This window comes from Spiroplasma endosymbiont of Sarcophaga variegata, from assembly GCF_965178695.1.
Lineage (GTDB): Bacteria > Bacillota_I > Bacilli_A > Mycoplasmatales > Mycoplasmataceae > Spiroplasma > Spiroplasma poulsonii.
Genome location: NZ_CBCXVU010000002.1, coordinates 1,268,771 through 1,384,113 on the forward strand (window position 1 = coordinate 1,268,771; position 115,343 = coordinate 1,384,113).

The following is a 115,343-nucleotide window of genomic DNA, read 5'->3' on the forward strand; positions in this document are numbered from 1 at the left end:
TCCATTTGGATTTGACCATTTAATTTTTTAAATTTTAACTGTGTATTTTCTAATTGTTTTGATTGCATTAATTTTTGTCGATTATATCAAGCGGTTTTTGGGGTTGTTTTAATAAAACGAGAAATTATTTTACTAGATTGTCCTAACAATGAAATTTGAATTAATAAATTTCACTGTTCATAATTTAAATGACTTCAATAAGTAAAATGATGACGAAATGCATCAAAACTAGCACGACATTTTTTACATAAATATTTTTGTTTTCCTTCGGAATTATGACCATTTTTAACACAATGAAAAGATTTGCAATTAGGACATATAATGCCTTTATCTCTAAATTTTTGATCAATTTCATTTAAACGTTTTTGTTTTTTAATTAAGTCTGCTTGTTGTTTTATTTTTTCATAAAATTCTAAAAATTGATCATCTGTTAAGCTATTTATTAATTCTGTAATTATTTTTTTCATCATTTATTTACCTCCATATATTAAAAATATACCTAATTTTAGGTATATTTTATAAATATCAAGAGTTTTCGACAAAATTAAAGAAAAAACAAACTAAATTTCAACAAGATCATGCTGTTGAATTTCCAATGCTTTGTGATGTTGATGAAAGATTATGTAAAATGTTTGATGTGTTAAAACAAAAGAAAATGTTTAATAATGTTTATATGGGAATTGAACGCAGTACTTTTTTATTAAATAATGATTTTGAAATTATTGAAGTATGACGAAAAGTAGCCCCAGTTGAACACATTAAAACTGTTTTATCAGCCGTATTGTAACTAATTAGTTATTATAATTAACAAGTATAATAAATAATAGTTTTAACAACAAATGAATTGTCCGCTTACTAGAATCTAATTTATTATTGCTAATTAAATTAGATTTTGTTTATAAACATAGAAAGAATAATGAGGAAACATAATGGAAGAAAAATTAATAATGACAAAACGCGAACATAAGTTGCGTTATGCTAAACAGTGATCTGCAATTTGGTATTTTTGTGGTCCAATGGTGTTAATCATGGTTATTCAATGGTTATATAATATTATTGATAAAAATATGGCCCAGAGTTTTACAAGTGTAGATATTATGAAACGATTTAATATTGATGAAAATACCGCAAATAATTTAGTAAATATTACAACCGGTTATACAATGACGGCATTTTATACGTTATTTGCCTTTGCATCATTATTTGGTGTTGGAGCATCAATTGTTTTTTCAATGGAATATGGACGGCGTAATATTGCACAAATGCGACGAATTGTTGGGAACATGGTTGGCTTACAAATTGTTTTATCAATTCTGGTTGCCATAGTCTTATTCTTTTTAATGAATGAACATTTTGGAGCATTATTGGTCAAAGCTCAAATGAATGGTGGAATGTCAGGACTGGCGCAAAGTCGTTATATTACTTTATCGTGAGAATATTCCCGCGTGTTTATTTTTTGTTCACAACTATTGTTTTTATCGTTTGCGTTACCAACTTTTCTACGAACAGAAGGGAAAGTATTTATTGTTTTAATAATGCAAATTATTTCAATCCCAGTTAATGTTTTATTTTCGTTTATTTTTTCAAAATTAGCACATTTGCAAATGTCGGGAGTAATTATGGGAAGTATGATGGCTTGAATTTTTAACATTGTGTTTTCTGCTTGTGTTATTATTTTTTCAAAAAATTCATATTGTAAATTTAATTGAAGGGAAATGATATGATCACGATAAATTATCAAACGATCATTTCCAATTGGAATTGGAGCCTTTTTTCTTAATTTTGCAATGGCAATTCAAGTTTTAATTTCAACAATTTTAGTTGTCCATTTGCCAGGTCAAGATGATGTCTTAATTACTGTTAATGGTCAAAAAGTATTAGCAACTTCGGTTGGAATTTATATTTGTCAGTTAGTTTATTCTACCGTTTCCCCGTTTATTGTCATTTTTACTTCTGCTGGTGTAGGTTTAGCACAAGGAGCAACTGCGATTTGTGCTTATGCTTTTGGAGCGAAAAAATATAAACGAATTGAACGAATTATTTTCCGAGTTGCAATTTTAGAGGTAGCATGATTTACATTTGTTTTTCTGCTAATTTTAGCATTTGCGGATAAGATGATGTTAATTTATAACTTTCCGCAAGAACTCGTTGGTCACTATCGTTGATACACTGTTTTAGCATTTTCAACTTATATTTTTGCACCAGTAACTTATACTTCAATGGCGCTATATTCAGCAATTGGAAAATCAACCCAAACGCTAATATGTTCAATGCTTCGTTCTTTAATTGTAATGGTCCCATTATCATTCATTGGTTATGGAGTTAGTTTGTTAACTGGCAATAATATTGATTACTTTATTTTGATTGGCTTAAATGATTTAATTTGTGCCTTCATTATTGGTCCAATGTTAATTTCAACTTGACGAAAAAATAAAGCGAAATTAATTGACCATCCAGATGATTTTGAGCAACAAAACCGTAATAATTTACAAGCTAATGTTGTTGATGCAATTTCATTGGAAAGTGATATTAAATAAAAAATAATGCAATATTACTTTTTATTCTAGTAATGTTTTTGAAAATACGATAAAATTAATAAGAAAGGGATTTACAGAAGGGACGGACTGTTAGTGCACAAAAGTGTTTTTTCAAAAACTGAGATTAAGTTGCGTTATGATAATTTATGAAAAATAATTTTTGTTTTTTCATTACCAACTGTTTTTGTGATGGCAATTTCAGCTTCCTATCCGATTTTGGACAAACTAATTGCTTTAACATTTGTAACTCCCAATGTTTATCATTATCAACCATACTTAGATTGATATCGAGAAAATATTAATAACAATAATGGTGTTTTAAGTTATCAAGGAGCAAAAATCTTTGTTAATTTAGCAACTCATTTTTCAGGTCAAATTTACAACCTTCTTTTAGCATTTGCTGTTTTAATTGCAATTGGGACTTCAATTACTTTTGCGATTAAATATGGACAAAATAATAAACAACAAACACAATCCTTAGCTGGGAATGCCCTAACAATTACAATTTTATTTTCAATTGTTGCGGCTTTTTTTGTTTTTTGTTTAGTTTTTCCTAAATGAGATAATATTATGATTTTTATTCAGTTAAGTAAAAAAGGGTCATGAATTACACAAGATTTAACTTGGCGTTATGTTTTTCCAATGTTGTTGGCGAGTCCGTTAATGTTTGTTAGTTACTTATTATTAACGTTATTACGTACTGATGGAAAAGGGCGGATTGTAGTTTATATTACGGTTGGATCAATTTTAGTTAATGTTTGTTTTTCAATCATATTAGTTAAGTATGCTAATTTGTTATTAGAAGGAACAATGTTTGGTACTATTATCTCATGAGTTTTTATTATTGTTGTTTCATTAATTTGCATTTATCGTAACAAAGATTCATACTTACGATTTCATTGAAAAGATTTATTTTATTTTCGTAAATCAACTGTAAAAGAATTTTTTCGATTAGGATTTTCATCATTTCTTAATAATTTAGGAATTGTTTTAGTTTCCATTTTATCATCAACAATTATGTCATATTTGCCAGGTCAATTTGATGAAAAACAAAGAAGTGGTTTATCAGCGTTTCAATTATTTAATAGTGCAATGACACCTTGAGTTGCCTTTTTTACCGCAATTGCGTTAGGGTTTGCACAAGGAATTAAATCGATTATTGGATATAATTATGGGGCAAAAAAATATTTACGGATGTATCAAACTTGCTGATATGGCTTAATTATTATTGGAAGTTGATTATTTTTTGTCCTCTTATTATTTATTGGTCTTGGTCCACAATTATTAATGACTTTTGCTTTTCCATCATCATTAGTTGATCAATATCGGTGAACACCAGTCTTAATGCTAATGAGTTACCCGTGTGCGGCGATTTCTTTTATGGGTGTTACACTATTTCAGGGGATGAATAATGCCCGAAAGGCAGCGTTGTGTTCTTCATTTCGAACACTTATTGTATTACCAGTCTTGATGTTAGCGGGAGCCTTTATTGTTCGTGGTTTATCAGATGGAACACCAAAAAATAACATTTATTATTTCATTATGATAGGTTTTAATGACTTAATTTCGGGAATTATTGTGGGTATTATTCTATATTCATTCTGATATAAACACCGTCATAGTATTTTTAATGAAGTAAGTAAAATGGATCAAGAGTATTTACGTATTAAAACCAGCCATAATAAAAATAAAATACAACAATTATATACTTTTCTTTTATTTTTGACAATAATTTTATTTATTTTTTTGCAATTTTATAGTATAATATACTTATCAAACAAAATGGCATATTAAAGTGGGGGGTATCACATGAATAATAGTGGAGTAAAAACTACCGAGGGAATAGACAATAGTTCGATTTCTTTTAATACTAACAATACTACAGGTAGTGGTAGTTTATTTAATCAAAATCCTCCGTTAACACCATTGTCAAAGCCAATTAAGGTTCCGTTAGACAATGATGGTTTTAAAGCAGGACCCAATCCGGCTTTTAATCCATCATATATTTCACAAGCATTAGGAATTAATGGAACAACATTACAAGCACAATACAACAAACCAATTTATCAACCAATTATATATCAACCATATCTAATACCAGTTGTAAATAACGCGCCTAATATGGGAATGAATCAGTATGGGATGATGCCACAATTTCCAGGAATGATGATGGGATATCCACAATTTCCAGGAATGATGATGGGATATCCACAATTTCCAGGAATGATGATGGGATATCCGCCGTTGGCGGGACCAGATTTAACACAACAATATCAACCGATGCCACAACAAACACCTCAAGAAGCTAACCATTCAGGACAAGAAAAACAAGCACATGATGATGGTAGTCATTTTGCAATTATGAATCCAGATTTAATGAAACATCAACATAAAGATGATGGTTATTTTGGTGGCTTTAATGATGATTTTGATGATGATATTGCTCCATTTTCAAATCCTAATTCAGGTGGTAATGATTTTGGTTCAGATTTTAATACGGGAAGTAATTTTGGACAACTAAATCCAAATTTTGGTCCAGCAAATAACTTTAATGATCAAGGGCCAAGTTTTGGACCAACACCAGACTTTAATGCTGCCCCTAGTTTTAACACTCCAAGTGATTTTAATTCAACTTCAGAATTTAATCCAAATGGTGCAGGCTTGGGACAAATGGAACCAGTTAAAATGCCATTTGCACAAGGTAATAATCTTAATCAAAGAATGAATAATGCAAACCTTTGGGGCTATGCCGAAGATTCAGAAAAACGAAGATTACCAATATGAGCAATCGTATTAATTGTTGTCTTGGCGGTCTTAATTGTTGCAGTAGTAGCGATTGTTATGTTGTACTTTAACTTACAAGCAGTTCATGATTTAATTAATGGTTGATTTGGTATTGATGTTCCGTTTGACCCCTGATTTAAAAAAATATAAAAACAAGGAATCATTCCTTGTTTTTATATTTTTTTATTATTAATAAAAAAAGTCTAGATAAGGGTTAAATCTAGACTTCTTATACATTATTTATATTTGAAAGGTTATATTTGAAAAAATTATTTTGTTATATATTTTAGGTCGTTAATTTATTTTGCTTGTATTATTTTATCATACTTGTGGTGGTAAAGTGCTCTTTTTAACTTTAAAAAATCAAACGACAAAACCTAAGCATACTAATAGAACATTTTGATTTGGTTTTGAAAACCGATTAATTTTGCGAATAATTTGTTTATTATATTGGCAATTATTTTCTTCGTTGATTAAAGTAACTTCTGTTTCATTAATAACATTTTCTTGATGAATTGAATTAGTTAAAATATAAGCATAATCAAATTCTGTTTTATTTTCATATTTACTACGAAGAGGATTAAAAGTTCCAGGAATAAATAAACTTAATGAAAACTTAATTTTTTAATGATATGTTTTAAAAATTTATTCATTGCTATTCACCTCTTATGATTATTCATATGATAACATAAAAAAATAATATTGTTAATATTTTTTTTATTTTTTCTGATGATTTTATTTTGAAATAAGGTAAGATTTAAGTATGGAAAAATAGAAAACAAGGTGAAAATTAATGGAACAATATCTTAAGATGGCACGGTTTATTTTAGATCACGGTCAAGACAAAGATGATCGAACAAATACTGGTACAATTTCTTATTTTGGTTATCAAATGCGTTTTAATTTACAAAAAGGTTTTCCGTTATTAACAACAAAAAAGGTTCATTTTAAATCAGTTGTCTATGAATTATTATGGTTTATTAAAGGTGATACGAATATTAAGTATTTAGTTGATAACAATGTTCGAATTTGAAATGAGTGACCATATGAAAAATATAAAGCATCATCACAATATCAGAATGAGTCATTACCTGAATTTGTGGAAAAGATTAAAACCGATGCTGCTTTTGCAACTGCTTTTGGTGATTTAGGACCGGTATATGGAAAACAATGACGAAACTTTAATGGTGTTGATCAGTTAGTGACTTTGCTAGATAATTTAAAAACAAATCCATATTCACGTCGCCATATTATTAGTGCTTGAAATCCAGCCGAGGTTGAGGAAATGGCGTTACCGCCATGTCATACTTTAATGCAATTTTATGTTTCAAAAGATAATAAATTAAGTTGTCAATTATATCAACGTAGTGCTGATGTGTTTTTAGGTGTTCCTTTTAATATTGCAAGTTATTCATTGTTAACGCATTTAATTGCACAAGTTTCAGGATTAGAAGTTGGTGATTTTGTTTATACGTTGGGAGATTGCCATATTTACAAAAATCATCTTGCGCAAATTAATGTGCAGTTAACAAGAACACCACACAAATTACCGACATTGAAATTAAACCCAACAATTAATTCTTTATTTGATTTTTGTTATGAAGATATTACCCTTGAAAATTATAATCCAGATTCATTAATTAAAGGAGATGTTGCTGTTTAATGATTAAGTTATTATGAGCAATGGATGAAAATAATTTAATTGGAAAAAATAATCATTTACCATGACATTTAAAAGAAGAGTTACAACATTTTAAAAGAACAACAGTTGGGCAAACAATATTGCTTGGTCGTTTAACTTACGAAGGAATTGGTGGACCATTACCAAATCGAAAAACATTAGTTTTAACAACTAATCAAAATTATGTTATTAATCATCCTGATGTTAAAGTAGTAACAAATTTGAATGATATTATCAATATTTATCAGTACAATCCAACAGATGATATTTACATTTGTGGTGGGAAAAAAATTTATGAAGCAACCTTACCGTATGCTGATGAATTAATTATTAGTTATATTAAAGGCAAATATGAAGGAGACACTTATTTTCCAACATTTGATTTAGCACAATTTATTTTAATTAAAACCGTTGAATCAGAGCAATTTGTAATAAAATATTATAAGAGAAAGGAACAAAGTTAGTATGTTAAATATTTGAAAAATTATCCTTACATGGCCACGGTTTTTACGAACAATTACGAAGGCAAAAAGTATTAGTAAAAAAATTAAGCGTGATCCCAATATTATTTCTGAAGAATATCGTTACCATTGATTGCAAAAACGGACACGTTATATGTTGTGGGTGTATGATGTTAAAATAATTGTTCATGATCGTGACAATTGAGTTGATAAAGGTTGCTTAATGGTGGCTAATCATCAATCAAATGTTGATTCAGCTTTATTATTTGTTTTAAATGATTTTAACAAAACAGCACCGTGTGCTTTTATTGCTAAAAAAGAATTAGCAAATGATAAAACATTTAAAAATTTTTTAACATTAATTGATGTTTTATTTTTAGACCGTGATAATCCTCGTCAAGCTTTAGAGTTAATGAAAGAAGCTAATGATTTAATTCGAGTGCCAAGAACAATGGTTGTTTTTCCGGAAGGAACTCGTAGTCGTAATCAAGAAATGGGGGAATTTCATGCCGGTAGTTTTAAAATTGCTCAGAAAGCACATGCGCCAATTATTCCAGTTTCAATAATTAATTCTTATCCAATCTTTAATAAGGAATATAAAAAAAAGGGAAAAAAATATGTTCATATTGTTTTCCATAAACCAATTAAACCAGATACCTTTATGACAAAACCAACAGAGTTAATTGCGAATAATGTTAAACAAATTATTCAAAAGGGAATCGAACAATACCATGATGTCGATCACAAAAAAGCTTATTTAGAATATAAAGCTTCATTAAAGAAAAAAAACACATAACGTAAAAGGAACTAGTAACTATGAATATTTTAGCTTTAATTGATAAAAAGAAATATGGTCAAGAATTAACTCGTGAAGAAATTAATTTTATTGTGGAAGGTTACACAACGGGGTTAATTCCCGATTATCAAATGTCAGCCTTTTTAATGGCAATTTATTTTCAAGCAATGTCTATTTCTGAAATTTCATTTTTAACCGAAGCGATGATTAATTCAGGTGAAATTTATGATTTATCATCAATTCCCGGATTTAAAGTTGATAAACATTCTTCTGGCGGAATTGGGGATAAGGTTAGTTTAATTTATGCACCATTAGTTGCTGCTTTTGGTTTGAAAGTTGCAAAAATGTCTGGCCGTGGTTTAGGGCAAACTGGTGGTACAATTGATAAATTAGAGAGCATTCCTGGATTTAAAGTTGAAATTCCCTTTTCTGAATTTGTTAAAATTATTAATCAAACAAATTTATCAATTATGTCACAATCGAATAATATTGTTCCAGCTGATAAGAAAATCTATGCGTTACGAGATGTAACAGCAACTGTTGATTCTTTACCATTAGTTGCTGCCAGTATTATGTGTAAAAAAATTGCAACAGGAAGTGATGGCATTGTTTTAGATGTTAAGTGCGGAAGTGGTGCTTTTATGAAAACAATTTCAGAAGCACGAAAATTAGCTCAAATTATGGTTGAATTAGGAATTAAATTTAATAAGAAAATTGCGGCGGAAATTACTAATATGTCCCAACCATTAGGACGTGCAATTGGTAATGTAATTGAAATTTATGAAGTTTTGCAAACATTAAAAGGAACAGGACCAGATGATTTAAACTATATTGTGGCTGAATCAGCAGCGTTAAGTTTATTCCAAGCTGGTTTATTTACCGATTTAGCATCAGCTGTTGTTGCTTGTCAAGAAAAATTACAAACGGAAGAACCTTTAAGCTATTTCCGTGCTTTTATCAAGGCTCAAGGTGGCGATTTAAGTTTTATTGATAATAATTTACCGCTAAAAGATATTTTAAAGGTAAAAAATATTATTGAAATTAAAGCAGAGCAAGCTGGATATATGGAAATTACTGATACAAATGAATTAGGCTTATTAGCTGTTCGCTTGGGAGCAGGCCGAACAACAAAAGATGAAGTGATTGATTATCATACTGGAATTTATCTTAATAAAAAAACAGGTGAAAAAGTTGCTGTTGGTGATGTGGTAATGACTTTATATACTAATCGTTATGTTACTGAACCAGTTTATGAATGAGTAAAACAAACTTTTAAAATTACTAGTACAAAACCACGTGAACAAGAATTAATTTATGAAATAATTCAGTAAAAAAGTGATTCATTTAAAATCACTTTTTTACTTATAACATCTTTAATTTTTTTAAAATATCGTTATTATTAATTAAGAGTATAAAAAACAGGAGAAAGAGAATGCTAAATTTGTCGCGTTATGAAGTAAAACTTGATAATTTTTCAGGACCATTAGATTTACTTTTACACTTAGTAAAGGAAAAGGAAATTGATCTTTTTGATATTAAACTAACAGAAATTACTGATCAGTTTTTAGCTTATATTCGGGAAATGGAACAATTAAACATTGAAATTGCATCAGAATATTTAACTATGGCAAGTTATTTAGTTGAAACAAAAACAAAGTTAGTCTTGCCAAAAGAAGAAGTTGAGATTGACGATAACTATGAAAAAGATTCACGTGATGAATTAATTAATCGTTTGTTAGAATACAAAAAAATTAAGGAAGTTAGCCAATATTTTAAAGACCAACATCAAGAAGGAATTCAATATTTATCAAAACCACGAACAATTATTAAGGGTGATGTCGTTAGAGAAGAAGAATTACCATTGTCATCAAAAATTAATATTGATAAATTAACAAATAGTTTTTTAAAGATGTTAGAACGAATTAATGCAACAAAACCATTAGAATCAAATGTTGTTATTACTGAAATTTCACCAGAGGAAATGGCAGATCGAATTATGTTTTTCTTATTAAATGAAGACAAAGAGTGATTATTAGAAGATTTATTAAGTAATTTTGATCTATCATTACAAGTTTTTGTTGCTTGTTTTATTGCTTTATTAGATTTAGCTCGTCATCAAAAAATTGAGATTGAACAATATCAACATTTAGAAGCAATTTATATTCGAAAATATATGAAAAAAGAAGGGAATTAAACTAAATGAAGTTAGATGAAAAAATAGCCTTATTGGAGGGTTTACTATTTATTAGTGGTGATGAAGGAATTAGTTTAAAAGAAATTGCCCATATTCTTGAAATTTCAGAAGTAGAGAGTAATGAATTGTTACTAAAATTAAAAACAGAATATCAAACAAATAAGATGCGGGGATTAACAATTACAACATTTGCTGATAAATATCGGTTAACAACCAAAAAAGAATACCATAGTTTCTATTTAAAATTAGCAAACAATAAAATTGAAGCACGGTTATCACAAGCAGCATTAGAAACATTAGCAATTATTGCTTATCGGGGTCCAATTAGTAAGCCAGAAATTGAAGAATTACGGGGAGTTAATTCTGACAATGTAATTCAAAAATTACGAGCACGGGAGTTAATTGAAGAAGCTGGGAAAAGTGAACTGCCTGGAAAACCAATGACTTATCAAATTACAAATGAGTTTTTAAAAGTTTTTAATTTAACTTCATTAGCAGATCTTCCACAAATTAAAGAAGCAACTGTTGATAATGATCAGGAATTATTTAAATAATGGAGCGATTACAAAAAGTTATTGCTGCACGGGGTTATTGTTCTCGGCGTAAAGCAGAAGAGTTAATTGTTCAGGGACGAGTAAAGGTTAACAATATTGTTGTGACAACGTTAGGAACAAAAGTTGGTAAGGATGATCAAATTTATATTGATAGTAAACTTCTTATTGATAAAAATAATGAAAAAGTTTATTTAATGTTAAATAAACCACGAAATTGTGTTTCAACAATGTATGATCCCCAACACCGTAAAACGGTTTTAAATTATGTTAAAGGTGTTCCACAACGAATTTATCCAGTTGGTCGCTTAGACTATGATACGAGTGGTTTATTACTATTGACTAATGATGGTGAATTTACTAATATTATTACACACCCAAGTCATATTATTAATAAGACCTATCGTGTTTTAGTTTCTGGTTGTCTTGTAAAACACCAGTTGCACCAATTAGCAACATGGGTAGAAATTGAACCAGGTATTGTTACAAGTTCTGCACAGGCAAAATTAGTAAAATACCAAGAAGATAAAGATGTTTCTATTTTGTTATTAACAATTCATGAAGGAAGAAAACATCAAGTTAAAAAAATGATTCAAGCAGTTGGCCATGAAGTTCTTAAATTAAAACGAATTGCAATTGGTTTTTTAGAATTAGATGAAGCTTTAAAACCGGGCGAGTGGCGCTTTTTAAAACCGAAGGAAATTAAACGTTTTTTTGGGATAGCATCACAATTAAAAACAAAATAAAGGAGAGAAAACACAATGCGAATTACATTAGCTGGAGTTGTTGGAGTTGGGAAATCAACTGTTAGTAAAATGCTAGGAGAAAAACATCAATATATGGTGATGGATGAACCAGTTGAAGAAAATCCATATTTAGATCAATATTATGCCGACCCTAAGGATATGGCTTTTAAAATGCAAGTGTATATGATAATGGCGCGAAGCAAGCAATTAAAACAAGCAAAAATAACATCAAATATTATTTTTGATCGAAGCATCCTTGAAGATCCAATTTTTGTTGATGTTTTATATGAATTGGGATACATGAATAATACGGATTATAAAGTTTATAAAGAATTTTATGATGTTGTTGTTTTACAAAGTCTATACTTAGATGAAAATATTAAACCAGAATTAGTGGTTTATCTACGAGTTGATCCTGAAATAGCAATGGAACGAATTATTAAAAGGGGACGAGCTAGTGAACAAAACGTTGGCAATGCTTATTGAATTTTGTTGAACCGTAAATATGAAGAATGATATGAACGGGTAAAAGATAAGTTTAATTTTTTAGTAATTGATGCAAACGATAAAACACCAGAAGAAATTGTAGCAATAATTTCAGAGAAGTTAACTGACTAATCCAATAATAAAAAAATACTATTGTTAACAATAGTATTTTTTATTAGGCTTGTCCTAATCATTTTTCTTTTCAAATTTGCATTACAGCATCTTTTCCTTTTGTTTCTAAAAGGTCTTTATATTCAATATAACGTTCTTGACATTCTTTAATTTCTTTTAAAGCTTGGTCTAAACCACTTCATCCGTTAATTTTAACTTCTTTTTTTTGCAATGCTTTATATTGTAAGAAGAAGTTTTCAATTTCATCACGAAGATGTTGTGGAACATCTTCTAATTTTTGAATATGATTAAAACGAGGATCATCAGCAGCAACTGCCATTAATTTAGTATCAATTTCACCATTATCAATCATATTAATTGTTCCTAAAACGCGAACATTAATTTGACACCCGGGCATTGTTGGATATGAAATTAGTGAAATAACATCTAGGGGATCACCATCTCAATCTAAAGTATTTTCAATAAAACCATATTCACCAGGATAAAAATTAGCACCATATAAAACACGATCTAAGATAATACGACCAGTTTTAAGGTCGTATTCATATTTATTACTACTTCCTTTTGGAATTTCAACTATAATTGGTAAAACATTATTTTTACTCATTGTTTTCTTCCTTTCATTAATTTCCTAATTATTAATATAACATAGAAAAAATAATAATGTTATTATTTTCTTTTTTACTTGCTTTTTTTATAATAAATATGAAAAATATATTATTTTTCGGAGGAAAAAATAAATGAAAAAATTATTAACTATTTTAGGAAGTTTAACATTAACTACTATTGGAACGGTTAATATTGTTAGTTGTACGGTAAAACCAAATGACAATAGTAATGATGCAAACGGTATTATGCAAAACGATATGGCAATTTTAACTAAAATTGCCAGCACAGTACCATTGAAGAAGTTACAAAAGTTTTAGTTAATTATTTTAAAAATTATGTGAATGTTGTTGTTGATAAAACTAATGAATTTAAATCAATTTATGATAATTTTCAAGTAAATTATGTTGGGGATGTTAAATCGTTAGATGATATTTTTGTGACTAAATTACGTCAGAACATTAGAGATGATAAAACAATTTCCCTACAATTAAAAGAAGGAATTGCTTTTGATGATACTTGTTATAAACGATTAATGAAAGTAGTATCCTCAACAATTACAGCTGAAAATTCTGGACAAATTCCAAAAAATCTTGATTTAGGAAATTATCAGTCAGCATTATGAGCGGGAGAAGGGTTAATCCCGGTGGATTAACAACTGAAAATTTTGTTAAAGCTTACAAAGAAAGTTTACCAGTTTTCAATGTCGATAAAGAAAATATGATGTTAGCAAAATTAAATGTCAATTTAAATTATATTAGTGTTTATGGTTTACCATTATCAGGAGCATTAATGATTAATAATCAAATTTATGAAAGTAATATTTTAATTAGTAGTCAAGGATTAACAACAAAATTAACTAATTTTGGAAAAATTATTGTTGCTTTTCATAATTATTATAATATTGATATTCGGAAACGAAAATGTGAAAACACTTGGAACAATGTAATTAGCAATTCTAGTGTTTTTCATGTCAAAGATGTCTTATCGGATTTAAAAGATAACATTAGTAGTAAAAATAAAATCTTGAAAAAATTATTAGCTAATTTTAAGAAAAGTGAAATAGCACAGGGAAGGGATTAGTTGACCTTAACTTATTTAATATTTATAATTTAATTGACAATACTTCAACAAGGGTTGGAACTAGTGGTTATACGAAAGGCAAAATTATTTTTGATGTTTCTAATGGTTCATTATGTTTAGCATTTTCTTTTGGAATAACAAGAATGGATTCAATTTTCTATGGGGCATATGGCGCTAATAATGGGCAAGCATCTAATCATCTTTGAAATGCATGGCTTTTAATTGACCAATAATTATGAAAAATTGTTTTAATAATTACTTGAATTATTAAATAAATAACTATTTTTATTAAAATATTATAAATAATTTTAAAAAGAAAATCATTTTCTTTTTTTCATTATATAATATCATCATCTTAGTTTAAGCTAAGAAAAGAAAGGTGAAATGAAAATGAAAAAACTACTAAGTTTATTAACTATACTAACGATTAGTACTAGTTCAATGACAACATTAGTTGGAATGACACCAAATGAAACTACGAATGATTCTATTAATTATAATCATTTACAACAAAATAATATTTTACAAAATAATACTAATACTACTACTAATAATCCAAATACTAAAGGAATATATCTTAAACAAATTAAATTATGAGGATTAGGTCAAAAGGGCTTAGCTGGGGATACATAATATAAAGGAGAAATTGGAATTGATATTTTAAACAAAAAAATCATCTTTTTGGGAAATGATGTTCCTTTTCATGTCTATTATAATGGAAAACGATTAAGTCGAAACCACATAACTTATAAAGTAATTAATATTAAAGATGAAAAAAATAAAATGGTTAAACAGATTTATATTAATGGTATGGACAGTATGAAAACTATTATTAAACGAAATAAGTTAGAAGATGGAATACCTTATAAAGAAAACTATTCAATTAGTATGTGATCTGCTGAACCAAACCGCACCGGGATATGACAAAATCAATTAATAAGACAAAAATCAACTAGTCACAGTGTTAAATTAGTGAAAACTGAATTAGATAATTTTATTCTGGCACTTAAAGCAAATGACATAAAATCATCTGCAGCAAATCAAGAATTAGAAGCGTTAAATAAAAAATTAGCGGCTTTGGAACAAGAAAAAAATAAACTATAACAAGAAAAAACAGAGCTTAAAAATAAGTTGGATTCAACTACGCAAGAAAAAACAGACTTAGCAAATAAATTTGCTGAAAAAACTGCAGAGAATGATAAGCTTAAAACAGACTTAGAAAAAGCAAAAGAGGTATTTTCAGATAATTTTAAATAGGTTTATTTGAAGTAATTTAATAAATTATTTTTTAGTGTGCTTAATTTTCCTTAAAATAAAATAAAAACTATAAATATTTTGATTTTTAAAAATTTATAATTGATTTTTTATGATTTTTATTGTATTATTTGACTAATAAGATTTGTTGCACTTCATTTTACATAATTCCTTTCATAAAAGTAAACAAAAAACCTAAATCATCAGTATACCAATAACTATTTGCATTATTACCATCCCAATATTGTTTAAAATGTGTTAATTCTAAACTACCAGCAATAATATTTTTATTTTCATCAATTGTTAAAATCATCCGATAAATTGATTTTCTAGTTAAAATAACATCAGGTTTTCAATCTAATTTTTCCATATTATTAATAATTTCAAAATCAAAAATTATTCTTTCACTACCCAAATTTGGGTCATCATAGTTTGGATTACCACCTTGCTGAATTCGGATATTTTCTTGTACAATAACATCAATATATTTAAGCAAAAAAGAACGAAAATTTTGATAATATTCAGTATATCATTTTAATTTGCCATCATTATCAACAACGGGTAATTCTGGTTCACCGTTTCCATCTCAACGATATACTAAATTATAGTTTCAAATAAAATCTGAATCATTTTTTAAGTGTTGTCATCAAGTGTTTTGATTTTTAATAAAATTATTATCAAAATAAAATTTTGTAAGCAAATATTGACCATTTCTTTTTTCTCCATAAAAATATCATTTATTAGTAGCAGTTAAAAATTCTTTATTAGGTGCCTGTGTTCTAGGAATTTGTATTCAAAACTCATTAATCATTTTAACTAATTGTAAATTATCAATACCCCTTTCTAATTTATTAATAATTTCAACTGTATTAAAATACTTAGCAAAAGAATAAGAAAAATTAGTTAATTCTTTTAAAAATTGTTTTTTATCAACATCATAGAATTTATCAATATTATATTGTTTAGCATAAGTATCTCAATTTTTATATAAATCCATAAATTTATCACTTGGTTTATCAAATGAAATTCCCGTTGAATAACTATCCTTTAAAAAATCTAAGTATCATTTATCATTATAAGTTAATGTTTGTGATGTTTTTAGAGTTTGATTAATAAAGTAATTTGTTTCAGACCAGTTTTCAAAAAAAGTGCTGCGTAAAAACATCGTATTAATAAAATCAGTTTCATTTATACCAGTTTCTGCACTCCGTTTTGTTCTTACTTTTTCTGTTGTTTGTTGTGATTTATGGTTTTGTTGTAATGTCATTGCCCCTAACGAGAAAAAAGAAATCAATAAAATTGGTACAAAAGAAAATAATACTAAAAACTTACGCATTATTCTCTACCAACTTATTTTTACGATGTTCTTTTATTAATTTAATAATTTTATTAAATAAATAACCATAAAAATAATGAATTATTAAAATATCTCATAGTATAATAAATCACAAACCATAAAATATAAAACCATTTATACCACTATATTTTTCTTTTAATTCGCTAATCGTTAAAACTGTATCTAAAATACACACAAACGCTAATAAAAAACTAATAATAAAATATAAAATTAAATAAATCCAAGAAATAAACAAACCATTTTGTTTCTTTTCTTTTTTATTTTCTACATTACTTTTCATAAATTTAACTCCTAACTATATAATGTTTTTGAAATAATAAAACCAATAATATATAAACTTGATATTGTTAACATTAACGGATGACTAAATAAAATCGCCATTTTGCCAAAAATAGATAATAATCAAGTATCAGAATTATATAAATCCATAATAATATTTTTTGCTGATGTTAATTGATTTATAATCACCGTAATAAAACCAGTACCAAAAATAGCAATTGCAGCAACTAATAAAACTAATCTAATCATTAATCTGTTTCCTTTCACTGACCATTTTTATTAGCCCTATGTGCTTTTTTAACACCACGTACTGTTGAAGCATACAATTTTGATGTACTGTTTTTAACAGTTGAACCTAATTCGTTATATTGCGTTCTTGTTCCGTGAATCGCATAAATTGATAATTTAATAACCATAAAAAAGATTAAAAAATAAGCAATCGTTATATTTGTCATTGGTAATTTAGTATTTCAAATAACATCAAAAACAAATAAAAAAGTATCAAAAATAAAACTAAAAATCTTATTTCAATTATCGTTATTAACGCTTTCACTTAATAAATTACTCATTTTTTATCTTTCCTTTCCCTTTTTTTGCTTTTAAATTTTCTTTCAAAATATCAATATCAAACAATTCTAAGCGTTGTTTATTGTTTAATTTTGATATATCTTTTCAAAAGTATTCTTTTTTATTAATAACTTCATCATTTTTTAAATCACGAACAAAACTTAATCAATGACTATCATATTTCTGTGCAAATTCTAATGGAATAATTATTTTAAAAAACCGAATTCCTAACCCAACATCCGACTTATGTTTTGCTCGTTTACATTCGGCTGTTCGTTCTACTGATTTTGTTTTTCAAATTTCATAATCTATAATATCTTGAAAAATACCAATTCGCATAATAAAGAAACGATTAAAAAAATTAAATCCTTTTTAGCAATAGGTTTTTTCAATGAAATTGGAATAATAATACCGCTTGCTAATTGTCGAATATTATTTCAAATCATACCCTCACGCTGAGCTGTAAATAAAGCACGATTACCAAAATGTCTTGCTAATACAATTCACGGAATTTTACCACTATGAACTTTTTTAACTTCGTGGGGACTAGTTCCATCAATATATAAAAAACTCTCATCAAATAAAATTAAAATATCATCTGGTGGTACTAATTTGGTTCTATCAGTAAAATCTAAATTATTAAAAGTTAAAAGTTTTATTGCATCATCTTCAATTGGAAAATTACTATAAATTTTCTTCGTTAAAAGTTTCATAACTTGTGATAAAAAAGTTAAAAGTAATGTTTTTCCCGTCCCTAACTTACCAATAATTACTGATAACGGATTATCTCAAATAAAGTAAACTAAACGAAAAACATTTAACTGATAAAATATATTTTTTCAAACTCATCATACAAAATAAACACATTGCAAAGCAAATAATAATCAAAATACTAAACCAGTAAAATTTAAAGAAACTATCCAAAGTAATAAATCAATTAGACTAAACAAAACCATTGAACCACTAATATAACAAAATTTTATTAAAAAAAATGCAAACTTTTTCATTACTTAAAATACCCAATTATTTTAAAAATCATTCACAATAAGAACCAAGTTAAAAACAAAATTACAATTCAAATGCCAATAATAAGAGTTAAATATTCATTTTGAGTTAAATTTCAAGTTGTAATAGTTTCAACATTCGTTTTATCTATAAACAAAAAGACATGAATAAAAAACTCTTTTAATTTTTCTCAATCATTTTGCATATTTAAAAACTCCACATTTTCTGAATAAGTTTAAAAAACATTCCAAAAAATAAAATGATAAATAACACAAACGATATAACATATAAAAATTCAGGTGCATTTGAGCCAATAATATAACTAACAAATTGAACTCAATAATTATATAAACTCATTATCTAATTCTTCTAAATCGCGAATTAATTGTTCTACTTTTTCATCATTTCAATTTATTAAATTATTATTGTTATTTGTTTTTACTTTTTTAGGTTCATTTTGAAATAATGTTTTATGCATACGCGTAAAATAGTTTTGTTTATATTGATTATACAAATCAATTATTTCTGTTCCAGTTAAAAATTTTCAATCATGTTGTTTTAAATTTTCATCATATTTTACAATACGATAAGAATTATCATAAATCAAACCGATTGCTACTTGTTCTGAGTGTTTTTGACTAGGATAAATAAACTTATTACTCAACCAAAAACCAATATGACGATTGTGATTAGGTAAATTTATAAAACTTGCTTTATCTGTTTCAAAAGGGATAAGTTCCTTAGAAATAAAATAATTTGCTATATTTTGATTTTTCTTAACAAAATTACTCAATTTTATCAACCCCTAACTAATATAAATATTTGTTTAATTAAACAATGTTATATTTAATGTTTATATACTGCTTATTTACTGATAAAAACAAACAATGTTATACATAATGTTTATATATTGCTTATTTAATGTTTAATAAACAATGTTATTAACAATGTTAAATATATAAAATAATAAAAATTGGCACACTGAAAAATACTATTAAGTTTTAAAGTAATAGTTATATAAAATAAATTAATAAAAAATAAATAAATAAACTAGTGTGCCTTAGTTTTTGTTAAAATACTTTGAATATAGAGTAATATACTTTTAAAATCCTTTAACCATATGACGGAAAAAGTTTAATATCTTAATAATAATAAATAATCCAAATGGAATTAAAATAATTCATGCATCACCTAAAAAGGTCATTAATTGTGGTAATACAGCATAAATTGCTTCTTTAACTTTCATCATTGCTTGCCCTAAACCACTTCAAATAGAACCCATTCCATCTGAAATAGTAGGTTTATCACCAACTGCTAAAAAATTAATTGCTGTTGTTAAATACATACCCAACATTATTTTTTATCCTCCTTATTTTCAATTTCTTTTTTATCTTTTTTCTTTCCTCGAATTTGGCGAATTTTTTGATAAATTGATAAACCAATTCAAGCAAAAATACCTAATATAATAACAACACTAAAAATTGTCGTTAATCAAACTGGCATAACTTATTCCTCCTAAAAATCTAATTTTCTCGGCACGCTTCGCGTGTTCGCTACGCTCAAAATAAACTATATTGAATAAATTACCGCTAATAAATTACGCGGATAATTTATTCATCTTCTTTTTCATTACTAATTACAATATTATTTACCGTGTAAATTGTAAATGCCAAATCATAAAAAGTTAACTATTAATTTAGTTAACTTTTTTAAGTTAATTATAGGAGGTTGAAATTATGCAAACAAAGCAATATTTAATTTTGCGGTCATTAGTGAAAAAGTATGGTAAAGATATTGTTATTAATACTGTCAATAAGATTGTAAAAGATATTGAAATTAAAAAGTAAAAGAATAAATTATTCCGCGTAATTTATTAGCGGATAATTTATTCAATAATGTTTTTTAAGTGGAGCAAAGCGACAACGAGCGGAGCGAGTTTGCAAATTTCAATTTTTTAATTTATTGAAAGGAGATATATTATGCCAGTTTGATTAACGACAATATTTAGTGTTGTTATTATATTAGGTATTTTTGCGTGAATTGGTTTATCAATTTATCAGAAAATTCGCCAAATTCGAGGTAAGAAAAAAGATAAAAAAGAAATTGAAAACAAGGAGGATAAAAAATAATGTTAGGGATGTATTTAACAACAGCAATTAATTTTTTAGCAGCAGATACGCCACCTACTATTTCAGATGGAATGGGTTCTATTTGAAGTGGATTAGGGCAAGCGATGATGAAAGTTAAAGAAGCAATTTATGCTGTATTACCACAATTAATGACTTTTTTAGGTGATGCGTGAATTATTTTAATTCCATTTGGTATTTTTGTTATTGTTAAAATATTAAACTTTTTCCGTGTTATGGTCAAAGGATTTTAGTAATAAGAAACTAAGGCACACTAGTTTATTTATTTTTTATTAATTTATTTTGTATAACTATTATTTTAAAACTTAATAGTATTTTTCAGTGTGCCAATTTTCTTTAATTTTGTCGAAAACTCTTGATATTTATAAAATATACCTAAAATTAGGTATATTTTTAATATATAGAGGTAAATAAATGATGAAAAAAATAATTACAGAATTAATAAATAGCTTAACAGATGATCAATTTTTAGAATTTTATGAAAAAATAAAACAACAAGCAGACTTAATTAAAAAACAAAAACGTTTAAATGAAATTGATCAAAAATTTAGAGATAAAGGCATTATATGTCCTAATTGCAAATCTTTTCATTGTGTTAAAAATGGTCATAATTCCGAAGGAAAACAAAAATATTTATGTAAAAAATGTCGTGCTAGTTTTGATGCATTTCGTCATCATTTTACTTATTGAAGTCATTTAAATTATGAACAGTGAAATTTATTAATTCAAATTTCATTGTTAGGACAATCTAGTAAAATAATTTCTCGTTTTATTAAAACAACCCCAAAAACCGCTTGATATAATCGACAAAAATTAATGCAATCAAAACAATTAGAAAATACACAGTTAAAATTTAAAAAATTAAATGGTCAAATCCAAATGGATGAAACATTTATTAAAGAAATTCATAAAGGCAATTTTAAAGATAAATTTGATAAACGAAAAACTCATCTCGATCCATTTTCAACTGATACCAAATGCTGTATTCAAATGGCAGTTGATAGCAATAATAATATTTTTGTTCAATCCACCAATACCAAAAGATTACAAAAACAATGGATTATTGAAAATATGAATAAGCAACTAATTAAAGAAAAATCAATAATTATTTCTGATATGCAACCACTATATTTATTAGTAGCAAAACAAACAAATTCTACTCTATATTCCACCAAAACTAGTACAAACCCTGATACTAGTTATCAAAAGTTAAATAAGATTAGTAAATTACAATCCAGTCTTAAAGAAGCCTTAATTCATTATCATGGTTTGGGTTTCACTAATATTCAAAATTATTTAAAGCTCTGAAAATGAAAATACCAACACAAAGGTTTAACACCAAACCAACAATCAACGGTATTATATTTTAACGTTTAAAAAATTTAAAGCAAAATCATAATCTTACACAAAATTAGTTTTCAAATTGTCATATTGATGATTTTTTTTATTTCATCAAGAGTTTTCGACAAAATTAAAGCTTTTTTATTGTATTTCATGATTAATATGTTAATATAATTATAACTTTTTATGATTTAGTTTTACAGTATACACCGTATTAATAACATTATCTTTTCCATACTTAGTTACTAAGGACCGTAAAATAAAATAATTTTTTCTTTCCATTAAAAAATCAACTCCTTTCTGAGTTGATTTGTTGCACTTCACTTACACGATGCCATGATAAAATTGCAAAATTAGACGCAGAAAATAAACGTTTAATTAAGAAAAGTCGTGAAGAATTTAATCATTTAGTTACTGCCATAAACGATTTAAAAGATGGTGTAGTTAAGCTTGAAGAAGAAAATGATGGTCTTAAAACAGCAAATGATAAGTTGCTAAAAGATAAAAAAGAATTAGAGCAGAAAGTAAAAGAATTACAAGGTTAATTAAATTAGTTTGTCAAGAAATTAAAATTATTAGTTTAATTGATAGGTTTAAAATAACATAGAATAATTTATTAGTAAAATTAATGAAAGGAAAGAAGGAAATGAAAAAACGGGTAGTAATTTTAGGCATTATTAATTTTGCTAGTTGCACTATTTTAGGAGGAACTATTATAGCGTCAAATGACGCTTTAAATAAGGATTGAAATTTCTTAATAAACAAAACTAACGAAACTCCAAATGACATTATTCAAGAGGAGTTTGAATTAAAGACACCAATAACTAAAGTTGCTGGTTTTTACTATTCTTATTCGGATGAAAATACATTAATATGAACAAAAAAATACCTAAAGCAAAAAAATATACAACCTTTATATTAACTGGATTAGGTGAGCGTTCGGAAGGATGAGCGGAAGGAAGTAGTTTTAAAACACAAACAAGTAAGGCATGAGTAAATTTAATTGTCAATGATACTAATGGTGCACCATTACGTGGGATTCCATTAACAAATGGAACAGAATTAAATAATAAAAATATAGGTGGCACTTGATATACTAATGATAAAAAAACATATGCTACTGCATATGGTGAATTATTTTTAGATTTTAAATTTATTAATAATACAATTAATGCTAAACTTAGAGCGAAGGCTACTGCTTTTAATCCAACTTTTTTAGGATGAACTAAAACACAAACAAAATTTAAATTTAAAATTATGGTTATTTAATTTTATAAATACAAGCATAATAAAATTATTAAATTAAATGGTGTAAAATTAGTTTTACACCATTTTTATTTTAAAATTTGGTATATTTTTAAAAATAATTTATAATTATAAAGGGTGATAAAATGCAAACCAAAGCAAAAAGATTATTCTGTTTAGATACAAAAAAAGTGGCAGCAACGGCAATTATTATTGCCCTATATGTTCTGTTATCATGACTAAGTAAAATATTAAACTTAGCAGTTTTTCCTGTTGCGCCGTTTTTAAAAATAGAATTAACTGATTTTTTGATGTTATGGGCTGTACGGTTAGTTGGAATTATTTATGCCAGTCTTTTAACAATTAGTGTTAGTTGATTACGAATAGCTTATTTAGGTGACGGGCCAATTGATGTTTTTGCTTTAATGTTAGCTGATTTAATTTTTTTAATTGTGTTTTGATTAGGCGATGTTTTTCTTCGAAAAGGAATTAATCGTTTAATTAAAAACAAAACTTCAAAAAAGACAGAATATTTAATCACAACAAGCAACGTTATTTTAGCAATTATAGCTGTTTCATTTTTAATGACTTTGTTTAATTGATTGTTTATTTATGATATGTATGCGCGCTTTTTAAATTATACGCCAGAAGCAATTCAATGATTTAAAAGTATTTTAGTTCCGGTGATAATTTCATTTAATTTATTGAAATTTACAATTAATGGGGCAATTTTTATTGCAATTTATCGTGTTATTATTCATTTAGAAAAACAATTTGGTATTGTAAACATAAGTTCAAAGCAAAAAGAACCACTCTATGATTTTGATATTTTTGATGAAATTTATTTTTAAAAAGCAAACTTATTTTATTGAAAATAATCTTTAATGTATGTTATGATTTCTATGGTATGCCCACGTAGCTCAGTAGGATAGAGCATGCGCCTTCTAAGCGTAGGGTCGTGAGTTCGAATCTCTCCGTGGGCGCCATTTAATTTGCAATAAAAAATACCTTATTTAATAATTTAAATAAGGTTTTATTTTTTCTAAAATTGTTATAATGATATTACAAAATAATTAACAATATGAGGAGGAGTTATTAAATGTCAACATCATTAAATTATTACGATGAATTAATTAATGAAATTGAAGAATTAATTGATAATAGTAATTATAATGACGCACTAACAAAGCTTAAAACCGAGTTAACAATGCCCTATATTCCTCAAAATATCGAAAAGAAGTTAGAAACATTATTAAAAGAAGTTAATGCTAAAATGCTTGAACAACAACCAAATCCTAATTCCGTTTGAACCCTTGCAAAAATTAGTGAAATTTTAACAAATCCAACGGATGAAGAAACTCAATTATTAGCCTTTCATTATTTGAAGGATCAAAATTTGCGTAAAATTTTACCAGTAATTCGTAAATACCTTGTTAATAAAAAGGTTTCTAATTTTGCTAAAATTTATTTATTATATTTATTAAAAGAACAAGAAATCAACAAAGTTTTTCAGGTTCAAAAAACAAATGGGTTTTTTAAATTAAATCCGCAGGAAATGACCCCATATCAAGAAGAAGAGCAAGTTAAGTTAGTGCTACAATTATTAGACCAATGAGTTTATAACGATAATCCTAGTTTATATCATACTTGTTTATATTTATTAGAAACATATTATTATGATTTATATCCGCACTTTATTGTTAACAATGAAATTGAAGCGTTAGCGGTTGCGATTATTTATCAGGGCCAAGTAATGTATAATGAAAAAATTACCATTAAAGTATTAGCAGAACAATTTGATGTTGCATTACCAATTGTCCAAAAATATTTATTATCCTTAAATAATAAGACTTTATAGGCTAAATATCGCAACAAAACAACTAAAAATAAAAGAAAAATAATAAAAAAACTATTTTAAATCATTCTTTTTGTTATAATGATTTATGTGAAAAATAGTTAGGTAAGGAGTAAAATATGAAATTTAAAGCAGAAAAAATTCAAGATAAAGGAATCGGAAAATGATATGTAACGATTGATGGAACAGAATGAACAGATTATGTTAAAAAAGCAGAAACGAAAGCAGCAAATGAGTTAGAAATTCCTGGTTTTCGAAAAGGAAAAGTTCCAGCTGATTTATTAAAAAAACATTTAACAGAAGCAAAGATTTTAGATGCCGCGCATCATATGGTTGTTAATAAAGCTTATCAGTTTGCTTTTGACGAAAAATCAGAGATTGAACCATTTTCTTCACCAACACCAAGTGTTAAAAAAATTACTTGAACAGAATACATTTTAGAATTAGAATTTGATTTGAAACCAGAAGTTAAAATTAATAAATATACTGGGTTTAAACATGACCACTTAAAAAAAGAAGAGATTGAAGTTAAAAAAGAAGAGATTGAAAATAACATTGATCAATTACGTAACCGTTTTGCAATTTTTAAACCAAAAACAACTTCAATTACAACAGGAGATACTGTTATTTTTGATTTTGAAGGATTTGTTGATGATAAACCATTTAAAGGAGGAAAAGCGACTGATTTTACCTTGGAAATTGGTAGTAATCAATTTATTCCAGGTTTTGAAGAAGCAATGATTGGGTTAAAAACAGGAGATCAAAAAGATATTAATGTTACTTTTCCTGCCGATTATCAAGTTGAAGAATTGAGATCAGCTCCTGCAGTTTTTAAGTTAAATATTAAAGAAATAAAAGCAAAAGAGTTACCAGAATTAAATGATGAATTAGCAAAAGATATTAATTTAAAGGGAATTGATACTTTAGCTAAATTAGAAGAATATGTTAAAAATAATATTAAAGAACAATTAGTAAAACAAGAATATGATCATTTTATTGGGCACTTATTCCGTTTAATTGCTGAAGATTCAGAAATTGCATTACCAGAATCAATCATCCGGAAAGAAGCTAATCAATTGAAACATGAGTTTGAACAAAAGCTACAAGCACAACAAATGGATATGAAAACTTACAAAAAACGAACAGGAATGTCTGAAGAAGATATTTTTGAAGAATTATTTAAAGATGCTAAAAATCGTTTAGAAAATGGGGTTATTGTTGACGCCGTTGTCCAAGCGGAAAAAATTGTTGCAACCACCGAAGAATGTGAAACACAATATGAAAAATTAGGTAAACAATTTGGGATTGATGCAAAAACATTAAAAGAAACAAAATTAGTATCAGAACAACAAGTAAAAGACCAAGTAATTCATGATAAAGTATTTGCTTTTTTATATGATAATAACGGTGAATAAAATAAAACTAACATTTGTTAGTTTTATTTTATTAAAGGGATATATGCTTCATAACCAGCATTTGTCATCTCTGATAAGGGAATAAAACGTAATGCAGCAGAGTTAATACAATAACGGAACTCACCATCAGCTTGCGGACCGTCATTAAAACGATGCCCTAAATGAATCTTTGTTTTGTTAGTACGAACTTCTGTTTGTGTCATTCCGAAGGAATGATCTACTTTTTCTTGGAGTAAAGTTTTATCAATTGGTTTGGTAAAACTGGGTCAACCACAGCCAGCACCATATTGATTAGAAGAAACAAATAAGGGTTCTCCTGACAGAATATCAACATAAATCCCTTTTTCGTGATTATTTCAGTATTTATTTTGAAAAGGTGGTTCGGTCGCATTTTCTTGCGTTACTTCATATTCTAATGGTGTTAAATCAGTAATGTTTAAGGTTGTTCAAGGTTTTTTCATGGTAATCCTTCTTTCTTTGATTAGAATAATCTTATCATTATAAAAAATAAAAGCTTAAAACTTTAATCTTTTTAAGGATAGGCATCGTGTAAGTGAAGTGCAACAAATCAACTCAGAAAGGAGTTGATTTTTTAATAGAAAGAAAACATTATTTTATTTTACGGTCCTTAGTAACTAAGTGTTGAAAAGATAATGTTATTAATACGGTAAATAATATTGTAATTAATAATGAAAAAGAAGATGAATAAATTATCCGCATAATTTATTAGCGGTAATTTATTCAATATAGTTTATTTTGAGCGTAGCGAACACGCGAAGCGTGCCGCGAAAATTAGATTTTTAGGAGGAATAAGTTATGCCAGTTTGATTAACGACAATTTTTAGTGTTGTTATTATATTAGGTATTTTTGCGTGAATTGGTTTATCAATTTATCAAAAAATTCGCCAAATTCGAGGAAAGAAAAAAGATAAAAAAGAAATTGAAAATAAGGAGGATAAAAAATAATGTTAGGTATGTATTTAACAACAGCAATTAATTTTTTAGCAGTTGGTGATAAACCTACTATTTCAGATGTAATGGGTTCTATTTGAAGTGGTTTAGGGCAAGCAATGATGAAAGTTAAAGAAGCAATTTATGCTGTATTACCACAATTAATGACCTTTTTAGGTGATGCGTGAATTATTTTAATTCCATTTGGTATTTTTGTTATCATTAAGATTTTAAACTTTTTCCGTGTTATGGTTAAAGGATTTTAATATTTATTATTATTGATCATATATCTTAGCTATGGCACACTAGCTTTTATGTGAGTTGATTAAATAATTTTGTTGTTTATTTTTGTATTACACACTGTCTATAAGTTATTATTGAAATTATTAGTAATGAAATAATTGTTTTAAAGTAGGATTTAATAAAAATAAGAATATTTTTATTAAGGGTCATATTAATAGTAGTTTTGGAATATAAATTTTTATAATATTCTTTATAAATATATCTACTTTCTTTTTAAAATTTGTAGGCAGTGTGTAGTGCAAAAATATCAATTTAATTATAAATGATTAATTTTATATTTTAATAACTATTATCTTTAATTTTGTCGAAAACTCTTGATGAAATAAAAAAAATCATCAATATGACAATTTGAAAACTAATTTTGTGTAAGATTATGATTTTGCTTTAAATTTTTTAAACGTTAAAATATAATACCGTTGATTGTTGGTTTGGTGTTAAACCTTTGTGTTGGTATTTTCATTTTCAGAGCTTTAAATAATTTTGAATATTAGTGAAACCCAAACCATGATAATGAATTAAGGCTTCTTTAAGACTGGATTGTAATTTACTAATCTTATTTAACTTTTGATAACTAGTATCAGGGTTTGTACTAGTTTTGGTGGAATATAGAGTAGAATTTGTTTGTTTTGCTACTAATAAATATAGTGGTTGCATATCAGAAATAATTATTGATTTTTCTTTAATTAGTTGCTTATTCATATTTTCAATAATCCATTGTTTTTGTAATCTTTTGGTATTGGTGGATTGAACAAAAATATTATTATTGCTATCAACTGCCATTTGAATACAGCATTTGGTATCAGTTGAAAATGGATCGAGATGAGTTTTTCGTTTATCAAATTTATCTTTAAAATTGCCTTTATGAATTTCTTTAATAAATGTTTCATCCATTTGGATTTGACCATTTAATTTTTTAAATTTTAACTGTGTATTTTCTAATTGTTTTGATTGCATTAATTTTTGTCGATTATATCAAGCGGTTTTTGGGGTTGTTTTAATAAAACGAGAAATTATTTTACTAGATTGTCCTAACAATGAAATTTGAATTAATAAATTTCACTGTTCATAATTTAAATGACTTCAATAAGTAAAATGATGACGAAATGCATCAAAACTAGCACGACATTTTTTACATAAATATTTTTGTTTTCCTTCGGAATTATGACCATTTTTAACACAATGAAAAGATTTGCAATTAGGACATATAATGCCTTTATCTCTAAATTTTTGATCAATTTCATTTAAACGTTTTTGTTTTTTAATTAAGTCTGCTTGTTGTTTTATTTTTTCATAAAATTCTAAAAATTGATCATCTGTTAAGCTATTTATTAATTCTGTAATTATTTTTTTCATCATTTATTTACCTCTATATATTAAAAATATACCTAATTTTAGGTATATTTTATAAATATCAAGAGTTTTCGACAAAATTAAAGACTATTATTAAAAATTAAATAGTATTTTTCAGTGTGTCAATTTTTATTATTTTATATATTTAACATTGTTAATAACATTGTTTATTAAACATTAAATAAAAAATATATAGCATTATGTATAACATTGTTAATAATCAGTGTTTTTATCAATAAGTAAACAATATATAAACATTAAATATAACATTGTTTATTAAATAAATATTTAGTTAGGAGCTTTAATTTTGTCGAAAACTCTTGATATTTATAAAATATACCTAAAATTAGGTATATTTTTAATATATAGAGGTAAATAAATGATGAAAAAAATAATTACAGAATTAATAAATAGCTTAACAGATGATCAATTTTTAGAATTTTATGAAAAAATAAAACAACAAGCAGACTTAATTAAAAAACAAAAACGTTTAAATGAAATTGATCAAAAATTTAGAGATAAAGGCATTATATGTCCTAATTGCAAATCTTTTCATTGTGTTAAAAATGGTCATAATTCCGAAGGAAAACAAAAATATTTATGTAAAAAATGTCGTGCTAGTTTTGATGCATTTCGTCATCATTTTACTTATTGAAGTCATTTAAATTATGAACAGTGAAATTTATTAATTCAAATTTCATTGTTAGGACAATCTAGTAAAATAATTTCTCGTTTTATTAAAACAACCCCAAAAACCGCTTGATATAATCGACAAAAATTAATGCAATCAAAACAATTAGAAAATACACAGTTAAAATTTAAAAAATTAAATGGTCAAATCCAAATGGATGAAACATTTATTAAAGAAATTCATAAAGGCAATTTTAAAGATAAATTTGATAAACGAAAAACTCATCTCGATCCATTTTCAACTGATACCAAATGCTGTATTCAAATGGCAGTTGATAGCAATAATAATATTTTTGTTCAATCCACCAATACCAAAAGATTACAAAAACAATGGATTATTGAAAATATGAATAAGCAACTAATTAAAGAAAAATCAATAATTATTTCTGATATGCAACCACTATATTTATTAGTAGCAAAACAAACAAATTCTACTCTATATTCCACCAAAACTAGTACAAACCCTGATACTAGTTATCAAAAGTTAAATAAGATTAGTAAATTACAATCCAGTCTTAAAGAAGCCTTAATTCATTATCATGGTTTGGGTTTCACTAATATTCAAAATTATTTAAAGCTCTGAAAATGAAAATACCAACACAAAGGTTTAACACCAAACCAACAATCAACGGTATTATATTTTAACGTTTAAAAAATTTAAAGCAAAATCATAATCTTACACAAAATTAGTTTTCAAATTGTCATATTGATGATTTTTTTTATTTCATCAAGAGTTTTCGACAAAATTAAAGGTTAGGAGTTGATAAAATTGAGTAATTTTGTTAAGAAAAATCAAAATATAGAAAATTATTTTATTCGTAAAGAGTTGATAGTTTTTGAAACAGAAAAAGCAAGTTTTATAAATTTACCTAATCATAATCGTCATATTGGTTTTTGGTTGAGTAATAAATTTATTTATCCGAGTGAAAAACACTCAGAACAAGTAGCAATCGGTTTGATTTATGATAATTCTTATCCTATTGTAAAATATGATGAAAATTTAAAACGTCATATGTGAAAATATTTAACTGGAGCAGAACTAATCAATTTGTATAATCAATACAAATAAAATTATTTTACACAAATGAAAAAAGCAATATTTCCTGGTGAACCTCAAAAAGTAAAAACAACTAACAATAATTTAACAAATTGAAGTGATGAAAAAGTAGATAAATTAATTAATGACTTGAAGGACTTAAATTAATGGGTTTATATGATTATTGAGTTCAATTTGTTAGTTATATTATTGGTTCAAATGCTCCTGAATTTTTATATGTCATATCATTTGTATTATTTATCGTTTTATTTTTGGGGATGTTTTTTAAACTTATTCAGAAAATGTGGAGTTTTTAAATATGCAAAATGATTGAGAAAAATTAAAATAGTTTTTTATTTATGTATTTTTGTTTATAGATAAAACGAATGTTGAAATTATTACAACTTGAAATTTAACTCAAAATGAATATTTAACTCTTATGATTGGTATTTGAATTGTGATTTTATTTTTAACGTGGTTTTTATTGTGAATGGTTTTTAAAATAGTTGGGTATTTTAAGTAATGAAAAAATTTATATTTTTCTTAAAAAATTATTGTTATATTAGTGGTTCAATGATTTTGTTTAGTTTAATTGATTTATTACTTTTAATAATTTCATTAAATTATACTGGTTTAGTATTTTGATTATTGTTTGCTTTGCAATGTGTTTATTTTGTCTGATGAGTTTGAAAAAACATATTTTATCAGTTGAGTGCTTTTCGTTTAGTTAATTTTGTTTGAGATAATCCGTTATCAGTAATTATTGGTAAGTTAGGGACGGGAAAAACTTTACTTTTAACTTATTTATCACAAACTATGAAACTATTAACAGATAAGATTCTTTAATTTTGTCGAAAACTCTTGATATTTATAAAATATACCTAAAATTAGGTATATTTTTAATATATGGAGGTAAATAAATGATGAAAAAAATAATTACAGAATTAATAAATAGCTTAACAGATGATCAATTTTTAGAATTTTATGAAAAAATAAAACAACAAGCAGACTTAATTAAAAAACAAAAACGTTTAAATGAAATTGATCAAAAATTTAGAGATAAAGGCATTATATGTCCTAATTGCAAATCTTTTCATTGTGTTAAAAATGGTCATAATTCCGAAGGAAAACAAAAATATTTATGTAAAAAATGTCGTGCTAGTTTTGATGCATTTCGTCATCATTTTACTTATTGAAGTCATTTAAATTATGAACAGTGAAATTTATTAATTCAAATTTCATTGTTAGGACAATCTAGTAAAATAATTTCTCGTTTTATTAAAACAACCCCAAAAACCGCTTGATATAATCGACAAAAATTAATGCAATCAAAACAATTAGAAAATACACAGTTAAAATTTAAAAAATTAAATGGTCAAATCCAAATGGATGAAACATTTATTAAAGAAATTCATAAAGGCAATTTTAAAGATAAATTTGATAAACGAAAAACTCATCTCGATCCATTTTCAACTGATACCAAATGCTGTATTCAAATGGCAGTTGATAGCAATAATAATATTTTTGTTCAATCCACCAATACCAAAAGATTACAAAAACAATGGATTATTGAAAATATGAATAAGCAACTAATTAAAGAAAAATCAATAATTATTTCTGATATGCAACCACTATATTTATTAGTAGCAAAACAAACAAATTCTACTCTATATTCCACCAAAACTAGTACAAACCCTGATACTAGTTATCAAAAGTTAAATAAGATTAGTAAATTACAATCCAGTCTTAAAGAAGCCTTAATTCATTATCATGGTTTGGGTTTCACTAATATTCAAAATTATTTAAAGCTCTGAAAATGAAAATACCAACACAAAGGTTTAACACCAAACCAACAATCAACGGTATTATATTTTAACGTTTAAAAAATTTAAAGCAAAATCATAATCTTACACAAAATTAGTTTTCAAATTGTCATATTGATGATTTTTTTTATTTCATCAAGAGTTTTCGACAAAATTAAAGATAAAATCTGAATCATTTTTTAAGTGTTGTCATCAAGTGTTTTGATTTTTAATAAAATTATTATCAAAATAAAATTTTGTCGTTATATAATTATTTTCATATTTATTTATATAAAAATATCATTTATTAGTAGCAGTTAAAAACTCTTTATTAGGCGCCTGTGTTCTAGGAATATTAGTTCATTTGCTATTTTCTGGTAGTTGTTGTGGTTCTGGTGTAGGTTTATTACCCCCCCGTTTTCATTATTATTTGGTTTTTCACAACTAATTAATGTTGTTGTACTTGTTGTAGTTAATCCGATTGCTATTAAAATACTTAGTAACTTTTTCATATTTTACTTCTCCTTTATTAAAATTACTTGAATTCTATAATTGATTTTATCATATATCAATAATGCATTAAATAATTTTAATATTAAATTTATAAATTAATGAAAGGTATATAAATGTTATGTATAGTCATTTAAGTTTTATTGATAGGGTTAAATTGGAAAAATTATTATTATCAAAATTATTTTTAAAAAAGAATGGTGAAATAAATATTGCACAAATTGCTAAATGTTTGAACAGAAATCGTAGTACTATTTTGCGAGAAATTAAGCGTTTTAAAACTATTGATGAATATAGTGCTTATAAGTCAGATAAAATGTATTATGAGAAAAGAAAAAAGAATAATAAAAGATATAAGTTTACAGAAGAACAATTAAATTTTATTAATATAAGATTTAATGTTTATCGTGATTCTCCATCACAACTTATTCATCGTTATTTTCTAAAGTTTGGTATTAAATTTCCTGTTTGTGTTAAAACATTGTATAAATGAATTCGTTTGGGTTTTTATGGTTTTTTAAAACAGAATTTACGTCATCGTGGTAAAAAATATAAAACAAAAGGAAAATTTGATAATCGTGGTAAATTAATTAATTTTAAATCAATATGAGATATTGAGAATAAAGAGACTGATGTTGGTTGATTTGAAATGGATACCATAGTTGGAAAAGAGCATCAATCTAGTAATTTGGTTTTAGTTGAACAAAATAGTAAAAGTTATTTTGTTATGAAATTAAAAAATCATACTGCTAATGAAGTTGTGGAAAAGTTTAAAGATATTGTTATAAGTAATAATTTATTTGGGAAAATTAAAGGAATAATAACTGATAGAGGAAAAGAATTTAGTAAATGAAGAGAATTAGAAATATTTGCTGAAACACAAGTTTATTTTTGTGACCCTGGTAAACCACAACAAAAACCATTAATTGAATATATGAATTCTGAACTTAGACAATGATTTCCTAAGGGAACTGATTTTAATAATGTTAGTCAACAAAAAATAAATTGAGTAGTTAATGTTATAAATGATAAATTAAGGCCTGTTCTTAATTGAAAAACAGCAAAAGAGGTATTTTCAGATAATTTTAAATAGGTTTATTTGAAGTAATTTAATAAATTATTTTTTAGTGTGCTTAATTTTCCTTAAAATAAAATAAAAACTATAAATATTTTGATTTTTAAAAATTTATAATTGATTTTTTATGATTTTTATTGTATTATTTGACTAATAAGATTTGTTGCACTTCATTTTACATAATTCCATATAATAAAAAAGCATAATAATTCTTTAATTTTGTCGAAAACTCTTGATGAAATAAAAAAAATCATCAATATGACAATTTGAAAACTAATTTTGTGTAAGATTATGATTTTGCTTTAAATTTTTTAAACGTTAAAATATAATACCGTTGATTGTTGGTTTGGTGTTAAACCTTTGTGTTGGTATTTTCATTTTCAGAGCTTTAAATAATTTTGAATATTAGTGAAACCCAAACCATGATAATGAATTAAGGCTTCTTTAAGACTGGATTGTAATTTACTAATCTTATTTAACTTTTGATAACTAGTATCAGGGTTTGTACTAGTTTTGGTGGAATATAGAGTAGAATTTGTTTGTTTTGCTACTAATAAATATAGTGGTTGCATATCAGAAATAATTATTGATTTTTCTTTAATTAGTTGCTTATTCATATTTTCAATAATCCATTGTTTTTGTAATCTTTTGGTATTGGTGGATTGAACAAAAATATTATTATTGCTATCAACTGCCATTTGAATACAGCATTTGGTATCAGTTGAAAATGGATCGAGATGAGTTTTTCGTTTATCAAATTTATCTTTAAAATTGCCTTTATGAATTTCTTTAATAAATGTTTCATCCATTTGGATTTGACCATTTAATTTTTTAAATTTTAACTGTGTATTTTCTAATTGTTTTGATTGCATTAATTTTTGTCGATTATATCAAGCGGTTTTTGGGGTTGTTTTAATAAAACGAGAAATTATTTTACTAGATTGTCCTAACAATGAAATTTGAATTAATAAATTTCACTGTTCATAATTTAAATGACTTCAATAAGTAAAATGATGACGAAATGCATCAAAACTAGCACGACATTTTTTACATAAATATTTTTGTTTTCCTTCGGAATTATGACCATTTTTAACACAATGAAAAGATTTGCAATTAGGACATATAATGCCTTTATCTCTAAATTTTTGATCAATTTCATTTAAACGTTTTTGTTTTTTAATTAAGTCTGCTTGTTGTTTTATTTTTTCATAAAATTCTAAAAATTGATCATCTGTTAAGCTATTTATTAATTCTGTAATTATTTTTTTCATCATTTATTTACCTCTATATATTAAAAATATACCTAATTTTAGGTATATTTTATAAATATCAAGAGTTTTCGACAAAATTAAAGTAATAATTTACAAAAATTAGCACTTATCTATTGCAAGTGCTAATTTTTTTGTTATAATTCTTTTGTAGTTCAAATTATATTACGATATTCGTTGAAATGTGATAAGATATTGTCAATATAAAGTGAAGGAAAGAAACAGGAGGTGTTTTGAAGATGGATTCAAAAACAACGCAATTAAAAAATGTACCAGTTTTAGTAACACGGGGTAGTTATATTTTTCCAGGCTTTGAACAAGTATTAGAAGTAGGACGAGATAAATCAATTTTAGCAGTGAATACAGCAAACAAGGATTTTGATAATCATATTGTTTTAGTTAGTCAAAAAAAACCACTAGAAGATGACCCAAAATTATCTGAAATTTATCGCATTGGAATTTTGGCGGAATTAAAAATTCGTAAAGTATGAGAAGATGGTAGTTTAACTGTTAACTTTAAAGCAGTTGATCGGGTAAAAATTTTAGATTTACGAGAAGGTGAATTTTATGCTGCTGACATTGATATTGTAAAATCAGAGGATAAAATTGCTGAAAAAATTACCGCTAATATTAAAGAACTAATGGAATTACAAGACATTTTACCAGAAGATTTATTAGATCAAATTGGTGATTCAGTTGATGGTAATGAAGTTGTTGATACAATTGCACAATTTTTACCATTTATTCCAGTGGCAAAAAAACAAGATATCTTAGAACAATTAGATGTTGAAAAAAGATTACAAATTATTTTTGATCATTTAGTTAATAAACAACAAGCAAATGATATTGATAATAAAATTAGTAAGAAAATTAAAGAACGAGTTGATGAACAACAACGAGAATATTATTTACGTGAAAAATTAAAAGCTATTAAAGACGAATTAGGTGAATTTGACGATGCGGCTGATGAAATGAAAACATACAAAGAACGTTTAGCAAAAGAATCATTCCCTAAAAATATTAAAGAACGAATCGAACAAGAGATTACTCGTTATGAAGCGCTACCACAAGCATCAAGTGAATCAAACATTATTCGAACTTATATTGATTGAATGATGCAAGTGCCATGATGAGAAAAAACCGAAGAGAAAAATGATTTAAAATTTGCTCAAGAAGTGTTAGATAAATATCATTTTGGATTAGATAAAGTTAAAGAACGGATTATTGAATACTTAGCAGTAAAAACAAGGACTAATTCTTTAAAAGGACAAATTATTTGTTTAGTTGGGCCGCCGGGGGTTGGGAAAACTAGTTTAGCAAAATCAATTGCCGAAGCAACTGGCCGTAATTTTGTGAAAATGGCCTTAGGTGGTGTTAAAGATGAATCAGAAATTCGTGGTCATCGTAAAACATATATTGGAGCAATGCCAGGGCGAATTATTCAATCAATGAAACGAGCAAAAACAACAAATCCATTATTTTTATTAGACGAAATTGATAAAATGGCGTCTGACTATCGTGGTGATCCTGCTAGTGCAATGTTAGAAGTGTTAGACCCAGAACAAAACGCAACATTTTCTGATCATTATTTAGAAGAAAGTTATGATTTAAGCAATGTTATGTTTATTGCAACAGCAAACTATTATGATAATATTCCAGAAGCATTAATTGACCGTATGGAAATTATTCAATTATCATCATATACAGAGTTAGAAAAATTCCATATTGCAAGAGATTATTTAGTTCCAAAAGTATTAAGTAATAATGGTTTAGCAGATGGGCAATTAACAATTACTTATGATGCTGTTAATGAAGTAATTAAGCATTATACGCGTGAAGCTGGTGTTCGTCAATTAGAACGAGACTTAAATGCAATTTCTCGGAAATTTATTGTTAAATTCTTAAACAAAGAAATGACGAATTTAACTGTAACAGATAAAATTGTGAATGAGTTATTAGGAAAACGTCGTTTTGAACATACTGAAAAAGAAAAAGAATCACAAGTTGGGGTTGTCACTGGTTTAGCATATACCCAATTTGGGGGTGATATTCTGCCAATTGAAGTTAATAGTTTTTTAGGAAAAGGCTCATTAGTCTTAACGGGAAAACTAGGTGATGTAATGAAAGAATCAGCGTCAATTGCGTTAGATTATGTTAAAGCAAATTCAGATAAATTTGGTATTAGTGCAAAATTCTTTGAAACTCACGATATTCATATTCATGTTCCGGAAGGAGCGGTGCCAAAAGATGGTCCATCAGCAGGGATTACTTTAACAACAGCAATTATTAGTGCGTTAAGTAATCGTCCGGTTTCAAAAGATATTGGAATGACGGGAGAAATTACATTACGGGGACAAGTCTTACCAATTGGAGGACTCCGTGAAAAATCAATCTCAGCTAATCGAAGTGGTTTAAAAACAATTTTAATTCCAAATAAAAATATTAAAGATATTGAAGATATTCCAAAAGAAGTTCAAGAAACATTAAAAATTATTCCGGTAGCAACTTATGATGAAGTCTTCAATAATGTTTTTGGCACAAACTAAAATGTAAAATGTATCAGTTTTGATACATTTTTTTTATTTGTTATTTTATTTTTTATTAATTTTATTCTTTAATTTTGTCGAAAACTCTTGATGAAATAAAAAAAATCATCAATATGACAATTTGAAAACTAATTTTGTGTAAGATTATGATTTTGCTTTAAATTTTTTAAACGTTAAAATATAATACCGTTGATTGTTGGTTTGGTGTTAAACCTTTGTGTTGGTATTTTCATTTTCAGAGCTTTAAATAATTTTGAATATTAGTGAAACCCAAACCATGATAATGAATTAAGGCTTCTTTAAGACTGGATTGTAATTTACTAATCTTATTTAACTTTTGATAACTAGTATCAGGGTTTGTACTAGTTTTGGTGGAATATAGAGTAGAATTTGTTTGTTTTGCTACTAATAAATATAGTGGTTGCATATCAGAAATAATTATTGATTTTTCTTTAATTAGTTGCTTATTCATATTTTCAATAATCCATTGTTTTTGTAATCTTTTGGTATTGGTGGATTGAACAAAAATATTATTATTGCTATCAACTGCCATTTGAATACAGCATTTGGTATCAGTTGAAAATGGATCGAGATGAGTTTTTCGTTTATCAAATTTATCTTTAAAATTGCCTTTATGAATTTCTTTAATAAATGTTTCATCCATTTGGATTTGACCATTTAATTTTTTAAATTTTAACTGTGTATTTTCTAATTGTTTTGATTGCATTAATTTTTGTCGATTATATCAAGCGGTTTTTGGGGTTGTTTTAATAAAACGAGAAATTATTTTACTAGATTGTCCTAACAATGAAATTTGAATTAATAAATTTCACTGTTCATAATTTAAATGACTTCAATAAGTAAAATGATGACGAAATGCATCAAAACTAGCACGACATTTTTTACATAAATATTTTTGTTTTCCTTCGGAATTATGACCATTTTTAACACAATGAAAAGATTTGCAATTAGGACATATAATGCCTTTATCTCTAAATTTTTGATCAATTTCATTTAAACGTTTTTGTTTTTTAATTAAGTCTGCTTGTTGTTTTATTTTTTCATAAAATTCTAAAAATTTATCATCTGTTAAGCTATTTATTAATTCTGTAATTATTTTTTTCATCATTTATTTACCTCTATATATTAAAAATATACCTAATTTTAGGTATATTTTATAAATATCAAGAGTTTTCGACAAAATTAAAGATAATAGTTATTAAAATATAAAATTAATCATTTATAATTAAATTGATATTTTTGCACTACATACTGCCTACAAATTTTAAAAAAAAGTAGATATATTTATAAAGAATATTATAAAAATTTATATTCCAAAACTACTATTAATATGACCCGTAATAAAAATATTCTTATTTTTATTAAATCCTACTTTAAAACAATTATTTCATTACTAATAATTTCAATAATAACTTATAGACAGTGTGTAATACAAAAATAAACAACAAAATTATTTAATCAACTCACATAAAAGCTAGTGTACCATAGCTAAGATATATGATCAGTAATAATAAATATTAAAATCCTTTAACCATAACACGGAAAAAGTTTAATATCTTAACAATAACAAAAATACCAAATGGAATTAAAATAATTCACGCATCACCTAAAAAGGTCATTAATTGTGGTAATACAGCATAAATTGCTTCTTTAACTTTCATCATTGCTTGTCCTAAACCACTTCAAATAGAACCCATTCCATCTGAAATGGCAGGTTTATCACCAACTGCTAAAAAATTAATTGCTGTTGTTAAATACATACCTAACATTATTTTTTATCCTCCTTATTTTCAATTTCTTTTTTATCTTTTTTCTTTCCTCGAATTTGGCGAATTTTCTGATAAATTGATAAACCAATTCACACAAAAATACCTAATATAATAACAACACTAAAAATTGTCGTTAATCAAACTGGCATAACTTATTACTCCTAAAAATCTAATTTTCGCGGCACGCTTCGCGTGTTCGCTACGCTCAAAATAAACTATATTGAATAAATTACCGCTAATAAATTACGCGGATAATTTATTCATCTTCTTTTTCATTATTAATTACAATATTATTTACCGTATTAATAACATTATCTTTTCCATACTTAGTTACTAAGGACCGTAAAATAAAATAATGTTTTCTTTCCATTAAAAAATCAACTCCTTTCTGAGTTGATTTGTTGCACTTAACTTACACGATGCCATTGACTAAGAGAAGAATCTTTTGTTTCACAAATTAAAATGTCATCAATTTTTGAATTCGTGGAAACTGAATATAAAGAGGTTGAACTAAAAAATATGGAAACAATCAAAAAAGTAGTTTCAAGTCGCAACTTAGAAAAGATAAATTAAAAATATATAAGTAGCAGTAGGACCTAAAACTTTATTCCAACATATTATTATTAATTATTGTTTTTATTTTAAAAAAAGCATATAATTACTATTAAGGAGGATTGGATATGGCGATGTTTAATAATAAAAAGCCAACTTTTGTATCGATGGATTTAGGAACAGCTTATACCTTGGTTTATATATCAGGGAGCGGAATTGTTTATAATGAACCATCAATTGTGGCTTATAAAATTAAAGAAAATAGAATTGTTGCTGTTGGTAATGAAGCATATAAAATGATTGGAAAAGGAAATAAAACAATTAGAATTGTGCGACCAATGGTTGATGGGGTTATTACGGACATTCGTGCAACGGAAGCCCAATTAAAATATATTTTTAATCGTTTACGGGTTAGTAAACAATTAGCTAATTCAATTATGTTATTAGCTTGTCCGTCAGTGATTACGGAATTAGAAAAAAATGCGTTAAAAAAAATTGCAATGAACTTAGGTGCAACAAAAGTTTTTGTTGAAGAAGAAGTTAAAATGGCTGCTTTAGGTGGCGGAGTTGATATTTACAAACCTTTTGGAAACCTAGTTATTGATATGGGTGGAGGAACCACTGATATTGCTGTTGTTGCTTCTGGGGATATTGTGTTATCAAAATCAGTAAAAGTTGCTGGAAACTATTTAAATGATGAAATTTTAAAATATGTTCGTTCACAATATGGTTTAGAAATTGGAATTAAAACAGCAGAAATGATTAAAATTGAAATTGGTTCATTAGCAAAACATGGTGATGAACGTAAAATGAAAGTATACGGACGAGATGTTGTTTCAGGCTTACCACGTGAAATTGAATTAACACCGGAAGAAGTTCGTGAAGTGTTAAAGGTTCCGGTTTCACGGATTATTGATTTAGCCGTCCAAGTCTTAGAAGAAACACCACCAGAATTAGCGGGGGATATCTTCCGAAATGGAATTACCATTTGTGGTGGTGGTGGTTTAATCAAAGGAATTGATCATTACTTTGAAGAAACCTTACAATTACCAGCTAAAATTGGGGAACAACCTTTATTAGCGGTTATTAATGGAACAAAAAAATTCGAATCAGATATTTATGACATTATTCGTCAAGAGCACCAAAAAACAAAAGAATTAGATTATTAATTGTTAGTGGCTAACATTTAACGGTGAAGAGTCGTAAAATTGTTTTAGTTGGTTGTGGTTCAGTAGGGACAACATTTCTTTATGCTGCAATTAACCAAGGTTTAGCTCAAGAATATGTTTTAATTGATATTAATTATGAATGAGCAGAAGGACATGCCTTGGATCTCGATGATTGTAATGCTGTCTTAGAACGACCATTTTATAGTGTTAATGCCGGAACTTATCAAGATTGTGTTGATGCTGATATGGTTTTTGTAACTGCTGGGCGTCCGCAAAAAGAGGGTGAAACAAGATTAGAAATTGTTGCTGATAATGCTAGAATTATGCAAGAAATTGCTTTAGCAATTAAAGCTTCTGGTTTTAAAGGCATTTCATTAATTGCATCTAACCCAGTAGATATTTTAACTACTGTATATCAAAAAGTAACTGGTTTTGATCCGCATACAATTTTAGGGTCAGGAACTGGTTTGGATTCTGCGCGTTTACGTCGTTTGATTGGGAAGAAGTTAAATGTACATCCTAGTTCGGTGCACGCCTATATTATGGGTGAACACGGGGATTCAGCAATGACAGCGTGAAGTTGTGCTTCAATTTTAGGGAAACGAATTAGTGACTATATTGAAGAAGGGCGCTTGACGATTGAGGATTTAAAAACTTGTCAAACTGATGCTATTAATATGGCATACAAAATTATTGAAAAGAAAAAATCAAAGTTCTATGGCATTGGTGTTGTTTTAGCTCACATTGCGCGGATTATTATCCGTGGTGAGAACCAAGCAATCTTAATTGGTGCATATTTAAGCGGTGAATATGGTCAAAATGGAATTTATACTGGTGTTCCAGCCGTAGTGAGCAACTGTGGGTGAGAACGAATTATTAAATTACATATTAATAATGAAGAACAAGAACAATTTAATAAATCTTGTCAAAAAATTCATTAGACCTTAACTGTTGCTTTTCAAGCAATTGGGATTCAATAAAACTGATTTATTATCAGTTTTTTTATGTTATGATTTAAAAAATAATAGTGAATATTAATGCAACAACCATTAGCGTTCTTGTTACGCCCAACAACAATTGCGGAGATTATTGGACAAAGTCATATTATTAATGATCAAAATGGTCTTATTTCACGAATGTTGAAATATAACTATGCTAGTTCATTAATTTTTTATGGTGATCCTGGGGTTGGGAAAAGTAGTATTGATCGTGCTTTAGCAAATGACTTACAATTAGAATATGCTGTTTTTAATGCAGAAATTGATAAAAAACAAGATTTAGAAAACATTATTAAAAAAGCACAAAATGTTGAGCGTTTTATTATTATTGTTGAAGAAGTTCACCGGATGAATAAAGACCGCCAAGATATTTTATTACAATACTTAGAAAATGGGCATTTAATTATGTTTGCATGTACAACAGAAAATCCATATTTTGTTATGAAATTAAAAAATCATACTGCTAATGAAGTTGTGGAAAAGTTTAAAGATATTGTTATAAGTAATAATTTATTTGGGAAAATTAAAGGAATAATAACTGATAGAGGAAAAGAATTTAGTAAATGAAGAGAATTAGAAATATTTGCTGAAACACAAGTTTATTTTTGTGACCCTGGTAAACCACAACAAAAACCATTAATTGAATATATGAATTCTGAACTTAGACAATGATTTCCTAAGGGAACTGATTTTAATAATGTTAGTCAACAAAAAATAAATTGAGTAGTTAATGTTATAAATGATAAATTAAGGCCTGTTCTTAATTGAAAAACAGCAAAAGAGGTATTTTCAGATAATTTTAAATAGGTTTATTTGAAGTAATTTAATAAATTATTTTTTAGTGTGCTTAATTTTCCTTAAAATAAAATAAAAACTATAAATATTTTGATTTTTAAAAATTTATAATTGATTTTTTATGATTTTTATTGTATTATTTAACTAATAAGATTTGTTGCACTTCATTTTACATAATTCCTTATTTAAAGTTTTATCCCCAGTTTGTCTTGTAGGTTTAGTTTTTCTGTCTGCCATAATATTAACATTCTTATTAAAAGACCTTGGGTATGTCGTTACTTTTGGTGTACCAGTATTACTTTATCCATTCATTTATATAAATCATAGTAAAACTTATTTAGCTTTAGGTGCTATTCTTGGGGGCATTATTTTAGGAAATACTATTGTTTATTATCTTAACTATAATTTTAGGAAACAAGAAATGAAACAAGTCTTTATTAAGCAAATTTTTCGTGGTAATTTTAAAATTTTTGTTTTAACATTTATCGTTAGTTTAATTTTATTTTTTGTTTTAGGAAATGATAGTTATGCTTTGTTTAGTCCAACAATTAATTTTAACGAAAGATCATTACTAATTAATTTAAGTGCTTTTTTTATCTTTATTATTTTGCTAGTTCTACAACTTAAACCCCTTATTGTTTTTCTTTTGACCGTAATAATACAAACCGTTACCGCTTTTGTTTTATAATTATTGATAATACCAAGTAATTATAATTTTATTTCATTCTTATTATTTCACCACACTGAAATGTTAACTAATTTAAGTTTATATTTTCTTAGTTATTGTTTAGCTGTGGTTTGATTCATGATTTTAGTAGTGTTAGCTAGTTTTAAAACAATGTATTGTCAGTTTATGATAAATCTAACAGTAATTTATAATCTTAATATTAAATTTGAACAAATTGATAATATGGCTAATCACCAGTATAAGTATCTATTTTATCAAAAGACTTGAGTTGATTTATTAACATATCATAACCAAAGTAAAACATTGCTAACAACTTTGACAAATGATGAAAAGAACATTAATTTACGTTTTGTTCAAACAGTAATTATTTATAAGTTGTATTATCAAACATTACTGGTGTTGTTACCATTTTCAATTAATTTATTATGGGCATTATTTTGAACAAGTAATAGTTTTGGGATTGCAATGTTAACAGCATATTACTGATTTTTAAAAGGAGCATAAGTGTTTTATTTCTTAATTATGTTATTAACCTTTTTTATTTTCTTTCCAAAACTGCAAGACTATTTCTTTCAAAACTGATGAAATCGTTTAATTGACCGTTTTAGATTAATACAACTATTTTCTTCTAGAAAAGCAAACTCACGTCGAATTAGAAAAAAATGAAATCAAGATCGTGAAAAGTAAAAAATGAGCATAATTTTTCTCATTTTTTTTGTTATGATTAAAGTGAAAAGAACTATGAATTAATATAATAAAATAACAAAAAAGATAATGGAGGTTTTTTAGAAGGGCAGGGATTTTGTGCCACGGAAATTAGCAATTGATAAGTTGGTTATTGGTAATCAGTTTTTAATTCCCGTTGATATTGAAAATAAGATTATTATTAGTAATGTTTATTTTAACTTGTTATGTTATGATCGAACAGCTATTGCTCGGAAAAAAGGCTATTTATTATGAGAGCATCAAGTTATTTTGAAAGAATTTGATTATTATAACATTGAAAATATTCCAAAAATAACAATTATTGCTGGTTTAAAGTTTTTAAATGAAAAAGTAAAAACTGAAACAACATATCTTGCTTGTTATGATGGCGGTAGTCAAAGTAGTGCCTTATTATTTATTTATTTGGTAGCAAATAAAGTAATTCCATCTTTACCATTTGAAAAAGCAATTGTTCATTTTTTGCTTTAATTTTGTCGAAAACTCTTGATATTTATAAAATATACCTAAAATTAGGTATATTTTTAATATATGGAGGTAAATAAATGATGAAAAAAATAATTACAGAATTAATAAATAGCTTAACAGATGATCAATTTTTAGAATTTTATGAAAAAATAAAACAACAAGCAGACTTAATTAAAAAACAAAAACGTTTAAATGAAATTGATCAAAAATTTAGAGATAAAGGCATTATATGTCCTAATTGCAAATCTTTTCATTGTGTTAAAAATGGTCATAATTCCGAAGGAAAACAAAAATATTTATGTAAAAAATGTCGTGCTAGTTTTGATGCATTTCGTCATCATTTTACTTATTGAAGTCATTTAAATTATGAACAGTGAAATTTATTAATTCAAATTTCATTGTTAGGACAATCTAGTAAAATAATTTCTCGTTTTATTAAAACAACCCCAAAAACCGCTTGATATAATCGACAAAAATTAATGCAATCAAAACAATTAGAAAATACACAGTTAAAATTTAAAAAATTAAATGGTCAAATCCAAATGGATGAAACATTTATTAAAGAAATTCATAAAGGCAATTTTAAAGATAAATTTGATAAACGAAAAACTCATCTCGATCCATTTTCAACTGATACCAAATGCTGTATTCAAATGGCAGTTGATAGCAATAATAATATTTTTGTTCAATCCACCAATACCAAAAGATTACAAAAACAATGGATTATTGAAAATATGAATAAGCAACTAATTAAAGAAAAATCAATAATTATTTCTGATATGCAACCACTATATTTATTAGTAGCAAAACAAACAAATTCTACTCTATATTCCACCAAAACTAGTACAAACCCTGATACTAGTTATCAAAAGTTAAATAAGATTAGTAAATTACAATCCAGTCTTAAAGAAGCCTTAATTCATTATCATGGTTTGGGTTTCACTAATATTCAAAATTATTTAAAGCTCTGAAAATGAAAATACCAACACAAAGGTTTAACACCAAACCAACAATCAACGGTATTATATTTTAACGTTTAAAAAATTTAAAGCAAAATCATAATCTTACACAAAATTAGTTTTCAAATTGTCATATTGATGATTTTTTTTATTTCATCAAGAGTTTTCGACAAAATTAAAGATTTTTTGACAAATTATTATGCTTTAATTAAGTTAAAACAAGGGATTTATGATTTTTTAAAACAACATTATCCTTATACAGCATTAAACGAACTGGCTCAAGCAAAGTGGAAAGATTTACATAGCTAATTTACGAATTGAATTAGGAACTTATACTGTTAAAATTTTTCATCGTAATAAATGTTTATTTAATAATCAAAATCTAATTATTTATGATCTTGATACAGGATATTATTTATGAATGGGAAATCATGCCAAAGAACAAATGATGGGAACTTTAAACATTGTTAGAACCAGTTTATTAGAACAAGATAAGTTAGTTAATTTAAAAAGTTTATTAATGTATTTTAACAATTTAGAATTAGATTTTTCTAAAAATCAGTTTTATCTTGTTCATAATTTTACTTGTACTGAAGAAGAACGTCTTGTAATTCAGACAAATTTTCCAAAACTTAAATGAGTAACAATTAAACAACATTACGGATTAATGACAAGAGCTAATCATTTCTATGTTGATGTTAAGACAAGTAAAACAATTATTTATCAACGTAATACCAAAGATGTTTTTAAATTAGATTATGGACTAATTAATTTACAAGAATCAATTCAGTCTTATCTTGCTCGAACTTTTAATATTATGTTAGATCCAACCGAATTAATTGCAATAATGCCAACCCTTTGTCAAGAAAGATGAACAACATGAAATTTACAAGGTATTTGTCTTACTAAAGGAGCTTTCAAAGATGTTGTTTTAACAGAATATGAGCAAGTAATGCGTGGTTTTATTCAGTTAAAACAAAAAATTATAGCATTAACAAAAGAGGAATCAACTGTTGGTAATAGCAATTATAAACTTTTATCAAACATTTAAATAATATAAAGGGGGGTAATTAAAGAAAAAGATGATTAATTTAGAGATAAATAATAAAAATTTGTTTTGTCTCAAAAAATATGATAATATGATATTGTTAATTTATATAGTTTTAGGAGTTGAAATATTATGGCTACTGTTGTTGTCAAAGCAGGAGAACCGCTAGACAAAGCTTTAAAGCGTTTTAACAAGGTTTCTTCGGTAAAACGAAAAGAAGCCCGTAAACGAGAGCATTGAATGAGCAAAAAGGAAAAAAGACGCTATAAACAAGAGCAATCTCGTAGTTTTCGTTAAAAAAATCCCATAACTGGGATTTTTTATTTTTTTTAAAAATTACTATCTTTTAAAATAACATAATCAACTTTTTTAATTGCGTCCAAATCTTTACCACCAGCATAAGAAATTGATGATTGTAAATCTTCTGTCATTTCTCGAAGAGTTTCAAAGATGCTTCCACGAATTTCAATTAATTCTTTTTTTCCTTCCACATAGAGTTTTTCACCCTTATTTTACTCACTAGCTGATCCAAAGTATTCTTTATATTTAACACCATCAATTTCAACTTGTTTTCCCGGTGATTCTTGGTGGGCAGCAAATAAACTACCAACCATACACATTGTGGCCCCCATTCGGATTGATTTTGCAATGTCACCATTAACTCGCAATCCACCATCAGCAATAATTGGTTTTGAACTTCCTTTACTACATTATTTCACAGCTGATAATTGTCAGCCACCATTTCCAAATCCTGTTTTTAATTTGGTAATACATACTTTTCCTGGCCCAATTCCAACTTTGGTTGCATCTGCCCCTCAATGTTCTAAATCACGAACGGCTTTTGGTGTTCCAACATTTCCGGCAATAATAAAGGTTTCTTCACCTAAATTAGTACGAATATGTTCAATCATTTTTTTAACAATAAAGGCATGGCCATGGGCAATATCAATTGTAATATAGTCTGGAACTAACTGTTCTTTCTTTAATGTTTCAATTAATTCAAAATCATTTGGTTTAACGCCAACAGAAATTGAAGTAATTAAGTTTTTACTTTTCATATGTTTAATAAATTTAACTTGATCAACATTAAAACGATGCATAATATAAAAATAGTTTTTTTCGGCTAATTTTTTACATAATTCTTCATTAACGACTGTTGCCATATTTGATGGGACAACAGGTAAATTAAAAGTATGTTTACCTAATTTAACGGTTGTATCACATTCTTTTCGCGAATCAACAACACATAATTATGGAATCAATTGAATGTCTTCATAATCAAATGCTTTCACTATCTATTTCACCTCACTATTTAAATGTATCATAAAAACAAGGGAAAAAGGGCAGTTTTATTTTTAAAATGTTTAGAAAAATATCTTGTAATGAGGGTTAGAAAGGCATATAATTATTTACATAATTCAAGAAAGGAACAGGGATTATATTAATGATGACAAGAAATTTTGGATTTACTCGTTTTTGAATTGTATTGTCAAGTATTGTTGGGATTGTTGGAATTACCATTGCAGCAGGGGCTTATTTTTATTTATTAGGCCAATATAACAATGGTACTTTTAATGGCGATATCAACACAGCCAATAGTTGGTTAATGAATTCATATGCAGATTTAGCAAGTTATAAAGTAGTAATTTTACTAGTCGTAATTTTCTCTTTATTTACAACAATTATCTGTAATATTGGGTTAATCCGTTATGCAATCGGCAGTAATGATGCCAAATTATGTGCCAATAAATGAAGTTTAGCGGTTTTATCATTATCACTTGGTGGGTTTTTGGCACCGTTTGCCTTAACATGACTACCAGATACTGATGTTAAAGCAACAAAAAATGCTCGTGTTGTAATTGTCCGCTATTTAGGAACTGCCTGATTAGTATCGGGTCTTGTTAGTATTGCTGCTATTATGATTTTTTATAACAAAGCAACAACTAAAGTTTGAGTAGGCGACTCACAACGAAATTTTGCGATTATGATGGGGGTATTAGCTGCCGTTAGTGTCATAAGCTTAATTTTGGTTCCTGGATTCTACAATAGTCGTGCTATTGCAAATATGATGGCAGAAACTTCTTTTGGAAAATGATTACGCTTTGTGTCAACCGTTTATACTGTTATCGTAACAATGATGTTAATAATTCAAATTATTACCGCATTACTAAAACTAATTGAAGCATTTGGCCGTCTGTTTCAAAAAGGACAAGATGGTTTATCAATTTTTGCCAACATCTTAAACTTTACGTCAACCTTAATTGGAACAATCTTTATGGTTTACTTAATAACAAAAGTAATTAAAGGATTGTGACGTCGTGAAGATGGGTATATGATTAATATTCCACAATATAAAACCGAAGATCGTGCACAACGTCAATATTAGTTGAACTTTAAAAAATGGATTTTATTAATTAATAAAATCCATTTTTCGTTAAAATAAAAAACATTCCCGTCAATTAAATTTAAATTTATGAATAATAAAGAAAAAGAATGTATTTATGAAATACATTCTATCTTTTATAACCATTCCTTACTTTACAAATAAGTAGTTAGGTGGTTGGAATGGTAGGTCTTGAGGAATTTGTAATATTTTGGAATTAATTATGTTAATTATTGTAATGTCATTTTAAGAAACATTTTTTGATTTTTTATAATAGTTTTAGTTACTGTTATTTTTTAAAAAGGATGAGCCTCATATTTGAAGCTTTTATTAATCTTAAAAGTGATAACCACCATATTGCAACTTATGATATTAATTTTCTGCTTATTTTAGCAATAAAACAAAAACCTTTTAATATTTGAAACTGGGATGTTTAAATAAATAGCATTGAAAATGGTTGGTTTTTATTTTATAACCATTTATAGTATAACAATAATTATTATTGACCCCTCAATAATATCTATATACTACATTTTAAAATTTTATTTTTTATTTCTTTTTTAATACAGTTTTGTTGTTTTTTAAAAAATTTAATTGATAGGGTGAAATAATTAATTAATAATTATTTTAATTGACAAAAATTATTGTTTTATATAAAATTATAAAGGTTTTAACACAATAACTAATTGTGTAATCGGGTGTTATTAGACTGGAAAGTACCTACCTTACAAGTGAGCGATCAGCGGTTTAATTTCGTTACACCCAACCATTTAATGTTTGTGCTGGCTTAGCTCAACTGGTAGAGCAACTGACTTGTAATCAGTAGGTTGGGAGTTCGATTCTTCTAGCCAGCACCATTCTTGGAGGGGTAGTGAAGTGGCCAAACACATCTGACTGTAACTCAGCTCCTTCGGGTTCGGGGGTTCGAATCCCTCCCCCTCCACCATTTTTATTGAGACATAGGGCTATAGCCAAGTGGTAAGGCAAAGGACTTTGACTCCTTCATGCGCTGGTTCAATCCCAGCTAGCCCTGCCATTTAAGTCTCCTGTTAGCTCAGTAGGTAGAGCATCTGGCTTTTAACCAGTGGGTCAAAGGTTCAAGTCCTTTACAGGAGACCATTTATTAGATATATATGCCCGAGTGGCGGAATAGGTAGACGCAACGGACTTAAAATCCGTCGGTTTTACAACTGTACCGGTTCAAGTCCGGTCTCGGGTACCATTTTATTTAAAAACAATTGACATCAAATTAAGACAGTGGTATATATATTATTGTTATAAGTTATAAAAATTAAAAATGCGGGTGTAGTTTAATGGTAGAACTTCAGCCTTCCAAGCTGACTGTGAGGGTTCGATTCCCTTCACCCGCTCCATTACTATAAGTTGTTAGTTTAACAATTTTTTTATGTTAAAATAGGAATACAAGCATCTTAAGAGGAGTAATTAATTAATATGAAAGTAATTAAAAAGGATAACAAAAAAGACGTTACTGATAATAATTGAGAACATTTACCCGTAGAAGTACAAAATGATTTAGCGTTTCATGCTTCACGAACTGTTTTTTGAAAAAGTTTTTTATTTTTGATCATTGAAGCAGCAGGGCCATTTTTGTTGTTGTTTTTGTTAACTTCCCCAGATTTAAGTTTTGCTTATCATTATGATGTTGGTGCTGGAATTGGTTTTGGATCAGCAATGATTTTAGGAGTCTTTTTATTAACTTGTGCTGGTTTTTGGTTAAAGTTTCATCAAGATGATCAGTTTACTTATACAATTACTTTATCTTGAACTTTATATGGCATTTATTTAACTGGTTATTGATGAGGGTGAGATAAAATTTTATATCGTTGTTTAGTTGCCCTAGTGTTTTTATTACTTGCTGTTTTTTTTGGTACTTTTATGGCCGTATGAATGCGTAATTTACGTGGTTATTTACAAATGAAAAAAACTAATTTTCAAGAACTCGAAGCTAACGAACAAGAAACAACGACAGCGGATGACGAGCAAAATCCACCATCATCAACACTTGATCCCTAATCATTATTTTGCAAATTAAGTAATTTTAAATTAATAATTTCTAAGAAAATATTATTGTTTGTTTGTTCATACATATAGTTAGCTCAAGCAATTCAAACAATGTTTTGATAATACATTCAAGCGTTAACTTTTTGCTGCTGTTGTACTGTTAGGTTGAAAAGACTAAACCAATATGTTTGTTCTGCTTTTGTTGTTAACGTTTCTGAAGCAAAAGAAGCAATATCAAAAAACTTATTATTTTGCATTGCATATTCAAAATCAATTAAATAAAGTTTTTTTTCAACAACAACTAAATTTCCACCATTTAAATCATTGTGGCATAAAACAAGATTATTTGTTTGCAATTTAATATAATCAAGCTTAGCTTCATATGGTTGTAAGGCTACTAATGGCTTTTTCAAAGCAGTTTTAAAAGTTTCTAAAAATTGTTGTGGTTGAAAAGTCTTAATTTGATCATTTGCGGTAAGTTTAATTTGTCATAATTGTTTAATTATTGCTGCAATATCTTTAAGGACTTCCTTTGTAAGTTTTATCGCACTAACTGGTTGTAATGTTTGATAGTATGGTGTTACGAGGAAGAAATGGTCATTATCATAACCATAATCAACAATTGGAAGGGTTAATTTAGTATTTTTAATTTTTTCTAAAACAAAAATTTCATTTTGATGGTCAATAAATAAATTGGTAAAAGGGTCACTATAGCGAATAAAAAGATTATCAACGGTTTGGTAATTTTGATTAGTTATTCCTAAATTTAGTTTTGTTTTAATGTTGTATTTCATCATTTATCTAACTTCCATTCTGTGATTTCTTAATTTTATTATACAATAGATATAATTAAGAAAAGCGAGGAAATAAGGAATGACAGAGATTTGAATTGCAACTAGTAATAAAAACAAAGTTCGAGAATTTAAGGCGATGTTTCACGATGTTAACATAACAGTTAAATCATTATTAGATTTAGAAAATCCGATTCCTGATATTCCAGAAACGGGAACTACCTTTGAAGAAAATGCTTTTTGCAAGGCGGATTTTTTAAGTCAAATGATTAATAAACCAGTCTTGGCTGATGATTCAGGTTTAGAAATTATTGGGTTGGATCATTTTCCGGGGGTTAATACGCGACGATGAGCACATCCAATTACTGACAATAAAATTATTAATGATTTATTAATTGAGAAATGTAAATTATTAGAGCACCGTGATGCGCAAGCGGTTTGTGTGTTATGTTATATTGATCCAATTAAAAAAATAACAATGTCCTTCCGGGGTGTTACAACAGGAGTTATTACTACTGAGACAGTCGGAGAGAATGCCTTTGGTTATGATACAATTTTTTTATTACCAGAACTCAATCGTACTTATGCTGAATTAACTTTAATGGAAAAAAACAAATATTCTCATCGGGCAAAAGCATTTCATGCTTTTAAAAAATGATGATTAGGAGAGTAAGATGAAAACAACTAAAAAAATTAACATTGTTTTATATGAACCAGAAATTGCTCAAAATGTTGGCGCTATTATGCGAACTTGTGTAGCAATTAATGCAAAACTTCATTTAATTGAACCACTTGGGTTTATTTTTGATGAACGTTTTATTGCTCGTAGTAGTGCAAATTATATTGAGTATGCTGACTATGAGTTATATAACGATTGAAACCATTTTTTACAATTAAATCCAACTGTAAATTTATATTGTGCAACTCGTTATGCAAAACAACCACATAGTGCTTTTGATTTTACGAAAGATGAAAATCTTTTTATTTTATTTGGTCGTGAGTCAACGGGCATTCCAACCACAATTTTAAAGGCAAATTTAAACCGAACTTTTCGGATTCCAATGTCTGAACATGTTCGTAGTTTAAATATTGCGAATACGGTTGGGATTGTTGGCTATGAAGTAATGCGCCAGTTAGATTATCCTGGATTATCAAAAGTTGAAATTCAAAAAGGAGCAGATTTCTTAGAACAAGATTAACAATGCACTTTGTGAATTTTTTTCTTGTTTTTAAAAAAATTTTCTTATAATTCTTTTAGTATTGAGTTATATTGGTGTTTTTAGAAAGGATGATCAAAAAATGAATCAAGTGATGTTGGTTGGGCAAGTAGAAGGAACTTATGAAATTATTTATGATAAAAAAGAAGCAGAACGAAAACTAATGAAATTTTTACTAAAGATTCAACGCCCTGTATACTGTAAAACTAAATCATAAAAAGTTATAATTATATTAACATATTAATCATGAAATACAATAAAAAAGTAAAAAGTAGTAATAAAACTATTTTTTACTTTTTTATATTTTTATTAATTTATTTATTTTCGTTTGTTTTACTAATATTTTCAATATTGTCTGTTTTATTTTGTCTTTTATTTAAGTTTTGGAATGCTGTTTTTATTTCCTGAATTTCTTTATCATCATTTTTTAATAATTCAGGGTGACAATTTTTATAACTTAATTTAAGATGTTTTTTAACTATATTAAAATCAAGCACCTCAACTTCAATTTCATCACCAATATCAAAAAAATATTTAATATCTTTAACAAAATAATCTGAAACTTCACTAATATGGATTAAACCATCAGCCTTTTCTGCTCGACAAAAAGCACCATAGGGAGTAATATTTGTTATTTTTACAATAATTTTGTTATTTTTATCATACATATATTTTTTCTCCTTTACTAAAATCTAATTATATTATTAAAATGCTGAAAAAAATTTGTTAAACACAAAAATAATTAATAGATTTTATTATTTTTATTATATACATTAACTAATTAATGAACAAATATTTTTTTAAAATATTGTTTTGATGTAAAATCCCCTAAACAAGGTCTTATTGTAGTATTTAATATATCTAAAACAGATTTTAATCTACTGCGAATATTAATTATAGGCTCATTTCGTAAAAACCAACGCCTTATATCTCTATTTATCCTTTCAACTAATGCTTTTTGTTTTGGTTTTCCAGGGTCACAAAAATAAACTCTTATTTTTAAATATTTTTCTATTAGTTTTCATTTATAAAATTCTTTTCCTCTATCTGTTAAAATACAACTAAATTTATTAATACCAATTTGTCTAACCATTTTCATTAAAACCATTAACACAATACTTGCTTTTTTAGTAAATAAAATATCATAAAAAACTATTTTAGATTTCCGATTTACTAAAACTAACAAATGAAAATTACCACAATCAAGGGTATCCATTTCTCAAATTCCACTAAAACTTAAATCATCTCCATAATCATTTAAAAATTGCTTATAATCTCTAATATTAAGCAATACACCACGATTATCATTTTTTTCACCATTTTTAGTTTTTCGCTTTTTATTTTTAAAATACAAATTATTTTTTGATAAATTAAAATAACCTAATCTAATATATTTATACATTGTTTTAAAACATACACTAAATTTTACATTATATTGTAATTCATACGACATAATAATATTTTGTGGCGAACGACCAAAATTATTATATTCATTAGAAAAATGACTTAATTCTTGTGAATTTAACATTGAATATTTACGACATTGTTTTTTGTTTTTATCATGTATTTTTTGTGCTTTTGCAGCATTATAATCACCAATATTATCAAACATATTTAATTCTTGCCAAATAGTTCTATAATCTCTATTCATTTGCTTAGCAATTTTTCGAATATTAATTGTTCCATTTTTCTTTTTAAATAATTCATTGTTTTTTAATTTTTCCAAATTTACTCTTTCATTAATATCTAATCTTTCATATTTTTTCACACTTTACCTCCTAAAATATTAAAATATGTTATAATTTACTTAAAATAATTATAGCATTTTAAGTAAGGAGTTAAATATATGAAAAAACTTTAATTTTGTCGAAAACTCTTGATATTTATAAAATATACTTAAAATTAGGTATATTTTTAATATATAGAGGTAAATAAATGATGAAAAAAATAATTACAGAATTAATAAATAGCTTAACAGATGATCAATTTTTAGAATTTTATGAAAAAATAAAACAACAAGCAGACTTAATTAAAAAACAAAAACGTTTAAATGAAATTGATCAAAAATTTAGAGATAAAGGCATTATATGTCCTAATTGCAAATCTTTTCATTGTGTTAAAAATGGTCATAATTCCGAAGGAAAACAAAAATATTTATGTAAAAAATGTCGTGCTAGTTTTGATGCATTTCGTCATCATTTTACTTATTGAAGTCATTTAAATTATGAACAGTGAAATTTATTAATTCAAATTTCATTGTTAGGACAATCTAGTAAAATAATTTCTCGTTTTATTAAAACAACCCCAAAAACCGCTTGATATAATCGACAAAAATTAATGCAATCAAAACAATTAGAAAATACACAGTTAAAATTTAAAAAATTAAATGGTCAAATCCAAATGGATGAAACATTTATTAAAGAAATTCATAAAGGCAATTTTAAAGATAAATTTGATAAACGAAAAACTCATCTCGATCCATTTTCAACTGATACCAAATGCTGTATTCAAATGGCAGTTGATAGCAATAATAATATTTTTGTTCAATCCACCAATACCAAAAGATTACAAAAACAATGGATTATTGAAAATATGAATAAGCAACTAATTAAAGAAAAATCAATAATTATTTCTGATATGCAACCACTATATTTATTAGTAGCAAAACAAACAAATTCTACTCTATATTCCACCAAAACTAGTACAAACCCTGATACTAGTTATCAAAAGTTAAATAAGATTAGTAAATTACAATCCAGTCTTAAAGAAGCCTTAATTCATTATCATGGTTTGGGTTTCACTAATATTCAAAATTATTTAAAGCTCTGAAAATGAAAATACCAACACAAAGGTTTAACACCAAACCAACAATCAACGGTATTATATTTTAACGTTTAAAAAATTTAAAGCAAAATCATAATCTTACACAAAATTAGTTTTCAAATTGTCATATTGATGATTTTTTTTATTTCATCAAGAGTTTTCGACAAAATTAAAGTGAAAAAATGACTTAGCATTTTAGGAGCAATCGGATTAACAGCAACAAGTACAACAACATTAATTAGTTGTGAAAAACCAAATAACAATGAAAACGGAGGGGGTAATAAACCGAAACCTACACCTGAACCACAACAACCACAAGAACCACCAATTGGAAGTAATTGAAAATGATATTCAGGAGATGAATTGAACCATGGACCAACTAATAAATGATATATATTAATATCTAAATCAACTAATTCAACTGATGCAGTATATGCAATAGATTTAATTCATTTTACAACAAGTACAAGTATTAAAACAACATATCCACTTTTAAAGTCAATATACAGATGAGAAGAACTAAATAAACCAGCTCTACCAATAATTGATAATAAAACAGGTAAAATTACTGATTGAAAAGAATAAAAGGACCTATAAGTCCTTTTTTATATTAATCGAACAAATTTCATAAAAATAATTAATAGGAATATATTTGTTATTGTGTTATATAATGCTGGACTAAATTTTCATACTTCGAATGTTTGATTAAAAAAACTATATATTGTTTGAAATATTTTACCAACTCCGCTTGCTAATTCATTCACTTGCTTAACACCAGGAATATTATTTACAATTCAAATTGCCGCATTTCTAATATGACACGCTAAATTATATCAACTACAACTTTCATATTGTGCTTGTCATCATTGCCCATCAGGAAATAATCCACCATTATTTATTTCTTGTCAGTTATAAATACCAAAATTAAAATCATAATAACGATACATATCATTTTCTTTTTGGGCTTGTAATTCAAAAACATTATAACCAATTTTTTGTTCTTCAATCTTTTTATATTTTAAACCATATTTATCTTTTAAAGCACCTTCAAAAATATAACCTTCATTTTGATTAATATTATAATCATTTGCAACAGAAAAATCATAATTAAATACATTACCATAGTTAATGTTATAAAATCGTTTTTTAAATGCTGAATACAATTTAATATCTAGTTGCTTATATTTATCAGAAAAATAAAAATAACGAGGATAAATCTTAAAACCATTATTTGCTAATAAACCATATTTTTTATTATAACCTTGCACATAAGTATTGTTTTCTAAGTCAAAAATTGTTCGTAAATAATCTTTATAAAAGTTTTGCGAAACTGTAAACATACTATTTAACAATTTTTCAAATTGATTTTTATTCGTATTATTTTCATCAATTAAAACATCTCTAAAATTAACTAATTTCAAACCAAAAAAATTAATTAAAACAGTATTATATTCTAAATTATCAATATAACCACTTTCAATAAAATTACTACGATTTTGGAATACTGGAACTAAAGCATGAGCAAAAAATGCTTTTAAAAACTTATTAATATCAATTTGGCCTTTCATCTGTTCAAAAATATCTTTACCAGTATTAGGAGTATTATCTTGATTATAATTATATGTTTCAACACTAAAATTAAAGATACTATCTTTTTCTTTCATAAAAGTAAACAAAAAACCTAAATCATCAGTATATCGATAACTATTTGCATTATTACCATCCCAATATTGTTTAAGATGTGTTAATTCTAAACTACCAGCAACAATATTTTTATGTTCATCAATCGTTAAAATCATTCGATAAATTGATTTTCTAGTTAAAATAATACTAGGTTTTCAGTCCAATTTTTCCATATTATTAATAATTTCAAAATCAAAGATTATTCTTTGACTGCCTAAATTTGAATCATCATAATCAGGATTACCACCTTGCTGTATTCTAATATTTTCTTGAACAATTACATCAATATACTTTAATAAAAAAGAACGAACCTTTTGATAATCATTATCAGTATAAAAAAGAAGATTACCTTGATTATCTATTTCAGGAACTTGTTTATCAGTTGGAATACTTGTATTTTCTCATCTGTATATTGACTTTAAAAATGGATATGTTGTTTTAATACTTGTACTTGTTGTAAAATGAATTAAATCTATTGCATATACTGCATCAGTTGAATTAGTTGATTTAGATATTAATATATATCATTTATTAGTTGGTCCATGGTTCAATTCATCTCCTGAATATCATTTTCAATTCTGAAATTTTAAATTAACTTGTTGCAAATTGTCAATACTTTTTTCTAATTTATTAATTATTTCAACAGTATTAAAATACTTAGCAAAAGAATAAGAAAAATTTGTTAATTCTTTTAGAAATTGTTTTTTATCAACATCATAAAATTTATCAATGTTATATTGTTTAACATAACTATCTCAATTTTTGTATAAATCCATAAATTCATTACTGGGTTTATCAAATGAAATCCCCGTTGAATAACTATCCTTTAAAAAATCTAAATATCATTTATCATTATAAGTTAATGATTGCGATGTTTTTAAAGTTGGATTAATAAAATAATTGGTTTCAGACCAATTTTCAAAAAAACTACTGCGTAAAAACATTGTATTAATAAAATCAGTTTCATTCATTCCTGTTGTTTGTTGATTAACAGTATAATTTTGTTGATTTAAGGGTTAAATGCTGTTAAAGTAATAAAAGGAATAATTAAACCTAAAAGCCCTAAAAGTCCTATTGAAAATAAAGAAAATAATTTTTTCATAAATAACTCCTAACTATATAATGTTTTTGAAACAATAAACCCAACAATATATAAACTTGATATTGTTAACATTAACGGATGACTAAACAAAATTGCCATCTTACCAAATAAAGAAAGTAAAAAAGTATCTGAGTTATATAAATCCATAATAATATTTTTTGCTGATGTTAATTGATTAATAATAACTGTAATAAAACCAGTACCAAATATAGCAATTGCCGCAACCAATAAAACTAGTCTAATCATTATTTATGCACTCTCCGATATCCTTGTTCTCTTGTTTTTGCTTGTTTTGCTAAACTTGATAATTGTTGTTTATTACGATTAATTTTAAACTGTTTACGCTCTGTAATATGTTTTTGCATACCTTGTTTAGTATCTGAAACTCCACGAGCAGTCGCAGAATAAATATTTGATACCCCCGTTTGTACTATTGAACCTAATTCGTTATATTGTGTTCTTGTGCCGTGAATTGCATAAATTGATAACTTAACAACCATAAAAAAAATAATAAAATAAGCAATTGTTGTATTTGTCATTGGTAATTTAGTATTTCAAATTACATCAAAAATAAACAAAAAAACATCAAAAATAAAACTAAAAATCTTATCTCAATTACTACTTTCTGACAACAAATTAATCATTTTTATCACTTCCTTTTTCTTTTTTAGGTTTTAAATTCTTTTTCAAAATATCAATATCAAACAATTCTAACCGCTCTTTAACACTCAATTTAGTAATTTCTGACCAATAGTATTCTTTGTTATTAATTATTTCATCATTTTTTAAATCACGAACAAACTTTAATCATTGACTATCATATTTCTGTGCAAATTCTAACGGAATAATTATTTTAAAAAACCGAATTCCTAACCCAACATCCGACTTATGTTTTGCTCGTTTACCTTCGGCTGTTCGTTCTACTGATTTTGTTTTTCAAATTTCATAATCTGTAATATCTTGAAAAATACCAATTCGCATAATAAAGAAACGATTAAAAAAATTAAATCCTTTTTTAGCAATAGGTTTTTTCAATGAAATTGGAATAATAATACCACTTGCTAATTGTCGAATATTATTTCAAATCATACCCTCACGCTGAGCAGTAAATAAAGCACGATTACCAAAATGTCTTGCTAATACAATTCACGGAATTTTACCACTATGAACTTTTTTCTCATCGTGGGGACTAGTTCCATCAATATATAAATAACTTTCATCAAATAAAATAACACTATCATCTGGGGGAACTGGTTTTGTTCTATCTGTAAAATCTAAATTATTAAAAGTTAAAAGTTTTATTGCATCATCTTCAATTGGAAAATTACTATAAATTTTCTTCGTTAAAAGTTTCATAACTTGTGATAAAAAAGTTAAAAGTAAAGTTTTTCCCGTCCCTAATTTACCAATAATTACTGATAACGGATTATCTCAAATAAAGTAAACTAAACGAAAAGCATTCAACTGATAAAATATATTTTTTCAAACTCATCAGACAAAATAAACACATTGCAAAGCAAACAATAATCAGAATACTAAACCAGTATAATTTAATGAAATTATTCAAAGTAATAAATCAATTAAACTAAACAAAATCATTGAACCACTAATATAACAATAATTTTTTAAGAAAAATATAAATTTTTTCATTACTTAAAATACCCAACTATTTTAAAAACCATTCACAATAAAAACCACGTTAAAAATAAAATCACAATTCAAATACCAATCATAAGAGTTAAATATTCATTTTGAGTTAAATTGCAAGTTGTAATAGTTTCAACATTCGTTTTATCTATAAACAAAAAGACATAAATAAAAAACTCTTTTAATTTTTCTCAATCATTTTGCATATTTAAAAACTCCACATTTTCTGAATAAGTTTAAAAAACATCCCCAAAAATAAAACGATAAATAATACAAATGATATGACATATAAAAATTCAGGAGCATTTGAACCAATAATATAACTAACAAATTGAACTAAATAATCATATAAACTCATTAATTTAAGTCCTTCAAGTCATTAATTAATTTATCTACTTTTTCATCACTTCAATTTGTTAAATTATTGTTAGTTGTTTTTACTTTTTGAGGTTCACCAGGAAATATTGCTTTTTTCATTTGTGTAAAATAATTTTATTTGTATTTATTATACAAATTGATTAGTTCTGCTCCAGTTAAATATTTTCACACATGACGTTTTAAATTTTCATCATATTTTACAATACGATAAGAATTATCATAAATCAAACCGATTGCTACTTGTTCTGAGTGTTTTTCACTAGGATAAATAAATTTATTACTCAACCAAAAACCAATATGACGATTATGATTAGGTAAATTTATAAAACTTGCTTTTTCTGTTTCAAAAACTATCAACTCTTTACGAATAAAATAATTTGCTATATTTTGATTTTTCTTAACAAAATTACTCAATTTTATCAACTCCTAACTAAATATTTATTTAATAAACAATGTTATATTTAATGTTTATATATTGTTTACTTATTGATAAAAACACTGATTATTAACAATGTTATACATAATGTTTATATATTGCTTATTTAATGTTTAATAAACAATGTTATTAACAATGTTAAATATATAAAATAATAAAAATTGACACACTGAAAAATACTATTTAATTTTTAATAATAGTCTTTAATTTTGTCGAAAACTCTTGATATTTATAAAATATACCTAAAATTAGGTATATTTTTAATATATAGAGGTAAATAAATGATGAAAAAAATAATTACAGAATTAATAAATAGCTTAACAGATGATCAATTTTTAGAATTTTATGAAAAAATAAAACAACAAGCAGACTTAATTAAAAAACAAAAACGTTTAAATGAAATTGATCAAAAATTTAGAGATAAAGGCATTATATGTCCTAATTGCAAATCTTTTCATTGTGTTAAAAATGGTCATAATTCCGAAGGAAAACAAAAATATTTATGTAAAAAATGTCGTGCTAGTTTTGATGCATTTCGTCATCATTTTACTTATTGAAGTCATTTAAATTATGAACAGTGAAATTTATTAATTCAAATTTCATTGTTAGGACAATCTAGTAAAATAATTTCTCGTTTTATTAAAACAACCCCAAAAACCGCTTGATATAATCGACAAAAATTAATGCAATCAAAACAATTAGAAAATACACAGTTAAAATTTAAAAAATTAAATGGTCAAATCCAAATGGATGAAACATTTATTAAAGAAATTCATAAAGGCAATTTTAAAGATAAATTTGATAAACGAAAAACTCATCTCGATCCATTTTCAACTGATACCAAATGCTGTATTCAAATGGCAGTTGATAGCAATAATAATATTTTTGTTCAATCCACCAATACCAAAATATTACAAAAACAATGGATTATTGAAAATATGAATAAGCAACTAATTAAAGAAAAATCAATAATTATTTCTGATATGCAACCACTATATTTATTAGTAGCAAAACAAACAAATTCTACTCTATATTCCACCAAAACTAGTACAAACCCTGATACTAGTTATCAAAAGTTAAATAAGATTAGTAAATTACAATCCAGTCTTAAAGAAGCCTTAATTCATTATCATGGTTTGGGTTTCACTAATATTCAAAATTATTTAAAGCTCTGAAAATGAAAATACCAACACAAAGGTTTAACACCAAACCAACAATCAACGGTATTATATTTTAACGTTTAAAAAATTTAAAGCAAAATCATAATCTTACACAAAATTAGTTTTCAAATTGTCATATTGATGATTTTTTTTATTTCATCAAGAGTTTTCGACAAAATTAAAGATAATAGTTATTAAAATATAAAATTAATCATTTATAATTAAATTGATATTTTTGCACTACACACTGCCTACAAATTTTAAAAAAAAGTAGATATATTTATAAAGAATATTATAAAAATTTATATTCCAAAACTACTATTAATATGACCCTTAATAAAAATATTCTTATTTTTATTAAATCCTACTTTAAAACAATTATTTCATTACTAATAATTTCAATAATAACTTATAGACAGTGTGTAATACAAAAATAAACAACAAAATTATTTAATCAACTCACATAAAAGCTAGTGTGCCATAGCTAAGATATATGATCAGTAATAATAAATATTAAAATCCTTTAACCATAACACGGAAAAAGTTTAAAATCTTAATGATAACAAAAATACCAAATGGAATTAAAATAATTCACGCATCACCTAAAAAGGTCATTAATTGTGGTAATACAGCATAAATTGCTTCTTTAACTTTCATCATTGCTTGCCCTAAACCACTTCAAATAGAACCCATTCCATCTGAAATAGTAGGTTTATCACCAACTGATAAAAAATTAATTGCTGTTGTTAAATACATACCTAACATTATTTTTTATCCTCCTTATTTTCAATTTCTTTTTTATCTTTTTTCTTTCCTCGAATTTGGCGAATTTTTTGATAAATTGATAAACCAATTCACGCAAAAATACCTAATATAATAACAACACTAAAAATTGTCGTTAATCAAACTGGCATAACTTATTCCTCCTAAAAATCTAATTTTCGCGGCACGATTCGCGTGTTCGCTACGCTCAAAATAAACTATATTGAATAAATTACCGCTAATAAATTACGCGGATAATTTATTCATCTTCTTTTTCATTATTAATTACAATATTATTTACCGTATTAATAACATTATCTTTTCCATACTTAGTTACTAAGGACCGTAAAATAAAATAATGTTTTCTTTCCATTAAAAAATCAACTCCTTTCTGAGTTGATTTTTTGCACTTCACTTACACGATGCCGTTTTAATAGTTTAGAACGCTATTTAACAGCATCATGATGAAAAGGAATAAATAACATCTTTCGGAAAAAATAAGATTAAAATAACTATTATTAAATAGTTATTTTTTATGAAAAAAATATTAATATTTTTAGTAAAAACGCTTGCAAAAAAATATGGATTTTATATACTTATAAAGGTGTCAGTTAGTAATACCTATTATTAATGAAAAATGAATATTTCCGCACAATATCGAAAAAATTATTACAAAAAAAGTCAAAAGTTATTGACAATAATCACTAATTTTTGTATGATTTGAAAGGTGTTTTGTTGACACAAAAACGATCTTTGAAAACTAAACATAACAACAAAGATAATCATTTAATTAATGAATATCCGTCATTAAAGCTAGGAACAAAAACAATATTTTTTAATGAGAGTTTGATCCTGGCTCAGGATGAACGCTGGCGGCATGCCTAATACATGCAAGTCGAACGGGGTGCTTGCACCCAGTGGCGAACGGGTGAGTAACACGTATCTAATCTACCCATTAGCGGGGGATAACAGTTGGAAACGACTGCTAATACCGCATACGACATTTTCTGGCATCAGAGAATGTTAAAAGGTCCGTTTGGACCACTAATGGATGAGGGTGCGGCGTATTAGTTAGTTGGTGGGGTAATGGCCTACCAAGACAGTGATACGTAGCCGAACTGAGAGGTTGAACGGCCACATCGGGACTGAGACACGGCCCGAACTCCTACGGGAGGCAGCAGTAGGGAATTTTTCACAATGGGCGAAAGCCTGATGGAGCAATGCCGCGTGACTGAAGACGGTCTTCGGATTGTAAAGGTCTGTTGTAAGGGAAGAACAGTAAGTATAGGAAATGATACTTATTTGACGGTACCTTACCAGAAAGCCACGGCTAACTATGTGCCAGCAGCCGCGGTAATACATAGGTGGCAAGCGTTATCCGGATTTATTGGGCGTAAAGCGTGCGCAGACGGTTTAACAAGTTTGGGGTCAAATCATGGAGCTTAACTCCAGTTCGCCTTGAAAACTGTTAAGCTAGAGTGTAGGAGAGGTCGATGGAATTCCATGTGTAGTGGTGAAATGCGTAGATATATGGAGGAACACCAGTGGCGAAGGCGGTCGACTGGCCTATCACTGACGTTTAGGCACGAAAGCGTAGGGAGCAAATAGGATTAGATACCCTAGTAGTCTACGCCGTAAACGATGAGTACTAAGTGTCGGACTAAGTTCGGTGCTGCAGCTAACGCATTAAGTACTCCGCCTGAGTAGTATGCTCGCAAGAGTGAAACTCAAAGGAATTGACGGGGACCCGCACAAGCGGTGGAGCATGTGGTTTAATTCGAAGCAACGCGAAGAACCTTACCAAGGCTTGACATCCAGTGCAAAGCTGTAGAAATACAGTGGAGGTTAACATTGAGACAGGTGGTGCATGGTTGTCGTCAGCTCGTGCCGTGAGGTGTTTGGTTAAGTCCAGTAACGAGCGCAACCCTTGCCGTTAGTTACTCCATTAAGTTGAGATACTCTAACGGGACTGCTAGTGTAAGCTAGAGGAAGGTGGGGATGACGTCAAATCATCATGCCCCTTATGTCTTGGGCTACACACGTGCTACAATGGCCGGTACAAACAGTTGCGATCTCGCAAGAGGGAGCTAATCTGAAAAAGCCGGTCTCAGTTCGGATTGAGGGCTGCAACTCGCCCTCATGAAGCCGGAATCGCTAGTAATCGCGAATCAGCAATGTCGCGGTGAATACGTTCTCGGGTCTTGTACACACCGCCCGTCACACCATGAGAGTTGATAATACCAGAAGTCGGTATTCTAACCGCAAGGAGGAAGCCGCCCAAGGTAGGATTGATGATTAGGGTGAAGTCGTAACAAGGTATCCGTACGAGAACGTGCGGATGGATCACCTCCTTTCTATGGAGTTATTACTTTATAGTAATCTAATTAGTTTTAATGACCGTTATGTTTAGTTTTCGGGGATTAGTTTCTCTGACAATAACACGAAAAATGTTATTGAAATTGTTCTTTGAAAACTGGATAATAGACATCTAGTTATTTTAATCATAAGATTAAAATAACAATAATTCAAAATTTCTGTTATTTTAAAAAAATAACTAAAATTTCACAGTTATATTTGTAAATGATTCTCAAAACTGATTTAAAATCAGGTCAAATAATTAAATTAATAAAACTTTGAAGTTACAAAGGGCGTATGGTGAATGCCTTGGGAATAGGAGACGATGAAGGACGTGACTACCTGCGATAAGGTTCGGGGAGCTGGAAGTAAGCTTTGATCCGGACATGTCCGAATGGGGGAACCCGGTGAGATTAATCTCTCATCATCCTATAATGAATACATAGTTATAGTGAAGGTATACCTAGGGAATTGAAACATCTCAGTACCTAGAGGAAAAGAAAGCGAATGCGATTCTCTTAGTAGCGGCGAGCGAACGGGGAACAGCCCAAACCAGATTTATCTGGGGTTGTAGGACCATATGAGTAGAGTTACAAAACTTGTTTATAGTAGAAATGGTTGGGAAACTATGCCACAGAGGGTGATAGCCCCGTATATGAAATGAACAAGACTCGAAATGGAATCCTGAGTACGGCGAGACACGTGAAATCTTGTCGGAATCAACGCGGACCACCGCGTAAGGCTAAATACTACCTATTCACCGATAGTGAACCAGTACCGTGAGGGAAAGGTGAAAAGCACCCCGGGAGGGGAGTGAAATAGTACCTGAAACCATATGCCTACAAGAAGTCGGAGCCCGTTAATGGGTGACGGCGTGCCTTTTGTAGAATGAGCCGGCGAGTTATGATAGCATGCAAGGTTAAGTATAAGATACGGAGCCGTAGTGAAAGCGAGCATTAATAGGGCGTTTAGTATGTTGTCATAGACCCGAAACCAGGTGATCTAGCTATGAGCAGGTTGAAGTTGAGGTAAAACTTAATGGAGGACCGAACCGACGTTCGTTGAAAAGACCGCGGATGACTTGTGGCTAGGGGTGAAATTCCAATCGAACCTGGAGATAGCTGGTTCTCCCCGATATAGCTTTAGGGCTAGCGTCGAGGTTAGCAAGTTGGAGGTAGAGCACTAAATGTATGATGGCCCCACCTAGGGGTACTGAATGCAATTAAACTCCGAATGCCAATTTTGTATACTCGGCAGTCAGTACATGGGTGATAAGGTCCATGCACGTAAGGGAAACAGCCCAGATCATCAGCTAAGGTCCCAAAATTTATGCTAAGTGTGTAAGGATGTGAAGTCGCTTAGACAGCTAGGAGGTTGGCTTAGAAGCAGCCACCCTTTAAAGAGTGCGTAACAGCTTACTAGTCGAGTAACTTTGCGCCGAAAATGTACCGGGGCTAAGCATAATACCGAAGCTATGGGTTTTGTATATTTATATACAGGGCGGTAGGGGAGCGTTCTAACAGGGATGAAGGTAGACCGTGAGGACTGCTGGACTGGTTAGAAGTGAGAATGCCGGCATGAGTAACGTTTGAGGGTGAGAATCCCTTATGCCGTTTGACCAAGGTTTCCTGGGCAAGGTTCGTCCACCCAGGGTTAGTCAGGACCTAAGGCGAGGCCGAAAGGCGTAGTCGATGGACAACAGGTTGATATTCCTGTACCACCATATAGAGCGATGGAGTGACGGAGAAGGATAGTATATCCCGGTTATTGGATTCCGGGCTAAGCACAAAGAGGGTAAGGTTGGCAAATCCGCCTTGCATAACCTTGAAGTGTGATTGGGAGCGAACGGTTCGCCTAGTAGCGAAGTATATGACTCCATGCTTCCAAGAAAAGTTTCTAGCACTATTTATATGGTGCCTGTACCTAGAACGAACACACGTGGTCAAGGAGAGAATCCTAAGGCAAGCGAGATAACTGTAGCTAAGGAACTCTGCAAAATAACCCCGTAAGTTAGCGAGAAGGGGTGCTCATAGCAATATGAGCCGCAGTGAAGAGGAAGGGGCAACTGTTTAGCAAAAACACAGCTCTCTGCAAAGTCGTAAGACGACGTATAGGGGGTGACGCCTGCCCAGTGCTGGAAGGTTAAGGGGATTAGTTAGCATTAGCGAAGCTTTGAACCGAAGCCCCAGTGAACGGCGGCCGTAACTATAACGGTCCTAAGGTAGCGAAATTCCTTGTCAGGTAAGTTCTGACCCGCACGAAAGGCGTAATGATCCCTTCGCTGTCTCGGCTGCAGACTCGGTGAAATTTTAGTACCTGTGAAGATGCAGGTTACCCGCAACTAGACGGAAAGACCCCATGGAGCTTTACTATAGCTTGATATTGGGTTTTGATATAGTATGTATAGGATAGGTGGGAGACTTTGAAGCAGCGACGCTAGTTGTTGTGGAGTCACCCTTGGAATACCACCCTTGCTATGTCGAAATCCTAACCTAGATCTGTAAGCCAGATCAGAGACAGTGTCAGGTGGGTAGTTTGACTGGGGCGGTCGCCTCCTAAAATGTAACGGAGGCGCCCAAAGGTACCCTCAGTATGGTCGGAAATCATACATAGAGCGCAAAGGTAGAAGGGTGCTTGACTGTGAGACTTACAAGTCGAACAGGAGCGAAAGCTGGGCTTAGTGATCCGGCGGTCCCGTGTGGAAGGGCCGTCGCTCAACGGATAAAAGTTACCCTGGGGATAACAGGCTGATCTCCCCCAAGAGTTCACATCGACGGGGAGGTTTGGCACCTCGATGTCGGCTCATCGCATCCTGGAGCTGAAGTTGGTTCCAAGGGTTGGGCTGTTCGCCCATTAAAGCGGTACGCGAGCTGGGTTCAGAACGTCGTGAGACAGTTTGGTCCCTATCTGTTGTGGGCGTAGGAAATTTGAAGAGATCTGTCCCTAGTACGAGAGGACCGGGATGGACACACTTCTGGTGCTCCAGTTGTCACGCCAGTGGCACAGCTGGGTAGCTATGTGTGGAAATGATAATCGCTGAAGGCATCTAAGCGAGAAGCATACTTTAAGATGAGATTTCCCATCCTTTATGGAGTAAGACCCCTTGAAGACGACAAGGTTGATAGGTTGGGTGTGTAAGCACGGTGACGTGTTCAGCTAACCAATACTAATAGGTCGAGGACTTCAAAAAAGCGAGAGCTTATTTACAAATTTTAGAATGTTTATTATCTAGTTTTGAGGGGATAATTCCACTCAAGTGATCTGGTGCTTATGGCATAGTGGACACACCCGTTCCCATCCCGAACACGGAAGTTAAGCACTATCACGCCGACGATAGCCGCAAGGTGAAAATAGGGCAGTGCCAGGTTAAAAAAAGACTTTAAATAAGTCTTTTTTTTATTTGTTAAATTTTAACATTAAAAAATGCATTATTATTTTGAATAATGCATCGTATAAACATTAAAATATAATTTTTGACTTTTAAAACCAGGTTTTTCATATAGTGGTAACCCATCAGGAGTGGCAATTAAACCAGCATATTGGTAATTGGCTTGTTTTGCTTGGTTTAATAAATGAATTAGCATTTCTTTGGCAAAACCTTGTTTTTGATGATCACTATGGGTTGCAATATCATCAATAATTGCTAATTCTGGTTCAAAGTATAAGTTGCCAGTTTGATTAACGACAATTTTTAGTGTTGTTATTATATTAGGTATTTTTGCATGAATTGGTTTATCAATTTATCAAAAAATTCGCCAAATTAAAGCAAATAAGAAAAAAGAACAAGAAAAATTAGATAAGGAGGATAATAAATAATGTTAGGTATGTATTTAACAACAGCAATTAATTTTTTAGCAGTTGGTGATAAACCTACTATTTCAGATGGAATGGGTTCTATTTGAAGTGGTTTAGGGCAAGCAATGATGAAAGTTAAAGAAGCAATTTATGCTGTATTACCACAATTAATGACCTTTTTAGGTGATGCGTGAATTATTTTAATTCCATTTGGTATTTTTGTTATCATTAAGATTTTAAACTTTTTCCGTGTTATGGTTAAAGGATTTTAATATTTATTATTACTGATCATATATCTTAGCTATGGCACACCAGCTTTTATGTGAGTTGATTAAATAATTTTGTTGTTTATTTTTGTATTACACACTGTCTATAAGTTATTATTGAAATTATTAGTAATGAAATAATTGTTTTAAAGTAGGATTTAATAAAAATAAGAATATTTTTATTAAGGGTCATATTAATAGTAGTTTTGGAATATAAATTTTTATAATATTCTTTATAAATATATCTACTTTTTTTTAAAATTTGTAGGCAGTATGTAGTGCAAAAATATCAATTTAATTATAAATGATTAATTTTATATTTTAATAACTATTATCTTTAATTTTGTCGAAAACTCTTGATATTTATAAAATATACCTAAAATTAGGTATATTTTTAATATATAGAGGTAAATAAATGATGAAAAAAATAATTACAGAATTAATAAATAGCTTAACAGATGATCAATTTTTAGAATTTTATGAAAAAATAAAACAACAAGCAGACTTAATTAAAAAACAAAAACGTTTAAATGAAATTGATCAAAAATTTAGAGATAAAGGCATTATATGTCCTAATTGCAAATCTTTTCATTGTGTTAAAAATGGTCATAATTCCGAAGGAAAACAAAAATATTTATGTAAAAAATGTCGTGCTAGTTTTGATGCATTTCGTCATCATTTTACTTATTGAAGTCATTTAAATTATGAACAGTGAAATTTATTAATTCAAATTTCATTGTTAGGACAATCTAGTAAAATAATTTCTCGTTTTATTAAAACAACCCCAAAAACCGCTTGATATAATCGACAAAAATTAATGCAATCAAAACAATTAGAAAATACACAGTTAAAATTTAAAAAATTAAATGGTCAAATCCAAATGGATGAAACATTTATTAAAGAAATTCATAAAGGCAATTTTAAAGATAAATTTGATAAACGAAAAACTCATCTCGATCCATTTTCAACTGATACCAAATGCTGTATTCAAATGGCAGTTGATAGCAATAATAATATTTTTGTTCAATCCACCAATACCAAAAGATTACAAAAACAATGGATTATTGAAAATATGAATAAGCAACTAATTAAAGAAAAATCAATAATTATTTCTGATATGCAACCACTATATTTATTAGTAGCAAAACAAACAAATTCTACTCTATATTCCACCAAAACTAGTACAAACCCTGATACTAGTTATCAAAAGTTAAATAAGATTAGTAAATTACAATCCAGTCTTAAAGAAGCCTTAATTCATTATCATGGTTTGGGTTTCACTAATATTCAAAATTATTTAAAGCTCTGAAAATGAAAATACCAACACAAAGGTTTAACACCAAACCAACAATCAACGGTATTATATTTTAACGTTTAAAAAATTTAAAGCAAAATCATAATCTTACACAAAATTAGTTTTCAAATTGTCATATTGATGATTTTTTTTATTTCATCAAGAGTTTTCGACAAAATTAAAGACTATTATTAAAAATTAAATAGTATTTTTCAGTGTGTCAATTTTTATTATTTTATATATTTAACATTGTTAATAACATTGTTTATTAAACATTAAATAAGCAATATATAAACATTATGTATAACATTGTTAATAATCAGTGTTTTTATCAATAAGTAAACAATATATAAACATTAAATATAACATTGTTTATTAAATAAATATTTAGTTAGGAGTTGATAAAATTGAGTAATTTTGTTAAGAAAAATCAAAATATAGCAAATTATTTTATTCGTAAAGAGTTGATAGTTTTTGAAACAGAAAAAGCAAGTTTTATAAATTTACCTAATCATAATCGTCATATTGGTTTTTGGTTGAGTAATAAATTTATTTATCCGAGTGAAAAACACTCAGAACAAGTAGCAATCGGTTTGATTTATGATAATTCTTATCGTATTGTAAAATATGATGAAAATTTAAAACGTCATGTGTGAAAATATTTAACTGGAGCAGAACTAATCAATTTGTATAATAAATACAAATAAAATTATTTTACACAAATGAAAAAAGCAATATTTCCTGGTGAACCTCAAAAAGTAAAAACAACTAACAATAATTTAACAAATTGAAGTGATGAAAAAGTAGATAAATTAATTAATGACTTGAAGGACTTAAATTAATGAGTTTATATGATTATTGAGTTCAATTTGTTAGTTATATTATTGGTTCAAATGCTCCTGAATTTTTATATGTCATATCATTTGTATTATTTATCGTTTTATTTTTGGGGATGTTTTTTAAACTTATTCAGAAAATGTGGAGTTTTTAAATATGCAAAATGATTGAGAAAAATTAAAAGAGTTTTTTATTTATGTCTTTTTGTTTATAGATAAAACGAATGTTGAAACTATTACAACTTGCAATTTAACTCAAAATGAATATTTAACTCTTATGATTGGTATTTGAATTGTGATTTTATTTTTAACGTGGTTTTTATTGTGAATGGTTTTTAAAATAGTTGGGTATTTTAAGTAATGAAAAAATTTATATTTTTCTTAAAAAATTATTGTTATATTAGTGGTTCAATGATTTTGTTTAGTTTAATTGATTTATTACTTTGAATAATTTCATTAAATTATACTGGTTTAGTATTCTGATTATTGTTTGCTTTGCAATGTGTTTATTTTGTCTGATGAGTTTGAAAAAATATATTTTATCAGTTGAATGCTTTTCGTTTAGTTTACTTTATTTGAGATAATCCGTTATCAGTAATTATTGGTAAATTAGGGACGGGAAAAACTTTACTTTTAACTTATTTGTCAGAAACAATGAAATTATTAACGGATAAGATTTATAGTAATTATCCGTTAGAAGATGATAAAGTTAAAGTTTTAACATTTAAAAATTTAGATTTTACAGATAGAACAAAACCAGTTCCCCCAGATGATAGTGTTATTTTATTTGATGAAAGTTATTTATATATTGATGGAACTAGTCCCCACGATGAGAAAAAAGTTCATAGTGGTAAAATTCCGTGAATTGTATTAGCAAGACATTTTGGTAATCGTGCTTTATTTACTGCTCAGCGTGAGGGTATGATTTGAAATAATATTCGACAATTAGCAAGTGGTATTATTATTCCAATTTCATTGAAAAAACCTATTGCTAAAAAAGGATTTAATTTTTTTAATCGTTTCTTTATTATGCGAATTGGTATTTTTCAAGATATTACAGATTATGAAATTTGAAAAACAAAATCAGTAGAACGAACAGCCGAAGGTAAACGAGCAAAACATAAGTCGGATGTTGGGTTAGGAATTCGGTTTTTTAAAATAATTATTCCATTAGAATTTGCACAGAAATATGATAGTAAATGATTAAAGTTTGTTCGTGATTTAAAAAATGATGAAATAGTTAATTATAAAGAATATTATTGGTCAGAAATTAATAAATTAAGTGTTAAAGAGCGGTTAGAATTGTTTGATATTGATATTTTGAAAAAAAATTTAAAACCTAAAAAAGAAAAAGGAAGTGATAAAGATGATTAATTTATTATCAGAAAGTAATAATTGAGATAAGATTTTTAGTTTTATTTTTGATGTATTTTTGTTTATTTTTGATGTAATTTGAAATACTAAATTACCAATGACAAATACAACTATTGCTTATTTTATTATCTTTTTTATGGTTGTTAAGTTATCAATTTATGCTATCCACGGAACAAGAACACAATATAATGAATTAGGTTCAACTGTTAAAAACAATACATCAAAATTGTATGCTTCAACAGTACGTGGTGTTAAAAAAGCACATAAGGCTAATAAAAATGGTCGGTGAAAGGAAACAGATTAATGATTAGATTAGTTTTATTAGTTGCTGCAATTGCTATTTTTGGTACTAGTTTTATTACGGTGATTATAAATCAATTAACATCAGCAAAAAATATCATTATGGATTTATATAACTCAGATACTTTTTTACTTTCTTTGTTTGGTAAAATGGCAATTTTGTTTAGTCATCCATTAATGTTAACAATATCAAGTTTATATATTGTTGGGTTTATTGTTTCAAAAACATTGTATAGTTGGGGGTTGAATTATAAATATGAAAAAATCATTATCTTTATTTGCCATATCTATTTTAGGTATTTTAGGTTTAATTATTCCATTTATTACTTTAACAGCATTTAAACCCTTAAATCAGCAGAATTATACTGTTAATTAACAAACAATGGGAATGAATGAAACTGATTTTATTAATACAATGTTTTTACGCAGTAGTTTTTTTGAAAACTGGTCTGAAACAAATTACTTTATTAATCCAACTCTAAAAACATCACAAACATTAACTTATAATGATAAATGATATTTAGACTTTTTAAAGGATAGTTATTCAACGGGAATTTCATTTGATAAGCCTAGTGATGAGTTTATGGATTTATATAAAAATTGAGATACTTATGCTAAACAATATAATATTGATAAATTCTATGATGTTGATAAAAAACAATTTTTAAAAGAATTAACTAATTTTTCTTATTCTTTTGCTAAGTATTTTAATACTGTGGAAGTTATTAATAAATTAGAAAGAGGTATTGATAATTTACAATTAGTTAAAATGATTAATGAGTTTTGAATACAAATTCCTAGAACACAGGCACCTAATAAAGAATTTTTAACTGCTACTAATAAATGATATTTTTATGGAGAAAAAAGAAATGGTCAATATTTGCTTACAAAATTTTATTTTGATAATAATTTTATTAAAAATCAAAATTTGTTATGACAACACTTAAAAAATGATTCAGATTTTATTTGAAACTATAATTTAGTATATCGTTGAGATGGAAACGGTGAACCAGAATTACCCGTTGTTGATAATGATGGCAAATTAAAATGATATACTGAATATTATCAAAATGTTCGTTCTTTTTTGCTTAAATATATTGATGTTATTGTACAAGAAAATATCCGAATTCAGCAAGGTGGTAATCCAAACTATGATGACCCAAATTTGGGTAGTGAAAGAATAATTTTTGATTTTGAAATTATTAATAATATGGAAAAATTAGATTGAAAACCTGATGTTATTTTAACTAGAAAATCAATTTATCGGATGATTTTAACAATTGATGAAAATAAAAATATTATTGCTGGTAGTTTAGAATTAACACATTTTAAACAATATTGGGATGGTAATAATGCAAATAGTTATTGGTATACTGATGATTTAGGTTTTTTATTTTCTTTCATAAAAGAAAAAGAAGATACTTTTAATTTTAGTGCTGAAACTTATAATTATTATCAAGGTAATTCTCCTAATATTGGTAAAATGGTTTTTGAACAGATGAAAGGTCAAATTGATATTAATAAATTTTTAAAAGCCTTTTTTACCCATGCTTTGGTACCCGTATTTCAAAATCGCAGTAATTTTATTGAAAGTGGTTATATTGATAATTTACAGTATGATACTGTTTTAATTAATTTTTTTGGTTTAAAATTGATTAATTTTAGAGATGTTTTAATTGATGAAACTAATACTAATAAAAATCAATTTGAAAAACTATTAAATAGTATGTTTACGGTTTCCCAAAATTTTTATAAAGATTATTTACGAACAATTTTTGATTTAGAAAATGATACTTATTTACAAGGATATAATAAAAAATATGGTTTATTAGTAAATAATGGTTTTAAAATTTATCCTCGTTATTTTTATTTTTCTGATAAATACAATCAATTAGACATTAAATTGTATTCAGCATTTAAAAATCGTTTTTATAACACAAATTATGGAGATGTATTTAATTATGATTTTTCAGTTGCAAATAATTATAATATTAATCAAAATGAAGGTTATATTTTTGAAGGTGCTTTAAAAGATAAATACGGTTTAAAATACAAAAAAATTGAATAACAAAAAATCGGTTATAATGTCTTTGAATTACAAGCCCAAAAAGAAAATGATATGTACCGTTATTATGATTTTAATTTTGGAATTTATAACTGACAAGAAATAAATAATGGCGGGTTGTTTCCTGATGGACAATGATGACAAGCCCAATATGAAAGTTGTAGTTGATATAATTTAGCGTGTCATATAAAAAATGCTGCAATTTGAATTGTAAATAATATTCCCGGTGTTAAACAAGTAAACGAATTAGCAAGCGGTGTTGGTAAAATATTTCAAACAATATATAGTTTTTTTAGTCAAACATTTGAGGTATGAAAATTTAGTCCAGCATTATATAATACAATAACAAATATATTCCTATTAATTATCTTTATGAAGTTTGTTAGATTAATTTAAAAAAGGACTTGTTAGTCCTTTTATTCTTTTCAATCAATTATTAGTCCAGTGTCTTTATTAATTTCTGGTATTTGTGGCTCATTGTTTTTATTTCAACGATATACTAAATTATAGTTTCAAATAAAATCTGAATCATTTTTTAAGTGTTGTCATCAAGTGTTTTGATTATTAATAAAATTATTATCAAAATAAAATTTTGTCGTTATATAATTATTTTCATATTTATTTATATAAAAATATCATTTATTAGTAGCAGTTAAAAACTCTTTATTAGGCGCCTGTGTTCTAGGAATATTAGTTCATTTGCTATTTTCTGGTAGTTGTTGTGGTTATGGTGTAGGTTTATTACCCCCCCGTTTTCATTATTATTTGGTTTTTCACAACTAATTAATGTTGTTGTACTTGTTGCTGTTAATCCGATTACTCCTAAAATACTTAGTAACTTTTTCATATTTTACTTCTCCTTTATTAAAATTACTTGAATGCTATAATTGATTTTATCATATATCAATAATGTATTAAATAATTTTAATATTAAATTTATAAATTAATGAAAGGTATATAAATGTTATGTATAGTCATTTAAGTTTTATTGATAGGGTTAAATTGGAAAAATTATTATTATTAAAATTATTTTTAAAAAAGAATGGTGAAATAAATATTGCACAAATTGCTAAATGTTTGAACAGAAATCGTAGTACTATTTTGCGAGAAATTAAGCGTTTTAAAACTATTGATGAATATAGTGCTTATAAGTCAGATAAAATGTATTATGAGAAAAGAAAAAAGAATAATAAAAGATATAAGTTTACAGAAGAACAATTAAATTTTATTAATATAAGATTTAATGTTTATCGTGATTCTCCATCACAACTTATTAATCGTTATTTTCTAAAGTTTGGTATTAAATTTCCTGTTTGTGTTAAAACATTGTATAAATGAATTCGTTTGGGTTTTTATGGTTTTTTAAAACAGAATTTACGTCATCGTGGTAAAAAATATAAAACAAAAGGAAAATTTGATAATCGTGGTAAATTAATTAATTTTAAATCAATATTAGATATTGAAAATAAAGAAACAGATGTTGGTTGATTTGAAATGGATACCATAGTTGGAAAAGAGCATCAATCTAGTAATTTGGTTTTAGTTGAACAAAATAGTAAAAGTTATTTTGTTATGAAATTAAAAAATCATACTGCTAATGAAGTTGTGGAAAAGTTTAAAGATATTGTTATAAGTAATAATTTATTTGGGAAAATTAAAGGAATAATAACTGATAGAGGAAAAGAATTTAGTAAATGAAGAGAATTAGAAATATTTGCTGAAACACAAGTTTATTTTTGTGACCCTGGTAAACCACAACAAAAACCATTAATTGAATATATGAATTCTGAACTTAGACAATGATTTCCTAAGGGAACTGATTTTAATAATGTTAGTCAACAAAAAATAAATTGAGTAGTTAATGTTATAAATGATAAATTAAGGCCTGTTCTTAATTGAAAAACAGCAAAAGAGGTATTTTCAGATAATTTTAAATAGGTTTATTTGAAGTAATTTAATAAATTATTTTTTAGTGTGCTTAATTTTCCTTAAAATAAAATAAAAACTATAAATATTTTGATTTTTAAAAATTTATAATTGATTTTTTATGATTTTTATTGTATTATTTGACTAATAAGATTTGTTGCACTTCATTTTACATAATTCCTGTTTTAAATAACTTTTCATCAACAATTAAATATTTAATTAATTGCTTTAATTCATATTGATTAGCATTTTCTACAAAATCTTCATCAATTCCAATTACTTCAATATCTTTAACTAATAATTTTTCTTTAATTATATTAATACCAACTTTTTTAAGTTGTTTTGGATCAAGTGATTTATCAATTTGCTCAATTTCTTCCATTACACGAACTTGCTCATCTTGAATTTGATCCATATCAAGCCCCATATCTTCACTTAAATTATTAGCTTCTTCAATTAATGCTTGTTTTTTTAATTCCTCTTCTTTAAATAATTCTTTTTGTTTTTGGATTCGTGCTTGTGTCATATTATTTTTAATTTCAATTTTATGATTTTGTAAATAATTTTCAAATGTAATAATATTAGTACGAATTCGATTTAATTCATCTTTAAAATTTTTAATTAATTGTAGTGGTTCGCGAAATAATATATCAACTTTATCCATCGCTGATGGCATATCTTTTAAATGGATATTTTCATAATTAGTAGCATTTCAAAGATTACGATGTCGCATAATAAAATCTGCAAATTCCTGCCCGTTTTCATCAATTCAATTTTTAATAGGTAACGCTAGCATTGATAAATTTTCAAAATCTGATCCTTTTATTGAAAATGGATATATTACATTTTTAACAGTATTCTTAACAGTATCACTCATTATTCTTCCTCCTCTTTACTTTCTAATTTGTCATATTCTGAATTGTCTTTTAATAATCATTTAATTCTAAAGTTATCATTTGTATTATTTCAATATCAGATAATATTACATTTACAATTATCTAAATTTATAGCGTGTTGTTCACAAACATAAAATTCTGTAAAATCTTCTTTATATAATTGTTTCGTTTCTAAATTTTTATTTAAATTATATGCCAGTTCTAATTGTTGTTTAAAAAAATTAATTTCTTTATCTTTTTTAGCAATTATATCTCTTAATCAATCAAATGTCATTTGTTCATTTTTAATTGCATTACTAATTTCATTTTTATAAAATATTTTAAATTCTTCAATTAATCCTAAAATTTGATAAGGTGGAACTGGAAATGATGTTTCCGAATAATGTATTATTATTTCATCTATTCATTCTTTAAATGTTTTCATTATCTTCTTCCTTTCTTGATAATTTATCTTCAATATGTAACGCTGCTGTTTTAGCATATTGTGAAACAAAACTATATTTTTTAGTTAGTAATTCAATTTCTTTATCTTTTTCAGCAAGTTCATTTTCATATGCTTGTAAGATATCAATTGTTTCTTCCAATTCTGTATCTGTAATTTCAAAATCTAAATATGTATACTCATTTTCATTAAGAAAATTTAATTTTTCTTCAAATCATTGAATTAATTCTTTAACTGTTTTTGTCATTTTCATTCTCCTTTACTAAATTTAAAAATATATATTTTAATACATTTGGTACTATTGAATTACCTAATTGTTTTTGAATTTGACTTTTGCTATTAACACTTAACATTTTTTCTAAATCATTTAATGTATAACCCATTAATAAAGTCATTTCATCTGTTGTTAAATAACGATATTTATCATTTAATAGAACTTTGGTTCTATCTGCTTTTGTAGTTAAAGTAGGATATAATTTTTCATCAGCATTTGGACAATAATCTCAACTATTACGTGTACCATTTAATAGAATAAAACCATTATGGAAAGTTGTTCCTTTTGGAATTTCTTTATTACCTGGAATAGTTCAATTTACAATATCTTTAAATTGATATTCTAATAGTTTTTGAGTTGGTCAAGGGAATTTTCATATTCAATTTTCATTTAATTTACTTATAATAAATATTCTTTTGCGTTTTTGTGGTATTCCATAATCTTTTGCATTTAATATTTTATAATCTGTTTCATATCCAAGATTATTAAGATATTCACAATATTTTTGAATATTCTTAAAGTTTTTTTCACTTAATACATTATCAATATTTTCGTTAATAATTCATTTAGGTTTATAAAATTTAATGATTTTTAATGTATCTCATAATAAACTCGACCTAGTACCACTATCTTTATCCATTCCTTTTAAAAAACCTGCTTTTGATATATCTTGACAAGGTCAACCACCAATAATAATGTCAATTTTTTCCTTTGTAAGATTTGCTACATCAATTTTAGTAATATCATTTAAGTTTGGTGTTTTGTAATCATTATAGATTGCTCGATATGATTGTTCTGCATAATTATCAATTTCACTAAATCATATAGTTTTATGTGGAATATTTGCAAGTTCTAATGCTCTACGAGGAGTGCCAATACCTGCAAATAATTCTATTATTTTAAACATAAATTACTCAATTTTATCAACTTTTTCATTATCTTCATTTCCAATATAATTATTTTTAGGTTTGTCAAAATATAAATGTGTTAAATTATCTATTTCTTCGGGTGTTAATTTTTTATTTTCAACTTCAATTTCATAACGATCCACAATTGCTAAACCACAATCTTTATAACAATCTGGGTAATTATCAAACATTTCATTTAATAAATCTTTTAAATTCATCATTATTATTCAACTCCTTGTCATTTAATATTTTCATTTTCTAAATCAATAATAGTTGTTCTAAAAGAAGAGTTTTCTTCCGCTGTAATTTTTGTTTCTTCTAATGTATAAAAAAATAAAGTATTTGTTGTATATTTAGTATTAATTACTAATAAGTATCTTTTATTCATAATTTATCACCTCGTAATCTGCTTCTTCATCTTCTAAATAATCACTAATTAAACCTTTAACTTCATTAATTTGATATCATTTCAAATTCAAGTAAAAATTTGTTGGCAACAAAACATTGCCCACCCAGCGTTCTTCATTACCAAATTTAAGATATAAATTTAATTCTAAATTTTCATTATCACTATCAATTTGTGCATAAATAATATATTTATTACTAATTTTTAATGCTTTATTATTAATTCATTTTTCATTTAAGTAATCACCAATACAATATGACATTTTTAATTCCTCCTAATTCTGTTTACCTAATGCTCAATGTTCATCAGTCATATCTTCAAATGAGACTGCATAACTTTTAAGCATTAATTGATTTAATTTATTAATAGTTTTTTTATTTAACTTTTTCATATAAACCTCCTATAATTTTGGTAATTTTTGGTAAATTAACTACAATGTTCTACAATTTGTAGGTGTTTGTAGTTGTAAGTACCTCCTCATCAAGTCCCCTCTAGTAGATTAATTAAGAAATACTTGCCCAGTTCTTAAAAGTTAATCAACCCCTACGCACACGATTTTATTTTTATTCTTGTTAATTAAAAGTTATGAATACAGCATTATCTGTTTATCTTAATCAAAATCATTAATTACAAAATCGCAAAAAACAAGTTAACAGTTCTAGTGGTTTCTTTACTGACAAAATGTCATGTTGGGGAACCCTTCCACTAAAAATATATAATTGTAAATTAAATAATTGTAGAACCAATATATTTAATTTTTAAAGTTAATTTTTAAATAAAAAAATCAACTCTTATTAAAGAGTTGATTTTTCCTATTTCATCCTTTATTCTACATCTTATAATAATTTCATAACTGATGAAAAACTAGTGGAGGTATAAAATATGAAAAAAATATTAACTTTGTTAACGGGCTTATCTTTAACAACAACAGCAGTTAATACTATTATTAGCTGTACAATAAAAAGTAATCCTGAACAAGCTGATGGGGGCGGCCTTGATTATCAAGGGGATTTAAAAATTTTAAATACAATTACAAAACATATTGCTGATAGTTTTCAGCAATATGCGACTGAAAAAACACTAATCGATATTAATGATTATTCAATCCCGGAATTTTAAAACTTATTTTCAATGGTAAGTGCTGCAAAACCATCTCAAAAATCAGATCGTAATGATCAACAAGTGGAACCAGCTTTATAGGCGTTAGTGAATGGTTTTTTAGCTGTTTTTGATAATCTTAATCGTAAAATTGCTGATGACTATTCAAACTATTATCCAGATAGTGTCCCAATGGCAACTGATCAGAGTGATATGAAATTTACTTTAAACTATATTGATATTAATAAATTAGGAACATTAACAAATGTTGACACGAATGGTTTAAAAGGAGTTCGCTTGGATTTTAAATTGCAACTAAAGGTTAAATTTAAATCCTTAGAAACTGGTATGCCTTTTACCTTTCAATATGCAATTACCAATGATGGTGTGCGGATGAAAAAAATTCTAACAGCTGTAACTGGGGCAGTTTCAAAAGCAATTGTTAAATTTTTTAATACAAATGGTGGTGATATTATTGTCGATCAAAATCCAGCTTATCGAAACATTTATGATAATTTTGATTTAAATTATGCTTATGATCATAGTATTCTAGATACAATTGTTCAAAATGAATTAAGTACGGCGTTACAAGCGGATTCTGGACTTGGTGATATTCGAGATAGTATTACTTATGCTCATGATGAAGAAATTTTAGCGTTATTAAATTCAATTATTAATCCTGATACAAATGGGGTGACACCATAATTACCAGAAGATGAAAAATATACTTGGGTTAATACTGGTTATGCCCCAGATAAATTAACACCAGAAAATTTTTTAACATATTATGGGGAAAAATTAAACATTTTAACAAGTAAAACTGGTCCAAAATTACAGTTAGGGCAATTTAAGGTTAACTTAGCAAAAGTGTTAGTTGCTGGGATTCCTTTAGCTGGGGTTGTCTTAAATGATGGAAAACCTTTTTATATTAATATTGGAATTACTCGTGACGGAATGATTAATAAAATTAAAAACTTTGGGCGGATTATTGCGACTTTTTACAAGTATTATCAAATTACGTGAGATATCAAGCGTTATACTGAAGGAAGAATTCAGTTAGAACCAAAGTTGCATGAAATGATGTTTGATGATCCACAAACATATACTTATAAAAAAATATGAAGTGTTTTATTAAAAAAATTTAAAGAAGATCCTAAAAATCAAACATTACCAGATCTTGATAAGTTTTGAGTATCAACATTTAGTAACAAAGACATTGTAATGCGTCGTGATATACCAAATTTACCAGAATTATAATTTAGGGTTCCAATTTGGGGTTAATTCAACAACCAATAACATTTATTATACCCCTTGACCAGTTGATAAGTGAAATATTGCGTTTAAACCACATGGTTCACCAATGTAAAAAAATAACCTTAAATTTAATCAACAATTGTGGCTTTAATTTAAAAATGGGTTTAATTTAGACTCATTTTTTCTTTAGGATTATTAACTTGTTTTGTTGTTATTTTTTGCAACTTTATAAATATAAATCTTTAATAAAGACAAGCTTTAATTTTGTCGAAAACTCTTGATGAAATAAAAAAAATCATCAATATGACAATTTGAAAACTAATTTTGTGTAAGATTATGATTTTGCTTTAAATTTTTTAAACGTTAAAATATAATACCGTTGATTGTTGGTTTGGTGTTAAACCTTTGTGTTGGTATTTTCATTTTCAGAGCTTTAAATAATTTTGAATATTAGTGAAACCCAAACCATGATAATGAATTAAGGCTTCTTTAAGACTGGATTGTAATTTACTAATCTTATTTAACTTTTGATAACTAGTATCAGGGTTTGTACTAGTTTTGGTGGAATATAGAGTAGAATTTGTTTGTTTTGCTACTAATAAATATAGTGGTTTCATATCAGAAATAATTATTGATTTTTCTTTAATTAGTTGCTTATTCATATTTTCAATAATCCATTGTTTTTGTAATCTTTTGGTATTGGTGGATTGAACAAAAATATTATTATTGCTATCAACTGCCATTTGAATACAGCATTTGGTATCAGTTGAAAATGGATCGAGATGAGTTTTTCGTTTATCAAATTTATCTTTAAAATTGCCTTTATGAATTTCTTTAATAAATGTTTCATCCATTTGGATTTGACCATTTAATTTTTTAAATTTTAACTGTGTATTTTCTAATTGTTTTGATTGCATTAATTTTTGTCGATTATATCAAGCGGTTTTTGGGGTTGTTTTAATAAAACGAGAAATTATTTTACTAGATTGTCCTAACAATGAAATTTGAATTAATAAATTTCACTGTTCATAATTTAAATGACTTCAATAAGTAAAATGATGACGAAATGCATCAAAACTAGCACGACATTTTTTACATAAATATTTTTGTTTTCCTTCGGAATTATGACCATTTTTAACACAATGAAAAGATTTGCAATTAGGACATATAATGCCTTTATCTCTAAATTTTTGATCAATTTCATTTAAACGTTTTTGTTTTTTAATTAAGTCTGCTTGTTGTTTTATTTTTTCATAAAATTCTAAAAATTGATCATCTGTTAAGCTATTTATTAATTCTGTAATTATTTTTTTCATCATTTATTTACCTCTATATATTAAAAATATACCTAATTTTAGGTATATTTTATAAATATCAAGAGTTTTCGACAAAATTAAAGTATTTTGTTGTTGCAGAATATAAAAATTCGTGGTTTAATTATCTTAACTTAAAAAGACAAGTCTTGCTAATGCTTTTATAAATAAAAAGCATTAAATTTATGTCTACTAAACAAACACTTACTTTATTCCAACATAAAGCGGTCAAAACACCAACAACGCTTTATTTTTTGGCGATTTTAGGATATAATTATTACATAGAGTTTTGGGGTTAAATTAAAGTGGGTGCTAAATAATGAAGAGCAATGACATTAAAATTTTAAAAATTAAACCAATTAAGCAAGGCCTTCTTAACAATCAGCATTCTGATTGTCAAGAGCCTTCTTTAATTGCTAAGTCACATTTTTTTGGTGGTGAAAATAGCCATTTTTTTAATAATGGTTTTTTTGCATCAAACTCATCTGTCCCAACACAAATGATGCCACAAAATTATCCTTCTTCATTAACCCAATGCCGAGAATTAAATTTAAATCTTGATAATCCTGACGCGTTAAAAGTTTTGCATACTCAAACAGAACAGTTAGAACAAGAAAAGACAAGTTTTCACCAACGGTTAGATCGAATAAAAACAACATTTGATGAAAAAGCACCTTTTCATAATGATAACCATTTACAAGAACCGCCAGTGATGAGCAAAAAGATTGATTTAACCCATTTTAATAATAACAATCCAGTTCATCGTGTTCTTAAAGATGATCAGATTGATGTTGATCGAACAGACTTAAAAGCACAAGCGCGTGCTATTGCTCAAAAAATTGTCCAAAAAACAGAACAGGAAACAGCTCGGAAAACAAATGAGACAATTGTTGAAAATAAACCTGTTTTAAAACCAAAATCAATTTTATCAACACATTTTCCGAAGGTTAGTGCCGTTAATCCAATTCCAAAAAAAGATGTTATTGTGACACAAAGTTATAATAATAAAACTAAAAATACAGAAAGTTCATCTTGAAAAAAATCACAACCGCTTTTTAATAATAAAATAAACTTAATTAAGGAAGAAGCAAAAAAACCGCAGACAAACGAGCCTGAACAACCAAGATCTAAACCAGAAGCTAAAGGGATTAACTTAAACGTCGCATTTGGTAGCGGTTCGGAGGTTTATGATGAAGCTGATGTTATGGAATGGGATATCACAAAACGACCAAATTTAGGACTTGATCATACGACTAATAAATATTATCATCAAGAAGAAATAACCCCAAAAGAAGAAGAAAAGATAGGTTCTTTGCCAATAACGCAAAAAGATGAGTCTGAAACTGAAATACCACGGGCAATTGAAATTGATGAACCAGTAGGAAACTATCGAATCAATAATTTTTATGCAAGTTTGTTTGATACAGTAGAGTCAACTGTTAAACCAAGCAAACCAATTAAAAATGTTAAAATTAAACGAATTCGTGCAAAGAAGCAGGTAAAATCCAACGATGAGGATCTAAATCAAGAAAAGCAAAAAAATGATGTTCAACCAGCAACTTTTTTTAGCAATAGTTATCAAATTCAACGATTACCAAACGGAAGACAAAGAATTAGTAAAATTACGAAAAATAACATTATTACATGACGTAATCCAACGATTTTAACAGCACGGATTATTGCTGTTGTTGGTCTAATTCTTTTATGTGGTGCTTTTTTAATCTTTAATAATTGAATTAATAATTCATCATTGGATTTATATAATTTTATTACAACAACTTTTGGAGAATTTGATTTTATTCAAACTAACCAAGATTATTTTTTACCGAGCCGGTTGTTTATAATTATCTTGCTTAGTATCTATGCTATTGTTATTATTTTACCATTCTGTGTTATTCCTAATTTTAAAATTCAATTATATTTGCTTTTACCTTTTGGTTTATTATTATTAGGAAGTGTAATTGGAATTGCTTTGTATGGTTATTTTTACAATAATAATACTTTTCTGTTAACAAGTGGTATAATGCAAATTATTAGTTATAGTTTTTTAATATTAGCAAATATCTTAATGTTAATAGGGATTTTATTCTTAAAGCGTCAAAAAAGATAACACTAAGTTTTTTAAACTTAGTGTTTTAATGTTAAAATAATATTGCTAATTATATTATTAAGGGAAGTGATTATAAATGGAAAAAGTTGTTGTCGGCTTATCGGGAGGTGTTGACTCTTCTGTTAGCTTATATTTATTACAACAAGCTGGCTATCAAGTTGAAGGGCTGTTTATGCGAAATTGAGATAGTCAATTAAATAATGATATTTTAGGGAATAAGGCAATCAATAATCCAATTTGCCCCCAAGAAGTTGATTATAATGACGCAGCAAAAGTTAGTGCTGCTTTGAAAGTGCCATTACATCGCGTTGATTTTATTAAAGAGTATTGAGAATATGTCTTTGAATATTTTATTAGTGAGTATCAAAAAGGACGAACACCAAACCCAGATATTTTATGTAATAAATATATTAAATTTGATTATTTTTTAAAGTATGCGATTAATAATTATCAAGCTGATTTTATTGCAATGGGGCATTATGCGCGGGTACAATTTAATCAAGAAATAAATGAATATCAATTATTACGAGGAGTCGATGGTGACAAGGATCAGACTTATTTTTTAAGTCAATTAAATCAACATCAATTAGCAAAAACAATTTTTCCGTTAGGAAATTTAACCAAAAAAGAAGTTCGAGAAATTGCTAATGCACAAAATTTAATAACAGCAAATAAAAAAGATTCAACTGGAATTTGTTTTATTGGTGAACGTGATTTTAAAAACTTTTTGCAAAATTATATTCCAAATCAAAATGGTCCGATTGTTGATATTGAAACAAAAGAAGTTGTTGGAACACATAATGGTATTATGTATTATACAATTGGGCAACGACGAGGATTAAATTTAGGGGGGATGACAGAACCTTATTTTGTTGCTGGCAAAAATGCGGCAAAAAATATTTTATATGTGGCAAAAAGTAGTGAAGAAAAATGACTATATTCAACTAGTTGTCTTGTAACAGATGTTAATTGAATTAATACACTGAAAACTGATCAGTTTAACTCTACAGCAAAATTTCGTTATCGCCAAAAAGATATTCCAGTTAAAGTAACGGTTTTAAGTGATGACAAATGTCTTGTTCATTTTGATAATAAAGTAAAAGCGATAACTCCTGGTCAAGCTGCTGTTTTTTATGATGGTGATGTTTGTATTGGTGGTGGAACAATTAATGAAGTTTATTTAAATGATCAAAAACTATGTTACTTATAAGAAAGGAATATTGTAATGGCTGAAAAGATACGTGGTTATTTAAAATTAATTGTTTTTGAATCAAAGAATGGTTATCGGATTTGTAAATTTCAATTAGAAAAAGATAAAACCCATTTTATCTTTATTAAAGGTTTTTTAGCAACGTTACAACCTGATCAATTATACGAATTAACTGGTGAATTTGTTTATAATAATCGTTATGGTCAAAATTTTGAAGTTAAAGAATTAAAACAAATTGGACCCCAAAGCAATGATGAAGTTTTGAAATACTTAACAAGTAGTTTGTTTCCAACAATCGGAGCAAAAACAGCACAAAGTATTATTGATTATTATGGAAACGATATTGTTAGTAAAATTAAGGCCAATATTTTAGAACTAAAACAAATTCCAGGAGTTACTACTAAACAAGCGGATATTATTGCAAAATCATTTAACGAAATGAGCCAAGATGATGAATTAAACCATCAATTTAATCAAAAAGGGTTGTCTTTGCAAGTTTTATCATTATTAAAAACAAAATATAATGTTGATCAAATTTATGCTTTATTAACAAAAGACCCTTATTCATTACTGTTAAAAGATAATATTTCATTCAAAATAATTGATCAAATTTATTTAGCGTTTGACCAAGACCCGCTTAGTGATATTCGAATTGGTTATTATGCCTGATATTTAGCAAAAGAATTTTGTAATAATACTGGTGATACTTATTTAACATTAGATGAATTAACAGCTATTTTACAAAAACATTTTAATGATTTAACAAAAGAATCTATTTTAGCGGGGTTAAAATATAGTAAAGAAATCAACTTACTAATTTTTAAAAATGATAAAATTTATGTTGCAGAAATATATCATAGTGAGTTAAATATTGCTGCCATGTTAAGTGGTCTAAATTCAACGGATCAATATGATGAAGAAAAACTAGTAAAGCATTTAGAGAAGTTAACAAGCAAGAAACAAATTAGTTACAATGCAAATCAAACGAAAGCAATCAAAGCCGCTGTTCATTCCAATTTTTTAGTAATTATTGGTGGTCCAGGAACTGGTAAAACAACTGTAGTTGATGGAATTGTTAGTATTTTAAAGCAAGTTTATCAACAATCAAAAATTGTTTTAGCAGCACCAACCGGAAAGGCAGCAAAACGATTGCGCGAAAAAACAGGACAAAAAGCCTTAACGATTCATAAATTATTGAAATATGATGCAATTACAAATCAGTTTTTTTATAATGAAAGTAATCCGTTAGAAAATGATATTTTAATTTTAGATGAAGTTAGTATGGTTGATAGTTTGTTATTAGCTCAAATTGCCAAAGCTAGTTTAAATTTACGAAAATTAATTTTAATTGGTGATCCAAATCAGTTGCCTTCTGTTGCTTGCGGTAACACTTTACGTGATATTATCCAAAGTGATGTTTTCAATGTCATTAAGTTAGAAGAAGTTTACCGCCAAGAAGCAGGAAATGATATTTTGGAATTAAGTTATGCGATTGAGCAAGACCATTTTGAATATGATTTACTAAACAAAAAAGATTTAACTTTTATTGAAGAAACTGATCCTCATTTATTATTAACAACAATTGGTGATTTATATCAGAAACTAAATGAAGAAAAAGCAGGAGATTATAATGCAATTCAAGTAATTGCTCCGATGTATAATGGTCCTGTTGGCATTAACATGTTAAACACTTATTTACAAGATAAAATAAATCGTTCTTATGGCCAAAAAGAGATTAAAATTGGTCATCGGATTTTTCGGGTTAATGATAAAGTAATGCAATTAAAAAATCGTCCCGAGTTGGAAATTTATAATGGTGATGTTGGAGTTATTGTTGATATTAAAAAAGATAGAAACTTTAACGATGTTTTATTAATAAAATATGACAATATTGTTGAATATAGTAAAGAAATGTATTACGATATTACTTTAGCTTATGCATGTAGTGTGCACAAATTGCAAGGAAGTGAATATGATAATATCATTTTTGTTATCACTAAAAGTTTTTGAATGATGTTAAAACGGAATTTAATATATACTGCAATTAATCGAGCAAAAACAAATTTATATTTAATTGGCGAACAAAGAGCTTTTTTGCAAGGTGTTAATAATTTGCCGCAAAAACGACGAACAACGCTAGAAGAAGTTCTTAGAGGAATTATGTAAAATGAAGTGCAACAAATCTTATTAGTCAAATAATACAATAAAAATCATAAAAAATCTTTAATTTTGTCGAAAACTCTTGATGAAATAAAAAAAATCATCAATATGACAATTTGAAAACTAATTTTGTGTAAGATTATGATTTTGCTTTAAATTTTTTAAACGTTAAAATATAATACCGTTGATTGTTGGTTTGGTGTTAAACCTTTGTGTTGGTATTTTCATTTTCAGAGCTTTAAATAATTTTGAATATTAGTGAAACCCAAACCATGATAATGAATTAAGGCTTCTTTAAGACTGGATTGTAATTTACTAATCTTATTTAACTTTTGATAACTAGTATCAGGGTTTGTACTAGTTTTGGTGGAATATAGAGTAGAATTTGTTTGTTTTGCTACTAATAAATATAGTGGTTGCATATAAGAAATAATTATTGATTTTTCTTTAATTAGTTGCTTATTCATATTTTCAATAATCCATTGTTTTTGTAATCTTTTGGTATTGGTGGATTGAACAAAAATATTATTATTGCTATCAACTGCCATTTGAATACAGCATTTGGTATCAGTTGAAAATGGATCGAGATGAGTTTTTCGTTTATCAAATTTATCTTTAAAATTGCCTTTATGAATTTCTTTAATAAATGTTTCATCCATTTGGATTTGACCATTTAATTTTTTAAATTTTAACTGTGTATTTTCTAATTGTTTTGATTGCATTAATTTTTGTCGATTATATCAAGCGGTTTTTGGGGTTGTTTTAATAAAACGAGAAATTATTTTACTAGATTGTCCTAACAATGAAATTTGAATTAATAAATTTCACTGTTCATAATTTAAATGACTTCAATAAGTAAAATGATGACGAAATGCATCAAAACTAGCACGACATTTTTTACATAAATATTTTTGTTTTCCTTCGGAATTATGACCATTTTTAACACAATGAAAAGATTTGCAATTAGGACATATAATGCCTTTATCTCTAAATTTTTGATCAATTTCATTTAAACGTTTTTGTTTTTTAATTAAGTCTGCTTGTTGTTTTATTTTTTCATAAAATTCTAAAAATTGATCATCTGTTAAGCTATTTATTAATTCTGTAATTATTTTTTTCATCATTTATTTACCTCTATATATTAAAAATATACCTAATTTTAGGTATATTTTATAAATATCAAGAGTTTTCGACAAAATTAAAGTAAAAAATCAATTATAAATTTTTAAAAATCAAAATATTTATAGTTTTTATTTTATTTTAAGGAAAATTAAGCACACTAAAAAATAATTTATTAAATTACTTCAAATAAACCTATTTAAAATTATCTGAAAATACCTCTTTTGCTGTTTTTCAATTAAGAACAGGCCTTAATTTATCATTTATAACATTAACTACTCAATTTATTTTTTGTTGACTAACATTATTAAAATCAGTTCCCTTAGGAAATCATTGTCTAAGTTCAGAATTCATATATTCAATTAATGGTTTTTGTTGTGGTTTACCAGGGTCACAAAAATAAACTTGTGTTTCAGCAAATATTTCTAATTCTCTTCATTTACTAAATTCTTTTCCTCTATCAGTTATTATTCCTTTAATTTTCCCAAATAAATTATTACTTATAACAATATCTTTAAACTTTTCCACAACTTCATTAGCAGTATGATTTTTTAATTTCATAACAAAATAACTTTTACTATTTTGTTCAACTAAAACCAAATTACTATATTGATGCTCTTTTCCAACTACGGTATCCATTTCAAATCAACCAACATCAGTCTCTTTATTCTCAATATCTCATATTGATTTAAAATTAATTAATTTACCACGATTATCAAATTTTCCTTTTGTTTTATATTTTTTACCACGATGACGTAAATTCTGTTTTAAAAAACCATAAAAACCCAAACGAATTCATTTATACAATGTTTTAACACAAACAGGAAATTTAATACCAAACTTTAGAAAATAACGATTAATAAGTTGTGATGGAGAATCACGATAAACATTAAATCTTATATTAATAAAATTTAATTGTTCTTCTGTAAACTTATATCTTTTATTATTCTTTTTTCTTTTCTCATAATACATTTTATCTGACTTATAAGCACTATATTCATCAATAGTTTTAAAACGCTTAATTTCTCGCAAAATAGTACTACGATTTCTGTTCAAACATTTAGCAATTTGTGCAATATTTATTTCACCATTCTTTTTTAAAAATAATTTTGATAATAATAATTTTTCCAATTTAACCCTATCAATAAAACTTAAATGACTATACATAACATTTATATACCTTTCATTAATTTATAAATTTAATATTAAAATTATTTAATACATTATTGATATATGATAAAATCAATTATAGCATTCAAGTAATTTTAATAAAGGAGAAGTAAAATATGAAAAAGTTACTAAGTATTTTAGGAGTAATCGGATTAACAGCAACAAGTACAACAACATTAATTAGTTGTGAAAAACCAAATAATAATGAAAACGGGGGGGGGGTAATAAACCTACACCATAACCACAACAACTACCAGAAAATAGCAAATGAACTAATATTCCTAGAACACAGGCGCCTAATAAAGAGTTTTTAACTGCTACTAATAAATGATATTTTTATATAAATAAATATGAAAATAATTATATAACGACAAAATTTTATTTTGATAATAATTTTATTAATAATCAAAACACTTGATGACAACACTTAAAAAATGATTCAGATTTTATTTGAAACTATAATTTAGTATATCGTTGAAATAAAAACAATGAACCACAAATACCAGAAATTAATAAAGACACGGGATTAATAATTGATTGAAAAGAATAAAAGGACTAACAAGTCCTTTTTTAAATTAATCTAACAAACTTCATAAAGATAATTAATAGGAATATATTTGTTATTGTATTATATAATGCTGGACTAAATTTTCATACCTCAAATGTTTGACTAAAAAAACTATATATTGTTTGAAATATTTTACCAACACCGCTTGCTAATTCGTTTACTTGTTTAACACCGGGAATATTATTTACAATTCAAATTGCAGCATTTTTTATATGACACGCTAAATTATATCAACTACAACTTTCATATTGGGCTTGTCATCATTGTCCATCAGGAAACAACCCGCCATTATTTATTTCTTGTCAGTTATAAATTCCAAAATTAAAATCACAATAACGGTACATATCATTTTCTTTTTGGGCTTGTAATTCAAAAACATTATAACCGATTTTTTGTTCTTCAATTTTTTTGTATTTTAAACCGTATTTATCTTTTAAAGCACCTTCAAAAACATAACCTTCATTTTGATTAATATTATAATTATTTGCAACTGAAAAATCATAATTAAATACATCTCCATAATTTGTGTTATAAAAACGATTTTTAAATGCTGAATACAATTTAATGTCTAATTGATTGTATTTATCAGAAAAATAAAAATAACGAGGATAAATTTTAAAACCATTATTTACTAATAAACCATATTTTTTATTATATCCTTGTAAATAAGTATCATTTTCTAAATCAAAAATTGTTCGTAAATAATCTTTATAAAAATTTTGGGAAACCGTAAACATACTATTTAATAGTTTTTCAAATTGATTTTTATTAGTATTAGTTTCATCAATTAAAACATCTCTAAAATTAATCAATTTTAAACCAAAAAAATTAATTAAAACAGTATCATACTGTAAATTATCAATATAACCACTTTCAATAAAATTACTGCGATTTTGAAATACAGGTACCAAAGCATGGGTAAAAAAGGCTTTTAAAAATTTATTAATATCAATTTGACCTTTCATCTGTTCAAAAACCATTTTACCAATATTAGGAGAATTACCTTGATTATAATTATATGTTTCAGCACTAAAATTAAAAGTATCTTCTTTTTCTTTCATAAAAGTAAACAAAAAACCTAAATCATCAGTATACCGATAACTATTTGCATTATTACCATCCCAATATTGTTTAAAATGTGTTAATTCTAAACTATATGCAACAATATTTTTATTTTCATCAATTGTTAAAATCATCCGATAAATTGATTTTCTAGTTAAAATAACATCAGGTTTTCAATCTAATTTTTCCATATTATTAATAATTTCAAAATCAAAAATTATTCTTTCACTACCCAAATTTGGGTCATCATAGTTTGGATTACCACCTTGCTGAATTCGGATATTTTCTTGTACAATAACATCAATATATTTAAGCAAAAAAGAACTTTAATTTTGTCGAAAACTCTTGATGAAATAAAAAAAATCATCAATATGACAATTTGAAAACTAATTTTGTGTAAGATTATGATTTTGCTTTAAATTTTTTAAACGTTAAAATATAATACCGTTGATTGTTGGTTTGGTGTTAAACCTTTGTGTTGGTATTTTCATTTTCAGAGCTTTAAATAATTTTGAATATTAGTGAAACCCAAACCATGATAATGAATTAAGGCTTCTTTAAGACTGGATTGTAATTTACTAATCTTATTTAACTTTTGATAACTAGTATCAGGGTTTGTACTAGTTTTGGTGGAATATAGAGTAGAATTTGTTTGTTTTGCTACTAATAAATATAGTGGTTGCATATCAGAAATAATTATTGATTTTTCTTTAATTAGTTGCTTATTCATATTTTCAATAATCCATTGTTTTTGTAATCTTTTGGTATTGGTGGATTGAACAAAAATATTATTATTGCTATCAACTGCCATTTGAATACAGCATTTGGTATCAGTTGAAAATGGATCGAGATGAGTTTTTCGTTTATCAAATTTATCTTTAAAATTGCCTTTATGAATTTCTTTAATAAATGTTTCATCCATTTGGATTTGACCATTTAATTTTTTAAATTTTAACTGTGTATTTTCTAATTGTTTTGATTGCATTAATTTTTGTCGATTATATCAAGCGGTTTTTGGGGTTGTTTTAATAAAACGAGAAATTATTTTACTAGATTGTCCTAACAATGAAATTTGAATTAATAAATTTCACTGTTCATAATTTAAATGACTTCAATAAGTAAAATGATGACGAAATGCATCAAAACTAGCACGACATTTTTTACATAAATATTTTTGTTTTCCTTCGGAATTATGACCATTTTTAACACAATGAAAAGATTTGCAATTAGGACATATAATGCCTTTATCTCTAAATTTTTGATCAATTTCATTTAAACGTTTTTGTTTTTTAATTAAGTCTGCTTGTTGTTTTATTTTTTCATAAAATTCTAAAAATTGATCATCTGTTAAGCTATTTATTAATTCTGTAATTATTTTTTTCATCATTTATTTACCTCTATATATTAAAAATATACCTAATTTTAGGTATATTTTATAAATATCAAGAGTTTTCGACAAAATTAAAGTAAAAAATCAATTATAAATTTTTAAAAATCAAAATATTTATAGTTTTTATTTTATTTTAAGGAAAATTAAGCACACTAAAAAATAATTTATTAAATTACTTCAAATAAACCTATTTAAAATTATCTGAAAATACCTCTTTTGCTGTTTTTCAATTAAGAACAGGCCTTAATTTATCATTTATAACATTAACTACTCAATTTATTTTTTGTTGACTAACATTATTAAAATCAGTTCCCTTAGGAAATCATTGTCTAAGTTCAGAATTCATATATTCAATTAATGGTTTTTGTTGTGGTTTACCAGGGTCACAAAAATAAACTTGTGTTTCAGCAAATATTTCTAATTCTCTTCATTTACTAAATTCTTTTCCTCTATCAGTTATTATTCCTTTAATTTTCCCAAATAAATTATTACTTATAACAATATCTTTAAACTTTTCCACAACTTCATTAGCAGTATGATTTTTTAATTTCATAACAAAATAACTTTTACTATTTTGTTCAACTAAAACCAAATTACTATATTGATGCTCTTTTCCAACTACGGTATCCATTTCAAATCAACCAACATCAGTCTCTTTATTCTCAATATCTCATATTGATTTAAAATTAATTAATTTACCACGATTATCAAATTTTCCTTTTGTTTTATATTTTTTACCACGATGACGTAAATTCTGTTTTAAAAAACCATAAAAACCCAAACGAATTCATTTATACAATGTTTTAACACAAACAGGAAATTTAATACCAAACTTTAGAAAATAACGATTAATAAGTTGTGATGGAGAATCACGATAAACATTAAATCTTATATTAATAAAATTTAATTGTTCTTCTGTAAACTTATATCTTTTATTATTCTTTTTTCTTTTCTCATAATACATTTTATCTGACTTATAAGCACTATATTCATCAATAGTTTTAAAACGCTTAATTTCTCGCAAAATAGTACTACGATTTCTGTTCAAACATTTAGCAATTTGTGCAATATTTATTTCACCATTCTTTTTTAAAAATAATTTTGATAATAATAATTTTTCCAATTTAACCCTATCAATAAAACTTAAATGACTATACATAACATTTATATACCTTTCATTAATTTATAAATTTAATATTAAAATTATTTAATACATTATTGATATATGATAAAATCAATTATAGCATTCAAGTAATTTTAATAAAGGAGAAGTAAAATATGAAAAAGTTACTAAGTATTTTAGGAGTAATCGGATTAACAGCAACAAGTACAACAACATTAATTAGTTGTGAAAAACCAAATAATAATGAAAACGGGGGGGGGTAATAAACCTACACCATAACCACAACAACTACCAGAAAATAGCAAATGAACTAATATTCCTAGAACACAGGCGCCTAATAAAGAGTTTTTAACTGCTACTAATAAATGATATTTTTATATAAATAAATATGAAAATAATTATATAACGACAAAATTTTATTTTGATAATAATTTTATTAATAATCAAAACACTTGATGACAACACTTAAAAAATGATTCAGATTTTATTTGAAACTATAATTTAGTATATCGTTGAAATAAAAACAATGAACCACAAATACCAGAAATTAATAAAGACACGGGATTAATAATTGATTGAAAAGAATAAAAGGACTAACAAGTCCTTTTTTAAATTAATCTAACAAACTTCATAAAGATAATTAATAGGAATATATTTGTTATTGTATTATATAATGCTGGACTAAATTTTCATACCTCAAATGTTTGACTAAAAAAACTATATATTGTTTGAAATATTTTACCAACACCGCTTGCTAATTCGTTTACTTGTTTAACACCGGGAATATTATTTACAATTCAAATTGCAGCATTTTTTATATGACACGCTAAATTATATCAACTACAACTTTCATATTGGGCTTGTCATCATTGTCCATCAGGAAACAACCCGCCATTATTTATTTCTTGTCAGTTATAAATTCCAAAATTAAAATCACAATAACGGTACATATCATTTTCTTTTTGGGCTTGTAATTCAAAAACATTATAACCGATTTTTTGTTCTTCAATTTTTTTGTATTTTAAACCGTATTTATCTTTTAAAGCACCTTCAAAAACATAACCTTCATTTTGATTAATATTATAATTATTTGCAACTGAAAAATCATAATTAAATACATCTCCATAATTTGTGTTATAAAAACGATTTTTAAATGCTGAATACAATTTAATGTCTAATTGATTGTATTTATCAGAAAAATAAAAATAACGAGGATAAATTTTAAAACCATTATTTACTAATAAACCATATTTTTTATTATATCCTTGTAAATAAGTATCATTTTCTAAATCAAAAATTGTTCGTAAATAATCTTTATAAAAATTTTGGGAAACCGTAAACATACTATTTAATAGTTTTTCAAATTGATTTTTATTAGTATTAGTTTCATCAATTAAAACATCTCTAAAATTAATCAATTTTAAACCAAAAAAATTAATTAAAACAGTATCATACTGTAAATTATCAATATAACCACTTTCAATAAAATTACTGCGATTTTGAAATACAGGTACCAAAGCATGGGTAAAAAAGGCTTTTAAAAATTTATTAATATCAATTTGACCTTTCATCTGTTCAAAAACCATTTTACCAATATTAGGAGAATTACCTTGATTATAATTATATGTTTCAGCACTAAAATTAAAAGTATCTTCTTTTTCTTTCATAAAAGTAAACAAAAAACCTAAATCATCAGTATACCGATAACTATTTGCATTATTACCATCCCAATATTGTTTAAAATGTGTTAATTCTAAACTATATGCAACAATATTTTTATTTTCATCAATTGTTAAAATCATCCGATAAATTGATTTTCTAGTTAAAATAACATCAGGTTTTCAATCTAATTTTTCCATATTATTAATAATTTCAAAATCAAAAATTATTCTTTCACTACCCAAATTTGGGTCATCATAGTTTGGATTACCACCTTGCTGAATTCGGATATTTTCTTGTACAATAACATCAATATATTTAAGCAAAAAAGAACTTTAATTTTGTCGAAAACTCTTGATGAAATAAAAAAAATCATCAATATGACAATTTGAAAACTAATTTTGTGTAAGATTATGATTTTGCTTTAAATTTTTTAAACGTTAAAATATAATACCGTTGATTGTTGGTTTGGTGTTAAACCTTTGTGTTGGTATTTTCATTTTCAGAGCTTTAAATAATTTTGAATATTAGTGAAACCCAAACCATGATAATGAATTAAGGCTTCTTTAAGACTGGATTGTAATTTACTAATCTTATTTAACTTTTGATAACTAGTATCAGGGTTTGTACTAGTTTTGGTGGAATATAGAGTAGAATTTGTTTGTTTTGCTACTAATAAATATAGTGGTTGCATATCAGAAATAATTATTGATTTTTCTTTAATTAGTTGCTTATTCATATTTTCAATAATCCATTGTTTTTGTAATCTTTTGGTATTGGTGGATTGAACAAAAATATTATTATTGCTATCAACTGCCATTTGAATACAGCATTTGGTATCAGTTGAAAATGGATCGAGATGAGTTTTTCGTTTATCAAATTTATCTTTAAAATTGCCTTTATGAATTTCTTTAATAAATGTTTCATCCATTTGGATTTGACCATTTAATTTTTTAAATTTTAACTGTGTATTTTCTAATTGTTTTGATTGCATTAATTTTTGTCGATTATATCAAGCGGTTTTTGGGGTTGTTTTAATAAAACGAGAAATTATTTTACTAGATTGTCCTAACAATGAAATTTGAATTAATAAATTTCACTGTTCATAATTTAAATGACTTCAATAAGTAAAATGATGACGAAATGCATCAAAACTAGCACGACATTTTTCTTTAATTTTGTCGAAAACTCTTGATGAAATAAAAAAAATCATCAATATGACAATTTGAAAACTAATTTTGTGTAAGATTATGATTTTGCTTTAAATTTTTTAAACGTTAAAATATAATACCGTTGATTGTTGGTTTGGTGTTAAACCTTTGTGTTGGTATTTTCATTTTCAGAGCTTTAAATAATTTTGAATATTAGTGAAACCCAAACCATGATAATGAATTAAGGCTTCTTTAAGACTGGATTGTAATTTACTAATCTTATTTAACTTTTGATAACTAGTATCAGGGTTTGTACTAGTTTTGGTGGAATATAGAGTAGAATTTGTTTGTTTTGCTACTAATAAATATAGTGGTTGCATATCAGAAATAATTATTGATTTTTCTTTAATTAGTTGCTTATTCATATTTTCAATAATCCATTGTTTTTGTAATCTTTTGGTATTGGTGGATTGAACAAAAATATTATTATTGCTATCAACTGCCATTTGAATACAGCATTTGGTATCAGTTGAAAATGGATCGAGATGAGTTTTTCGTTTATCAAATTTATCTTTAAAATTGCCTTTATGAATTTCTTTAATAAATGTTTCATCCATTTGGATTTGACCATTTAATTTTTTAAATTTTAACTGTGTATTTTCTAATTGTTTTGATTGCATTAATTTTTGTCGATTATATCAAGCGGTTTTTGGGGTTGTTTTAATAAAACGAGAAATTATTTTACTAGATTGTCCTAACAATGAAATTTGAATTAATAAATTTCACTGTTCATAATTTAAATGACTTCAATAAGTAAAATGATGACGAAATGCATCAAAACTAGCACGACATTTTTTACATAAATATTTTTGTTTTCCTTCGGAATTATGACCATTTTTAACACAATGAAAAGATTTGCAATTAGGACATATAATGCCTTTATCTCTAAATTTTTGATCAATTTCATTTAAACGTTTTTGTTTTTTAATTAAGTCTGCTTGTTGTTTTATTTTTTCATAAAATTCTAAAAATTGATCATCTGTTAAGCTATTTATTAATTCTGTAATTATTTTTTTCATCATTTATTTACCTCTCTATATATTAAAAATATACCTAATTTTAGGTATATTTTATAAATATCAAGAGTTTTCGACAAAATTAAAGACATTTTTTACATAAATATTTTTGTTTTCCTTCGGAATTATGACCATTTTTAACACAATGAAAAGATTTGCAATTAGGACATATAATGCCTTTATCTCTAAATTTTTGATCAATTTCATTTAAACGTTTTTGTTTTTTAATTAAGTCTGCTTGTTGTTTTATTTTTTCATAAAATTCTAAAAATTGATCATCTGTTAAGCTATTTATTAATTCTGTAATTATTTTTTTCATCATTTATTTACCTCTATATATTAAAAATATACCTAATTTTAGGTATATTTTATAAATATCAAGAGTTTTCGACAAAATTAAAGAAAAAGAACGAACATTTTGATAATATTCAGTATATAATTTTAATTTGCCATCATTATCAACAACGGGTAATTCTGGTTCACCGTTTCCATCTCAACGATATACTAAATTATAGTTTCAAATAAAATCTGAATCATTTTTTAAGTGTTGTCATAACAAATTTTGATTTTTAATAAAATTATTATCAAAATAAAATTTTGTAAGCAAATATTGACCATTTCTTTTTTCTCCATAAAAATATCATTTATTAGTAGCAGTTAAAAATTCTTTATTAGGTGCCTGTGTTCTAGGAATTTGTATTCAAAACTCATTAATCATTTTAACTAATTGTAAATTATCAATACCTCTTTCTAATTTATTAATAACTTCCACAGTATTAAAATACTTAGCAAAAGAATAAGAAAAATTAGTTAATTCTTTTAAAAATTGTTTTTTATCAACATCATAGAATTTATCAATATTATATTGTTTAGCATAAGTATCTCAATTTTTATATAAATCCATAAACTCATCACTAGGCTTATCAAATGAAATTCCCGTTGAATAACTATCCTTTAAAAAGTCTAAATATCATTTATCATTATAAGTTAATGTTTGTGATGTTTTTAGAGTTGGATTAATAAAGTAATTTGTTTCAGACCAGTTTTCAAAAAAACTACTGCGTAAAAACATTGTATTAATAAAATCAGTTTCATTCATTCCCATTGTTTGTTAATTAACAGTATAATTCTGCTGATTTAAGGGTTTAAATGCTGTTAAAGTAATAAATGGAATAATTAAACCTAAAATACCTAAAATAGATATGGCAAATAAAGATAATGATTTTTTCATATTTATAATTCAACCCCTAACTATACAATGTTTTTGAAACAATAAACCCAACAATATATAAACTTGATATTGTTAACATTAATGGATGACTAAACAAAATTGCCATTTTACCAAACAAAGAAAGTAAAAAAGTATCTGAGTTATATAAATCCATAATGATATTTTTTGCTGATGTTAATTGATTTATAATCACCGTAATAAAACTAGTACCAAAAATAGCAATTGCAGCAACTAATAAAACTAATCTAATCATTAATCTGTTTCCTTTCACCGACCATTTTTATTAGCCTTATGTGCTTTTTTAACACCACGTACTGTTGAAGCATACAATTTTGATGTATTGTTTTTAACAGTTGAACCTAATTCATTATATTGTGTTCTTGTTCCGTGGATAGCATAAATTGATAACTTAACAACCATAAAAAAGATAATAAAATAAGCAATAGTTGTATTTGTCATTGGTAATTTAGTATTTCAAATTACATCAAAAATAAACAAAAATACATCAAAAATAAAACTAAAAATCTTATCTCAATTATTACTTTCTGATAATAAATTAATCATCTTTATCACTTCCTTTTTCTTTTTTAGGTTTTAAATTTTTTTTCAAAATATCAATATCAAACAATGCTAAACGCTCTTTAACACTTAATTTAGTAATTTCTGACCAATAATATTCTTTATAATTAACTATTTCATCATTTTTTAAATCACGAACAAACTTTAATCATTTACTATCATATTTCTGTGCAAATTCTAATGGAATAATTATTTTAAAAAACAGAATTCCTAACCCAACATCCGACTTATGTTTTGCTCGTTTACCTTCGGCTGTTCGTTCTACTGATTTTGTTTTTCAAATTTCATAATCTGTAATATCTTGAAAAATACCAATTCGCATAATAAAGAAACGATTAAAAAAATTAAATCCTTTTTTAGCAATAGGTTTTTTCAATGAAATTGGAATAATAATACCACTTGCTAATTGTCGAATATTATTTCAAATCATACCCTCACGCTGAGCAGTAAATAAAGCACGATTACCAAAATGTCTTGCTAATACAATTCACGGAATTTTACCACTACGAACTTTTTTCTCATCGTGGGGACTAGTTCCATCAATATATAAATAACTTTCATCAAATAAAATAACACTATCATCTGGGGGAACTGGTTTTGTTCTATCTGTAAAATCTAAATTTTTAAATGTTAAAACTTTAACTTTATCATCTTCTAACGGATAATTACTATAAATCTTATCTGTTAATAGTTTCATAGTTTGTGATAAATAAGTTAAAAGTAAAGTTTTTCCCGTCCCTAACTTACCAATAATTACTGATAACGGATTATCTCAAACAAAATTAACTAAACGAAAAGCACTCAACTGATAAAATATGTTTTTTCAAACTCATCAGACAAAATAAACACATTGCAAAGCAAACAATAATCAAAATACTAAACCGGTATAATTTAATGAAATTATTCAAAGTAATAAATCAATTAAACTAAACAAAATCATTGAACCACCAATATAACAATAATTTTTTAAGAAAAATATAAATTTTTTCATTACTTAAAATACCCAACTATTTTAAAAACCATTCACAATAAAAACCACGTTAAAAATAAAATCACAATTCAAATACCAATCATAAGAGTTAAATATTCATTTTGAGTTAAATTTCAAGTTGTAATAATTTCAACATTCGTTTTATCTATAAACAAAAATACATAAATAAAAAACTCTTTTAATTTTTCTCAATCATTTTGCATATTTAAAAACTCCACATTTTCTGAATAAGTTTAAAAAACATCACCAAAAATAAAACGATAAATAATACAAATGATATGACATATAAAAATTCAGGAGCATTTGAACCAATAATATAACTAACAAATTGAACTCAATAATCATATAAACCCATTAATTTAAGTCCTTCAAGTCATTAATTAATTTATCTACTTTTTCATCACTTCAATTTGTTAAATTATTGTTAGTTGTTTTTACTTTTTGAGGTTCACCAGGAAATATTGCTTTTTTCATTTGTGTAAAATAATTTTATTTGTATTGATTATACAAATTGATTAGTTCTGCTCCAGTTAAATATTTTCACACATGACGTTTTAAATTTTCATCATATTTTACAATAGGATAAGAATTATCATAAATCAAACCGATTGCTACTTGTTCTGAGTGTTTTTCACTCGGATAAATAAATTTATTACTCAACCAAAAACCAATATGACGATTATGATTAGGTAAATTTATAAAAATTGCTTTTTTTGTTTCAAAAACTATCAACTCTTTACGAATAAAATAATTTTCTATATTTTGATTTTTCTTAACAAAATTACTCAATTTTATCAACTCCTAACTAAATATTTATTTAATAAACAATGTTATATTTAATGTTTATATATTGTTTACTTATTGATAAAAACACTGATTATTAACAATGTTATACATAATGTTTATATATTGCTTATTTAATGTTTAATAAACAATGTTATTAACAATGTTAAATATATAAAATAATAAAAATTGACACACTGAAAAATACTATTTAATTTTTAATAATAGTCTTTAATTTTGTCGAAAACTCTTGATATTTATAAAATATACCTAAAATTAGGTATATTTTTAATATATAGAGGTAAATAAATGATGAAAAAAATAATTACAGAATTAATAAATAGCTTAACAGATGATCAATTTTTAGAATTTTATGAAAAAATAAAACAACAAGCAGACTTAATTAAAAAACAAAAACGTTTAAATGAAATTGATCAAAAATTTAGAGATAAAGGCATTATATGTCCTAATTGCAAATCTTTTCATTGTGTTAAAAATGGTCATAATTCCGAAGGAAAACAAAAATATTTATGTAAAAAATGTCGTGCTAGTTTTGATGCATTTCGTCATCATTTTACTTATTGAAGTCATTTAAATTATGAACAGTGAAATTTATTAATTCAAATTTCATTGTTAGGACAATCTAGTAAAATAATTTCTCGTTTTATTAAAACAACCCCAAAAACCGCTTGATATAATCGACAAAAATTAATGCAATCAAAACAATTAGAAAATACACAGTTAAAATTTAAAAAATTAAATGGTCAAATCCAAATGGATGAAACATTTATTAAAGAAATTCATAAAGGCAATTTTAAAGATAAATTTGATAAACGAAAAACTCATCTCGATCCATTTTCAACTGATACCAAATGCTGTATTCAAATGGCAGTTGATAGCAATAATAATATTTTTGTTCAATCCACCAATACCAAAAGATTACAAAAACAATGGATTATTGAAAATATGAATAAGCAACTAATTAAAGAAAAATCAATAATTATTTCTTATATGCAACCACTATATTTATTAGTAGCAAAACAAACAAATTCTACTCTATATTCCACCAAAACTAGTACAAACCCTGATACTAGTTATCAAAAGTTAAATAAGATTAGTAAATTACAATCCAGTCTTAAAGAATCCTTAATTCATTATCATGGTTTGGGTTTCACTAATATTCAAAATTATTTAAAGCTCTGAAAATGAAAATACCAACACAAAGGTTTAACACCAAACCAACAATCAACGGTATTATATTTTAACGTTTAAAAAATTTAAAGCAAAATCATAATCTTACACAAAATTAGTTTTCAAATTGTCATATTGATGATTTTTTTTATTTCATCAAGAGTTTTCGACAAAATTAAAGATAATAGTTATTAAAATATAAAATTAATCATTTATAATTAAATTGATATTTTTGCACTACACACTGCCTACAAATTTTAAAAAGAAAGTAGATATATTTATAAAGAATATTATAAAAATTTATATTCCAAAACCACTATTAATATGACCCTTAATAAAAATATTCTTATTTTTATTAAATCCTACTTTAAAACAATTATTTCATTACTAATAATTTCAATAATAACTTATAGACAGTGTGTAATACAAAAATAAACAACAAAATTATTTAATCAACTCACATAAAAGCTAGTGTGCCATAGCTAAGATATATGATCAGTAATAATAAATATTAAAATACTTTAACCATAACACGGAAAAAGTTTAAAATCTTAATGATAACAAAAATACCAAATGGAATTAAAATAATTCACGCATCACCTAAAAAGGTCATTAATTGTGGTAATACAGCATAAATTGCTTCTTTAACTTTCATCATTGCTTGCCCTAAACCACTTCAAATAGAACCCATTCCATCTGAAATAGTAGGTTTATCACCAACTGCTAAAAAATTAATTGCTGTTGTTAAATACATACCTAACATTATTTTTTATCCCCCTTATTTTCAATTTCTTTTTTATCTTTTTTCTTTCCTCGAATTTGGCGAATTTTTTGATAAATTGATAAACCAATTCACGCAAAAATACCTAGTATAATAACAACACTAAAAATTGTCGTTAATCAAACTGGCATAACTTATTCCTCCTAAAAATCTAATTTTCGCGGCACGCTTCGCGTGTTCGCTACGCTCAAAATAAACTATATTGAATAAATTACCGCTAATAAATTACGCGGATAATTTATTCATCTTCTTTTTCATTATTAATTACAATATTATTTACCGTATTAATAACATTATCTTTTCCATACTTAGTTACTAAGGACCGTAAAATAAAATAATGTTTTCTTTCCATTAAAAAATCAACTCCTTTCTGAGTTGATTTGTTGCACTTCACTTACACGATGCCAACGACACAAAGTAAAGCATTAGATCAAAGTGATCCTAAAGTTGCAGGTGCTTTACAAATTTTAAAAACTAGTTTTATGGCTGTTTTTAATAATGTGAGTCAGCAAATTATTAATGATTATTCAAATTATTACATTGATACTAAACCAATTGATTTATCTGAGGATAGTTTAAAATATAATTTAAATTTTATTGATACAGAAGAATTAGCAAAGTTAGCAAATAATCCGGCTGTTAAAGATATTAAAGCAACGCGATTAGATTTTAGTTTTAATTTTAAGGTTAATTTTAAAAATTTAGCAGCTACTTCAAATTACTTTATTCAATATGTTATTACTAATGATTCAAAAACAATAGGGGATGTTTTAACAGGTGTTGTTCAAAAACTTTCGAAAGTAATTGTAAATTTCTTCGTTAAAGAAGGAACATTCCAAATTGATAAAACTGAGGGTTTTAAAGATATTTATGATAATTTTAATGTTAACTATACCCAAGGCTTTCGTGATTTAGATAATATTATTTTTGCAAAATTAAAAAAAGCTGTTGAGGGAGATCTTGAGTTAACAGACCTTGTTGGAAGTATTAAATATAATGATTCATTAACGTTATTAACATTATTAACAAGTGCTATTAATAACACTACAAATGGTGTTGATGTCGTAAATGAGAAAACAGCTTCTTATGTTTGAGCCGGAATGGGTTATCAACCAGATAAAATTACACCAGAAAACTTTGTTACATTTTATCGTTCATTAGTTAATATTTTTAATACAGGACATAATAGTTTAAATTTAGCTTATTTTAATGTTAATTTATCAAAAGTGTTAGTTTTTGGATTCCCATTATCGGGAGCAGTTATGAATGGTGGTGAAGCATTAAAAGTTCAAGTTGAAATTACAAAAGATGGTTTGGATAAAAAATTACTGGAATATGGAAAATTGGTAACAGCTTTTTATAAACATTTCCGTCTCGAATCAAATCAAAATTCTGGGGTCTGACATCTTAGTGAAGCTGTCTTTAATAAAATTTCAGCTTTATCAGAATACAAATATCAAAAGGTTTTAAGAATTTTAATCGATGATTTTAAAGCGTCTTCTGAGGCCAAGGGCTTATCAGGATTAGATATTTTTACAACAGGTGATTGAGAAAAACGTGGTCATGATGTTACTTTAAATGATACAAAAGATACTTTTTCATTACGTCGTGGTGCGGTTTGAAACTTTGATCTAACTTTTGGGACAAATAATGCCGTTTATTATACTGGGTGAACATCAACATTATTTACATTAGAATTTACTAAAAAATAACATTAACTTAAAAAGCAAGAAAGTTCTTGCTTTTTTTATTTTAATATTATGTTAAAGAATTTTAAAGATAGTATGCACCAGATGTGTAGGCCGCAATTTTGCCGCGTTTTATCAGTGGGACCATTTGTTTTTTTGTTTTTTTCAGTATAATATTAATATAGCAACAGATTTTGTGAAAAGGAGTTAAAAAATGAAAAAATTATTGGCGTTATTGGGTGTTTCTGCGTTTTCTGTAACAGGAGCTAGCACAATTGTTGGTTGTCATCAGATGCCACAACCAGATGATCCAGATTTTGGAGGCCATAAAGATGCTGAAACTTTAAATAAAATTTCGCAACGGGTTTCAAATGCATTTTTAGAATATGTTCGTACTAAAAATACAATTAATAGTAAAGATTATCAAACAAAATTTGATGAGTTATATACTATGGTTGATAAAACGACACAAAGTAAAGCATTAGATCAAAGTGATCCTAAAGTTGCAGGTGCTTTACAAATTTTAAAAACTAGTTTTATGGCTGTTTTTAATAATGTGAGTCAGCAAATTATTAATGATTATTCAAATTATTACATTGATACTAAACCAATTGATTTATCTGAGGATAGTTTAAAATATAATTTAAATTTTATTGATACAGAAGAATTAGCAAAGTTAGCAAATAATCCGGCTGTTAAAGATATTAAAGCAACGCGATTAGATTTTAGTTTTAATTTTAAGGTTAATTTTAAAAATTTAGCAGCTACTTCAAATTACTTTATTCAATATGTTATTACTAATGATTCAAAAACAATAGGGGATGTTTTAACAGGTGTTGTTCAAAAACTTTCGAAAGTAATTGTAAATTTCTTCGTTAAAGAAGGAACATTCCAAATTGATAAAACTGAGGGTTTTAAAGATATTTATGATAATTTTAATGTTAACTATACCCAAGGCTTTCGTGATTTAGATAATATTATTTTTGCAAAATTAAAAAAAGCTGTTGAGGGAGATCTTGAGTTAACAGACCTTGTTGGAAGTATTAAATATAATGATTCATTAACGTTATTAACATTATTAACAAGTGCTATTAATAACACTACAAATGGTGTTGATGTCGTAAATGAGAAAACAGCTTCTTATGTTTGAGCCGGAATGGGTTATCAACCAGATAAAATTACACCAGAAAACTTTGTTACATTTTATCGTTCATTAGTTAATATTTTTAATACAGGACATAATAGTTTAAATTTAGCTTATTTTAATGTTAATTTATCAAAAGTGTTAGTTGTTGGATTCCCATTATCGGGAGCAGTTATGAATGGTGGTGAAGCATTAAAAGTTCAAGTTGAAATTACAAAAGATGGTTTGGATAAAAAATTACTGGAATATGGAAAATTGGTAACAGCTTTTTATAAACATTTCCGTCTCGAATCAAATCAAAATTCTGGGGTCTGACATCTTAGTGAAGCTGTCTTTAATAAAATTTCAGCTTTATCAGAATACAAATATCAAAAGGTTTTAAGAATTTTAATCGATGATTTTAAAGCGTCTTCTGAGGCCAAGGGCTTATCAGGATTAGATATTTTTACAACAGGTGATTGAGAAAAACGTGGTCATGATGTTACTTTAAATGATACAAAAGATACTTTTTCATTACGTCGTGGTGCGGTTTGAAACTTTGATCTAACTTTTGGGACAAATAATGCCGTTTATTATACTGGGTGAACATCAACATTATTTACATTAGAATTTACTAAAAAATAACATTAACTTAAAAAGCAAGAAAGTTCTTGCTTTTTTTATTTTAATATTATGTTAAAGAATTTTAAAGATAGTATGCACCAGATGTGTAGGCCGCAATTTTGCCGCGTTTTATCAGTGGGACCATTTGTTTTTTTGTTTTTTTCAGTATAATATTAATATAGCAACAGATTTTGTGAAAAGGAGTTAAAAAATGAAAAAATTATTGGCGTTATTGGGTGTTTCTGCGTTTTCTGTAACAGGAGCTAGCACAATTGTTGGTTGTCATCAGATGCCACAACCAGATGATCCAGATTTTGGAGGCCATAAAGATGCTGAAACTTTAAATAAAATTTCGCAACGGGTTTCAAATGCATTTTTAGAATATGTTCGTACTAAAAATACAATTAATAGTAAAGATTATCAAACAAAATTTGATGAGTTATATACTATGGTTGATAAAACGACACAAAGTAAAGCATTAGATCAAAGTGATCCTAAAGTTGCAGGTGCTTTACAAATTTTAAAAACTAGTTTTATGGCTGTTTTTAATAATGTGAGTCAGCAAATTATTAATGATTATTCAAATTATTACATTGATACTAAACCAATTGATTTATCTGAGGATAGTTTAAAATATAATTTAAATTTTATTGATACAGAAGAATTAGCAAAGTTAGCAAATAATCCGGCTGTTAAAGATATTAAAGCAACGCGATTAGATTTTAGTTTTAATTTTAAGGTTAATTTTAAAAATTTAGCAGCTACTTCAAATTACTTTATTCAATATGTTATTACTAATGATTCAAAAACAATAGGGGATGTTTTAACAGGTGTTGTTCAAAAACTTTCGAAAGTAATTGTAAATTTCTTCGTTAAAGAAGGAACATTCCAAATTGATAAAACTGAGGGTTTTAAAGATATTTATGATAATTTTAATGTTAACTATACCCAAGGCTTTCGTGATTTAGATAATATTATTTTTGCAAAATTAAAAAAAGCTGTTGAGGGAGATCTTGAGTTAACAGACCTTGTTGGAAGTATTAAATATAATGATTCATTAACGTTATTAACATTATTAACAAGTGCTATTAATAACACTACAAATGGTGTTGATGTCGTAAATGAGAAAACAGCTTCTTATGTTTGAGCCGGAATGGGTTATCAACCAGATAAAATTACACCAGAAAACTTTGTTACATTTTATCGTTCATTAGTTAATATTTTTAATACAGGACATAATAGTTTAAATTTAGCTTATTTTAATGTTAATTTATCAAAAGTGTTAGTTGTTGGATTCCCATTATCGGGAGCAGTTATGAATGGTGGTGAAGCATTAAAAGTTCAAGTTGAAATTACAAAAGATGGTTTGGATAAAAAATTACTGGAATATGGAAAATTGGTAACAGCTTTTTATAAACATTTCCGTCTCGAATCAAATCAAAATTCTGGGGTCTGACATCTTAGTGAAGCTGTCTTTAATAAAATTTCAGCTTTATCAGAATACAAATATCAAAAGGTTTTAAGAATTTTAATCGATGATTTTAAAGCGTCTTCTGAGGCCAAGGGCTTATCAGGATTAGATATTTTTACAACAGGTGATTGAGAAAAACGTGGTCATGATGTTACTTTAAATGATACAAAAGATACTTTTTCATTACGTCGTGGTGCGGTTTGAAACTTTGATCTAACTTTTGGGACAAATAATGCCGTTTATTATACTGGGTGAACATCAACATTATTTACATTAGAATTTACTAAAAAATAACATTAACTTAAAAAGCAAGAAAGTTCTTGCTTTTTTTATAATTATCACAAATATTTAACACAAGATATTTTAAAAGGAGAAAGAACTATGAAAAAATTATTAACTATTTTAACGACTTTTAGTTTAATAACACCAACGATTAATACCATTGTTAGCTGCAATAATCGACCAAAGTATATTCCTGATGATGATTCCAAAGAAACTACGAACGATGTTGAAATTATGAACAAGCTTATGAGCAAAGTATCACAACATTTAAAAACATGATTAGCTGAGAAAGCAACAATTGATATTAATAATTATCCTGATCAAATTGCAGAATTTAAAGAATTAGTTACGCATTTAAAAACTAATGATGGGGAAGTTTTAACTGGTGCTACAATTAGCAAGTGGCGTTTTCTTGATCAATTAGTGACTGGATTCAAAACAGAATTTAATAATTTAAATCGTGATATTGCCAATGAATATTCTAATTTTTATTTACAATTTGAGTCATATTAATTTTGATAATTTGGCAAAATTAATTACTGTTAATAATAATAGTATTATGGGAATTACAATTAATGTTAAAATTTCATATCAAATTAAATTTAAAGATTTGGAGCAACGTGATAGTGTTGATAGCTTAGTTGTTATTTGTAATAACATTGAGGCTTTAAATGGGATTCAAAAAAATCTTGAAAATTATTTTATTACTTTTATTGATGATATTTTTAAAGCTGAAAACTATCAAGCTATTGATAAAGGAAATCGTGGTTATAATAACATTGATTCATCAAATACTATTTGACCAATGATTACAAAAGATTTAACAACAAGAGGAATTCTATTTAAAGGCAATTGCTCGTGAAGTTCTTTTAATAGTACTTTTACTCTTATAAAGACAGTTCTTAGAAGCGATTCAGTTTTAACATGAGCTGGTGAAGGATATAATGTAGCTAAATTAACACCAGAACAATTCTTACAATTTTATAAAAAGAAATATTTTACCGCAACTACTTTATCAGATTATTATGTTAAAGGAAATATTGTTTCTTTTACCCCAAATAGTTTTACAATTGAAAATTTACCATTTAATAATAAAGGGTCATCTAAAACCTTAAAAACACCAGTTAAAGTGTTGATTGAAAAAGAAAAGGTTGACCAGGGCTTAAATCAATTTGCGGAAACAACAATGAAATTATGGCAGTATTATCAAATTGAAACATATAACGATAAACTTGTTTTTAAAATGAACCAAGATGATTTTAATGACTTAATAAAAACAACTAATTCTTTTTCAGAAAAGAATAGTTCATATGCTAATTTATCACCAGTGTTTCGAACAATTTTTAAAATCTTTAATGATAAATTAGATTCAAAAATTAATCGTGATACAAGAATTTCTTTTGCACGAATTTTAGACAAAGTAACTTTAACCAAAAAAGCAAAATCATTTACTTTTCAATTATTTCGAAAAATGGATAAAAATGGATATTATTCATGATTAGATATAAACTTTAGTTATAATAGTTTTGGTTATAGTTTTTTCTTTAAACCAGATAGTAAAGAAACAAATACTGATAAGAAAGATGAATTTTTACAAACAATTGAATTTAAAGTTGTTTAGTTATTAAATTATTTTTATAATTTAAGGAAAATAAGACTATATTAAAAAAGCAAGAAGATCTTGCTTTTTATTTTCTTTAAAGGAAGATCAATGTTTCTTTCCAAATATTTAATGGATAAAAATTAGGTTGTAAATAAGTGTTGTCGTTTTAGGAAAAAGTTTAATTTTGTAAGGTACCATACACATTTAAGAATTTAGCAGAATACCGCATAAAAGCGGTTTTTTTATGTTTAAAGGAGAAATACGGTATGGAAAAAATTAATAGTATTGTTAAACAAATAGAACAAGTAAAACAAATCTGTGGTGATGATTTCAAAAAATGACCTAACAAAATGGCACATGAAACATTAAAAATGGTTTATGAAGAATTAAAAGAGGCAATTGATAATGGCAAAATATTTTAAAAAATTTCAATGTCCAGTAAATACGATTGATAGCGATTTATGTTTATTTTGTAAGGGAGGATACTAATAATGGCAAAAACAGTTATACAAATAAGCCAAGAGCAACAAATATATTTACAAGAAAGTTTAAGCAATAAAACATATAAAGATGTTTGTGATGAATTTATTGAATTATGTAAAAAATTAAGTTTAGATGATTATGAAAAAGGTAAATCAATGATGGAACATTTTAATAATTTTATCAATGCACAAATAGTAGGAAAACAAGAACTTTTAACTTGTCAACATTGTATTAATGCAAAAGGTAAAATTAGTGAATTACCTTGAAATAAAGAAATTCAAAATGAGAATATAAAATAATGACAATAAAAGAATTTAATTATAAATATAAAAATGGATATATAGTTAAAAAATTACCTAACTCAGAGAAATATTTATTCCTATATGTTATAGGCAATGACGATTGAGATTGAATTGCATGAATTACTGAAGATTATTTTAATTCTACAGGACATTGAATTGAACCTGAAGTAGTTAAAGACTTTATATCAATTAAATTAAAAGGAGAAAAAAATAAATTACAAACAATTATTGAATTATAAATTTACTAAAATAAAAAAGCTAGGAAAAAATTATGAAGAAACTATGAAAAAAAATAAAACAACTAAAAGAAATTAAAAAAATACATCAATATGCTGTTAAGTGAGCAGCAGATATTCCACATATTAAATTTAAAAAAAGTGCAACATAACTGTTGAAAAATTAATTATTTTTAATTAGAAAGGGGTTAGCTACAATGGAAAACATAAAAATTTGTGAATCTGGTTGCTATGATCGAAGTAGGAATTTTGCTAAAGACTTTGATTTTATAAAAGAGTTTAGCACTAATTCTGAAACTAAAGAAATTTATAAACCTTACAAGCAAAAAGATAAAAATAAAAATATATCTAATTATCGAATTCATAAAAGTTCTATGCAAAAATATAATAATTGTGGCCAAAAAATAATTAGTTACATTGTTAAAACTCCTGAGCGTTGAATTATTTTTCCTGGTTCTTTTGTTCATAAGGATAAATTTAAAGATGATTTTTTAATAGTTGGAATTGTTCCACAATTTATTTATTATACTCGAACAAATAGAGAAGCTGCACATGGAATTCCAAGTATTAAGAAAAAAGGATTTAATATTTTTGTTGATTTAATTTAATTAGAACAATATGATCATAAAACACAAATTGAGGCTAATAATCAATTAACAAAAATATGAAATAACAATCAAGAATGAATTAATAAGCGTATCGAAAATAATGAAAGAATAAAAAAACTTGCTGAAGTGCAAGAAAAACAATTAGCAAACCAACCTGTAACCTACCGTGGTGCATAATATAAAATTAATGATAACCCTGACAGTAATAATGATCCTCCAACCATTGTTTTTGATAATGACGACAATATTTTATGAGATTAATGATAGGAGAGGGAATTTAATAGAAACATACGTCTACGTGTAAATTATAACACAATAGACTATTTTTGCGTAAATTGTTATTTTTGCTTTGGCAAAATATTATGATATTCTTGTTCACATAAAATATACAAAAGAAATCACAGAAAGGTACACATAAAAGTCACGAATATTGATATGGAGGTTTTTATGAAACAACAAAGTTATTTTCCTAGTTTCTCAGTTGGGATAGATCCAGCTGGAATTGGAACTACTGGTATTTTTATTAAGACAATTGGAACACGATTTCCCCACTATAAATATGTCCAAGTAAGGTGCAGTAATCCAACGGATTCAGCAAATGAAATTTTAACTATTATCAATAATTTTAAAAATAAACATCATGATTTATCTTTAAATGTGGTAGTAGTTGAGAATTTGCACATGGGTCCTGAAAAAATGCGTGAGGTGCGTGCAACCCGTGAGTTAATTGGAATTTTAAGATATGAATTGCAAAATAAAATGCAATTACATTACCCAGCTGATAAAAACAAGGAAATGATTAAAAAAGAACTTAAAGAACGAACTACTAAAAATGAGCATTCAATTCATGCAAAAGCAATTTTAGAGGCACATTTTCGGGAAAAAGAATTTGGATATAAATGTGAAAAATACAATTGGGAGGTAATTGATTATGGCACAAAGAAAAATTGATAATAAGATGTTGCTATCAGTATTTGATGGCATTGTTGCAGTTTATAAAAAAGATTTATTAAAAGAAAAAATTAATGGTGTTGAAGTTGATGTGATGAGTATGCAAATTCGTTGAGGTTCCAGTTATGGCTGAATTAAAGAAACTATTTCAAAAAATATAACTCAGTTA

127 protein-coding genes, 7 tRNA genes, 3 rRNA genes and 18 pseudogenes (2 of these 155 running past the window's edge) are annotated in these 115,343 nt (G+C 26.5%); 96 read left to right on the plus strand and 59 right to left on the minus strand.

Annotation, left to right across the window (positions count from 1 at the left end; genetic code table 4):
* On the minus strand, positions 1 to 470 hold the 5' end (the start) of the coding sequence (locus ACOBME_RS08490) for an IS1/IS1595 family N-terminal zinc-binding domain-containing protein (RefSeq protein WP_338963247.1). 493 nt of this gene lie to the left of the window's left edge; only the first 470 of its 963 coding nucleotides appear in the window; it begins with the start codon at positions 468 to 470; its stop codon lies beyond the left edge, outside the window.
* Between the two features lie 74 nt (positions 471 to 544).
* Here ACOBME_RS08490 and ACOBME_RS08495 point away from each other — a divergent pair, with 74 nt between their 5' ends.
* The 13 genes and pseudogenes from ACOBME_RS08495 (at position 545) to ACOBME_RS08555 (ending at position 12,368) form a co-directional block, all read left to right on the plus strand.
* On the plus strand, positions 545 to 787 hold the full coding sequence (locus ACOBME_RS08495) for a redoxin domain-containing protein (RefSeq protein ID WP_419335386.1): 243 nt from the start codon (positions 545 to 547) through the stop codon (positions 785 to 787).
* Between the two features lie 142 nt (positions 788 to 929).
* Positions 930 to 1,733 (plus strand): MATE family efflux transporter, encoded by an 804-nt coding sequence (locus tag ACOBME_RS08500; RefSeq protein WP_338965692.1) that lies wholly within the window; start codon positions 930 to 932, stop codon positions 1,731 to 1,733.
* Between the two features lie 54 nt (positions 1,734 to 1,787).
* On the plus strand, positions 1,788 to 2,537 hold the full coding sequence (locus tag ACOBME_RS08505) for an MATE family efflux transporter (protein ID WP_338965694.1): 750 nt from the start codon (positions 1,788 to 1,790) through the stop codon (positions 2,535 to 2,537).
* Between the two features lie 93 nt (positions 2,538 to 2,630).
* Positions 2,631 to 4,232: pseudogene (locus ACOBME_RS08510) on the plus strand (MATE family efflux transporter); the annotation flags it as partial.
* Positions 4,233 to 4,346: 114 nt separating this feature from the next.
* Entirely contained in the window at positions 4,347 to 5,471 is a 1,125-nt protein-coding gene (locus ACOBME_RS08515; RefSeq protein WP_419334953.1) for a polyadenylate binding domain-containing protein, read from the plus strand.
* A 643-nt stretch (positions 5,472 to 6,114) separates the two neighbouring features.
* On the plus strand, positions 6,115 to 6,984 hold the full coding sequence (gene thyA, locus ACOBME_RS08520; RefSeq protein WP_338965702.1) for a thymidylate synthase: 870 nt from the start codon (positions 6,115 to 6,117) through the stop codon (positions 6,982 to 6,984).
* Positions 6,984 to 7,466: a dihydrofolate reductase gene (locus tag ACOBME_RS08525; protein ID WP_338965705.1), complete on the plus strand. Its 483-nt coding sequence runs from the start codon at positions 6,984 to 6,986 to the stop codon at positions 7,464 to 7,466. The genes thyA and ACOBME_RS08525 overlap by 1 nt, the downstream gene beginning before the upstream one ends.
* Position 7,467: 1 nt before the next feature.
* Positions 7,468 to 8,259 carry a lysophospholipid acyltransferase family protein gene (locus tag ACOBME_RS08530; RefSeq protein WP_338965707.1) on the plus strand — a complete coding sequence of 264 codons (792 nt, stop codon included), beginning with the start codon at positions 7,468 to 7,470 and terminating at the stop codon, positions 8,257 to 8,259.
* A gap of 20 nt (positions 8,260 to 8,279) precedes the next feature.
* Positions 8,280 to 9,590: a thymidine phosphorylase gene (locus tag ACOBME_RS08535; protein ID WP_338965710.1), complete on the plus strand. Its 1,311-nt coding sequence runs from the start codon at positions 8,280 to 8,282 to the stop codon at positions 9,588 to 9,590.
* 101 nt (positions 9,591 to 9,691) lie between these two features.
* Entirely contained in the window at positions 9,692 to 10,453 is a 762-nt protein-coding gene (locus tag ACOBME_RS08540) for a segregation/condensation protein A (RefSeq protein ID WP_338965712.1), read from the plus strand.
* A 5-nt stretch (positions 10,454 to 10,458) separates the two neighbouring features.
* Positions 10,459 to 11,007 carry an SMC-Scp complex subunit ScpB gene (gene scpB / locus ACOBME_RS08545; RefSeq protein WP_338965714.1) on the plus strand — a complete coding sequence of 183 codons (549 nt, stop codon included), beginning with the start codon at positions 10,459 to 10,461 and terminating at the stop codon, positions 11,005 to 11,007.
* Positions 11,007 to 11,750 (plus strand): pseudouridine synthase, encoded by a 744-nt coding sequence (locus ACOBME_RS08550; protein WP_338965717.1) that lies wholly within the window; start codon positions 11,007 to 11,009, stop codon positions 11,748 to 11,750. The genes scpB and ACOBME_RS08550 overlap by 1 nt, the downstream gene beginning before the upstream one ends.
* 15 nt (positions 11,751 to 11,765) lie before the next feature.
* The gene (locus tag ACOBME_RS08555; protein ID WP_040093117.1) at positions 11,766 to 12,368 is read left to right on the plus strand and encodes a deoxynucleoside kinase; all 603 of its coding nucleotides are present in this window, start codon (positions 11,766 to 11,768) and stop codon (positions 12,366 to 12,368) included.
* 43 nt (positions 12,369 to 12,411) lie between these two features.
* On the opposite strand, the gene ACOBME_RS08560 is transcribed toward ACOBME_RS08555, so the two are convergent.
* Positions 12,412 to 12,975 carry an inorganic diphosphatase gene (locus ACOBME_RS08560; RefSeq protein ID WP_127092690.1) on the minus strand — a complete coding sequence of 188 codons (564 nt, stop codon included), beginning with the start codon at positions 12,973 to 12,975 and terminating at the stop codon, positions 12,412 to 12,414.
* A 133-nt stretch (positions 12,976 to 13,108) separates the two neighbouring features.
* On the opposite strand from ACOBME_RS08560, the gene ACOBME_RS08565 reads away from it, so the two are divergent.
* The 6 genes from ACOBME_RS08565 (at position 13,109) to ACOBME_RS08590 (ending at position 15,314) form a co-directional block, all read left to right on the plus strand.
* Positions 13,109 to 13,294 carry a lipoprotein gene (locus tag ACOBME_RS08565; protein ID WP_419334958.1) on the plus strand — a complete coding sequence of 62 codons (186 nt, stop codon included), beginning with the start codon at positions 13,109 to 13,111 and terminating at the stop codon, positions 13,292 to 13,294.
* Positions 13,295 to 13,314: 20 nt separating this feature from the next.
* A complete protein-coding gene (locus ACOBME_RS08570) occupies positions 13,315 to 13,629 on the plus strand; it encodes a hypothetical protein (RefSeq protein ID WP_338965723.1) in 315 nt (104 codons plus the stop codon).
* On the plus strand, positions 13,596 to 14,057 hold the full coding sequence (locus ACOBME_RS08575; RefSeq protein ID WP_338965726.1) for a hypothetical protein: 462 nt from the start codon (positions 13,596 to 13,598) through the stop codon (positions 14,055 to 14,057). The genes ACOBME_RS08570 and ACOBME_RS08575 overlap by 34 nt, the downstream gene beginning before the upstream one ends.
* A 390-nt stretch (positions 14,058 to 14,447) precedes the next feature.
* The gene (locus ACOBME_RS08580) at positions 14,448 to 14,690 is read left to right on the plus strand and encodes a hypothetical protein (protein ID WP_419334960.1); all 243 of its coding nucleotides are present in this window, start codon (positions 14,448 to 14,450) and stop codon (positions 14,688 to 14,690) included.
* A 48-nt stretch (positions 14,691 to 14,738) separates the two neighbouring features.
* Positions 14,739 to 15,161 carry a hypothetical protein gene (locus ACOBME_RS08585; RefSeq protein ID WP_338965731.1) on the plus strand — a complete coding sequence of 141 codons (423 nt, stop codon included), beginning with the start codon at positions 14,739 to 14,741 and terminating at the stop codon, positions 15,159 to 15,161.
* A gap of 27 nt (positions 15,162 to 15,188) precedes the next feature.
* Positions 15,189 to 15,314, plus strand: coding sequence for a hypothetical protein (locus ACOBME_RS08590; protein ID WP_338965734.1), 126 nt, complete (start codon positions 15,189 to 15,191; stop codon positions 15,312 to 15,314).
* Positions 15,315 to 15,483: 169 nt separating this feature from the next.
* Here ACOBME_RS08590 and ACOBME_RS08595 read toward each other — a convergent pair.
* From ACOBME_RS08595 to ACOBME_RS08635, 9 genes and pseudogenes are all read right to left on the minus strand, one after another.
* A pseudogene (locus tag ACOBME_RS08595) lies at positions 15,484 to 16,647 on the minus strand (spiroplasma phage ORF1-like family protein); the annotation flags it as partial.
* Positions 16,640 to 16,948, minus strand: a complete 309-nt coding sequence (locus ACOBME_RS08600) for a hypothetical protein (protein WP_419334962.1) — start codon at positions 16,946 to 16,948, stop codon at positions 16,640 to 16,642. The pseudogene ACOBME_RS08595 and the gene ACOBME_RS08600, both read right to left, overlap by 8 nt.
* 11 nt (positions 16,949 to 16,959) lie before the next feature.
* Positions 16,960 to 17,196, minus strand: coding sequence for a hypothetical protein (locus tag ACOBME_RS08605; protein ID WP_338963850.1), 237 nt, complete (start codon positions 17,194 to 17,196; stop codon positions 16,960 to 16,962).
* Between the two features lie 4 nt (positions 17,197 to 17,200).
* Positions 17,201 to 17,516: pseudogene (locus tag ACOBME_RS08610) on the minus strand (hypothetical protein); the annotation flags it as partial.
* Positions 17,509 to 18,521 (minus strand): annotated as a pseudogene (locus ACOBME_RS08615) (hypothetical protein). The pseudogenes ACOBME_RS08615 and ACOBME_RS08610, both read right to left, overlap by 8 nt.
* Positions 18,521 to 18,724 carry a DUF2649 family protein gene (locus ACOBME_RS08620; protein ID WP_419334964.1) on the minus strand — a complete coding sequence of 68 codons (204 nt, stop codon included), beginning with the start codon at positions 18,722 to 18,724 and terminating at the stop codon, positions 18,521 to 18,523. Before ACOBME_RS08620 ends, ACOBME_RS08615 begins: the two are co-directional and overlap by 1 nt.
* A gap of 138 nt (positions 18,725 to 18,862) precedes the next feature.
* A complete protein-coding gene (locus ACOBME_RS08625; protein WP_419334966.1) occupies positions 18,863 to 19,312 on the minus strand; it encodes a DUF3627 domain-containing protein in 450 nt (149 codons plus the stop codon).
* A 309-nt stretch (positions 19,313 to 19,621) separates the two neighbouring features.
* Positions 19,622 to 19,873 (minus strand): hypothetical protein, encoded by a 252-nt coding sequence (locus ACOBME_RS08630; RefSeq protein ID WP_338963863.1) that lies wholly within the window; start codon positions 19,871 to 19,873, stop codon positions 19,622 to 19,624.
* Positions 19,873 to 20,022 (minus strand): hypothetical protein, encoded by a 150-nt coding sequence (locus ACOBME_RS08635; RefSeq protein WP_004027793.1) that lies wholly within the window; start codon positions 20,020 to 20,022, stop codon positions 19,873 to 19,875. Before ACOBME_RS08635 ends, ACOBME_RS08630 begins: the two co-directional genes overlap by 1 nt.
* A 476-nt stretch (positions 20,023 to 20,498) precedes the next feature.
* Between ACOBME_RS08635 and ACOBME_RS08640 the strand changes: the two genes are divergently transcribed.
* The 10 genes from ACOBME_RS08640 to tig all read left to right on the plus strand — a co-directional run bounded on the left by ACOBME_RS08640 (position 20,499) and on the right by tig (position 26,522).
* On the plus strand, positions 20,499 to 20,648 hold the full coding sequence (locus ACOBME_RS08640) for a hypothetical protein (RefSeq protein ID WP_004027793.1): 150 nt from the start codon (positions 20,499 to 20,501) through the stop codon (positions 20,646 to 20,648).
* Positions 20,648 to 20,899: a hypothetical protein gene (locus ACOBME_RS08645; protein ID WP_126821078.1), complete on the plus strand. Its 252-nt coding sequence runs from the start codon at positions 20,648 to 20,650 to the stop codon at positions 20,897 to 20,899. The genes ACOBME_RS08640 and ACOBME_RS08645 overlap by 1 nt, the downstream gene beginning before the upstream one ends.
* Positions 20,900 to 21,080: 181 nt before the next feature.
* A complete protein-coding gene (locus tag ACOBME_RS08650; protein ID WP_338963247.1) occupies positions 21,081 to 22,043 on the plus strand; it encodes an IS1/IS1595 family N-terminal zinc-binding domain-containing protein in 963 nt (320 codons plus the stop codon).
* Between the two features lie 269 nt (positions 22,044 to 22,312).
* Positions 22,313 to 22,552 carry a hypothetical protein gene (locus ACOBME_RS08655; RefSeq protein ID WP_419334969.1) on the plus strand — a complete coding sequence of 80 codons (240 nt, stop codon included), beginning with the start codon at positions 22,313 to 22,315 and terminating at the stop codon, positions 22,550 to 22,552.
* Positions 22,553 to 22,653: 101 nt separating this feature from the next.
* Positions 22,654 to 22,929 (plus strand): hypothetical protein, encoded by a 276-nt coding sequence (locus ACOBME_RS08660; RefSeq protein ID WP_419334971.1) that lies wholly within the window; start codon positions 22,654 to 22,656, stop codon positions 22,927 to 22,929.
* Complete coding sequence (locus ACOBME_RS08665) at positions 22,881 to 23,276, plus strand: hypothetical protein (protein WP_127092688.1); 396 nt, start codon at positions 22,881 to 22,883, stop codon at positions 23,274 to 23,276. Before ACOBME_RS08660 ends, ACOBME_RS08665 begins: the two co-directional genes overlap by 49 nt.
* A gap of 122 nt (positions 23,277 to 23,398) precedes the next feature.
* Positions 23,399 to 24,103, plus strand: coding sequence for an ECF transporter S component (locus ACOBME_RS08670; RefSeq protein ID WP_338965746.1), 705 nt, complete (start codon positions 23,399 to 23,401; stop codon positions 24,101 to 24,103).
* Between the two features lie 58 nt (positions 24,104 to 24,161).
* Positions 24,162 to 24,238, plus strand: a tRNA-Arg gene (locus ACOBME_RS08675).
* A 113-nt stretch (positions 24,239 to 24,351) separates the two neighbouring features.
* On the plus strand, positions 24,352 to 25,110 hold the full coding sequence (locus ACOBME_RS08680) for a DUF3196 family protein (protein WP_338965750.1): 759 nt from the start codon (positions 24,352 to 24,354) through the stop codon (positions 25,108 to 25,110).
* 116 nt (positions 25,111 to 25,226) lie between these two features.
* Positions 25,227 to 26,522 (plus strand): trigger factor, encoded by a 1,296-nt coding sequence (gene tig / locus ACOBME_RS08685; protein WP_338965753.1) that lies wholly within the window; start codon positions 25,227 to 25,229, stop codon positions 26,520 to 26,522.
* A gap of 23 nt (positions 26,523 to 26,545) precedes the next feature.
* Here the strand turns inward: tig and msrB are convergent, their stop codons facing one another.
* A complete protein-coding gene (msrB, locus tag ACOBME_RS08690) occupies positions 26,546 to 26,983 on the minus strand; it encodes a peptide-methionine (R)-S-oxide reductase MsrB (RefSeq protein ID WP_338965755.1) in 438 nt (145 codons plus the stop codon).
* Between the two features lie 92 nt (positions 26,984 to 27,075).
* Between msrB and ACOBME_RS08695 the strand changes: the two genes are divergently transcribed.
* The 3 genes from ACOBME_RS08695 (at position 27,076) to ACOBME_RS08705 (ending at position 27,739) form a co-directional block, all read left to right on the plus strand.
* Positions 27,076 to 27,231, plus strand: a complete 156-nt coding sequence (locus ACOBME_RS08695; protein WP_419334975.1) for a hypothetical protein — start codon at positions 27,076 to 27,078, stop codon at positions 27,229 to 27,231.
* Between the two features lie 107 nt (positions 27,232 to 27,338).
* Positions 27,339 to 27,488 carry a hypothetical protein gene (locus ACOBME_RS08700; RefSeq protein ID WP_004027793.1) on the plus strand — a complete coding sequence of 50 codons (150 nt, stop codon included), beginning with the start codon at positions 27,339 to 27,341 and terminating at the stop codon, positions 27,486 to 27,488.
* Positions 27,488 to 27,739 carry a hypothetical protein gene (locus tag ACOBME_RS08705; protein WP_338965757.1) on the plus strand — a complete coding sequence of 84 codons (252 nt, stop codon included), beginning with the start codon at positions 27,488 to 27,490 and terminating at the stop codon, positions 27,737 to 27,739. Before ACOBME_RS08700 ends, ACOBME_RS08705 begins: the two co-directional genes overlap by 1 nt.
* Before the next feature lie 430 nt (positions 27,740 to 28,169).
* On the opposite strand, the gene ACOBME_RS08710 is transcribed toward ACOBME_RS08705, so the two are convergent.
* Positions 28,170 to 29,132: an IS1/IS1595 family N-terminal zinc-binding domain-containing protein gene (locus ACOBME_RS08710; RefSeq protein ID WP_338963247.1), complete on the minus strand. Its 963-nt coding sequence runs from the start codon at positions 29,130 to 29,132 to the stop codon at positions 28,170 to 28,172.
* A 373-nt stretch (positions 29,133 to 29,505) separates the two neighbouring features.
* On the opposite strand from ACOBME_RS08710, the gene ACOBME_RS08715 reads away from it, so the two are divergent.
* The 5 genes and pseudogenes from ACOBME_RS08715 (at position 29,506) to ACOBME_RS08735 (ending at position 32,735) form a co-directional block, all read left to right on the plus strand.
* Positions 29,506 to 30,468 (plus strand): IS1/IS1595 family N-terminal zinc-binding domain-containing protein, encoded by a 963-nt coding sequence (locus tag ACOBME_RS08715; RefSeq protein ID WP_338963247.1) that lies wholly within the window; start codon positions 29,506 to 29,508, stop codon positions 30,466 to 30,468.
* 117 nt (positions 30,469 to 30,585) lie between these two features.
* Positions 30,586 to 31,020: pseudogene (locus ACOBME_RS08720) on the plus strand (DUF3627 domain-containing protein).
* A gap of 187 nt (positions 31,021 to 31,207) precedes the next feature.
* On the plus strand, positions 31,208 to 31,375 hold the full coding sequence (locus ACOBME_RS08725; RefSeq protein ID WP_338966596.1) for a DUF2649 family protein: 168 nt from the start codon (positions 31,208 to 31,210) through the stop codon (positions 31,373 to 31,375).
* A pseudogene (locus tag ACOBME_RS08730) lies at positions 31,375 to 31,692 on the plus strand (hypothetical protein); the annotation flags it as partial. The gene ACOBME_RS08725 and the pseudogene ACOBME_RS08730, both read left to right, overlap by 1 nt.
* An 80-nt stretch (positions 31,693 to 31,772) precedes the next feature.
* Positions 31,773 to 32,735 carry an IS1/IS1595 family N-terminal zinc-binding domain-containing protein gene (locus ACOBME_RS08735; RefSeq protein ID WP_338963247.1) on the plus strand — a complete coding sequence of 321 codons (963 nt, stop codon included), beginning with the start codon at positions 31,773 to 31,775 and terminating at the stop codon, positions 32,733 to 32,735.
* Positions 32,736 to 32,971: 236 nt separating this feature from the next.
* On the opposite strand, the gene ACOBME_RS08740 is transcribed toward ACOBME_RS08735, so the two are convergent.
* Complete coding sequence (locus ACOBME_RS08740; RefSeq protein WP_338965760.1) at positions 32,972 to 33,166, minus strand: lipoprotein; 195 nt, start codon at positions 33,164 to 33,166, stop codon at positions 32,972 to 32,974.
* 119 nt (positions 33,167 to 33,285) lie between these two features.
* On the opposite strand from ACOBME_RS08740, the gene ACOBME_RS08745 reads away from it, so the two are divergent.
* Positions 33,286 to 34,257 carry an IS30 family transposase gene (locus tag ACOBME_RS08745; RefSeq protein ID WP_338965762.1) on the plus strand — a complete coding sequence of 324 codons (972 nt, stop codon included), beginning with the start codon at positions 33,286 to 33,288 and terminating at the stop codon, positions 34,255 to 34,257.
* A 293-nt stretch (positions 34,258 to 34,550) separates the two neighbouring features.
* Here the strand turns inward: ACOBME_RS08745 and ACOBME_RS08750 are convergent, their stop codons facing one another.
* Entirely contained in the window at positions 34,551 to 35,513 is a 963-nt protein-coding gene (locus tag ACOBME_RS08750) for an IS1/IS1595 family N-terminal zinc-binding domain-containing protein (protein ID WP_338963247.1), read from the minus strand.
* A gap of 233 nt (positions 35,514 to 35,746) precedes the next feature.
* Here ACOBME_RS08750 and lon point away from each other — a divergent pair, with 233 nt between their 5' ends.
* Complete coding sequence (gene lon, locus ACOBME_RS08755; RefSeq protein ID WP_338965766.1) at positions 35,747 to 38,053, plus strand: endopeptidase La; 2,307 nt, start codon at positions 35,747 to 35,749, stop codon at positions 38,051 to 38,053.
* Between the two features lie 166 nt (positions 38,054 to 38,219).
* On the opposite strand, the gene ACOBME_RS08760 is transcribed toward lon, so the two are convergent.
* The 3 genes from ACOBME_RS08760 to ACOBME_RS08770 form a co-directional block, all read right to left on the minus strand.
* Positions 38,220 to 39,182, minus strand: coding sequence for a transposase (locus ACOBME_RS08760; protein WP_419334978.1), 963 nt, complete (start codon positions 39,180 to 39,182; stop codon positions 38,220 to 38,222).
* Positions 39,183 to 39,591: 409 nt separating this feature from the next.
* Positions 39,592 to 39,843, minus strand: coding sequence for a hypothetical protein (locus ACOBME_RS08765; RefSeq protein ID WP_338965769.1), 252 nt, complete (start codon positions 39,841 to 39,843; stop codon positions 39,592 to 39,594).
* Positions 39,843 to 39,992, minus strand: a complete 150-nt coding sequence (locus ACOBME_RS08770; protein ID WP_241459998.1) for a hypothetical protein — start codon at positions 39,990 to 39,992, stop codon at positions 39,843 to 39,845. Before ACOBME_RS08770 ends, ACOBME_RS08765 begins: the two co-directional genes overlap by 1 nt.
* Before the next feature lie 531 nt (positions 39,993 to 40,523).
* Here ACOBME_RS08770 and mreB point away from each other — a divergent pair.
* The 10 genes and pseudogenes from mreB to rpsU all read left to right on the plus strand — a co-directional run bounded on the left by mreB (position 40,524) and on the right by rpsU (position 47,540).
* Positions 40,524 to 41,564, plus strand: coding sequence for a rod shape-determining protein (gene mreB, locus ACOBME_RS08775; RefSeq protein ID WP_338965775.1), 1,041 nt, complete (start codon positions 40,524 to 40,526; stop codon positions 41,562 to 41,564).
* A 17-nt stretch (positions 41,565 to 41,581) separates the two neighbouring features.
* The gene (locus ACOBME_RS08780) at positions 41,582 to 42,505 is read left to right on the plus strand and encodes an L-lactate dehydrogenase (protein ID WP_419335389.1); all 924 of its coding nucleotides are present in this window, start codon (positions 41,582 to 41,584) and stop codon (positions 42,503 to 42,505) included.
* Positions 42,506 to 42,601: 96 nt separating this feature from the next.
* Positions 42,602 to 42,982 (plus strand): annotated as a pseudogene (locus ACOBME_RS08785) (AAA family ATPase); the annotation flags it as partial.
* Positions 42,983 to 42,994: 12 nt separating this feature from the next.
* A pseudogene (locus tag ACOBME_RS08790) lies at positions 42,995 to 43,369 on the plus strand (IS30 family transposase); the annotation flags it as partial.
* 145 nt (positions 43,370 to 43,514) lie between these two features.
* On the plus strand, positions 43,515 to 44,045 hold the full coding sequence (locus tag ACOBME_RS08795; RefSeq protein WP_419334980.1) for a hypothetical protein: 531 nt from the start codon (positions 43,515 to 43,517) through the stop codon (positions 44,043 to 44,045).
* A 117-nt stretch (positions 44,046 to 44,162) separates the two neighbouring features.
* Positions 44,163 to 44,549, plus strand: coding sequence for a hypothetical protein (locus tag ACOBME_RS08800; protein WP_419334982.1), 387 nt, complete (start codon positions 44,163 to 44,165; stop codon positions 44,547 to 44,549).
* A 300-nt stretch (positions 44,550 to 44,849) separates the two neighbouring features.
* Positions 44,850 to 45,239, plus strand: a complete 390-nt coding sequence (locus ACOBME_RS08805) for a hypothetical protein (protein WP_419334984.1) — start codon at positions 44,850 to 44,852, stop codon at positions 45,237 to 45,239.
* Between the two features lie 74 nt (positions 45,240 to 45,313).
* Positions 45,314 to 46,276, plus strand: a complete 963-nt coding sequence (locus tag ACOBME_RS08810; RefSeq protein WP_338963247.1) for an IS1/IS1595 family N-terminal zinc-binding domain-containing protein — start codon at positions 45,314 to 45,316, stop codon at positions 46,274 to 46,276.
* 340 nt (positions 46,277 to 46,616) lie between these two features.
* A complete protein-coding gene (locus ACOBME_RS08815; RefSeq protein ID WP_338965789.1) occupies positions 46,617 to 47,246 on the plus strand; it encodes a hypothetical protein in 630 nt (209 codons plus the stop codon).
* A gap of 129 nt (positions 47,247 to 47,375) precedes the next feature.
* Positions 47,376 to 47,540: a 30S ribosomal protein S21 gene (rpsU, locus tag ACOBME_RS08820; RefSeq protein ID WP_004028656.1), complete on the plus strand. Its 165-nt coding sequence runs from the start codon at positions 47,376 to 47,378 to the stop codon at positions 47,538 to 47,540.
* A 32-nt stretch (positions 47,541 to 47,572) separates the two neighbouring features.
* Here rpsU and ACOBME_RS08825 read toward each other — a convergent pair.
* Positions 47,573 to 48,493: pseudogene (locus tag ACOBME_RS08825) on the minus strand (GMP reductase).
* A gap of 356 nt (positions 48,494 to 48,849) precedes the next feature.
* On the opposite strand from ACOBME_RS08825, the gene ACOBME_RS08830 reads away from it, so the two are divergent.
* From ACOBME_RS08830 to ACOBME_RS08865, 8 genes are all read left to right on the plus strand, one after another.
* Positions 48,850 to 49,629: a hypothetical protein gene (locus ACOBME_RS08830; protein WP_338965806.1), complete on the plus strand. Its 780-nt coding sequence runs from the start codon at positions 48,850 to 48,852 to the stop codon at positions 49,627 to 49,629.
* A 778-nt stretch (positions 49,630 to 50,407) separates the two neighbouring features.
* A tRNA-Thr gene (locus ACOBME_RS08835) sits at positions 50,408 to 50,483 on the plus strand.
* 5 nt (positions 50,484 to 50,488) lie between these two features.
* Positions 50,489 to 50,572: transfer RNA gene (locus ACOBME_RS08840), tRNA-Tyr, on the plus strand.
* A 15-nt stretch (positions 50,573 to 50,587) separates the two neighbouring features.
* Positions 50,588 to 50,662 (plus strand) — tRNA-Gln (locus tag ACOBME_RS08845).
* Between the two features lie 7 nt (positions 50,663 to 50,669).
* Positions 50,670 to 50,745: transfer RNA gene (locus ACOBME_RS08850), tRNA-Lys, on the plus strand.
* Positions 50,746 to 50,761: 16 nt separating this feature from the next.
* Positions 50,762 to 50,848, plus strand: a tRNA-Leu gene (locus tag ACOBME_RS08855).
* 77 nt (positions 50,849 to 50,925) lie between these two features.
* Positions 50,926 to 50,999 (plus strand) — tRNA-Gly (locus ACOBME_RS08860).
* Positions 51,000 to 51,078: 79 nt separating this feature from the next.
* Entirely contained in the window at positions 51,079 to 51,660 is a 582-nt protein-coding gene (locus ACOBME_RS08865; RefSeq protein ID WP_419334987.1) for a DxFTY motif-containing membrane protein, read from the plus strand.
* Here ACOBME_RS08865 and ACOBME_RS08870 read toward each other — a convergent pair.
* The gene (locus ACOBME_RS08870) at positions 51,657 to 52,445 is read right to left on the minus strand and encodes a phosphotransferase (protein WP_338965812.1); all 789 of its coding nucleotides are present in this window, start codon (positions 52,443 to 52,445) and stop codon (positions 51,657 to 51,659) included. The genes ACOBME_RS08865 and ACOBME_RS08870 overlap by 4 nt on opposite strands.
* A 76-nt stretch (positions 52,446 to 52,521) precedes the next feature.
* On the opposite strand from ACOBME_RS08870, the gene rdgB reads away from it, so the two are divergent.
* The 3 genes from rdgB (at position 52,522) to ACOBME_RS08885 (ending at position 53,873) form a co-directional block, all read left to right on the plus strand.
* Positions 52,522 to 53,112, plus strand: a complete 591-nt coding sequence (gene rdgB, locus ACOBME_RS08875; protein WP_338965815.1) for an RdgB/HAM1 family non-canonical purine NTP pyrophosphatase — start codon at positions 52,522 to 52,524, stop codon at positions 53,110 to 53,112.
* A 1-nt stretch (position 53,113) separates the two neighbouring features.
* Positions 53,114 to 53,638 carry a tRNA (cytidine(34)-2'-O)-methyltransferase gene (locus ACOBME_RS08880; RefSeq protein WP_338965818.1) on the plus strand — a complete coding sequence of 175 codons (525 nt, stop codon included), beginning with the start codon at positions 53,114 to 53,116 and terminating at the stop codon, positions 53,636 to 53,638.
* A gap of 100 nt (positions 53,639 to 53,738) precedes the next feature.
* Positions 53,739 to 53,873, plus strand: coding sequence for a hypothetical protein (locus ACOBME_RS08885; protein ID WP_338965821.1), 135 nt, complete (start codon positions 53,739 to 53,741; stop codon positions 53,871 to 53,873).
* Positions 53,874 to 53,970: 97 nt separating this feature from the next.
* Here ACOBME_RS08885 and ACOBME_RS08890 read toward each other — a convergent pair whose 3' ends face one another.
* Positions 53,971 to 54,324 carry a S1 RNA-binding domain-containing protein gene (locus ACOBME_RS08890; RefSeq protein ID WP_338964901.1) on the minus strand — a complete coding sequence of 118 codons (354 nt, stop codon included), beginning with the start codon at positions 54,322 to 54,324 and terminating at the stop codon, positions 53,971 to 53,973.
* A 113-nt stretch (positions 54,325 to 54,437) separates the two neighbouring features.
* Positions 54,438 to 55,424 carry an IS30 family transposase gene (locus ACOBME_RS08895; protein WP_419334990.1) on the minus strand — a complete coding sequence of 329 codons (987 nt, stop codon included), beginning with the start codon at positions 55,422 to 55,424 and terminating at the stop codon, positions 54,438 to 54,440.
* A 167-nt stretch (positions 55,425 to 55,591) separates the two neighbouring features.
* On the opposite strand from ACOBME_RS08895, the gene ACOBME_RS08900 reads away from it, so the two are divergent.
* The gene (locus ACOBME_RS08900; RefSeq protein ID WP_338963247.1) at positions 55,592 to 56,554 is read left to right on the plus strand and encodes an IS1/IS1595 family N-terminal zinc-binding domain-containing protein; all 963 of its coding nucleotides are present in this window, start codon (positions 55,592 to 55,594) and stop codon (positions 56,552 to 56,554) included.
* 99 nt (positions 56,555 to 56,653) lie between these two features.
* The gene (locus ACOBME_RS08905) at positions 56,654 to 57,064 is read left to right on the plus strand and encodes a lipoprotein (RefSeq protein WP_338964903.1); all 411 of its coding nucleotides are present in this window, start codon (positions 56,654 to 56,656) and stop codon (positions 57,062 to 57,064) included.
* 20 nt (positions 57,065 to 57,084) lie between these two features.
* Here the strand turns inward: ACOBME_RS08905 and ACOBME_RS08910 are convergent, their stop codons facing one another.
* The 6 genes and pseudogenes from ACOBME_RS08910 to ACOBME_RS08935 all read right to left on the minus strand — a co-directional run bounded on the left by ACOBME_RS08910 (position 57,085) and on the right by ACOBME_RS08935 (position 61,703).
* Positions 57,085 to 59,133, minus strand: a complete 2,049-nt coding sequence (locus ACOBME_RS08910) for a spiroplasma phage ORF1-like family protein (RefSeq protein ID WP_419334991.1) — start codon at positions 59,131 to 59,133, stop codon at positions 57,085 to 57,087.
* A gap of 140 nt (positions 59,134 to 59,273) precedes the next feature.
* On the minus strand, positions 59,274 to 59,510 hold the full coding sequence (locus ACOBME_RS08915; RefSeq protein ID WP_004027616.1) for a hypothetical protein: 237 nt from the start codon (positions 59,508 to 59,510) through the stop codon (positions 59,274 to 59,276).
* A complete protein-coding gene (locus ACOBME_RS08920; RefSeq protein WP_338963282.1) occupies positions 59,510 to 59,908 on the minus strand; it encodes a hypothetical protein in 399 nt (132 codons plus the stop codon). Before ACOBME_RS08920 ends, ACOBME_RS08915 begins: the two co-directional genes overlap by 1 nt.
* Positions 59,901 to 60,914 (minus strand): hypothetical protein, encoded by a 1,014-nt coding sequence (locus ACOBME_RS08925; protein WP_419334993.1) that lies wholly within the window; start codon positions 60,912 to 60,914, stop codon positions 59,901 to 59,903. The genes ACOBME_RS08920 and ACOBME_RS08925 overlap by 8 nt, the downstream gene beginning before the upstream one ends.
* Complete coding sequence (locus ACOBME_RS08930; protein ID WP_338965826.1) at positions 60,914 to 61,117, minus strand: DUF2649 family protein; 204 nt, start codon at positions 61,115 to 61,117, stop codon at positions 60,914 to 60,916. Before ACOBME_RS08930 ends, ACOBME_RS08925 begins: the two co-directional genes overlap by 1 nt.
* A 151-nt stretch (positions 61,118 to 61,268) precedes the next feature.
* Positions 61,269 to 61,703: pseudogene (locus ACOBME_RS08935) on the minus strand (DUF3627 domain-containing protein).
* Between the two features lie 303 nt (positions 61,704 to 62,006).
* Between ACOBME_RS08935 and ACOBME_RS08940 the strand changes: the two are divergent.
* Complete coding sequence (locus ACOBME_RS08940) at positions 62,007 to 62,969, plus strand: IS1/IS1595 family N-terminal zinc-binding domain-containing protein (RefSeq protein ID WP_338966387.1); 963 nt, start codon at positions 62,007 to 62,009, stop codon at positions 62,967 to 62,969.
* Positions 62,970 to 63,398: 429 nt separating this feature from the next.
* On the opposite strand, the gene ACOBME_RS08945 is transcribed toward ACOBME_RS08940, so the two are convergent.
* The 3 genes from ACOBME_RS08945 to ACOBME_RS08955 all read right to left on the minus strand — a co-directional run bounded on the left by ACOBME_RS08945 (position 63,399) and on the right by ACOBME_RS08955 (position 64,062).
* On the minus strand, positions 63,399 to 63,650 hold the full coding sequence (locus tag ACOBME_RS08945; protein ID WP_419334996.1) for a hypothetical protein: 252 nt from the start codon (positions 63,648 to 63,650) through the stop codon (positions 63,399 to 63,401).
* Positions 63,650 to 63,799, minus strand: coding sequence for a hypothetical protein (locus ACOBME_RS08950; RefSeq protein ID WP_004027793.1), 150 nt, complete (start codon positions 63,797 to 63,799; stop codon positions 63,650 to 63,652). The genes ACOBME_RS08945 and ACOBME_RS08950 overlap by 1 nt, the downstream gene beginning before the upstream one ends.
* A 107-nt stretch (positions 63,800 to 63,906) precedes the next feature.
* Positions 63,907 to 64,062, minus strand: a complete 156-nt coding sequence (locus ACOBME_RS08955; RefSeq protein ID WP_419335395.1) for a hypothetical protein — start codon at positions 64,060 to 64,062, stop codon at positions 63,907 to 63,909.
* Between the two features lie 419 nt (positions 64,063 to 64,481).
* On the opposite strand from ACOBME_RS08955, the gene ACOBME_RS08960 reads away from it, so the two are divergent.
* The 3 genes from ACOBME_RS08960 (at position 64,482) to rrf (ending at position 69,369) form a co-directional block, all read left to right on the plus strand.
* A 16S ribosomal RNA gene (locus ACOBME_RS08960) occupies positions 64,482 to 66,001 on the plus strand.
* A gap of 278 nt (positions 66,002 to 66,279) precedes the next feature.
* Positions 66,280 to 69,192, plus strand: a 23S ribosomal RNA gene (locus ACOBME_RS08965).
* Between the two features lie 70 nt (positions 69,193 to 69,262).
* A 5S ribosomal RNA gene (gene rrf / locus ACOBME_RS08970) occupies positions 69,263 to 69,369 on the plus strand.
* Together the 16S, 23S and 5S rRNA genes form the textbook arrangement of a ribosomal RNA operon.
* Positions 69,370 to 69,433: 64 nt before the next feature.
* Here rrf and ACOBME_RS08975 read toward each other — a convergent pair.
* Positions 69,434 to 69,730, minus strand: a complete 297-nt coding sequence (locus ACOBME_RS08975; RefSeq protein ID WP_338966597.1) for a GNAT family N-acetyltransferase — start codon at positions 69,728 to 69,730, stop codon at positions 69,434 to 69,436.
* Here ACOBME_RS08975 and ACOBME_RS08980 point away from each other — a divergent pair.
* The 9 genes and pseudogenes from ACOBME_RS08980 (at position 69,669) to ACOBME_RS09020 (ending at position 76,328) form a co-directional block, all read left to right on the plus strand.
* Positions 69,669 to 69,818 (plus strand): hypothetical protein, encoded by a 150-nt coding sequence (locus ACOBME_RS08980; RefSeq protein ID WP_338965823.1) that lies wholly within the window; start codon positions 69,669 to 69,671, stop codon positions 69,816 to 69,818. The genes ACOBME_RS08975 and ACOBME_RS08980 overlap by 62 nt on opposite strands.
* On the plus strand, positions 69,818 to 70,069 hold the full coding sequence (locus ACOBME_RS08985) for a hypothetical protein (RefSeq protein ID WP_040092696.1): 252 nt from the start codon (positions 69,818 to 69,820) through the stop codon (positions 70,067 to 70,069). The genes ACOBME_RS08980 and ACOBME_RS08985 overlap by 1 nt, the downstream gene beginning before the upstream one ends.
* 409 nt (positions 70,070 to 70,478) lie before the next feature.
* On the plus strand, positions 70,479 to 71,441 hold the full coding sequence (locus tag ACOBME_RS08990) for an IS1/IS1595 family N-terminal zinc-binding domain-containing protein (RefSeq protein ID WP_338963247.1): 963 nt from the start codon (positions 70,479 to 70,481) through the stop codon (positions 71,439 to 71,441).
* A gap of 323 nt (positions 71,442 to 71,764) precedes the next feature.
* Positions 71,765 to 72,199 (plus strand): annotated as a pseudogene (locus tag ACOBME_RS08995) (DUF3627 domain-containing protein).
* A gap of 151 nt (positions 72,200 to 72,350) precedes the next feature.
* The gene (locus ACOBME_RS09000) at positions 72,351 to 72,554 is read left to right on the plus strand and encodes a DUF2649 family protein (protein WP_338965826.1); all 204 of its coding nucleotides are present in this window, start codon (positions 72,351 to 72,353) and stop codon (positions 72,552 to 72,554) included.
* Positions 72,554 to 73,567: a hypothetical protein gene (locus tag ACOBME_RS09005; protein WP_338965829.1), complete on the plus strand. Its 1,014-nt coding sequence runs from the start codon at positions 72,554 to 72,556 to the stop codon at positions 73,565 to 73,567. Before ACOBME_RS09000 ends, ACOBME_RS09005 begins: the two co-directional genes overlap by 1 nt.
* Positions 73,560 to 73,820 (plus strand): annotated as a pseudogene (locus ACOBME_RS09010) (hypothetical protein); the annotation flags it as partial. The gene ACOBME_RS09005 and the pseudogene ACOBME_RS09010, both read left to right, overlap by 8 nt.
* Positions 73,821 to 73,870: 50 nt before the next feature.
* Entirely contained in the window at positions 73,871 to 74,209 is a 339-nt protein-coding gene (locus tag ACOBME_RS09015; protein WP_338964619.1) for a hypothetical protein, read from the plus strand.
* Positions 74,124 to 76,328 (plus strand): annotated as a pseudogene (locus ACOBME_RS09020) (spiroplasma phage ORF1-like family protein). The gene ACOBME_RS09015 and the pseudogene ACOBME_RS09020 overlap by 86 nt, the downstream one beginning before the upstream one ends.
* Positions 76,329 to 76,584: 256 nt before the next feature.
* On the opposite strand, the gene ACOBME_RS09025 reads toward ACOBME_RS09020, so the two are convergent.
* Positions 76,585 to 76,779 carry a lipoprotein gene (locus ACOBME_RS09025; RefSeq protein ID WP_338965832.1) on the minus strand — a complete coding sequence of 65 codons (195 nt, stop codon included), beginning with the start codon at positions 76,777 to 76,779 and terminating at the stop codon, positions 76,585 to 76,587.
* Between the two features lie 119 nt (positions 76,780 to 76,898).
* On the opposite strand from ACOBME_RS09025, the gene ACOBME_RS09030 reads away from it, so the two are divergent.
* Positions 76,899 to 77,870 carry an IS30 family transposase gene (locus tag ACOBME_RS09030; RefSeq protein WP_419334998.1) on the plus strand — a complete coding sequence of 324 codons (972 nt, stop codon included), beginning with the start codon at positions 76,899 to 76,901 and terminating at the stop codon, positions 77,868 to 77,870.
* Positions 77,871 to 78,027: 157 nt separating this feature from the next.
* On the opposite strand, the gene ACOBME_RS09035 is transcribed toward ACOBME_RS09030, so the two are convergent.
* The 7 genes from ACOBME_RS09035 to ACOBME_RS09065 are packed head-to-tail and all read right to left on the minus strand — an operon-like array spanning position 78,028 to position 81,046.
* A complete protein-coding gene (locus ACOBME_RS09035) occupies positions 78,028 to 78,735 on the minus strand; it encodes a hypothetical protein (RefSeq protein ID WP_338965837.1) in 708 nt (235 codons plus the stop codon).
* Positions 78,735 to 79,178, minus strand: a complete 444-nt coding sequence (locus ACOBME_RS09040) for a hypothetical protein (protein ID WP_338965839.1) — start codon at positions 79,176 to 79,178, stop codon at positions 78,735 to 78,737. The genes ACOBME_RS09035 and ACOBME_RS09040 overlap by 1 nt, the downstream gene beginning before the upstream one ends.
* Positions 79,165 to 79,443 (minus strand): hypothetical protein, encoded by a 279-nt coding sequence (locus ACOBME_RS09045; protein WP_338965841.1) that lies wholly within the window; start codon positions 79,441 to 79,443, stop codon positions 79,165 to 79,167. The genes ACOBME_RS09040 and ACOBME_RS09045 overlap by 14 nt, the downstream gene beginning before the upstream one ends.
* Positions 79,427 to 80,377, minus strand: coding sequence for a DNA (cytosine-5-)-methyltransferase (gene dcm, locus ACOBME_RS09050; protein WP_338965844.1), 951 nt, complete (start codon positions 80,375 to 80,377; stop codon positions 79,427 to 79,429). The genes ACOBME_RS09045 and dcm overlap by 17 nt, the downstream gene beginning before the upstream one ends.
* 3 nt (positions 80,378 to 80,380) lie before the next feature.
* On the minus strand, positions 80,381 to 80,599 hold the full coding sequence (locus ACOBME_RS09055; RefSeq protein ID WP_338965845.1) for a hypothetical protein: 219 nt from the start codon (positions 80,597 to 80,599) through the stop codon (positions 80,381 to 80,383).
* 2 nt (positions 80,600 to 80,601) lie between these two features.
* Entirely contained in the window at positions 80,602 to 80,766 is a 165-nt protein-coding gene (locus ACOBME_RS09060) for a hypothetical protein (protein ID WP_338965846.1), read from the minus strand.
* Positions 80,759 to 81,046 (minus strand): hypothetical protein, encoded by a 288-nt coding sequence (locus ACOBME_RS09065; RefSeq protein WP_338965847.1) that lies wholly within the window; start codon positions 81,044 to 81,046, stop codon positions 80,759 to 80,761. Before ACOBME_RS09065 ends, ACOBME_RS09060 begins: the two co-directional genes overlap by 8 nt.
* A gap of 620 nt (positions 81,047 to 81,666) precedes the next feature.
* Between ACOBME_RS09065 and ACOBME_RS09070 the strand changes: the two genes are divergently transcribed.
* From ACOBME_RS09070 to ACOBME_RS09080, 3 genes are all read left to right on the plus strand, one after another.
* Positions 81,667 to 81,903 (plus strand): lipoprotein, encoded by a 237-nt coding sequence (locus tag ACOBME_RS09070; RefSeq protein ID WP_338965848.1) that lies wholly within the window; start codon positions 81,667 to 81,669, stop codon positions 81,901 to 81,903.
* Between the two features lie 87 nt (positions 81,904 to 81,990).
* Positions 81,991 to 82,587, plus strand: a complete 597-nt coding sequence (locus tag ACOBME_RS09075) for a hypothetical protein (protein WP_338965850.1) — start codon at positions 81,991 to 81,993, stop codon at positions 82,585 to 82,587.
* A gap of 162 nt (positions 82,588 to 82,749) precedes the next feature.
* Entirely contained in the window at positions 82,750 to 83,139 is a 390-nt protein-coding gene (locus tag ACOBME_RS09080; protein ID WP_338965852.1) for a hypothetical protein, read from the plus strand.
* A 353-nt stretch (positions 83,140 to 83,492) separates the two neighbouring features.
* On the opposite strand, the gene ACOBME_RS09085 is transcribed toward ACOBME_RS09080, so the two are convergent.
* Complete coding sequence (locus ACOBME_RS09085; protein WP_338963578.1) at positions 83,493 to 84,455, minus strand: IS1/IS1595 family N-terminal zinc-binding domain-containing protein; 963 nt, start codon at positions 84,453 to 84,455, stop codon at positions 83,493 to 83,495.
* A 313-nt stretch (positions 84,456 to 84,768) separates the two neighbouring features.
* Between ACOBME_RS09085 and ACOBME_RS09090 the strand changes: the two genes are divergently transcribed.
* The 3 genes from ACOBME_RS09090 to recD2 all read left to right on the plus strand — a co-directional run bounded on the left by ACOBME_RS09090 (position 84,769) and on the right by recD2 (position 89,935).
* The gene (locus ACOBME_RS09090; RefSeq protein WP_419335003.1) at positions 84,769 to 86,559 is read left to right on the plus strand and encodes an ABC transporter permease; all 1,791 of its coding nucleotides are present in this window, start codon (positions 84,769 to 84,771) and stop codon (positions 86,557 to 86,559) included.
* A 76-nt stretch (positions 86,560 to 86,635) separates the two neighbouring features.
* On the plus strand, positions 86,636 to 87,769 hold the full coding sequence (gene mnmA, locus ACOBME_RS09095) for a tRNA 2-thiouridine(34) synthase MnmA (RefSeq protein ID WP_419335005.1): 1,134 nt from the start codon (positions 86,636 to 86,638) through the stop codon (positions 87,767 to 87,769).
* 15 nt (positions 87,770 to 87,784) lie between these two features.
* Positions 87,785 to 89,935: an SF1B family DNA helicase RecD2 gene (recD2, locus tag ACOBME_RS09100; RefSeq protein WP_338965861.1), complete on the plus strand. Its 2,151-nt coding sequence runs from the start codon at positions 87,785 to 87,787 to the stop codon at positions 89,933 to 89,935.
* 155 nt (positions 89,936 to 90,090) lie between these two features.
* On the opposite strand, the gene ACOBME_RS09105 is transcribed toward recD2, so the two are convergent.
* Together ACOBME_RS09105 and ACOBME_RS09110 are read right to left on the minus strand one after the other, a co-directional pair.
* Positions 90,091 to 91,053 carry a transposase gene (locus tag ACOBME_RS09105; protein ID WP_419335007.1) on the minus strand — a complete coding sequence of 321 codons (963 nt, stop codon included), beginning with the start codon at positions 91,051 to 91,053 and terminating at the stop codon, positions 90,091 to 90,093.
* 190 nt (positions 91,054 to 91,243) lie between these two features.
* On the minus strand, positions 91,244 to 92,215 hold the full coding sequence (locus ACOBME_RS09110) for an IS30 family transposase (protein ID WP_338965834.1): 972 nt from the start codon (positions 92,213 to 92,215) through the stop codon (positions 91,244 to 91,246).
* A gap of 119 nt (positions 92,216 to 92,334) precedes the next feature.
* On the opposite strand from ACOBME_RS09110, the gene ACOBME_RS09115 reads away from it, so the two are divergent.
* Entirely contained in the window at positions 92,335 to 92,532 is a 198-nt protein-coding gene (locus tag ACOBME_RS09115; RefSeq protein ID WP_419335009.1) for a lipoprotein, read from the plus strand.
* A gap of 256 nt (positions 92,533 to 92,788) precedes the next feature.
* Here the strand turns inward: ACOBME_RS09115 and ACOBME_RS09120 are convergent.
* The 3 genes and pseudogenes from ACOBME_RS09120 to ACOBME_RS09130 form a co-directional block, all read right to left on the minus strand.
* A pseudogene (locus tag ACOBME_RS09120) lies at positions 92,789 to 94,171 on the minus strand (spiroplasma phage ORF1-like family protein); the annotation flags it as partial.
* A 101-nt stretch (positions 94,172 to 94,272) separates the two neighbouring features.
* Entirely contained in the window at positions 94,273 to 95,235 is a 963-nt protein-coding gene (locus ACOBME_RS09125) for an IS1/IS1595 family N-terminal zinc-binding domain-containing protein (protein WP_338963247.1), read from the minus strand.
* Between the two features lie 190 nt (positions 95,236 to 95,425).
* The gene (locus tag ACOBME_RS09130) at positions 95,426 to 96,397 is read right to left on the minus strand and encodes an IS30 family transposase (RefSeq protein WP_338965834.1); all 972 of its coding nucleotides are present in this window, start codon (positions 96,395 to 96,397) and stop codon (positions 95,426 to 95,428) included.
* Between the two features lie 119 nt (positions 96,398 to 96,516).
* Here ACOBME_RS09130 and ACOBME_RS09135 point away from each other — a divergent pair, with 119 nt between their 5' ends.
* A complete protein-coding gene (locus ACOBME_RS09135; RefSeq protein ID WP_338963303.1) occupies positions 96,517 to 96,624 on the plus strand; it encodes a lipoprotein in 108 nt (35 codons plus the stop codon).
* Between the two features lie 345 nt (positions 96,625 to 96,969).
* Here ACOBME_RS09135 and ACOBME_RS09140 read toward each other — a convergent pair.
* From ACOBME_RS09140 to ACOBME_RS09185, 10 genes and pseudogenes are all read right to left on the minus strand, one after another.
* Positions 96,970 to 98,352 (minus strand): annotated as a pseudogene (locus tag ACOBME_RS09140) (spiroplasma phage ORF1-like family protein); the annotation flags it as partial.
* 101 nt (positions 98,353 to 98,453) lie between these two features.
* Positions 98,454 to 99,233, minus strand: a complete 780-nt coding sequence (locus tag ACOBME_RS09145; RefSeq protein ID WP_419335011.1) for a transposase — start codon at positions 99,231 to 99,233, stop codon at positions 98,454 to 98,456.
* A gap of 57 nt (positions 99,234 to 99,290) precedes the next feature.
* Entirely contained in the window at positions 99,291 to 100,253 is a 963-nt protein-coding gene (locus ACOBME_RS09150) for an IS1/IS1595 family N-terminal zinc-binding domain-containing protein (RefSeq protein ID WP_338963247.1), read from the minus strand.
* A gap of 76 nt (positions 100,254 to 100,329) precedes the next feature.
* Complete coding sequence (locus ACOBME_RS09155) at positions 100,330 to 100,569, minus strand: transposase-like zinc-binding domain-containing protein (RefSeq protein ID WP_419335013.1); 240 nt, start codon at positions 100,567 to 100,569, stop codon at positions 100,330 to 100,332.
* A 75-nt stretch (positions 100,570 to 100,644) separates the two neighbouring features.
* A pseudogene (locus tag ACOBME_RS09160) lies at positions 100,645 to 101,478 on the minus strand (spiroplasma phage ORF1-like family protein); the annotation flags it as partial.
* A gap of 16 nt (positions 101,479 to 101,494) precedes the next feature.
* Positions 101,495 to 101,731: a hypothetical protein gene (locus ACOBME_RS09165; protein ID WP_338963583.1), complete on the minus strand. Its 237-nt coding sequence runs from the start codon at positions 101,729 to 101,731 to the stop codon at positions 101,495 to 101,497.
* A gap of 50 nt (positions 101,732 to 101,781) precedes the next feature.
* A pseudogene (locus ACOBME_RS09170) lies at positions 101,782 to 102,042 on the minus strand (hypothetical protein); the annotation flags it as partial.
* Positions 102,035 to 103,048: a hypothetical protein gene (locus tag ACOBME_RS09175; protein ID WP_419335015.1), complete on the minus strand. Its 1,014-nt coding sequence runs from the start codon at positions 103,046 to 103,048 to the stop codon at positions 102,035 to 102,037. The pseudogene ACOBME_RS09170 and the gene ACOBME_RS09175, both read right to left, overlap by 8 nt.
* On the minus strand, positions 103,048 to 103,251 hold the full coding sequence (locus ACOBME_RS09180) for a DUF2649 family protein (RefSeq protein ID WP_338963585.1): 204 nt from the start codon (positions 103,249 to 103,251) through the stop codon (positions 103,048 to 103,050). Before ACOBME_RS09180 ends, ACOBME_RS09175 begins: the two co-directional genes overlap by 1 nt.
* Positions 103,252 to 103,402: 151 nt before the next feature.
* Positions 103,403 to 103,837: pseudogene (locus ACOBME_RS09185) on the minus strand (DUF3627 domain-containing protein).
* A 303-nt stretch (positions 103,838 to 104,140) separates the two neighbouring features.
* Here ACOBME_RS09185 and ACOBME_RS09190 point away from each other — a divergent pair.
* The gene (locus ACOBME_RS09190) at positions 104,141 to 105,103 is read left to right on the plus strand and encodes a transposase (RefSeq protein WP_419335017.1); all 963 of its coding nucleotides are present in this window, start codon (positions 104,141 to 104,143) and stop codon (positions 105,101 to 105,103) included.
* A gap of 430 nt (positions 105,104 to 105,533) precedes the next feature.
* Here ACOBME_RS09190 and ACOBME_RS09195 read toward each other — a convergent pair whose 3' ends face one another.
* The 3 genes from ACOBME_RS09195 to ACOBME_RS09205 form a co-directional block, all read right to left on the minus strand.
* Positions 105,534 to 105,785 carry a hypothetical protein gene (locus ACOBME_RS09195; RefSeq protein ID WP_338963620.1) on the minus strand — a complete coding sequence of 84 codons (252 nt, stop codon included), beginning with the start codon at positions 105,783 to 105,785 and terminating at the stop codon, positions 105,534 to 105,536.
* Positions 105,785 to 105,934 (minus strand): hypothetical protein, encoded by a 150-nt coding sequence (locus ACOBME_RS09200; RefSeq protein ID WP_338965867.1) that lies wholly within the window; start codon positions 105,932 to 105,934, stop codon positions 105,785 to 105,787. The genes ACOBME_RS09195 and ACOBME_RS09200 overlap by 1 nt, the downstream gene beginning before the upstream one ends.
* A 107-nt stretch (positions 105,935 to 106,041) precedes the next feature.
* Positions 106,042 to 106,197: a hypothetical protein gene (locus ACOBME_RS09205; RefSeq protein ID WP_338966611.1), complete on the minus strand. Its 156-nt coding sequence runs from the start codon at positions 106,195 to 106,197 to the stop codon at positions 106,042 to 106,044.
* A gap of 7 nt (positions 106,198 to 106,204) precedes the next feature.
* Here ACOBME_RS09205 and ACOBME_RS09210 point away from each other — a divergent pair, with 7 nt between their 5' ends.
* The 11 genes from ACOBME_RS09210 to ACOBME_RS09260 form a co-directional block, all read left to right on the plus strand.
* Positions 106,205 to 107,515: a hypothetical protein gene (locus ACOBME_RS09210; protein ID WP_419335019.1), complete on the plus strand. Its 1,311-nt coding sequence runs from the start codon at positions 106,205 to 106,207 to the stop codon at positions 107,513 to 107,515.
* A gap of 190 nt (positions 107,516 to 107,705) precedes the next feature.
* Positions 107,706 to 109,259, plus strand: a complete 1,554-nt coding sequence (locus ACOBME_RS09215) for a hypothetical protein (RefSeq protein WP_419335021.1) — start codon at positions 107,706 to 107,708, stop codon at positions 109,257 to 109,259.
* A gap of 190 nt (positions 109,260 to 109,449) precedes the next feature.
* Entirely contained in the window at positions 109,450 to 111,003 is a 1,554-nt protein-coding gene (locus tag ACOBME_RS09220; protein ID WP_419335021.1) for a hypothetical protein, read from the plus strand.
* 222 nt (positions 111,004 to 111,225) lie between these two features.
* Positions 111,226 to 111,504: a hypothetical protein gene (locus tag ACOBME_RS09225; protein WP_419335399.1), complete on the plus strand. Its 279-nt coding sequence runs from the start codon at positions 111,226 to 111,228 to the stop codon at positions 111,502 to 111,504.
* Positions 111,505 to 111,514: 10 nt separating this feature from the next.
* Positions 111,515 to 112,612: a hypothetical protein gene (locus tag ACOBME_RS09230; RefSeq protein WP_338965875.1), complete on the plus strand. Its 1,098-nt coding sequence runs from the start codon at positions 111,515 to 111,517 to the stop codon at positions 112,610 to 112,612.
* A 248-nt stretch (positions 112,613 to 112,860) separates the two neighbouring features.
* Complete coding sequence (locus ACOBME_RS09235; RefSeq protein ID WP_338965877.1) at positions 112,861 to 113,016, plus strand: hypothetical protein; 156 nt, start codon at positions 112,861 to 112,863, stop codon at positions 113,014 to 113,016.
* Between the two features lie 69 nt (positions 113,017 to 113,085).
* Positions 113,086 to 113,376: a hypothetical protein gene (locus ACOBME_RS09240; RefSeq protein ID WP_198049139.1), complete on the plus strand. Its 291-nt coding sequence runs from the start codon at positions 113,086 to 113,088 to the stop codon at positions 113,374 to 113,376.
* On the plus strand, positions 113,376 to 113,618 hold the full coding sequence (locus tag ACOBME_RS09245; RefSeq protein ID WP_127092443.1) for a hypothetical protein: 243 nt from the start codon (positions 113,376 to 113,378) through the stop codon (positions 113,616 to 113,618). The genes ACOBME_RS09240 and ACOBME_RS09245 overlap by 1 nt, the downstream gene beginning before the upstream one ends.
* Positions 113,619 to 113,812: 194 nt before the next feature.
* On the plus strand, positions 113,813 to 114,223 hold the full coding sequence (locus ACOBME_RS09250) for a hypothetical protein (RefSeq protein WP_419335024.1): 411 nt from the start codon (positions 113,813 to 113,815) through the stop codon (positions 114,221 to 114,223).
* Positions 114,224 to 114,670: 447 nt separating this feature from the next.
* Positions 114,671 to 115,177, plus strand: coding sequence for a hypothetical protein (locus tag ACOBME_RS09255; protein WP_338965883.1), 507 nt, complete (start codon positions 114,671 to 114,673; stop codon positions 115,175 to 115,177).
* A protein-coding gene (locus tag ACOBME_RS09260; RefSeq protein WP_338963648.1) for a hypothetical protein crosses the window boundary here: on the plus strand, positions 115,155 to 115,343 show its 5' portion. It continues 150 nt past the right edge of the window; 189 of the gene's 339 nt are visible here — the first part of the coding sequence; the start codon lies at positions 115,155 to 115,157; its stop codon lies beyond the right edge, outside the window. The genes ACOBME_RS09255 and ACOBME_RS09260 overlap by 23 nt, the downstream gene beginning before the upstream one ends.